The sequence below is a fragment of the Pseudoalteromonas sp. SG43-8 genome, assembly GCF_014164245.1.
Classification (GTDB): domain Bacteria; phylum Pseudomonadota; class Gammaproteobacteria; order Enterobacterales; family Alteromonadaceae; genus Pseudoalteromonas; species Pseudoalteromonas distincta.
Map to the genome: position 1 here is coordinate 1 of NZ_JACJEX010000004.1, position 115343 is coordinate 115343.

General features: G+C 38.5%; 101 protein-coding genes and 1 pseudogene (1 of these 102 running past the window's edge). 54 read left to right on the forward strand and 48 right to left on the reverse strand.

Annotated features, from left to right (window positions below):
* Window positions 1-74: 74 nt before the first annotated feature.
* The 7 genes from H5122_RS09500 to H5122_RS09530 form a co-directional block, all read right to left on the reverse strand.
* On the reverse strand, window positions 75-776 hold the full coding sequence (locus tag H5122_RS09500) for a TorF family putative porin (RefSeq protein WP_182681999.1): 702 nt from the start codon (window positions 774-776) through the stop codon (window positions 75-77).
* 9 nt (window positions 777-785) lie between these two features.
* Window positions 786-2003, reverse strand: coding sequence for a BCCT family transporter (locus H5122_RS09505; protein ID WP_182671198.1), 1218 nt, complete (start codon window positions 2001-2003; stop codon window positions 786-788).
* Window positions 2004-2161: 158 nt separating this feature from the next.
* Entirely contained in the window at window positions 2162-3829 is a 1668-nt protein-coding gene (betA, locus tag H5122_RS09510) for a choline dehydrogenase (RefSeq protein WP_182681998.1), read from the reverse strand.
* An 11-nt stretch (window positions 3830-3840) separates the two neighbouring features.
* Window positions 3841-5304 carry a betaine-aldehyde dehydrogenase gene (gene betB, locus H5122_RS09515; RefSeq protein WP_182671200.1) on the reverse strand — a complete coding sequence of 488 codons (1464 nt, stop codon included), beginning with the start codon at window positions 5302-5304 and terminating at the stop codon, window positions 3841-3843.
* A 1-nt stretch (window position 5305) separates the two neighbouring features.
* Complete coding sequence (gene betI / locus H5122_RS09520) at window positions 5306-5881, reverse strand: transcriptional regulator BetI (protein ID WP_182682003.1); 576 nt, start codon at window positions 5879-5881, stop codon at window positions 5306-5308.
* 409 nt (window positions 5882-6290) lie between these two features.
* Window positions 6291-6596, reverse strand: a complete 306-nt coding sequence (locus H5122_RS09525; RefSeq protein WP_002958617.1) for a hypothetical protein — start codon at window positions 6594-6596, stop codon at window positions 6291-6293.
* Window positions 6596-6853, reverse strand: coding sequence for a DUF3081 domain-containing protein (locus H5122_RS09530; protein ID WP_008169639.1), 258 nt, complete (start codon window positions 6851-6853; stop codon window positions 6596-6598). The genes H5122_RS09525 and H5122_RS09530 overlap by 1 nt, the downstream gene beginning before the upstream one ends.
* 146 nt (window positions 6854-6999) lie before the next feature.
* On the opposite strand from H5122_RS09530, the gene H5122_RS09535 reads away from it, so the two are divergent.
* The gene (locus tag H5122_RS09535; RefSeq protein WP_002958615.1) at window positions 7000-8280 is read left to right on the forward strand and encodes a flavohemoglobin expression-modulating QEGLA motif protein; all 1281 of its coding nucleotides are present in this window, start codon (window positions 7000-7002) and stop codon (window positions 8278-8280) included.
* Window positions 8281-8359: 79 nt separating this feature from the next.
* On the opposite strand, the gene H5122_RS09540 is transcribed toward H5122_RS09535, so the two are convergent.
* Genes H5122_RS09540 through H5122_RS09555 form a run of 4 tightly spaced genes read right to left on the reverse strand, consistent with a single transcriptional unit; the run spans window position 8360 to window position 12963 of the window.
* A complete protein-coding gene (locus tag H5122_RS09540; protein ID WP_165724039.1) occupies window positions 8360-9163 on the reverse strand; it encodes a DUF1338 domain-containing protein in 804 nt (267 codons plus the stop codon).
* A gap of 35 nt (window positions 9164-9198) precedes the next feature.
* On the reverse strand, window positions 9199-10665 hold the full coding sequence (astD, locus tag H5122_RS09545) for a succinylglutamate-semialdehyde dehydrogenase (RefSeq protein WP_182681997.1): 1467 nt from the start codon (window positions 10663-10665) through the stop codon (window positions 9199-9201).
* Between the two features lie 7 nt (window positions 10666-10672).
* Window positions 10673-11707 (reverse strand): arginine N-succinyltransferase, encoded by a 1035-nt coding sequence (gene astA, locus H5122_RS09550; RefSeq protein ID WP_024595454.1) that lies wholly within the window; start codon window positions 11705-11707, stop codon window positions 10673-10675.
* 50 nt (window positions 11708-11757) lie between these two features.
* On the reverse strand, window positions 11758-12963 hold the full coding sequence (locus H5122_RS09555; protein WP_165724041.1) for an aspartate aminotransferase family protein: 1206 nt from the start codon (window positions 12961-12963) through the stop codon (window positions 11758-11760).
* Window positions 12964-13157: 194 nt separating this feature from the next.
* Between H5122_RS09555 and H5122_RS09560 the strand changes: the two genes are divergently transcribed.
* Complete coding sequence (locus H5122_RS09560) at window positions 13158-13586, forward strand: Lrp/AsnC family transcriptional regulator (protein ID WP_002958609.1); 429 nt, start codon at window positions 13158-13160, stop codon at window positions 13584-13586.
* Window positions 13587-14419: 833 nt separating this feature from the next.
* Entirely contained in the window at window positions 14420-15271 is an 852-nt protein-coding gene (locus H5122_RS09565; protein WP_259395788.1) for a cellulose-binding family II protein, read from the forward strand.
* 57 nt (window positions 15272-15328) lie between these two features.
* On the opposite strand, the gene H5122_RS09570 is transcribed toward H5122_RS09565, so the two are convergent.
* Complete coding sequence (locus tag H5122_RS09570; protein WP_182671206.1) at window positions 15329-16261, reverse strand: hypothetical protein; 933 nt, start codon at window positions 16259-16261, stop codon at window positions 15329-15331.
* Window positions 16262-16647: 386 nt separating this feature from the next.
* On the opposite strand from H5122_RS09570, the gene H5122_RS09575 reads away from it, so the two are divergent.
* From H5122_RS09575 to rluF, 10 genes are all read left to right on the forward strand, one after another.
* Window positions 16648-16950, forward strand: a complete 303-nt coding sequence (locus tag H5122_RS09575) for an isoamylase early set domain-containing protein (protein ID WP_024595450.1) — start codon at window positions 16648-16650, stop codon at window positions 16948-16950.
* A gap of 9 nt (window positions 16951-16959) precedes the next feature.
* Window positions 16960-18954 carry a 4-alpha-glucanotransferase gene (malQ, locus tag H5122_RS09580; RefSeq protein WP_182681996.1) on the forward strand — a complete coding sequence of 665 codons (1995 nt, stop codon included), beginning with the start codon at window positions 16960-16962 and terminating at the stop codon, window positions 18952-18954.
* Window positions 18955-21162, forward strand: a complete 2208-nt coding sequence (gene glgB / locus H5122_RS09585) for a 1,4-alpha-glucan branching protein GlgB (protein ID WP_182681995.1) — start codon at window positions 18955-18957, stop codon at window positions 21160-21162.
* Window positions 21155-23218 carry a glycogen debranching protein GlgX gene (gene glgX, locus H5122_RS09590; RefSeq protein ID WP_182681994.1) on the forward strand — a complete coding sequence of 688 codons (2064 nt, stop codon included), beginning with the start codon at window positions 21155-21157 and terminating at the stop codon, window positions 23216-23218. The genes glgB and glgX overlap by 8 nt, the downstream gene beginning before the upstream one ends.
* Window positions 23211-25748 carry a glycogen/starch/alpha-glucan phosphorylase gene (locus tag H5122_RS09595; protein WP_182681993.1) on the forward strand — a complete coding sequence of 846 codons (2538 nt, stop codon included), beginning with the start codon at window positions 23211-23213 and terminating at the stop codon, window positions 25746-25748. The genes glgX and H5122_RS09595 overlap by 8 nt, the downstream gene beginning before the upstream one ends.
* A gap of 14 nt (window positions 25749-25762) precedes the next feature.
* Window positions 25763-27064 carry a glucose-1-phosphate adenylyltransferase gene (gene glgC, locus H5122_RS09600; RefSeq protein ID WP_002958601.1) on the forward strand — a complete coding sequence of 434 codons (1302 nt, stop codon included), beginning with the start codon at window positions 25763-25765 and terminating at the stop codon, window positions 27062-27064.
* 80 nt (window positions 27065-27144) lie between these two features.
* Window positions 27145-28680 carry a glycogen synthase gene (locus tag H5122_RS09605; RefSeq protein ID WP_182681992.1) on the forward strand — a complete coding sequence of 512 codons (1536 nt, stop codon included), beginning with the start codon at window positions 27145-27147 and terminating at the stop codon, window positions 28678-28680.
* Between the two features lie 89 nt (window positions 28681-28769).
* Window positions 28770-29984: an EAL and HDOD domain-containing protein gene (locus H5122_RS09610; RefSeq protein ID WP_182671211.1), complete on the forward strand. Its 1215-nt coding sequence runs from the start codon at window positions 28770-28772 to the stop codon at window positions 29982-29984.
* Window positions 29985-30014: 30 nt separating this feature from the next.
* A complete protein-coding gene (locus H5122_RS09615) occupies window positions 30015-31085 on the forward strand; it encodes a DUF418 domain-containing protein (RefSeq protein WP_182675453.1) in 1071 nt (356 codons plus the stop codon).
* 86 nt (window positions 31086-31171) lie between these two features.
* The gene (gene rluF, locus H5122_RS09620; RefSeq protein ID WP_182681991.1) at window positions 31172-32185 is read left to right on the forward strand and encodes a 23S rRNA pseudouridine(2604) synthase RluF; all 1014 of its coding nucleotides are present in this window, start codon (window positions 31172-31174) and stop codon (window positions 32183-32185) included.
* A gap of 669 nt (window positions 32186-32854) precedes the next feature.
* Here the strand turns inward: rluF and H5122_RS09625 are convergent.
* Window positions 32855-33109, reverse strand: a complete 255-nt coding sequence (locus H5122_RS09625) for a MetJ regulator of methionine regulon (RefSeq protein ID WP_182681990.1) — start codon at window positions 33107-33109, stop codon at window positions 32855-32857.
* A 241-nt stretch (window positions 33110-33350) separates the two neighbouring features.
* On the opposite strand from H5122_RS09625, the gene H5122_RS09630 reads away from it, so the two are divergent.
* Window positions 33351-33683 (forward strand): PBPRA1643 family SWIM/SEC-C metal-binding motif protein, encoded by a 333-nt coding sequence (locus H5122_RS09630; protein ID WP_182681989.1) that lies wholly within the window; start codon window positions 33351-33353, stop codon window positions 33681-33683.
* A gap of 108 nt (window positions 33684-33791) precedes the next feature.
* On the opposite strand, the gene H5122_RS09635 is transcribed toward H5122_RS09630, so the two are convergent.
* Both H5122_RS09635 and H5122_RS09640 read right to left on the reverse strand, forming a co-directional pair.
* Entirely contained in the window at window positions 33792-36860 is a 3069-nt protein-coding gene (locus H5122_RS09635; protein WP_182681988.1) for an efflux RND transporter permease subunit, read from the reverse strand.
* Between the two features lie 2 nt (window positions 36861-36862).
* Complete coding sequence (locus H5122_RS09640) at window positions 36863-37945, reverse strand: efflux RND transporter periplasmic adaptor subunit (protein WP_165724062.1); 1083 nt, start codon at window positions 37943-37945, stop codon at window positions 36863-36865.
* Window positions 37946-38067: 122 nt separating this feature from the next.
* On the opposite strand from H5122_RS09640, the gene H5122_RS09645 reads away from it, so the two are divergent.
* Complete coding sequence (locus tag H5122_RS09645; protein WP_002958590.1) at window positions 38068-38964, forward strand: LysR family transcriptional regulator; 897 nt, start codon at window positions 38068-38070, stop codon at window positions 38962-38964.
* Window positions 38954-39265 (forward strand): MGMT family protein, encoded by a 312-nt coding sequence (locus H5122_RS09650; RefSeq protein WP_096794573.1) that lies wholly within the window; start codon window positions 38954-38956, stop codon window positions 39263-39265. Before H5122_RS09645 ends, H5122_RS09650 begins: the two co-directional genes overlap by 11 nt.
* A gap of 247 nt (window positions 39266-39512) precedes the next feature.
* On the opposite strand, the gene H5122_RS09655 is transcribed toward H5122_RS09650, so the two are convergent.
* Together H5122_RS09655 and H5122_RS09660 are read right to left on the reverse strand one after the other, a co-directional pair.
* Window positions 39513-40520, reverse strand: a complete 1008-nt coding sequence (locus tag H5122_RS09655) for a hypothetical protein (RefSeq protein ID WP_182681987.1) — start codon at window positions 40518-40520, stop codon at window positions 39513-39515.
* Window positions 40521-40675: 155 nt separating this feature from the next.
* Window positions 40676-41305, reverse strand: coding sequence for a hemolysin III family protein (locus tag H5122_RS09660; protein WP_182681986.1), 630 nt, complete (start codon window positions 41303-41305; stop codon window positions 40676-40678).
* A gap of 219 nt (window positions 41306-41524) precedes the next feature.
* Here H5122_RS09660 and H5122_RS09665 point away from each other — a divergent pair, with 219 nt between their 5' ends.
* The 3 genes from H5122_RS09665 to H5122_RS09675 all read left to right on the forward strand — a co-directional run bounded on the left by H5122_RS09665 (window position 41525) and on the right by H5122_RS09675 (window position 46193).
* Window positions 41525-43876: a TonB-dependent receptor gene (locus H5122_RS09665; RefSeq protein WP_182681985.1), complete on the forward strand. Its 2352-nt coding sequence runs from the start codon at window positions 41525-41527 to the stop codon at window positions 43874-43876.
* 87 nt (window positions 43877-43963) lie between these two features.
* Window positions 43964-44314: a hypothetical protein gene (locus H5122_RS09670; RefSeq protein ID WP_182681984.1), complete on the forward strand. Its 351-nt coding sequence runs from the start codon at window positions 43964-43966 to the stop codon at window positions 44312-44314.
* A 400-nt stretch (window positions 44315-44714) separates the two neighbouring features.
* On the forward strand, window positions 44715-46193 hold the full coding sequence (locus H5122_RS09675) for a cellulase family glycosylhydrolase (protein WP_182681983.1): 1479 nt from the start codon (window positions 44715-44717) through the stop codon (window positions 46191-46193).
* A gap of 60 nt (window positions 46194-46253) precedes the next feature.
* Here the strand turns inward: H5122_RS09675 and H5122_RS09680 are convergent, their stop codons facing one another.
* Entirely contained in the window at window positions 46254-47945 is a 1692-nt protein-coding gene (locus tag H5122_RS09680) for an alkaline phosphatase (protein ID WP_182712994.1), read from the reverse strand.
* Between the two features lie 298 nt (window positions 47946-48243).
* Between H5122_RS09680 and H5122_RS09685 the strand changes: the two genes are divergently transcribed.
* From H5122_RS09685 to H5122_RS09755, 15 genes are all read left to right on the forward strand, one after another.
* Window positions 48244-48516, forward strand: a complete 273-nt coding sequence (locus H5122_RS09685) for a hypothetical protein (protein WP_182671221.1) — start codon at window positions 48244-48246, stop codon at window positions 48514-48516.
* A gap of 235 nt (window positions 48517-48751) precedes the next feature.
* Window positions 48752-49330 carry an LON peptidase substrate-binding domain-containing protein gene (locus H5122_RS09690; protein WP_024596915.1) on the forward strand — a complete coding sequence of 193 codons (579 nt, stop codon included), beginning with the start codon at window positions 48752-48754 and terminating at the stop codon, window positions 49328-49330.
* Between the two features lie 68 nt (window positions 49331-49398).
* Window positions 49399-50022, forward strand: a complete 624-nt coding sequence (locus H5122_RS09695; RefSeq protein WP_002962457.1) for a sigma-70 family RNA polymerase sigma factor — start codon at window positions 49399-49401, stop codon at window positions 50020-50022.
* Entirely contained in the window at window positions 50015-50695 is a 681-nt protein-coding gene (locus H5122_RS09700; RefSeq protein WP_002962459.1) for a ChrR family anti-sigma-E factor, read from the forward strand. Before H5122_RS09695 ends, H5122_RS09700 begins: the two co-directional genes overlap by 8 nt.
* 8 nt (window positions 50696-50703) lie before the next feature.
* Window positions 50704-51657, forward strand: coding sequence for a DUF523 and DUF1722 domain-containing protein (locus tag H5122_RS09705; protein ID WP_182681981.1), 954 nt, complete (start codon window positions 50704-50706; stop codon window positions 51655-51657).
* Complete coding sequence (phrB, locus tag H5122_RS09710; protein WP_182681980.1) at window positions 51657-53051, forward strand: deoxyribodipyrimidine photo-lyase; 1395 nt, start codon at window positions 51657-51659, stop codon at window positions 53049-53051. The genes H5122_RS09705 and phrB overlap by 1 nt, the downstream gene beginning before the upstream one ends.
* Before the next feature lies 1 nt (window position 53052).
* Window positions 53053-53481, forward strand: coding sequence for a nuclear transport factor 2 family protein (locus H5122_RS09715; RefSeq protein WP_002962464.1), 429 nt, complete (start codon window positions 53053-53055; stop codon window positions 53479-53481).
* 2 nt (window positions 53482-53483) lie between these two features.
* Window positions 53484-54194, forward strand: coding sequence for an SDR family NAD(P)-dependent oxidoreductase (locus H5122_RS09720; RefSeq protein WP_182681979.1), 711 nt, complete (start codon window positions 53484-53486; stop codon window positions 54192-54194).
* Window positions 54191-55447 carry an NAD(P)/FAD-dependent oxidoreductase gene (locus tag H5122_RS09725; RefSeq protein WP_182681978.1) on the forward strand — a complete coding sequence of 419 codons (1257 nt, stop codon included), beginning with the start codon at window positions 54191-54193 and terminating at the stop codon, window positions 55445-55447. The genes H5122_RS09720 and H5122_RS09725 overlap by 4 nt, the downstream gene beginning before the upstream one ends.
* Entirely contained in the window at window positions 55440-56177 is a 738-nt protein-coding gene (locus tag H5122_RS09730; RefSeq protein ID WP_182681977.1) for a DUF1365 domain-containing protein, read from the forward strand. Before H5122_RS09725 ends, H5122_RS09730 begins: the two co-directional genes overlap by 8 nt.
* Window positions 56178-56214: 37 nt before the next feature.
* Complete coding sequence (locus tag H5122_RS09735) at window positions 56215-57477, forward strand: cyclopropane-fatty-acyl-phospholipid synthase family protein (protein WP_182681976.1); 1263 nt, start codon at window positions 56215-56217, stop codon at window positions 57475-57477.
* A complete protein-coding gene (locus tag H5122_RS09740) occupies window positions 57455-57955 on the forward strand; it encodes a DUF2878 domain-containing protein (RefSeq protein ID WP_182681975.1) in 501 nt (166 codons plus the stop codon). Before H5122_RS09735 ends, H5122_RS09740 begins: the two co-directional genes overlap by 23 nt.
* A 53-nt stretch (window positions 57956-58008) precedes the next feature.
* Complete coding sequence (locus H5122_RS09745) at window positions 58009-58497, forward strand: chalcone isomerase family protein (protein ID WP_182681974.1); 489 nt, start codon at window positions 58009-58011, stop codon at window positions 58495-58497.
* Window position 58498: 1 nt separating this feature from the next.
* Window positions 58499-59038 (forward strand): DUF3833 domain-containing protein, encoded by a 540-nt coding sequence (locus tag H5122_RS09750; protein WP_182671231.1) that lies wholly within the window; start codon window positions 58499-58501, stop codon window positions 59036-59038.
* Window positions 59039-59248: 210 nt separating this feature from the next.
* Window positions 59249-59524, forward strand: a complete 276-nt coding sequence (locus tag H5122_RS09755) for an HU family DNA-binding protein (RefSeq protein WP_002962474.1) — start codon at window positions 59249-59251, stop codon at window positions 59522-59524.
* 92 nt (window positions 59525-59616) lie between these two features.
* On the opposite strand, the gene ilvN is transcribed toward H5122_RS09755, so the two are convergent.
* Together ilvN and H5122_RS09765 are read right to left on the reverse strand one after the other, a co-directional pair.
* Window positions 59617-60114, reverse strand: coding sequence for an acetolactate synthase small subunit (gene ilvN, locus H5122_RS09760; RefSeq protein ID WP_002960314.1), 498 nt, complete (start codon window positions 60112-60114; stop codon window positions 59617-59619).
* The gene (locus tag H5122_RS09765; protein WP_182681973.1) at window positions 60114-61838 is read right to left on the reverse strand and encodes an acetolactate synthase 3 large subunit; all 1725 of its coding nucleotides are present in this window, start codon (window positions 61836-61838) and stop codon (window positions 60114-60116) included. The genes ilvN and H5122_RS09765 overlap by 1 nt, the downstream gene beginning before the upstream one ends.
* A 489-nt stretch (window positions 61839-62327) precedes the next feature.
* Here H5122_RS09765 and H5122_RS09770 point away from each other — a divergent pair, with 489 nt between their 5' ends.
* Window positions 62328-65342 carry an immune inhibitor A domain-containing protein gene (locus tag H5122_RS09770; RefSeq protein WP_182681972.1) on the forward strand — a complete coding sequence of 1005 codons (3015 nt, stop codon included), beginning with the start codon at window positions 62328-62330 and terminating at the stop codon, window positions 65340-65342.
* Between the two features lie 70 nt (window positions 65343-65412).
* Here H5122_RS09770 and H5122_RS09775 read toward each other — a convergent pair whose 3' ends face one another.
* The 6 genes from H5122_RS09775 to H5122_RS09800 form a co-directional block, all read right to left on the reverse strand.
* Complete coding sequence (locus H5122_RS09775) at window positions 65413-66420, reverse strand: isocitrate dehydrogenase (protein WP_039487666.1); 1008 nt, start codon at window positions 66418-66420, stop codon at window positions 65413-65415.
* Between the two features lie 206 nt (window positions 66421-66626).
* A complete protein-coding gene (locus H5122_RS09780) occupies window positions 66627-68315 on the reverse strand; it encodes a hypothetical protein (RefSeq protein WP_182681971.1) in 1689 nt (562 codons plus the stop codon).
* Between the two features lie 11 nt (window positions 68316-68326).
* Window positions 68327-68710, reverse strand: coding sequence for a DUF3192 domain-containing protein (locus tag H5122_RS09785; protein WP_182672401.1), 384 nt, complete (start codon window positions 68708-68710; stop codon window positions 68327-68329).
* Window positions 68711-68779: 69 nt separating this feature from the next.
* The gene (gene xni / locus H5122_RS09790) at window positions 68780-69553 is read right to left on the reverse strand and encodes a flap endonuclease Xni (protein ID WP_024596930.1); all 774 of its coding nucleotides are present in this window, start codon (window positions 69551-69553) and stop codon (window positions 68780-68782) included.
* Window positions 69554-69563: 10 nt separating this feature from the next.
* On the reverse strand, window positions 69564-70907 hold the full coding sequence (gene ppnN / locus H5122_RS09795; RefSeq protein WP_182681970.1) for a nucleotide 5'-monophosphate nucleosidase PpnN: 1344 nt from the start codon (window positions 70905-70907) through the stop codon (window positions 69564-69566).
* Window positions 70908-70969: 62 nt separating this feature from the next.
* On the reverse strand, window positions 70970-72505 hold the full coding sequence (locus H5122_RS09800; RefSeq protein ID WP_182681969.1) for a GGDEF domain-containing protein: 1536 nt from the start codon (window positions 72503-72505) through the stop codon (window positions 70970-70972).
* Between the two features lie 204 nt (window positions 72506-72709).
* Here H5122_RS09800 and H5122_RS09805 point away from each other — a divergent pair, with 204 nt between their 5' ends.
* The 3 genes from H5122_RS09805 (at window position 72710) to H5122_RS09815 (ending at window position 79038) form a co-directional block, all read left to right on the forward strand.
* The gene (locus H5122_RS09805) at window positions 72710-74497 is read left to right on the forward strand and encodes a M61 family metallopeptidase (RefSeq protein WP_182681968.1); all 1788 of its coding nucleotides are present in this window, start codon (window positions 72710-72712) and stop codon (window positions 74495-74497) included.
* Window positions 74498-74677: 180 nt separating this feature from the next.
* Window positions 74678-76768: a bifunctional diguanylate cyclase/phosphodiesterase gene (locus H5122_RS09810; protein WP_182681967.1), complete on the forward strand. Its 2091-nt coding sequence runs from the start codon at window positions 74678-74680 to the stop codon at window positions 76766-76768.
* A gap of 98 nt (window positions 76769-76866) precedes the next feature.
* Window positions 76867-79038, forward strand: a complete 2172-nt coding sequence (locus H5122_RS09815) for a S46 family peptidase (protein WP_182681966.1) — start codon at window positions 76867-76869, stop codon at window positions 79036-79038.
* A 105-nt stretch (window positions 79039-79143) separates the two neighbouring features.
* Here the strand turns inward: H5122_RS09815 and map are convergent, their stop codons facing one another.
* A complete protein-coding gene (gene map / locus H5122_RS09820) occupies window positions 79144-79920 on the reverse strand; it encodes a type I methionyl aminopeptidase (protein WP_182672386.1) in 777 nt (258 codons plus the stop codon).
* Window positions 79913-80119: a ParD-like family protein gene (locus tag H5122_RS09825; RefSeq protein ID WP_024596935.1), complete on the reverse strand. Its 207-nt coding sequence runs from the start codon at window positions 80117-80119 to the stop codon at window positions 79913-79915. The genes map and H5122_RS09825 overlap by 8 nt, the downstream gene beginning before the upstream one ends.
* Before the next feature lie 209 nt (window positions 80120-80328).
* On the opposite strand from H5122_RS09825, the pseudogene H5122_RS09830 reads away from it, so the two are divergent.
* Window positions 80329-80568, forward strand: a pseudogene (locus H5122_RS09830) (S46 family peptidase); the annotation flags it as partial.
* 223 nt (window positions 80569-80791) lie between these two features.
* Here the strand turns inward: H5122_RS09830 and H5122_RS09835 are convergent.
* Together H5122_RS09835 and H5122_RS09840 are read right to left on the reverse strand one after the other, a co-directional pair.
* Window positions 80792-81373 carry a hypothetical protein gene (locus H5122_RS09835; RefSeq protein ID WP_182681965.1) on the reverse strand — a complete coding sequence of 194 codons (582 nt, stop codon included), beginning with the start codon at window positions 81371-81373 and terminating at the stop codon, window positions 80792-80794.
* The gene (locus H5122_RS09840; RefSeq protein ID WP_182681964.1) at window positions 81360-82319 is read right to left on the reverse strand and encodes a hypothetical protein; all 960 of its coding nucleotides are present in this window, start codon (window positions 82317-82319) and stop codon (window positions 81360-81362) included. The genes H5122_RS09835 and H5122_RS09840 overlap by 14 nt, the downstream gene beginning before the upstream one ends.
* 306 nt (window positions 82320-82625) lie before the next feature.
* Here H5122_RS09840 and H5122_RS09845 point away from each other — a divergent pair, with 306 nt between their 5' ends.
* The 4 genes from H5122_RS09845 (at window position 82626) to gntR (ending at window position 87379) form a co-directional block, all read left to right on the forward strand.
* On the forward strand, window positions 82626-83897 hold the full coding sequence (locus H5122_RS09845; protein WP_182681963.1) for an O-acetylhomoserine aminocarboxypropyltransferase/cysteine synthase family protein: 1272 nt from the start codon (window positions 82626-82628) through the stop codon (window positions 83895-83897).
* A 258-nt stretch (window positions 83898-84155) separates the two neighbouring features.
* The gene (locus H5122_RS09850) at window positions 84156-84536 is read left to right on the forward strand and encodes a BlaI/MecI/CopY family transcriptional regulator (protein WP_004586391.1); all 381 of its coding nucleotides are present in this window, start codon (window positions 84156-84158) and stop codon (window positions 84534-84536) included.
* 11 nt (window positions 84537-84547) lie between these two features.
* Window positions 84548-86164, forward strand: a complete 1617-nt coding sequence (locus tag H5122_RS09855; RefSeq protein ID WP_182681962.1) for a M56 family metallopeptidase — start codon at window positions 84548-84550, stop codon at window positions 86162-86164.
* 204 nt (window positions 86165-86368) lie between these two features.
* Window positions 86369-87379 carry a gluconate operon transcriptional repressor GntR gene (gntR, locus tag H5122_RS09860; protein ID WP_182681961.1) on the forward strand — a complete coding sequence of 337 codons (1011 nt, stop codon included), beginning with the start codon at window positions 86369-86371 and terminating at the stop codon, window positions 87377-87379.
* An 81-nt stretch (window positions 87380-87460) separates the two neighbouring features.
* Here gntR and gntU read toward each other — a convergent pair whose 3' ends face one another.
* Window positions 87461-88804 carry a gluconate transporter gene (gene gntU, locus H5122_RS09865; RefSeq protein ID WP_182681960.1) on the reverse strand — a complete coding sequence of 448 codons (1344 nt, stop codon included), beginning with the start codon at window positions 88802-88804 and terminating at the stop codon, window positions 87461-87463.
* Window positions 88805-88954: 150 nt separating this feature from the next.
* Between gntU and H5122_RS09870 the strand changes: the two genes are divergently transcribed.
* Complete coding sequence (locus H5122_RS09870) at window positions 88955-89500, forward strand: gluconokinase (RefSeq protein WP_182681959.1); 546 nt, start codon at window positions 88955-88957, stop codon at window positions 89498-89500.
* Window positions 89501-89540: 40 nt separating this feature from the next.
* On the opposite strand, the gene H5122_RS09875 is transcribed toward H5122_RS09870, so the two are convergent.
* The 10 genes from H5122_RS09875 to hisG form a co-directional block, all read right to left on the reverse strand.
* Window positions 89541-89729: a DUF1289 domain-containing protein gene (locus H5122_RS09875; protein WP_165723885.1), complete on the reverse strand. Its 189-nt coding sequence runs from the start codon at window positions 89727-89729 to the stop codon at window positions 89541-89543.
* 1 nt (window position 89730) lies between these two features.
* Window positions 89731-90270: a hypothetical protein gene (locus tag H5122_RS09880; protein ID WP_182675445.1), complete on the reverse strand. Its 540-nt coding sequence runs from the start codon at window positions 90268-90270 to the stop codon at window positions 89731-89733.
* A gap of 108 nt (window positions 90271-90378) precedes the next feature.
* The gene (hisIE, locus tag H5122_RS09885; RefSeq protein WP_182681958.1) at window positions 90379-90993 is read right to left on the reverse strand and encodes a bifunctional phosphoribosyl-AMP cyclohydrolase/phosphoribosyl-ATP diphosphatase HisIE; all 615 of its coding nucleotides are present in this window, start codon (window positions 90991-90993) and stop codon (window positions 90379-90381) included.
* Complete coding sequence (gene hisF, locus H5122_RS09890) at window positions 90984-91763, reverse strand: imidazole glycerol phosphate synthase subunit HisF (protein ID WP_182675447.1); 780 nt, start codon at window positions 91761-91763, stop codon at window positions 90984-90986. Before hisF ends, hisIE begins: the two co-directional genes overlap by 10 nt.
* On the reverse strand, window positions 91745-92479 hold the full coding sequence (locus tag H5122_RS09895) for a 1-(5-phosphoribosyl)-5-[(5-phosphoribosylamino)methylideneamino] imidazole-4-carboxamide isomerase (RefSeq protein ID WP_002960267.1): 735 nt from the start codon (window positions 92477-92479) through the stop codon (window positions 91745-91747). The genes hisF and H5122_RS09895 overlap by 19 nt, the downstream gene beginning before the upstream one ends.
* A gap of 33 nt (window positions 92480-92512) precedes the next feature.
* Window positions 92513-93103: an imidazole glycerol phosphate synthase subunit HisH gene (hisH, locus tag H5122_RS09900; protein WP_182681957.1), complete on the reverse strand. Its 591-nt coding sequence runs from the start codon at window positions 93101-93103 to the stop codon at window positions 92513-92515.
* Window positions 93100-94161, reverse strand: coding sequence for a bifunctional histidinol-phosphatase/imidazoleglycerol-phosphate dehydratase HisB (gene hisB, locus H5122_RS09905; RefSeq protein ID WP_008138596.1), 1062 nt, complete (start codon window positions 94159-94161; stop codon window positions 93100-93102). The genes hisH and hisB overlap by 4 nt, the downstream gene beginning before the upstream one ends.
* The gene (gene hisC, locus H5122_RS09910) at window positions 94158-95267 is read right to left on the reverse strand and encodes a histidinol-phosphate transaminase (protein ID WP_182681956.1); all 1110 of its coding nucleotides are present in this window, start codon (window positions 95265-95267) and stop codon (window positions 94158-94160) included. Before hisC ends, hisB begins: the two co-directional genes overlap by 4 nt.
* Window positions 95257-96558 carry a histidinol dehydrogenase gene (gene hisD, locus H5122_RS09915; protein ID WP_024597350.1) on the reverse strand — a complete coding sequence of 434 codons (1302 nt, stop codon included), beginning with the start codon at window positions 96556-96558 and terminating at the stop codon, window positions 95257-95259. The genes hisC and hisD overlap by 11 nt, the downstream gene beginning before the upstream one ends.
* Before the next feature lie 5 nt (window positions 96559-96563).
* Window positions 96564-97463, reverse strand: a complete 900-nt coding sequence (gene hisG / locus H5122_RS09920; protein WP_002960257.1) for an ATP phosphoribosyltransferase — start codon at window positions 97461-97463, stop codon at window positions 96564-96566.
* Window positions 97464-97882: 419 nt separating this feature from the next.
* Between hisG and H5122_RS09925 the strand changes: the two genes are divergently transcribed.
* A complete protein-coding gene (locus H5122_RS09925; protein WP_002960256.1) occupies window positions 97883-98119 on the forward strand; it encodes a hypothetical protein in 237 nt (78 codons plus the stop codon).
* Window positions 98120-98233: 114 nt separating this feature from the next.
* Here H5122_RS09925 and H5122_RS09930 read toward each other — a convergent pair whose 3' ends face one another.
* Window positions 98234-100087 carry a cytochrome c/FTR1 family iron permease gene (locus tag H5122_RS09930; RefSeq protein ID WP_182682002.1) on the reverse strand — a complete coding sequence of 618 codons (1854 nt, stop codon included), beginning with the start codon at window positions 100085-100087 and terminating at the stop codon, window positions 98234-98236.
* Between the two features lie 283 nt (window positions 100088-100370).
* The gene (locus H5122_RS09935) at window positions 100371-101654 is read right to left on the reverse strand and encodes a sodium:proton antiporter (RefSeq protein ID WP_182672379.1); all 1284 of its coding nucleotides are present in this window, start codon (window positions 101652-101654) and stop codon (window positions 100371-100373) included.
* A 331-nt stretch (window positions 101655-101985) separates the two neighbouring features.
* On the opposite strand from H5122_RS09935, the gene H5122_RS09940 reads away from it, so the two are divergent.
* The 3 genes from H5122_RS09940 to H5122_RS09950 all read left to right on the forward strand — a co-directional run bounded on the left by H5122_RS09940 (window position 101986) and on the right by H5122_RS09950 (window position 105011).
* Entirely contained in the window at window positions 101986-103902 is a 1917-nt protein-coding gene (locus H5122_RS09940) for an ATP-dependent DNA helicase (protein WP_182672378.1), read from the forward strand.
* A gap of 9 nt (window positions 103903-103911) precedes the next feature.
* The gene (tsaB, locus tag H5122_RS09945; protein ID WP_182681955.1) at window positions 103912-104613 is read left to right on the forward strand and encodes a tRNA (adenosine(37)-N6)-threonylcarbamoyltransferase complex dimerization subunit type 1 TsaB; all 702 of its coding nucleotides are present in this window, start codon (window positions 103912-103914) and stop codon (window positions 104611-104613) included.
* Between the two features lie 68 nt (window positions 104614-104681).
* Window positions 104682-105011 (forward strand): hypothetical protein, encoded by a 330-nt coding sequence (locus H5122_RS09950; RefSeq protein ID WP_138490076.1) that lies wholly within the window; start codon window positions 104682-104684, stop codon window positions 105009-105011.
* A 98-nt stretch (window positions 105012-105109) separates the two neighbouring features.
* Here H5122_RS09950 and H5122_RS09955 read toward each other — a convergent pair whose 3' ends face one another.
* Window positions 105110-106399, reverse strand: coding sequence for an alkaline phosphatase (locus H5122_RS09955; RefSeq protein WP_182672375.1), 1290 nt, complete (start codon window positions 106397-106399; stop codon window positions 105110-105112).
* Between the two features lie 411 nt (window positions 106400-106810).
* Between H5122_RS09955 and H5122_RS09960 the strand changes: the two genes are divergently transcribed.
* The 3 genes from H5122_RS09960 (at window position 106811) to rnd (ending at window position 110612) form a co-directional block, all read left to right on the forward strand.
* Window positions 106811-107668: an alpha/beta hydrolase gene (locus H5122_RS09960; protein WP_182681954.1), complete on the forward strand. Its 858-nt coding sequence runs from the start codon at window positions 106811-106813 to the stop codon at window positions 107666-107668.
* Window positions 107669-107777: 109 nt separating this feature from the next.
* A complete protein-coding gene (gene fadD / locus H5122_RS09965) occupies window positions 107778-109430 on the forward strand; it encodes a long-chain-fatty-acid--CoA ligase FadD (RefSeq protein WP_182681953.1) in 1653 nt (550 codons plus the stop codon).
* A 51-nt stretch (window positions 109431-109481) separates the two neighbouring features.
* Complete coding sequence (gene rnd / locus H5122_RS09970) at window positions 109482-110612, forward strand: ribonuclease D (RefSeq protein ID WP_182681952.1); 1131 nt, start codon at window positions 109482-109484, stop codon at window positions 110610-110612.
* 370 nt (window positions 110613-110982) lie between these two features.
* On the opposite strand, the gene minE is transcribed toward rnd, so the two are convergent.
* From minE to minC, 3 genes are read right to left on the reverse strand one after another with little or no spacing between them, the layout of a single operon-like run.
* Window positions 110983-111246, reverse strand: coding sequence for a cell division topological specificity factor MinE (minE, locus tag H5122_RS09975; protein WP_004334706.1), 264 nt, complete (start codon window positions 111244-111246; stop codon window positions 110983-110985).
* 1 nt (window position 111247) lies between these two features.
* Window positions 111248-112057: a septum site-determining protein MinD gene (gene minD / locus H5122_RS09980; protein WP_004334708.1), complete on the reverse strand. Its 810-nt coding sequence runs from the start codon at window positions 112055-112057 to the stop codon at window positions 111248-111250.
* A gap of 5 nt (window positions 112058-112062) precedes the next feature.
* Complete coding sequence (minC, locus tag H5122_RS09985; protein WP_024596847.1) at window positions 112063-112767, reverse strand: septum site-determining protein MinC; 705 nt, start codon at window positions 112765-112767, stop codon at window positions 112063-112065.
* Between the two features lie 155 nt (window positions 112768-112922).
* Between minC and H5122_RS09990 the strand changes: the two genes are divergently transcribed.
* Both H5122_RS09990 and H5122_RS09995 read left to right on the forward strand, forming a co-directional pair.
* Window positions 112923-113210 (forward strand): YcgL domain-containing protein, encoded by a 288-nt coding sequence (locus tag H5122_RS09990; protein WP_182681951.1) that lies wholly within the window; start codon window positions 112923-112925, stop codon window positions 113208-113210.
* Window positions 113203-114219: a lytic transglycosylase domain-containing protein gene (locus tag H5122_RS09995; RefSeq protein WP_182681950.1), complete on the forward strand. Its 1017-nt coding sequence runs from the start codon at window positions 113203-113205 to the stop codon at window positions 114217-114219. Before H5122_RS09990 ends, H5122_RS09995 begins: the two co-directional genes overlap by 8 nt.
* Window positions 114220-114259: 40 nt before the next feature.
* Here H5122_RS09995 and H5122_RS10000 read toward each other — a convergent pair whose 3' ends face one another.
* Window positions 114260-114805, reverse strand: coding sequence for a GbsR/MarR family transcriptional regulator (locus tag H5122_RS10000; protein WP_024596846.1), 546 nt, complete (start codon window positions 114803-114805; stop codon window positions 114260-114262).
* 204 nt (window positions 114806-115009) lie between these two features.
* Between H5122_RS10000 and adhP the strand changes: the two genes are divergently transcribed.
* A protein-coding gene (gene adhP, locus H5122_RS10005) for an alcohol dehydrogenase AdhP (RefSeq protein ID WP_182681949.1) crosses the window boundary here: on the forward strand, window positions 115010-115343 show its 5' end (the start). It continues 677 nt past the right edge of the window; the window shows 334 of its 1011 coding nt (coding positions 1-334); the start codon lies at window positions 115010-115012; its stop codon lies off the right edge, out of view.

The window sequence follows — 115343 nt, forward strand, 5'->3', positions numbered from 1 at the left end:
TAGTTAGTTATTTTACAAATAAAAATGCCACTCTAAATAGAGTGGCATTTTTTGTTTAATCAGTAATTAATGTATTAAAGATCAAATGTGCGTGAAACAGCAAGTACAATACGCTCATCAGCATAATCGTAATCTAAGCTAGTGTTTTCAGCAGCCACTTCAATACCAAAACCTTCGTAGCTTGTTTGATAAGCTAGGCGGTAGTGCTTGTACGATTTTTTCTGGTTTGTATCCCAAGCCCACTTTTCACCATCAAGTGAGTTTGAAATATCAAAACTTGCACGTAGTGCGTGATTTGGAGCTAGTTCATAAGTGTGAGCAACCATTGAAATTACATGACCCGCACCTGTTCCAAAGTAATCCCAGCTATACCAAACGTTAAGCTCAGTTTGACCGTATTCACTTGCATAACCAAACTTAGTGTAAGCTTCAGCGTAGTTACCGTCACTGTTATTACCTTGATAAGTGTAATAAGCGATACCGTAATCAACGCTAAATTGCTCATCAAGTTGTACATATTTACCTAAGTAAGCATCAAGCTCAAAATCAGTGTCGTCACCGAAATCTACGTTTGAAGCCCAAACACCAGCGTAAACACCACTATCAAAGGCATAATCTAAGCTGCCTTGAATTGCAGGGTCGCTATCGGTCTGTGTTACACCATTAAAAGTGTAGTCAGACGCTGCAGTGATTGTTGTTGACCAATCAGCTGCTGCTGTTGTTGATAAAAGTGCAAATGGTAGTGCTACTACAAGTTGTTTTAGTTTGTTATTCATTATTAATCCCTAGTGTACAGTGTCTATTTTTGTGTAATCAATTGCGTTTGCTTTTGGTGAGCTATCTATATTCGTTACTGTTTTAAATTTACTGTAACCAATAAAGGCTGCACAGATAAAGAACAAGCCGATAACTAATGCGCCTACCCACTGAATTTGTAAAAATTCTAATTTAAACAATAGTGTAAGTAATGATAGAGCAACAACATTTCCGATTATGTATTTCATTTTGCCAAAACGCTTTACGGTAAAGTTTAGGTTATCTGTATATAAACGCACTAACGAATCAAGTGAGTTAATTACAAATACAATACCTACAAATACCATAGCGAAGTTTTTAATACCTTGAGTTGGGATGCCCGCTTCATGGTAGTGATAAAGTACGCTAAACCAAATCGCAATAGGAATAGAAGGGAAAATCAACATTGCACCTAATACTTGGTATGTTTTAAGTCCACCAACAAAGCGTGATGTAAATTGACCAATCATTATGCTCCACGCAAACCACCAGAATAAGTAAAATTCATGGTAATCATTAAGCGGTAAAACAAATTCATTAATGTTTGCAAAGTAAGTACCAATAGAACCTAAGTTATCTGTAAATGCTGACATTTGACTATCACCTATCACAAATGCGCCAGTCCACATAAAGGCGATTAAAGCTAAGAATAACCACGTAGTAGAGATACTTAAAATACGTACATATTTAATGTCAGTACTTGAGTACACAGCAAAACAAATAGCCGCGAATACAATTAAATAAAACCCAGAAACTATACTTGTTCCATCGCCTAATTCGGGTAAATACCATGGTAGGTTTGTAAGCAGTAAATAAGCGGTAAATGCACATGTACCAATAATTACAACGTTATTGATAAATTTAACCCAAGGAATTTCGAAAAATTTCACTTTAGGTTCTATTACACAGAAATAAAAGCACGTAAGAAAGTAAAATCCCCAGATCAAAAATCCCCAGTAGCCAAACTCAATAGCCAGTGGATTTGCAAACGCGTATTCTGGGCTTGCTTTTATGTCTGCATAACCTGCAAACTCAGTTAAAGGAAACATAATAAGGCCAACATCAAGGCCAGAAGTAAATAGTATTGCTATAAATGTAAAGGTTCGAACTGGTGTTACACCTACTACGCGAACATTACCCCATTTAATTAAAATAGTGATAATAGCAAGTAAGGTAAAAATGATGCCTGCATTAAGCCATATAGTCATTGTTACCCTCCAGTAATGAATAAAAATAATTCATAAGCACTCCGTATTTTATTGTTTTATTCTCGCATTAACACAACGTAACCTATTTACATCGTGTGCCACTGCAAGGCACGCATTGGTTTAGCCCGACGAGACTAAACCTAAGCATGTGGCTAAAGTTAGATCTCCGTACTACGTTGTGTTTCTTGCCAGTTTGTTGTTATGGCAACATTCACATCCGATTTCTGTAATGGGGCTTTACCTAAAATTATGTCAGCTGCTTTTTCGGCAACCATAATAGTAGGCGCATTCAAGTTTCCGTTAGGAACTGTTGGGAATATAGATGAGTCAACAACACGTAGTCCTTCAATACCATGTACTTGCGTATTTGAATTAACAACGGCCATATCATCTTCACCCATTTTGCATGAGCAAGAAGGGTGGTAGGCACTTTCTACGGCTTGGCGTACAAAGGCATCTATTTCTTCATCTGTTTGAATATGTTTACCTGGTTGAATTTCTTCATCGCGGTATTCATCAAAGGCACTTTGTTCGATTATGTCGCGTGTTAAGCGAACGCACGCTCTAAAGCCTTCAATATCGTCTTGGTGTTCAAGGTAATTAAATAAAATGGTTGGTGGTTGCTCAGGGTTCGCAGAAGCAATAGTGACACTACCGCGACTTTTTGGTTTGTTATGACCCACATGTACCTGAAAACCATGACCTGAAAATGCACTTCTACCATCGTAACGCATAGCCGCTGGTAAAAAGTGATATTGAATATCTGGCCATTCAACACCTGGTTTTGAGCGAATAAACGCACACGATTCAAAATGATTCGTTGCACCTAAACCCGAACGCGTTAATAACCAGCACGCACCAATCAACCCTTTTGAAACAATGCCTAGTTTGCCGTTAAGCGTGATAGGTTGCTTACACTTGTATTGAAAGTAAAACTCAAGATGATCTTGTAAGTTTTGACCTACACCTGGTAGATGATGCTGTACTTCAACGCCTGCTTTTTCAAGCGCTTGAGTATCACCAATACCAGAGAGTTGTAAAATATGTGGAGAGCCGATTGGGCCTGCACTTAATATTACGTCTTTTGCAGCATGTGCTGTTTTAACGTCGCCATTTACTTTGTATTCAATGCCAGTGGCTTTTTTACCATCTAAAATCACGCGCTGTGCTAGCGCACCTGTAATAATTGTTAAATTACTACGCGATTTAACAGGGTCTAAATACTCACGCGAAGCAGAGCTGCGCACGCCGTCTTTTACGGTCATGTGCATTGGGCCAAAACCCTCTTGCTGCGATGCATTATAATCATCTGTAGACGCGTAACCGGCTTGTACACCTGCTTTGATAAAGGTGCGGTAAAGCGGATTTTTCATTTCGTTGCCGTTATTAACGCCAAGCGGGCCTTTGCCACCACGGTAAGTATTTTCACCAAGATAAAAGCTTTCTGCTTTTTGAAAATACGGTAAACACGATTGATAATCCCAGCCGTTTGCACCGTGTTGCTGCCATTCGTCAAAATCTTTTGCGTGGCCACGTACGTATACCATGCCATTAATAGATGACGAACCACCTAATACTTTGCCTCGAGGACAATGCATCTCACGGTTATCTAAATGAGGCTCAGGCTGCGTATGAAACTGCCATGCATATTTGTCACTATTCATAGGAATAGATAACGCGGTTGGCATTTTTATAAAAATACTTTTATCACTACCGCCAGTTTCAAGTAGTAACACGCGGTTACTTGAATCTTCAGATAAACGGTTTGCTAAAACACAACCCGCCGAACCCGCGCCAACAATAATATAGTCGTAATGATTACTCATAGTAAGGCGCCTTAAAATGGGCTTTCTATGTCGGCCATACCAACATAAATAGACTTAGTTTGCGTGTATTGATCAAGAGTTTGTATACCATTTTCACGGCCAATGCCCGATTGCTTATAACCGCCAACTGGCATTTCAGCAGGTGAGTTACCGTATGCATTAATCCAACAAATACCAGCTTGTAACTTATGAATAACGCGGTGCGCACGTTTAATATCGCTAGTAAATACGCCTGCGGCCAAGCCTAGGTGAGTTGCGTTAGCGCGTGCAATAACATCGTCTTCATCGTCAAAAACAAGCACGCTCATTACAGGGCCAAATATTTCTTCTTTAACGATTGTCATATCGTCGTTGCAATCAATGAACACAGTCGGTGCTACAAAATAGCCATTAGGTGCAGATTCAGGTGAAAGCGTTGTACCACCAGTTAATAGCGTTGCACCTTCTTCGATGCCTTTATTAACGTAGCTCATTACTAGTTCTTGGTGCTTTTTAGAGATAAGTGCGCCAAAGTTTGTATTTAAATCTTGTGGGTCGCCAGCAATAATGTTTTTCTCAGTGCGCGCTTTAAGCTCATCAATAAACTGCTGATATACATTTTTATGAACGTAAATACGTGTACAGTTAGTACAAATTTCGCCTTGCGTATAAAAGTTACCTAACATAGCAGCGCTAACCGCTTGCTCTATGTTGGCATCATCAAATACTAATAGTGGAGATTTACCACCAAGTTCCATCGTGACATCTTTTAACGTACCGGCAGCACTCGCTACTACTTTTTTACCTGTGCCTACTTCACCCGTAAACGATACTTTATCAATATCGCTATGCTGCGTTAGCCACTGGCCTACATCGCCTGCGCCTTGAACAACATTAAACACACCTGCAGGTACGCCAGCTTCAACAAATATTTCTGCAAGTTTAATTGCGCCAAGTGGTGTTTCTTCAGATGGTTTGAATATAAATGCATTACCAGCAGCAAGGGCAGGGCCCGACTTCCAACATGCAATTTGTAGTGGGTAGTTCCATGCACCTATACCCGCACAGATACCTAATGGCTCTTTACGTGTATAGTAAAAGTCATCACCAACCATTTGTTGTTGGCCTACTTGTGCTGGCGCAAGGCCTGCAAAGTATTCAATTACATCAGCGCCGGTTTCAATATCAACACAATTAGCTTCTTGCATTGGTTTGCCGGTGTCGAGTACTTCTACAAGTGCTAGCTCATCATTGCGCTCGCGTAAAATAGCCACTGCTTTTAATAAAATACGACTACGTTCAATAGGTGTCATTGCTGACCACTGTGCAAAACCTTGCTTTGCACTGGCAATGGCTGCGTTTTGAATAAATTCGTCGGCAATTTCTACTGCGTAAATAACCTCACCCGTTGCTGGGTTTGTTACATCAAATGTTTTGCCGCTCTGGTTTGCAAGAAAATGGCCGTTAATAAAATTTTGATAGACAGGTGTAGTCACGCTAGGCTCCATATTGCTTGATAAGTGAAAATACATAGCTTTTTGCTAACTTTTCACTGTGTTTAAACTGATTATTGTCTGATTTACTCAGTACTGCTCTTAACCATAGGCCATCGATCATTGCGGCGCTAAGTTCTGCAGCTTGATTTGCTTGCTCTATAGGCATTAATTGCTTAAAAGAAAATGCTAAATTACTTTGCAAGCGTTTACTGTTTACGTTTTGTAGTCTGTGTAATTCTTCGTCATGCATCGATTGCGCCCAAAAACTTAACCACGTTCGGGTTGTATCATTACGCTGTTGTACAAGCGCAAAGTTGGCTTCGATAATAAACATTAAACGCTCAGTGGCAGTGGTTTGATGACTTACTTTACTTATTAAGCCTTGCTTTAAGCTTGTTAGTAAGTATCTAACCGTGGCTTCAATTAACCCCTGCTTTCCACCAAAATAATGGCTAATGATACCTGATGATAAACCTGCATTTTTACTAATGCTGTTTATCGTTGTGCCTTGTAGTCCCTTAGTAGCAACTGACTCTATAGTTGCGTCAATTAGCTGCTGACGTCTGACAGGTTCCATTCCGACTTTAGGCATAATTTTTATTAATTGAACGTTCAATAAACATAAGCTTAAGGTAATAGCTCTAACAATTCAAGGCTGAAGTAAATACCTAGATGCCAAAATGTAGATTAATCATTAATAAAAGAGCAATTAATAGGACAAAGAAGATGCGGTTTTTATTTGTTTAATTTTATTTAAAACAGTGGCTTGCGAATTTAATTTTTAAATTTAATAATGGTAATGATTTGTTTACAGCAATAAATGAATAAAATGTCAAAAAACCATTAGAACAATAATAGTTAGAGTACTAATAGTATTATTTTGATACAAAAGAGTACTAAACCTGCAATTGCTTAGTGCTCTAATAAATTTATATGGAGAGTAAACTTTGTGGTTTTATCGCTTTAAAGCGCTTGGTATTGAAAGGTTAGGCATTATTAATAACGCCTTTAAAAAGTAGGGGGTAACGTCTTAGTCTATTGCCAATGTAGTCATCAGCTAAAATTTGCTGGCAAATGAAATCAATATCTTTGCTTGCTTCAAATACCCAATCAAAGCGCTCTATAGCCAGTAAAAAACCACGCTTTAAATGAGTTTGAGAACGGTACTGTTCTAGGTTGTCTTGAATAATAGAGACTTTACTTGGATTAGCTTTAAGCTCTTCTACTACTTGATTAATAAAAGTAGTATTGAGCTTACTGGTCGGGCGGTGTCTTAGTTTTCGTGGGTGCATTAGCTCTCGTTTGCAATGTTATATAATTTTTTCAAAAAGTCGTCTTTATGCTTTTCATGCTCGTAGTCAAGGTGGTAAGTATTATGAAAACCAAAGCGCAGTTCTACGCCGCTACCTTGTAGATATACGGTGTAACCGTCTACGTCTGAATATGCAGTAACTCCCTGATAATGTTTGCCTTCATCAGTCATTTCACCTTTTTGAATTATGCGTTCATATACGGCTAAAATCTGTTTATTGTCGAGTTCGTTTTTCATGTTTTATACCTTTTATTAAAAAGCTAATACGATATAGATATGAGGGTCGATCATCTTAAAAACAATAGCTAAAAAAATGTGATATTGCTTTGTAATTTGGCCTTTTTAAATTATGCTCAAAATTCATTTATTGTTGAGCTTACACCATGATAGACAAGGCGTTACTACTAAAAACTCGTGAGTTATCGGATCAATTAATTGCATTGCAAACGCCTATTAGGATACTCGATGCTATTAATTGGGATAAACAAACTAAAGAGGAGTTTTTTAGACAAAAATGTCAAAAAAATCCACTTATCGATCGTGCATACTATCAACAGCGCGATCTTGGTTTTGTACCTAGCGAGTTACGCCAAGCGTTTTCTACTTTGCACCGTAACATTATTAACCAATTGGGTCAGTTAAATCCCATAGCTCAATACATGGGAAAAATGTGCACAGAGTATAAAACAGTATTAAGTATGCTTGAGTATCGTGGCACACCCGAGTTTCATGACTTATCGGTGGAGTTATTTGGTCACCCTAAAGATTTATTTCATGCCGGTGAGCCCTCACTTTCTGAGCTAGCTAATATGCTAGATAAACCGCTGCAAAATTTACTTATAGCCGACATACTGCCTGACGACCCTAAAAATATTGATGCTGTTGATGCAGTGCGTATTCTGTCTGAGCAAGTAACCGCTAGTATGGCAGGCATAAACGTAGAGGTAATGCTTAGCGATGGTATTGTTAGTGATGCAGCCGCAGGTGCTAATAATATAAAGCTTAATCAAGATGTTAAGTTTTCGCAGCGTGAACTTGATATCTTAGAAGTTCACGAAGGGTGGATACACGTCGGTACCACTCAAAATGGTTTAGCTCAGCCTTATTTAACATGTTTGAGTAAAGGTACGCCAAGCTCTACTATTACCCAAGAAGGTTTAGCGGTACTAACCGAAATTATTACTTTAAAATCAACTCCAAGGCGTTTATCTAAATTAGTGAATCGTATTCAAGCCGTTACAAAGGTAATAGATGGCGCTGAGTTTGTAGACATTTACCGTGATTACGTAGCGCAAGGTTTATCAAAAGACGACAGCTACACACTCGCGCAGCGTGTATTTAGAGGCAGTACGCCAACAGGTTTGCCTTTTACAAAAGATATTGCCTACATTAAAGGCTTTGTACTGGTTTATAATTTAATACGCGTTGCAATACAGCTTGGTCGAATAGATAGACTCCCTTTATTATTGGTAGGTAAAATATCGATAGATGATTTTAGATTAATATCGCAGCTTCATGATTTAGGTGTAATAGAGAGCCCACAATTTGTGCCACCACACTTTAAAGACTTACGCGGTTTGGCAACTTGGTTGAGCTTCGGTCGTTTTATTGGCGACTTGTCGTTTGAAAAGTTAGAAAACGATTATAAACCGCTATTTTTATAATTCATCAATATAACTTATCGACACATCGACATAAAAAAAGCCCGTAACGGGCTTTTAAATTAAAGTACTTTAAATGTAATTATCGAGCGTTCGTGCTTTCAAATATTTTGTCAGCTGAGGCTGCAACAAAACCAGTATAAAGCTCGCCGTCTGCTTTTGGGTAACGAATAGCAAACTCATAAAAGCAGCTAGGAATGCTCATATCACCGTCACTAAAGGTAACTGAGTATTCATCAGCAAGTGTTGACGATTGCTCTAGTAACACCTCTGGTGAGCCTTTAACTTCACCGCCTGACGTATTAAGCGAAAAGCCGGCGTCTTTTAGGGCTTGGTTAACATCATGAATGTTATCAAACTTAGCAAGCGTATTAATATTTACGGTAAAGTGATTGGCACGGTAACCCCACGCCGACATCCACGCTGCATATTCGCTTTCAGCTAGCAGTTGTTTGTAAGTATCGGTGCTTACTTGCCAATGCGTGCCTGAATATAAAAAGTTGTCTGCTGTAACTGCACTTTCGTCAATTTGACTTACCATATCTGTCACGATGGCTTGTAACTCTGGCGAGCATTTTTCTACTAGTAGCTCAGAAATAAACACTTTTGGTTGATTCGGATCGCTATGCTCGTAGTGCTTTGCGTAGAGTTTTTTAGCTTCAAAGTGGTATTCACCACATTCTTTGTAACCAATTGCTAAAAAGTGAGCGGCGAGCTTTTCAAGACCCACTTTTTCTATATTAAATGTACGCAGCGCAATATGATCGTTAATGATGTCATCTTTTTGCGTTGACCCTAAAAGGTCGTGAATTTTATCTGCCGATGGAGTTACGTTTAAATAGTTTTCCCAAAGGTTCTCAAATAATGTATTTACATCAGTATGCATGTTAAGTCCTTAAATCTAAAATTTTGTTTTATTGCTTATTCAATTACTAAGCCCGGCGCTAGGGTTTGCGGTAAGCTCAATTTATCTGACTCCACAGATGCGACAGGGTATGCGCAATAATCGGCGGCGTAATAGGCACTTGCTCTGTGATTACCACTGGCGCCAATCCCTCCAAATGGAGCTGCACTAGAGGCTCCTGTAATGGGGCGGTTCCAGTTAACAATACCGGCACGAATGCGCTTTAAAAAGTGAGTGTAATCATCTTCACTGTCGCTAAGTAAACCTGCAGATAAACCAAAGCTTGTGTTGTTGGCTTCAATAATTGCGCTGTCAAAGTCGGTGTAACGATACACTTTAATTAGCGGCCCAAAATGCTCTTCATCTGGCATATCGGTTATGCTTGTTACATCAATAATGCCTGGACTTACAAAACCTGTGCCTGGTTTTAATTGCTTAAGTTCAACAAGGATTTGTGCACCTTTTGAGACTAATTCACTTTGCGCGGCAACCATACCCAGTGCTGCTTTTTCGCTTATCATTGCACCCATAAAAGGCTGCTCTGTAGCAAAACTGTCGTCTACAACTATGTTTTTAGTTGCGCTTATTAGCTTTTCTAAAATGGCATCGCCATTGAGCGACTTTTCAATAAATAAGCGGCGTGCACACGTACAACGTTGACCTGAGGTAATAAAGCCTGATTGAATAATATCGTGTACAGCGGCGCTTATATCGCTCACATCTTTTACAATAAGAGGATTATTGCCGCCCATTTCAAGTGCTAAAATTTTGCCAGGATGTCCTGCAAACTGTTTATGCAATAAGTGGCCTGTGTTTGAGCTACCGGTAAAAAACAAGCCATCTATATCTTTATGAGAAGCAAGCGCTTTACCTGTTTCAATTTCACCTTGGACAAGGTTAATAACACCCGCGGGCAAACCTGCTTTTAACCAAAGTGAGAGGGTAAATTCTGCAACGTGCGGAGTCAATTCTGATGGCTTAAATACAATGGTATTACCGGCTAAAATTGCAGGAACAATATGCCCGTTTGGTAAATGGCCCGGAAAGTTATACGGGCCAAAAATAGCCACAACGCCATGCGGTTTGTGTCTAATAAACGCTTTAGCACCGGGCATTGGGTTTTCGGTTGTACCAGTACGCTCATGATACGCTTTAACTGATATAGCTACTTTTCCCGTCATTGCGCCCACTTCGGTGCGGGTTTCCCATAATGGCTTACCCGTTTCGAGTGCAATAATAGTGGCAAATTCTTCGCTGTGTTCTTTTAATTGTGCTGCGAAGTTTTCTAAAATGGCGATACGCTCTTCAAGCGGTTTGTCTGCCCATTGTAATTGCGCGGCTCTAGCTGCTTTTATAGCTGAATTTACTTGATCAGTGTTTGCGCCATTACCTTGCCATACCACATCGCCATTACTTGGATTGATTGACTCAAATGCTGGACCAAGTCCCACATGCCACTGATTATTAATTAGGTGTGTATTCATAAATTATTTACAGGCGGAAAAATCGCGCTGCATCTCCTTGGCTTAAATTAAGCGCCTTAGCCACATCTTGGCTAATGACGAGGGTATGTTTTGCATGATTGTAGTGTGCGTCTTTGGTAAATGTCGCTCTAAAGCCACTTACGCCTTGGTTACATACAGCCAGCGTATCAGAGCTATTTTGTGATATGTGATCAAGCTCGCCAATCGTAACAGGACAAACTTGAGAGTCGCGAATGCTGCGAATATTACCAAGCTTTGCTTCAACTGTTGGGCCTGCATCAAATAAGTCAACGTAGCCTCTGTGCTCAAAACCTTCCTTTTCTAATAGTTTTAGCGCAGGTTTTGTTTTTTCATGCACATGCCCAATCACTGCTTGGGCTTTTTTACTAAGCAAGTTCACATAAATAGGGTATTTAGGCATTAACTCGCTAATAAACACCTTATCGCCTAAGCCAACTAAGTGATCCGCTTGTGGAAATTCGATACTAAAAAAGTGCTCTTGTAGCCATTGCCAAAAGGGAGAATGACCGTCTTCGTCGCTAACACCGCGCATTTCTGCGATAACAGTATCGGCAAAACGCTCGCTGTGCTGAGCCATAAACAAAAAGCGTGAACGAGATAAAAATCGACCCGTTAGGCCTTTACGGCTATTTTCGCGCAAAAATAATGTACATATTTCTGAGCAACCAGTGTAGTCGTTACACATGCTTAAAATATCAACGGTGTTATATACATTTAAAGTAGGCGAGTGGTGTACTGTTTTACCCAAATGATAATGATATAAAGGCACCGATAAACCTACCGCGGCTTCTATAGCGGTTGTGCCAATAACGTCACCTGTTTCACTGTCTTCTAAAACAAATAAATAGCTTTCATCAAGTGGCTGGTTAATGTTTTTGGCAAAGCTTTTTTCAGCACGTTCAATTTTTTCTTTAAGCTGTGTATCGTCCACAGGTAAAGAGGTAAACCCATGACCGGATTCAATCGCTATTTGTTTAAGCGCGTCAAAATCATTGGCAGTAATAGGACGTAATACTTGCATTTATTGCTTGCTCCAATAGCACGCCAGTAGGCGTGCTAATTTAAACTATATTAACCGTTTACTACGTCGCTAACGGCTTTTTCAAAGCGCGCTAAGCCTTCTTTAATATCTTCAAACGGAATAATTAAAGACGGTGTAAAACGAATTACATTCATACCTGCTACAAGATTCATCAAACCATTATTAGCACTGGCTACTAAAAAGTCGCGTGCGCGGCCTTCAAATTTGTCATTTAGTACTGCGCCAATTAATAAGCCTTTACCACGTACTTCGCTAAATACGTTATATTTTTCGTTAATTGCGTTTAATCCGTCACGGAATAATTGCTCGCGCTCTTTAACACCGTTTAGTACGTCTGGTGTATTTACTGTATCAAATGCCGCTTCGGCCACAGCACAAGCAAGTGCGTTTCCGCCATAAGTAGAACCGTGAGTACCAATTTTTAAATGCTCAGCAATAGGTGTACGAGTGATCATAGCGCCAATTGGAAAACCACCACCCAATGCTTTTGCCGTTGTTAAAATGTCAGGAACAACCCCTAAACCTTCATAGGCGTATAAATCGCCTGTGCGACCAACACCCGTTTGTACTTCATCAAAAATAAGTAACGCGTTATGTTTAGTACAAAGTTCGCGTACTTTTTTAGCAAATTCATCTGTTGGTGAAATAATACCGCCTTCACCTTGTAATGGTTCCATCATAACAGCACATGTTTTATCGCTGATCAGCGCTTCAAATGCCGCTATATCGTTAAAATCACAATGTACTATGTCCGCAGGTTTTGGACCAAAGCCATCTGAATAAGCCGCTTGCCCGCCCACAGTTACTGTAAAGAATGTACGACCATGGAAACCTTTATTAAATGCAATAATTTGCGTTTTTTCAGCGCCATATACGTCCAATGCATAACGACGCGCTAGCTTGAGGGCTGCTTCGTTTGCTTCTGCACCTGAGTTTGCAAAGTAAACTTTATCAGCAAATGTTGCTTCAACCATTTTTTGAGCTAAACGAAGTGCTGGCTCATTAGTCATAACATTTGATAAGTGCCAAATTTTTTCGCCTTGCTCTTTTAATGCTTTAACTAATGCAGGATGACAGTGACCCAAACAGTTAACGGCAATACCACCGGCAAAATCAATGAACTCATTGTTATTTTGATCCCAAACGCGTGAACCTTCACCACGAACTGGGATAATTGCTGATGGGTTATAGTTTGGTACCATTACGTCGTTAAATAAGTCTCTTGTTACTTGCATTTTTACACCTAAATTTAATGGGCTTAGATAAAAGATTAGTTGCTAACTCAAAGAAGAATATAGCCTTTATTCTTCAGCAAACACGTTATTATTTCTGTTAGGTGCCATTATCGAAGGTTGGCAGTGAAAATTGCAGTGCTATTTTGTGAAAAATGATTAAAATAAAAGTCAAAATAACGAAGAAAATTACCATTATGATAACTCCACAAGATGAAAAGCTACTTTCTGTACTAAAAACAAATGCAAGAGCGAGTATTTCTGATCTTGCGCGAATGCTTGACTTATCTCGTTCAACAGTACAAAGCCGAATGCTCAAATTAGAAGAAACCGGTGTGATTAAAGGTTACAGCGTTGATTACGGTGACGACTACCTTAGTAAAATGGTATCAGCTCATGTGTCTATAAAAGTAAGACAAAAATTGACGACTAAAACAAACATTGAGCTTAAGCAAATTGATGCTATTTCACAGCTATATGCCATAAGTGGTGAGTTTGATTTAATTGCGGTGGTACAGGCTCAAAATTTAGAACAGCTTAGTCACTTGTTGGACGATATAGGAAATCTTGATGGGGTGGAGCGCACAACATCTTCTGTTATTTTAGAAACTAAATTTAAGCGTTAGAGTCAGTGAGTTTTTTGTTTTAGTCGTTAAGTGAACACTCGGTATACTCTAGGTCAATAATAAAAAGGCTAGGGTCTGTTGAACCTTCAAGGTTAAATTAACAGCCCCCAAAAGGTTCTTCCTAGGCGCTATTTTCTCTTTGTTGCCTACATAGATGTAGGGTAGGTGCGTGAGCAGGGCGCGGAAGCATTGCTCGGTTTTTACTTATTCTTACATGGATATAAGCAATTAGAATAACGCAGGAGCAGTTATCGAGCACACTAGGTTATAAATCTTGCGCCGCAATTAAATAGCGCCTAGTGTGAGCAAATTTTTATCCGCAATGATAAACAGACCCTAGATATAAATGCATTAATTTAAATGTTTAAGCGTGCTTTTTATAAGTTAATAGCAATAAATCATAGGTTTAAATATTGAAGCCATTGATAAGGTACAAAATTTTGTAAGGAAAATTTATACTTTTTTAATAAGCATGACTATACTTATTTTAATTTGTACAATATTTAGCAATGGATTATGCCCGTACATCTTTTTACTCTTTTGTTAGGTTTAACTGAGCCTCTCCAGTTTGGGACAAACTTACCCACCACAGCACCTAATAATGCAGTCAACCAAGTCGAGTGTATTTTATTTGAAATGGGAGCTCCTTTCCAGCTACAAACCTTGCCATGGTTACGTGCTCGTAGAGAAGTAAAGTTAGAGCGCTTAGATGGATATTTCACAACCCATTTAATGCCTGAAATGAAAGCTTATGGACGTATATTATCCCCCATTTTTTAGAAAGCTGGTACTGGTTTGCTCACCCAGAGAGCATTAATAAACCAAAAAATAAAATGCTTTATGGTGCAGTAAGAGGAAGTTATCAAGCAAATTGGTTTAAAACTCAAAATATTATTGCTGAGGTAGAAGTAAATTCATTAGAAGAAATAGTAAATGTAATGCACCATAAACGGATTGATAGAATCCTACTTGATTTAGATGATTTTGAATTAGCAGCCTCTAAGCTAAGGATTAATAAAGACGAGTACCAAAAAGAATTTTTTAGATATGTACCTTTGGGATTATTTGCTTCGCATTCCCTTATCAAACGCCTTCCTGAATTTATGCAGCAGTTCGATGAAAATATAAATACTTGTGCGCAAGCTCCATTTCCACTATCAAAAAGTGAAGAAAAGCAAATACTTGATAGGCTCTACAGTAGCGCTAAAACCTTATTAAACTTACCTAGTTTCATAGAGCAAGTTCAAATAAGTAATGAGTCTCCTTTGAGTGAGCCTGAAATTATGAAACGAGACCAGTTATGGATAAAAGAAAGTAAACACGTTGGGCATGCTGATGGGTTAACTATGTTTGATTTACCGTTATCTAAGGTATTTAAAAAATGGCAATCGCAGTTTAAAGGTGTTGTTACTGAGCTTATATTGACTGATAGCCAAGGAAAAAATATAGCAATAAGTAAGTTAACCAGTGATTACAGGCAAGGAGATGAGAATAAGTTTACTAAAATATTTAAACAGTCAAAGGACTATAACTTTGATAGCGTAACATATGATGCATCAACACATCATTTTCAAGTACAGCTAAGTTTTCCTGTTTTAGATGATAATAATAGTCATATTGGAGTGTTGATTTTAGGTGTTGATGTAGAAAAAGCACTCCATTCGTCAAACGAAAAGAGTAACTAACTCGATACCTTTCATAAGTTAGCTAAGCTTTAGAACTTTAGCTTAGCTAACATTATATTATGGATGTATTTTTTCTGAGGTCGGCTTTTTTCTTATAATTTCTTTTTTGGCTTCATCAAGCTTTATAAAATAAGCATTACCGCCAATACCTTTAAATTCTTCATCTGTAAATACAATAGTATTGTCATCAAAAAAAGTGATAGCTTCTTTTTGAGTCACTATTCCTAAGTCAATTTTTGATACATCGCCAGAAAAAAACTTATCACCCTCAAAATTTTCGAATAGCCAAATACTGGTTGAATCAAGTAATATTAGTTTTTTACGATCAGGGCTTAAAGCGGCCGATGTTATCCAGCATAGCTTTTCTAAAGTGGTACATGTTTTAAATGAGTCTATTAACTCTGCTTTAAAATTAGCGGCATGATCGCCCACTTTATAAACCTTAGTAATACCGTCAAATGGCTCTGTGCGGTTTTTTGTAAATAAATATAAGTGACGTCCTAGAGCTACAAATGCCTCTAAATCAAAATTACGGTTATTGGGCTTTATAGGACTGCCATCCATTTCGGGGTAGGTAAACTTAATTATTTCTGCTTGAGTCGTATCTGTTTTTATATCTATCGGGTTTTCTATTTTATAAATAGTGAGCCATCTACGATCGTTTTTGTTATTACCAAAATCGCCTAAAAAGAAGTGCCCAAATTTGTTTTGGGTCATGTCTTCCCAATCAATGTTTTTAGCGTTTTCAACTAAAATTTCTTTAGCAATAGAACCGTCTTTATTGAGTCTGTATAGCTTTGGTTCGTTGCCTCCGTCGTTAATAGCCCATAAACGTTGCTGTTTATCAAATTCTATTCCTGATATTTCTTTTAATTTAGGGTCAACTGAAATTTCTTTTTTACTGTATAGGGTATAAATTGAGGTACCAATAAATGCAGCTACAACTAAAAAAATGATGGTGGTAGTTATTAAAATGGTTTTTTTCAACATGAAATTAATGATATTTCAGAGTATTAGAATGATGTGTATTATCCATGATGAAGTAATATAAAAAAAGTAATTTAGGATTTTAAATTTTCTTCGGATATTTGCAGCTATAAATATTTATATATTGAACTAATGAGGTTTTTAATAGTTTGTTGGTTTGAATATTGCTCTGTATGTTAAGTATCATTTAAAGCGTATTGTATATAAGGTTAATGCACCTTTTTGGTGTAATTGAAATGTTATTTGCACTGTAATAAAGCGTAAATAAAGTTTTGTTTAACTAATAACACGTTTAATGATTTTTAGATGGTTACCACATAGCCTTTTTGTTTAGTTGTATGGCCTGTGGCAAAGATTAAGTATCCTTTTTGGTTTAGTTGGAGCCTGCTATGTTGAATAAACGTTTTTTTAAAACAAAAGATGAAGCTGAAGTTACTTTTGAATTTTCTCATCCAGAGGCAGAAGAAGTTTGCTTATTAGGTGAATTTAATGATTGGAAACCAGTGCCAATGAAGCTTTATAAAAAACAAGGTGTGTTTAAATTTAAGCAACGCTTACCTATCGATCAACAATTTCACTTTCGTTATCTGATTAATGGAGACATTTGGGATAACGACCATCAAGCTGACGGTTATATCGGCAATACATTTGGCACAGAAAACAGCATAGTAAATACTCAACGCACTAATTAAGGCGATTCAATGGATGCTCTTTCGCAGTTGTTTTACCTGCATGGTATTGGCTTTGAATTCACTAAGTATACAGGTGAACAGGTATTTTTTAGCGAAGAAACGCGTAAACGTGCTTTGCAATGTTGTGGTGTTGATACAAATAATGAAGCAGGAATAGCTCAACTAACTTATGATTTAGATGCATCGCTTTGGCTTGATTTAGTACCTAGTGTGAGTTTAGTTGAGCAAACTGCATGTTTGTTAAAGCTTCGTATAGATGAACGTCAGCAATATTTAGCCGCTAATATCGATGTCCCTTCACTTGGAATGCATTTAGCATTTGATAACCTTTATAACTTGGCTGTCACTGGTGAATATTACTTGCATGGCGTTCGCTATATTGAGTTGGCATTACCCATAGATAATATGCCAATTGGCTATCATGACGCTAATGTTCAGGTAGGTGAGCAACACGCTATTACACAAATTTGGTGCGTGCCAGAGCAAGTCTATCAAGTGGGAGACACAAAGCGCACTGGATTATCTATTCAGCTTTACACATTAAAAAATAGAGCGAATTTTGGTATTGGCGACTTTGACGATTTATTAGCGCTTACAAAACTATGCAGCTCCCAAAACATGGATTATATATTACTTAATCCACTGCATTTGTTATTTGCTGATATGCCGGAGCGAGCCAGTCCTTATAGCCCTAATAGTCGCGCTTTATTAAATCCTCTCTATATTTCTATCGTACTAAGCGAAGACGCAATAAATAACGAAAACCTTGACGCCATTATGCAGCAAGATGATGTCGCTGCACTTATTAAAAGTAATGATCAGTTTATAGATTATGAAAATGTAAGCCGTATAAAGTATACGTTATTTGAAGCGCTTTATAATCAGTTTGAATTAACGGCAAGTGATGAGCGTCGCCAAGCGTTTACTGATTTTTGTAATGCTCACTCTACTACGTTAAAGACCCTCGAATCAGACAACCTAACATTTGCTTATTACCTGCAATGGCAAGCGCATATGCAACTGGCACTGTGTCAAAAAAGTTGCGCAGAAAGAGGCATGGCTATTGGCTTAATAAACGACTTAGCTGTTGGTTGTGCTGGCGATGGGGCTGAATTTAAAAACCAGCAATCGCTGTTTAGCCAAGGTGCAAGTGTAGGTGCTCCACCCGATCCATGGGCTGAAGCAGGTCAAAATTGGGGCCTCCCAGCCCTCAATCCCCAAAGCCTTAGTAATAATCACTACCAATTTTACCGCTCGCTCATTCGCGCAAACATGCAAAACGTAGGTGGGCTTCGAATTGACCACGTAATGGCTATTAGGCGCCTATGGTGGTGCTTTGAAAGCAATGGCGAACAAGACGGCTGTTATGTTTACTATCCGTTTGAGCATTTACTTGCCATTTTAAAAATTGAATCGCATATTAATCAGAGTATTGTTATTGGTGAAGATTTAGGCATCGTACCGCCAGAGGTTAGGGAAGCTTTGGCATCTAGCGGTATTTTTTCCAACAGCTTATTTTATTTTGAGAAACAACACAGTGGAGAGTTTTTATCGGTAGATGAGCTAGCAACACATTGTTTGTTAATGATAGCCAATCACGATGTTCCTCCATTTACAGGCTGGTGGCAACATGATGATTTAGATATTAAGCAACAATATAAGCTTATAACTTGCAATGAATACGAGCAACTAAAGCAACAGCGAATAGAAGAGCAACAAAGGTTACTACGTTTTATTAATCACCATGGCAATACAACTGAGCTTTTATTACATAGTGAAGCTGTGACTGTTTATAGCGCACTTGCATTGTGTTTAGCAGGCTCTCAATCGCGTTTATTTGCAATACAAATAGATGACTTAGATGAGCAAAAGTATCCGGTTAATATCCCCGGGACAGATAAAGAATATCCTAATTGGCGACGTGTATTAACGCATACCAGTGAAGAAATTTTTACCAAAAATGCCTCACTTTTAGCTGCTATCGATTCAATAAGGAAAGGTTAAATGAGCAGTACAACTAATGAAAATAGTTATGATGCACAAGTACACGCATTAAATATAGGGCGATTTAAAGACCCATTTAGCTTCTTAGGGGCACATAAAACGGATGCTGAGGTTGAAATTCGTTTTTATCTACCTTGTGCAATAAGCGTAAGTGTTACATTAAATAATAAAAGTATTAAGGCGAAACGCTACCAGCAAAGTGACTTATTTATAGCCAAAGTTGATGCTTTGCCCACTGCGCCATATGAATGCATTGCTCAGTACACAGATAGCAGCGTTACCTTTTATGATGAATACAGTTTCCAAAGCACACTTGATGCAGAGGCAATGTATTTATTTAACGAAGGCAGTCTTGAACATGCTTACTCGCATTTTGGTGCACATTTTAGTACTCAACAAAACGTAGACGGTGTACGTTTTTGTGTATGGGCGCCTAATGCGGCAAGTGTCTCTATTATTGGTGAGTTTAACTTTTGGCAAGCGAATCGCCACTTTATGCGCTTTCATCCTGCAAGTGGTGTATGGGAGTTATTTGTACCAGGCCTTAAAGCTGACATGTGCTACAAATTTGCAATTACCGCGCAAAGTGGAGAGGTGCTCGAAAAAGCCGACCCTTATGCATTTAAAATGCAACAAGCACCTGGCACTGCAAGTGTACTGCAGTATAAACCAGAACCTATAAAGCTTGGCGAGCAGGCACTTCAAAACAGACAAAAGCGTAACCATATTGATGCACCAATTAGTATTTACGAAGTGCATTTAGGCTCATGGCAACGCGCTGAAAACAACCGCTATTTAAGTTACACAGAGCTTGCCGACAAACTCGTTAGCTATGCCCTTGAAATGAATTTTACTCACCTGCAACTTATGCCAATAAGTGAATACCCGTTTGATGGTTCGTGGGGGTATCAGCCTGTTGGATTATTTGCACCTACCAGCCGCTTTGGCGACTACAACAGCTTTAAATACTTTGTAGAGCAGTGCCACAAAGCTAATTTAGGTATTTTGCTTGATTGGGTACCAGGGCATTTTCCAAGCGATCCGCATGGCTTACATCGATTTGATGGCACCCATTTATATGAGCATGCTGATAAGCGCCAAGGGTTTCATCCTGATTGGAATACCTACATTTATAACTACGACCGTCCTGAAGTTAAAAGCTTTTTAATATCAAATGCTATGTATTGGCTACATCAATTTGGTTTAGATGGCCTGCGTGTAGATGCCGTAGCTTCTATGTTGTATTTAGATTACAGCCGAAAAGAAGGCGAGTGGGTTGCTAATTGTTACGGCGGGCGTGAAAACTTAGGTGCAATTGAGTGCCTAAAGCAAGTCAATATGCGCAGCTATAAAAACAACCCAGGCATTATGATGGTGGCTGAGGAGTCGACAGCATGGCCGGGTGTCACCCAAAGTGTTGAGCACAACGGTTTAGGCTTTGGTTATAAGTGGAATATGGGTTGGATGAACGATAGTTTGCATTACATGCAGCACGACCCTTTATATCGTCAGCATCATCATCATGAAATGACTTTTTCGATGGTATACGCGTTTAGCGAAAACTATATATTGCCATTAAGCCACGATGAGGTAGTACATGGTAAAGGCTCGTTAATTGAAAAAATGCCAGGCGATGATTGGCAAAAATTTGCAAATTTACGCGCTTATTACGCATTTATGTGGGCACACCCGGGTAAAAAACTCTTATTTATGGGCGGTGAAATTGCACAGCGAAAAGAGTGGGGGCACGATCATTCTATCGATTGGCATTTACTTGAGCACCAAAGCCATAATGGTATAAAGCAAACGGTAAAAGCGCTCAATACCGTTTATAAAAACCAACCTGCGTTGTATGAGCTAGATTCGAGTGCGGCTGGTTTTACCTGGATAGATAACAATAATAATCAGCAGAGCATTTTAAGCTTTGTTCGCTATGCTAAAAACGCAAAAAACTTTGTGGTTGTTATTGCTAATTTTACCCCCGCATCCTATGAAAACTACGTTATTGGCGTACCGAGTAAAGGGCGTTACAAGGTCATTGTAAATACAGACGATACTCAGTTTTTTGGCTCTGGCGTTGAGGTAACTAAAGATTCATCGCAGGTAGTTCAAGCAATAAACGAATCAAATCATGGTTTTAAACACAGTATTTCAATTGCCATTGGTGGCTTAACTACTATTTATTTACAAAAGGTTGATGATGAGTAACCGATTTGATGTAGCACCCGGTAATGTAGAACCACTTGGCTCTAGTGTTATTGATAATGGGGTTAACTTCGCGCTGTATGCGCCTGGGGCAAGCCAAGCTTATGTATGCCTGTTTGATAAAAGTGGCCATTCAGAAATACTAAAAATGGCGATGAACATCAACGAAGGGGGTATTTGGAGTATTCATATTTCGCCATTAAACGCCGGTGCGCTTTATGGTTTTAGAGTTGAGGGAGAATATAACCCTAAAAATGGTCAACTGTTTAACGAAAATAAGCTGCTGATAGACCCATATGCAAAAGACTTGTTTGGCGAGTTTACTTGGAGTGAACGCCACTACGGGCAAATGCCAATCGGTACTAAAAGCACTGTAAATAATGCGATTGATATACCTAAATCAAAAGTAGCGGCTCCTACGTTGTATACGCATAAAAAGCCTAACCACCGTTGGTCAAACACGGTTATTTATGAGTGTCATGTAAAAGGTACAACGTGTCGTCATCCTAAAATTCCCAAATCTCTACAAGGGAAGTTTTTAGGGTTAAGCCACCCAAGCTTTATTGAACACTTACAAAGCTTTGGTGTTACAGCCGTTGAGCTTTTGCCTGTTCATTCTTTTATTAGTGAGCAATTTTTAACAGGGAAAGGTTTGCAAAACTACTGGGGTTACAACACGCTTAACTTTTTTACGCCCCATAAAGACTATTTGGTAAACGACGATATAAACGAGTTTAAGCAAATGGTGCAAGAGTTCCATGCTGCAGACATAGAAGTCATATTAGATGTTGTTTACAACCATACAGCTGAAGCAGGGGCGGATGGCCCTATACTATCGCTTAGAGGCTTTGATAACTTAGCCTATTACCGCACAGTAGATGGCCAGCCTGACGTATATATAAACGATACCGGCTGTGGTAATACCATAAATATTGACCACCCTAAAACACTGCAACTTGTACTTGATAGCCTTCGTTATTGGGTTGAAGTAATGGGAGTTGATGGTTTTAGGTTTGATTTAGCGACCATTTTAGGCCGCTCAAAAGCAGGCTTTAGCTCCGCACATACTTTTTTACAAGTAGTTGCCCAAGACCCTGTGCTTAACAAAGTTAAGTTAATAAGTGAGCCTTGGGATATAGGCCCAGGTGGTTATCAGCTTGGTGCATTTCCGCCGCCATGGCGAGAATGGAACGATCAATATCGCGATGTAATTAGACGTTTTTGGCAAAGTGAAACAGGCATTATTGCAAGCGTTGCAAAACGTTTGCATGGATCGTTTGATATTTTTGAGCACAGCCAACGTGGGCCGCTCAATAGTATTAATTTCATAACGAGTCATGATGGTTTTACCCTTGCTGATTTAGTGAGTTATGAGCATAAACATAACGAAGCTAATGGCGAGCAAAATCGAGATGGGCACAGTGCAAATCATTCGTTTAACTGTGGGGTAGAAGGTTTTACCAGCGACTCTAAAATAAACGCACTGCGCTTACAGCAACAAAAGAACTTTTTACTTACTTTAATTCTCTCAAAAGGTGTTCCAATGATTGCCGCTGGCAGCGAAATGGCGCACTCGCAAGGGGGGAATAACAATGCTTATTGCCAAAATAATCGCACTAGTTGGCTTGCCTGGAAAGATTCTCAACTTAATCATTCGTTAACACGATTTATTGATGATGCATTAAAAATTAGACGTGCGCACAGTGCGTTTAAACACAGTGTATTTTTAGATGATATAGACGAGCGTTTTACCGTTAAGTGGTTTACCGAACAAGGTAAAACCATGACTGATGCTCACTGGCATGAAGATACCAGGCAGTTTTTAATGTATAGCTTACTTGATAAGCAAAACAATCATGCATTGCTGATTGTATTTAATGCCAGTGAAAAAACAATTTTTTGTCAAATGCCCCCATCGCCAATTAATGCGCCGTGGCAAATGATTCTATCAAGTGTACATAATGCATCTGTGAGCAGTAATGAAGATGCGATGGTTGAAATTTCAGCACAAAGTAGTTGGGTTTTTAGTGCCAATTTAGAGGATGTTAGTCATGGTTAAACAAAGTGATCAAGTGTGTGTAGTAAAGAGCTGGCAAGAAGGGCCCGTTATTGATGAAAGTACGCTTAAAGATGACTTAACACGGCATTTTTATTATACCCTCGGCCGAGATAAGGTGGGTGAATCGCAGCATTATTTGTATCACGCATTAGCGCTTACTATTCGCGACAGACTTGTGGCCCGCTGCAGAGAAACGAATCAACAAATTAAGCAAGAGAAACGCCGCAAAACGGCTTACCTTTCTCTTGAGTTTTTGATGGGGCGTGCGCTAGGTAATGCTGTTTTAAATCTAGATTTAGATGAACAAGTAAGCTCAGCACTACAAGAGTACTGCACAACAATAGAAACAATTGAAGACGCCGAGCACGACGCTGGCCTAGGAAATGGTGGACTAGGGCGCCTTGCAGCCTGCTTTTTAGATAGCTGTGCTAGTTTAGCGTTGCCTGTTATTGGCTATGGCCTACGATACGAATACGGCATGTTTAATCAATCGATTAAAGATGGTAACCAAATTGAGCAACCAGATAACTGGCTACGTGAAGGACATCCATGGGAGCTAAGCGCACCAGAGCATGCAAAACGTGTGAAGTTTGGTGGCTATGTGCAAAGTTACACAGATAAATTTGGCAGAGAGCACCGTCAATGGATGGGCTCACAAGATGTATTAGCTGTACCGTACGATGTACCTGTCCCAGGTTATAAAAACAATATCGTAAATACACTACGTCTGTGGAAATCAGAGGCAACAGATGAATTTAATTTAACCGAATTTAATGCGGGCAGTTATTCAGAAGCCGTCGCACAAAAAAATCTAGCCGAACAGATCACCATGGTGCTGTATCCAAATGACAGCAGCGAAAATGGTAAGGAGCTTAGGTTACGCCAACAATATTTTTTATCATCGTCGAGTATTCAAGACGTAGTAGACCAATGGGTTTCTCAACATGGCGAGAGCTTTAGTGACTTTGCTGATTTTCATGTTTTTCAGTTAAACGACACGCATCCAAGTATTGCTGTTGCAGAGCTAATGCGTATTTTAATTGATGATTACGAATTAAATTGGAACGATGCGTGGCAAATCACAACTAAAACCATGGCCTATACAAATCATACGCTACTTCCTGAAGCGCTTGAAAAATGGTCTGTTTCGTTGTTTTCAAAATTATTACCACGCATTTTAGAAATAGTTTACGAGATAAACGCACGCTTTTTAGCACAAGTTGCACAGCAATGGCCGGGAGATGTTGAAAAGCAACGTGCATTGTCACTGATTGAAGAGGGTGATGAGCCGCAAATTCGTATGGCTTATTTAGCTATTGTAGGTAGTTACTCTGTAAATGGCGTAGCAGCACTTCATACTGAACTGTTAAAAGCGGGATTATTTAAAGAATTTTATGCATTGTGGCCAGATAAGTTTAATAACAAAACAAATGGTGTAACGCCTCGTCGATGGCTTGCGCATTGTAATCCAGTATTAAGTGAATTAATTGGTGAAAAAATTGGCCATGATTGGGTTAAAAACTTTTCAAAAATTAGTGACCTACGTCGTTTTTATGACGACAAGGCATTTCATGAGCAGTGGCAAAATGCTAAACGTGAAAACAAACAACGTTTAGTTGATTTAGTTAAGGCTCGCTGCGATATCGATTTTGATGTATCAATGATGTTTGACGTACAAGTAAAACGTATCCACGAATACAAACGTCAGTTATTAAACATACTTCATGTGATTCATTTATATGACCGTATTCGCCGTGGGGATACCCAAGGACTTGTTCCTCGTTGTGTTCTATTAGGTGGTAAAGCAGCGCCAGGTTATTACATGGCTAAAAAAATTATTAAGCTTATTAATAACGTGGCAGAGGTTATAAATAAAGACCCTCAAGCTGCGCCATATTTACGCGTCGCATTTTTACCTAATTATAACGTAACCGCAATGGAAGTTATTTGTCCTGCAACCGATCTCTCAGAGCAAGTATCTACCGCAGGCAAAGAAGCGTCTGGTACTGGCAACATGAAATTTATGATGAATGGTGCATTGACAATAGGCACGCTGGATGGCGCAAACATTGAAATTAGAGATGCTGTTGGTGCTGATAACTTCTTTTTGTTTGGCGCACAAGCGCACGAAATCGACGATATTAAATCACGTTATAATCCAGAGCATTTAATATCGCAAAATAGCGATTTAAAGAATGTGATGCAATTACTCGAGAGCGGGCATTTTAATTTATTTGAACCATGCTTATTTGACGACATAACAAATGCAATTAAGAGCCCGCACGATTCATGGCTTGTTGCTCACGATTTTGAAAGTTATGTAGCAGCTCAAAAAGAAGTTGATAAAGCTTACGCAGATCAGACCTACTGGACACAAATGAGTATTTTAAATACAGCAGCCAGTGGTATGTTTTCAAGTGACAGAACCATAAGCCAATACAGTGAAGATATTTGGCATTTAGAACCCCTCAATATTAGTGAAACAGACTTAACGATAACTAAAAGCCATGCCACTAACAGCCTAGACTAAATGGAGAGAGTATTATGCCTAATTATGCAAATCGCTACATAAGTAGCCTAACCAGAGAAACTTACGCGTTAATACTGGCAGGCGGTCGCGGTTCTCGCCTGCATGAGTTAACCGATTGGCGAGCAAAGCCAGCAGTTTACTTTGGTGGTAAGCATCGAATTATCGATTTTCCACTATCAAACTGCATTAACTCGGGTGTGAGACGTGTTGGTATTGCTACACAATATAAATCACATTCATTAATACGCCATGTAAACCGCGCATGGGGGCACTTTAAAAAAGAGCTAGGAGAGTCGGTTGAAATACTACCTGCATCTCAGCGCCAAGGTGATGATTGGTATTGTGGAACCGCAGATGCTGTTTTTCAAAACATAGATATTATTCGTCATGAGCTTCCAAAATATGTGATGATTTTGTCTGGAGATCATGTGTACCGTATGGACTATGGTGCTTTATTGGCTGAACATGTGCAAAAAGGCGCAGATATGACTGTGTGTTGTATTGAAGTCCCAGTAGAGGAAGCCGCAGACACGTTTGGTGTAATGACCGTTGATGAAGAAAATAGAGTGTGTCGTTTTGATGAAAAACCAGCAATGCCGAGCTCCGTACCCGGCAAGCCAGGTACATGTTTAGCATCAATGGGGAACTACATTTTCAATACAGAATTTTTATTTGAGCAACTTAAAAAAGATTCTGAAAATGAAGGCTCTGGACGCGATTTTGGTCACGATATTATTCCAGCGATTATAGAAGAGCATAATGTATTTGCTTTCCCATTTAGAGATCCAAACCAAGAAGGGCAACCTTATTGGCGCGATGTAGGTACGCTTGACTCGTTCTGGGAAGCTAATATGGAACTGGTAATGCCAGAGCCACAACTTGATTTATACGATCCAACGTGGCCAATATGGACTTATCAAGAGCAACTACCACCTGCTAAATTTATTTTCGATGACGAAGATAGACGTGGTATGGCTTTAGACTCAACAGTCTCGGGTGGGTGTATTATTTCGGGCTCTGCGGTTAGAAAATCCCTGTTGTTTTCTAACGTTCACGTTCGCTCATTTTGTACCATTGAGCAGTCGGTTATTTTACCCGGTGCGGTTATAAACCGAGGTTGTAAAATTAAACGCGCAATAATAGATAGAAGCTGTGAAATACCTGCGGGTCTTGAAATCGGTTTTGACAAAAAAACAGATGAAGAAAACGGCTTTAGGGTATCTAAAAAAGGTATCGTTCTTGTTACACGTGATATGCTCACTGAGCTTGCAAAAAAGTTAGAACGCCAAGCGCGAGAAAATAAAAAGCTAGCGTAACAACAAGTTAGATAAGCACGACAACATAGCTTGCTCATTTGTGAGCAAGCTCACACAGGTTTAAAGGAAATAATAAATTAATGCATGTATTAATGGTTGCAGCAGAAAATGACGCGTTACCAGGCGCAAAAGTAGGCGGTGTGGCAGATGTAGTACGCGATGCACCTAAGGCTCTTGCAAAGCAAGGTATAACGGTTGATGTTGTTATTCCTGATTACGGGTTTGAGCCGCTTGAGCGTATTTATATAGGTGAAGTAACCGTTGCATTTAATGCTCAACCCCATGTATTAACCATTTTTAAAGTACAACAAGCCGAAAATAATGTAAGCCAAATTGTTATTAGCCACCCATTATTTAGTGAATCAGGCAGTGTATATTGTAATGATGCACCGGGGAGGCCTTTTGCAACTGATGCGACTAAATTTGCTCTATTTAACGCAGCCGTCTGCGAAGCGTTATTACAAGGTGTATTAAAGCGCCCTACAGCGCTGCATTTACATGATTGGCACAGTGCCTGCGTTGCAGTTTTACTTAAGTTTGAGCCACGTTATAGCTCACTTAATACCTTACCTATTGTCTTCACAGTGCATAATATTGCACTGCAAGGGATAAGGCCTTTCAAACATGATGATTCAAGCTTAGAGGCGTGGTTTCCATCACTTAGTTATAATGGCCAGCAATTATGCGACCCGCGTTACCCTCATTGTTTTAATCCTATGCGCAGTGCAATAAATCTATGCGATAAAATACATGTTGTATCGCCAACTTACAGCCAAGAGGTTCTTGAACCTAGCAATTACGAACATGGTTTTTTTGGTGGCGAAGGGCTTGAGCAAGATTTGCAAAATGCAGCAAGCCAAGGCAAGCTTGTTGGTATTTTAAATGGCTGCGAATATCCAAGCAATGCACTTGAAGGAGCAACTCTCGCTGATTTTTATAGCCAAGCAGAGAACACTTTATTTACTTGGATGGCAAATAGCGAGCAGTTACAAAGTGGCTACTATATTGCCCACCAACGACTACAGCAATTTAAAGCAACGGTTAATAACGGTCCATTAGTTACAAGCGTTGGCCGTCTTACTGAGCAAAAAGTGTTGTTATTGTGCCAGCAGGTTAATGGGGTTTTAACTATTGATAAAGTGTGCCAATTAATTAATGAACATAATGGCAGACTTATTATTCTCGGCTCGGGTGACAAAGAGCTCGAAAGCATATTTACCAAAGCAATGGCGCGTAATTCCAATCTTTTATTTTTAAAGGGGTATGGGCAAGGTGTTGGCGATTTAATGTATCAATTAGGTGACTTATTTTTAATGCCAAGCTCGTTTGAACCGTGTGGTATTAGCCAAATGCTAGCAATGCGAGCGGGGCAACCGTGTTTAGTACACAGTGTTGGTGGATTAAAAGATACTGTTAAACACCACGAAAATGGTTTTAGCTTTAATGGAGACACGTTGGCAACGCAAACGCGTAATTTAATTAGTTGTTTAGACGAAACTCTCTTAATTAAAAAGCAAAATCTTAAAAGATGGCATAAAATTAAGCACAGCGCAGAGCAAATGCGTTTTTCGTGGCCACAAGTGGCAACTGATTATATAACAACCTTATACCGGTAAATCGTTTCTGTACTTTAAAGTTTAGTGACAAATCTACCTGCTTAGGGTTTAATTACTTAGTATTATATAAAAGCTAAGAAGTAGGTAATGTGTCTGTATTTGTTGCAAGGCAAGCAATATTCAATCGAAGTAAAAAAGTAGTAGCCTATGAGCTACTTTTTCGTGATAGTCCAAAAAATTATTTTCCAGATATTGCAGAAGGCCAAGCAACAGCAAGGCTTATTATGGAAAATCAATTAAATTTAGGTACACGCCATATTACATCAGGCAAAAAAGCGCTTATTAATATAGGACCAGAATCACTAAAACTCGATTTATGTGCTTTCTTACCATGTCAAGACGTTGTGATTGAGCTGCTCGAAACCATAGAGCCTACCGACGATAACTATGAGCTATGCCGAGGTTTATTTCATAGTAACTACAAACTCGCGCTCGATGATTTTGTATATAAACCACAATGGGATCGTTTTTTAAAGCTTGTGAAGCTCATTAAATTTGATATTGCAATTACACCTCTTAGCGAAATACAGCCCATAGTTACTAAGTTACAAGCGCATAAACAAATAAAAATACTAGCCGAAAAAATAGAAACACAAGAAGACTATAAGCTCGCCTTTGATATGGGGTTTGATTATTTTCAAGGCTATTTTTTTGCAAAGCCTACCATGATCAAGCAAAACGACATTGATTATAATTATGGTTTAGTCGTTGCTATTTACGCAGAAATAATGAAGCAAAGCCCTGACATTAAAACCATCGCAAGCCTGTTTGAGCTAGATGCTGCACTCGCATATAAGTTACTAAGATTAATAAACAGCGGTGTGTTTCCTATACAAAGCCAAATATCGTCATTAAAGCAAGCGCTTGTGTATTTAGGACACGAACGCCTGAAAAAGTTTGTGAGCCTTATTGTTACTGCTCATACAGCGGGTAAAAAGCCAGCAGAGCTAATGCAAGTATGTGTTGTACGTGCTCGCTTTTGTGAGCTTGTGGCAAAAAATGTTGATAAAAGTCAGTCAGGCGAAGCATTTTTAACAGGGTTATTTTCACTGCTAGATGCAATCCTTGATCAACCAATGAGCTTGCTTGTTGAAAAGCTACCTTTCCCTGATGAAATAAAAACGGCATTATTAGGCGACAAAAACACACTTTATTATATTTTAAACGTTGTTAAAGCATATGAAACAGGAAGCTGGTGGGCACTTGAACAAGCTGTACTTTTGCTAAATATAGACAGTGCTATACTACCTCCACTTTACCAGCAGTCAGTCGATTGGGCTGACAGTTATAAGAATAATATTTAACGGATAATAGCTTTAATGCGCAATTATAATATGGACTTTATTCGCGGCGTTGCCGTGCTTGGCCTAGTTTACATGAATGCTTACGCCTTCGGCATTTTTGAATACGGGTATACCTCCTTAACTACTCCTCCTGTTAGCGACTCAATTATTCACGCCCTTAGCAGCGTGTTTGTAGACGGGCGTTTTAGAACGCTGTTTAGTTTGCTTTTTGGTGCAGGGCTTTACATTCAGTGGCAACGTTACAAGTCTGAAGTGCAGATAAAAAGCAGGCTCTATTGGTTAATCCTCTTTGGTTTAGCGCATGGTTTTTTACTTTGGGCCGGTGATATTTTATTTGTTTACGGTGTATCTGGCTGGTTTGTTATTAAATATTTAGAAAGTGATAGCAACGTACTTTTAAAAAGAGGGCTTGCATTTACCTTGTTGTCGGCTGTGGTTACCTTACTTGTTATATCTAGCGTACCCGATGAAATAATTTACCGCGATACAGCACAGTTTATTGAATTATATAACCCACACTATATTGATTACTTTATTAGTAACCTTGCTATGAACACGTTAATGCTTGTTATGGTGCCAATAATGACAATGTGGATGTGTGTGGGCCTTATGCTCATTGGCATTTATTTATATAAACAAGACGTTTTTAGTAAAGGCTTAACGACTCAGCAATTAATAGTTTGCGGTGCAATGACCCTTGTTTTTTGTGGAATCAGGCTTTATGCATCACAGCTTAATGGCAGCTTAGGATATGGGGTGCAAGAATTTGTAAATATGTTTGCGGCGCTAGGTATGGCTACGCTGTATATTCAATTAATTGTTAAATTTTGCAATAACAGCGCACATGTTGGCACGCTTATTCAACAAGCGGGGCGCTTAGCATTTACTTTATATATTAGCCAAACACTCATACAATTATTGTTATATAAAGTGCTATTTACGCACTGGGTGCTCAATTTTGATCGTATTGACTACTGGTTAGTTGCAACGGCATTAGTTGCACTGCAGCTCATATTTACCTTTATATACAGCCGTTATTTTAACCAAGGCCCGCTTGAATTTGTATGGCGTAAATTAACGAAAGCAAAAATTAATGCTTAAACACCTATAAATTTTAAATTAGGGGCGAAAAAATAGTGTGGGTGGTTTACACTACTCGCCTTAAAAATTACTACGCTATAAGTGCCATGACCGAATTAAAACGTTTAAATAAATTTATTAGTGAAACAGGATTTTGTTCACGCCGCGAAGCCGATAAATATATTGAGCAAGGTCGTGTCAGCGTTAATGGCTACTCGCCTGAAATGGGCGTAAAAGTTGCTGCTACCGATGTTGTATTGGTTGATGGCAAGCCACTTAAAGCCACACCAAAGCGCGTTTATATCGCTTACAATAAACCCATTGGTATTACGTGTACTACCGAAAGTAAAATTCAAAGTAATATTATTCGCGCGGTAAATTATCCTACGCGTATATTTCCAATAGGGCGTTTAGATAGACCGTCTGAAGGGCTTATATTTTTAACTAACGAAGGCGACATCGTTAATAAAATTTTGCGTGCGGGTAATAACCACGAAAAAGAATATGTTGTTACGGTTGATAAACCGCTTAATCGTCAGTTTGTTACAAAAATGGCCAATGGTGTGCCTATTTTGGATACTGTTACTAAAAAGTGTAAAGTTACCCAAACTGCCCCTAAAGAATTTAAAATAGTACTTACACAAGGTTTAAACCGCCAAATACGTCGTATGTGTGAATATTTAGGTTACGAAGTGGTGACGTTAAAGCGCACTCGTATAATGAACGTAACACTAAAAGGTTTAAAGGTAGGGCAGTGGCGTCATTTATCTGATACTGAAATGGCGCAAATAAACGACTCGATTTCTGACTCAGGTAAAACTCAAGAACATTCGCTTGATGCTAATAAACAATCAGAAAATAATACGCCGTCGATTCCTAAAAAGCGTGATTTTCAGGGTGAAAATCCTCGCCGTTTTAATAAAGGCGAACAAAGTGGCGAGCGAAATTCAAGTCGCAACTCTGAACGCAGTAATGCTAATGGCGAGCGCAAAAATGAGCGCAGTAAAGCACCTTATCAAAAGCGTTCTACCACGTATGTTGGTAAGCCAAAAAGTATTAAAGAGAACAAGTCGTCACAGTCAAAACCTAGCTCGGGGCGTACCCTTAGCTTAAAAAAATAATCTGCAGCTAAGTGGTATTCTACTACCACTGTATTTCTTGTACTATATTACCAAATGGGCTTGTAATGCCCACTAAATTTATATTGTTATTTTGCAAAGTCACCAATTTATTCTTATCTAAATACCATCTAAAAGTGTATTTTCTGTAGTTCTGTAAACTAAGCACAGTTAGTGTTGCACAACTATACTCATAATCAGTTGGGCAACTACCTACCTCAAGTAATTGATGCTCTTGCTGCCATATATTATTGCTGTGTTTATTGGCCCATAGTTTCACAGAAATACAAACTGACGTCCATAATCATAAGTAAATTAAAATAGGCAAAAACAGTGGTATAAATGCGCTTCGGAACTTCCCATGCTCAGCAATATAATTTTTAACTGTATGTTTAAATTCAAAATTATTATTATATTTTTTATATAGGTGCCTTAATAAAACAATCGACAACACTATCGCCGTTATTGGAAATAACGTAAATGTTAAGGTGTTATATATACCGTTGGGAATAAATGCGGGATCGGCTTGTTCATCCCATGCAAGTAGAACCAGTGGAGGAGCCGTTGCTAAAAGTAATAGGGCGCTGTTGAAGAGTTGCTTAAAGGTCAAAGGGTATTCACTTATAAAATGTTGCTTGTATAAAGCCCAAATTAGCGCTTAATGTTTCGCTATTAAATGCTAAAGCCAATATAAAATAAGAGTATACCTAAATAAACTGCAATCGCCGATAACGAGTTTTTAGAGCGCAGGCGCTTAACAAGGTCGCGTGCGCCATCGAACATACCGGAAATAACCAGTAGTATGCCCCCTGTAAAACGGTAGTTGTTTAAGTTCACGTTACCATTATCGTCAGTTATAAAGCGTAAATAACCAAAAAGTATAAAAACGCTGCCCGCTATTAGTATCGCGGTTTTAAAATTTTCCAAGGCTTTTCCATAATATTGAGTTTGATACTAAAACGGCACTAAGTTGAGTCATGATAATTTTACTATATTTCGAATTTAAATTTTGCCTAAATCCATTAATTGGCCTCATTATGTCGCTATATTAGGCGTATATGCGCTAAAGCCTGATTTATATTGTGCATTATCAAGTACACTTAGTTATATGAAGGTTAAGCTGTTAAGATGCGCCGTCTTAATAATGCAGAAAGGTTATAGAAGTAACATGTCAAAATTTTTCTTTATGGGTAAGCCCGATATAATGGGTAAAAATAACAGTAATGGATTTGCACCAAAACGTACTGCCAAGCCAGGCACAGAGTCACACCCGCTCACGTTAATTGTAAACTCAGTTGCACGACAATCAGAAATAGAAGCAATACTAGAAGAGCATTCGCTGTTTGCTTCAATTGAAGTTAAAGCTGAAGTACCAGAAGATATTCGCGAATTAGACTTTGCACTTAGCAAGTCAACACCACAAGTATTTGATAAATTACCAGAGCGTAACGCACCTTGTGTATGTGGTAGCGGCAAAAAATATAAGAAGTGTTGCGGTTAGTTTCTTAACAACTAAATATGTAGCCTTTCTTTTTTCATCGGTATTAAATAAAAATGCCACTGACCATGAGCCAGTGGCATTTTTAATGTTAATCGATTATATGTTTAACTACTTACGCGGTTCGTAATCAATTCTAAATATAACCGTGTAAAGTACTGGCACTACAATTAGAGTCAAAATTGTAGCAAAGCCTAAACCAAACATAATTGTTACCGCCATTGACTGGAAGAACACGTCAAATAACAGCGGGATCATACCTAAAATAGTAGTTATAGCCGCCATAGCAACTGGGCGTACACGGCTCACACCAGAGTCAAATACGGCCTCATAGGGAGATTTACCTTCCCTTAATTCGAGATTTATTTGATCAACTAATACAATACCGTTTTTAATAAGCATACCGCTTAAGCTTAATAAACCAAGTAGTCCCATAAAACTAAACGGCGCATTCATAGCTAGCAAGCCCGCGCTTACACCGATAATAGCTAACGGAACCGTTGCCCAAATAACAAGTGGTTGCTTAAGCGAGTTAAAAAGTAATACGGTTACTGCAAACATCGCTAAGTAACCCAGCGGTAATGAGCCAAATATTGCTTTTTGAGCCTTGCTTGAAGATTCAAACTCGCCACCCCATTCCAGTTCGTAACCGCGCGGTAATTCCATGTTTTCTATTGGTCCGCGAATACGTGCAAATAGTTTAGCAGGGGTTTCATCTCCTAATACATCGTGATCGGCCATAATCGTAATTGTACGTTTGCGATCGCGGCGCATTATTAGGCTATCTTCCCACTGTACAATAAACTCGTCTACCACTTGGGTTACTGGTACAAATACACCCAATACAGGGCTGTATATTTGAAGGTCGTGTACGCTTTCCACGTTTAAGCGCTCGTTAGCAGGAGATCGTGCAATAATAGGCAGCAATTGTGTACCATCGCGATATACGCCCACTTGTTTACCCGATAAGCTTGTTAGTAATACATTGTCTAAGTCAGATTTACTAATACCTAAGCGGCGTGCCTTTTGCTCGTTAAACTGTGGGCGAATCATTTTAGTACGTGCACGCCAGTCATCACGAATATTGTATGCGCCATCATCATTACCAATAAGCTCTTCAGCTTTAGCAGCCAATTGTCTTAAAATAACAGGATCAGGGCCTGAAAAACGCGCTTCTATTTTTGCATCAGTAGAGGGGCCAATTTCCATTGGCTTAATTTTAAGCTGCGCAGAGAGCGCATGATTATTTGAGTAATCACGTACAGTTTGCATTACAGTTGCTACGGCTTCTCTGTCGGCCACACGAATAATTAATTGCCCGTACGCGGGATATGACTTTTCTGGTGCGTAGGTAAGCATAAAGCGTGGCGCGCCTTGGCCTGTTGTACTTGTTACTTCTTCAACAAGGTCTTCTTTTTGCAAAAATTCTTCAAGCTTTTTAACGCCCTCTAGGGTTGAGCGAATATCAGATCCTTGCTCTTGCCAGTAATCAACATAAAACATAGGTGTATTAGAAGCAGGAAAAAACGACTGTTTAACAGAGCCAAAACCAACAACCGCAGTACACAGTAAAACAACCATTAATATAAGCGTGGTTTTTCTAAAGTGCAGCGCTAAATCTAAAACCGCTTTATAACCATTAAAAATAAAGCCTTTGTATGGGTCTTCATCTTCTTGGCCTTCTTCGTTTTTAAATTCGTTTTCTTTGAACATTAAATTGGCAAAAAATGGCGTTAGCGTAATGGCTGTTATCCAGCTTAATAAAAGCGAAATAAACAACACCCAAAACAAGCTACCGGCAAATTCACCACTGGCATCAGAGCTTAAACCAATTGGCGCAAATGCAGTGACTGCAATAACTGTTGCACCTAGTAAGGGCCATTTTGTTTGCTCAACAATATTAACCGCCGCTTTGAGTTTTGTTTGCCCACGTTTAAGGTTGATTAGTATCCCTTCGGTTACAACTATTGCGTTATCAACCAGCATACCAAGCGCAATAATAAGTGCTCCAAGTGATATACGCTGTAAATCGATAGCAAACAACTTCATAAATATAAACGTACCCAATACAGTAAGCAGTAAAATACCACCAATTAAAACACCGCTTTTTAAACCCATAAATAACAGCAGTACTACAATAACAATCGCAATAGCTTCAAGTAAGCTGATAATAAAACCATCAACCGATTTTTGAACCTCTTGTGGTTGGTTGTATACCGAATTTATGTCAATACCATGAGGGCGTTGATACTCAAGTGAAGCTAAGTGATCGTCAATGTGTTTACCCACATCTACCACGTTAACTCCCGACATAAACGACACGCCAATAAGCAAAGCTTGCTGAGAGTTATAACGAATAACATTGTTAGGTACTTCTGCGTACTCTCTGTAAACCTTTGCTACGTCGCCTAAATAAATAAGCTCACTTGCACCAGGTTTTGAAATTAATAGCGTTTCGAGCTCTTTTACATCTTTAAACTCGCCAGTAGGGTGCAATCGAATTGACTCATCGCCCACGCGAATTTTACCCGCGTTAGATACCGTATTTTGCGATTGCAGTAACTGAAATATATGACTGGGTGCAATACCTAGTTGAGCCAATTTACGCGTTGATACTTCAACCATTACTTGCGGTTGTTGCTCACCTGCAACTGTTACTTTACTTACACCTTTAACCAAGACTAGCTCGCGCTTTAAAAAGTCGACGTAGTCTTTAAGTTCGTCATATGAGTAGCCATCACCGGTTACCGAATACATAACACCGTAAACATCGGCAAAGTCATCTAAAATAGTACTTGGGTAAACGCCGCTGGGAAGCGAAGGGGAGAGGTCGTTAATTTTACGACGCATTTCATCCCAAATTTGGCGAAGTTGCTCTTTTCGGTAGGTACTTTTCATCTCTACCGAAATTTGTGATTTACCGTTAGATGAAATAGACGTAACGTAATCAACATAAGGTAATTGCTGAATTGCGTTTTCCAGAGGAAAAGTTACTTCTTCTTCTACTTGTTGCGGCGATGCGCCAGGGTACAAGGTAATAACCATGGCTTTTTTAAGCGTAAACTCAGGGTCTTCTAATTGCCCTAAATCAAAATACGACACGGTACCGCCAATTAATAGCAGCAGCGTAAACATCCAACTGATTACTTTTTTCTCAATGGAGAGTTGTGCAAAGCTCATAATTATAAGCCTCGCTCTTTATTCCATGCTCTTACTTTCATGCCTTCTTTTAGTGAGTGCACACCGGCAGAAACAACAATTTGGCCTTCTTTAATACCACTTAACACCTCAATACCATCGCGGTGTAGCTGGCCAATTTTTACTGCTTGTTTATGTACTTGGCTAGTTTCTGAATCAAAAAGCCACACGTAGGCATTATCTTTAATAGATTCTTGAGGTTCAGAAAACACTGATTCAATTGGCAGTATTGTGTAAGACACTTGCGAGCGAGTTACTTTACTTAAATCAATAAATACACTGCCCGTCATACCCGCTAGTAAATTAAAGTCCTCAGGTACAGGTAGCGAAAACACAACTTTATAGGTAAGTGTTGCTGGGTCAGCTTGGGTATCCCACTCTTTAATATCAAGTGTGTATTCTTTATCGTCAAAGCCATCGAATTTTACAGTAGGGTGGTAATCAGTGCCTTTTTGAAAACGAGCGACTATTTTTTCAGGAACCTGGATTTCTACATCCATTAAATCGCGTGTTTCTAAACGCAATATATTTTGTTTGGCTTGAATGTTTTCAAAGTTTTTAACAAATACTTTTGCCACAGTGCCTGAAAATGGCGCGCGTAGCTCGCTGTACTCAAGGTTTGTTTGTGCAATTTTAAATGCAGATTCAGCAATTTGCATATTAGCAGTGGCTTGATCTAATTCTGATTGGCTAGTAATTTTTTTCTCAAACAATTGCTCAATACGGCCAAGTTGTGATTTTGCCAATTCAAAGCGCGCTTTGCGCTCATCAAACTGCAACTGAAAATCTTCAGGGTCAAGTTTTGCTAATAAATCACCTTTTTCAACGTGTTCACCAGCAAGCACAGGAAACTTAATAAGTTCGCCGTTTACCCTAAAAGCAAGGTAAGAGCCTTGGTTTGCAACAACTTCAGCAGGAAAGCTGCGAATGTTAGTTTGAGAATCATGACCTATGTTGAATAATTTAACAGGGCGAATGGGCTCTTCTTTAACTTGTTGTTCTGGCTCAGAACAGGCTATTAAGCTTAATAAAGTCGTAGTTAAAAAACATAGACGAAAGAGTTTCATGTCTTCTCCGTTGCAATGATGGCAAAATAATTAAGTGCAGCATACGCTGCAAACATATAAAATAAAAATCATTAAATTTTAGAAACTCAATAAGTTTTACTTATAATGTTGCAGAGTGCTATATGAAGCTGAATCAATTAATAATTTTAGATGCCATAGTGCAAAGCGCAAGCTTAAGCGGGGCAGCACTAAAGCTACATAAAACGCAGCCCGCGCTTACACTCGCTATTAAAAATCTAGAAGAAAAAATAGGTTTTGAGTTACTAGACAGAAGTAAGTACCGATTACAGCTTACTGAAAAAGGGCGTATTTTTCACCGCGAGGCGCAGCAACTTCTGCATGCCAACGACGAGCTAGCGCAGCTTGCTAAAGAATTGGCACTCGGTAATGAACCCCAATTTAGAATTTGTTACGAACAACTTTGCCATACGCAGAGTTACAACGAGATCATAAGTAATACTTTTAGATTGTTTACCAGCACCGAATTTAGCTTAACAAGCGGGAAGCGCTTTATTTCGTTAGAGCAAGTAAATAGTGGGCAAGCCGAATTAGGCATTGGCCCTTGGTTTGATTTATTTCATGCGACAGGCGATTTAGAAAGCGTACCTATAGGCAGGCTCGATATTGGCATTGTCAGCGCTAAAGGCGTACTCCCTCAAAAGCTAACCTATAGCGAACTACAAACGTATCCGTGTTTAGCTATGTTTGAAAGTGACTTGAGTATCGACAGCGACAGACTATCGTACTCAAAAGGCTCCGCCATGATGAAAATTGATGATGTATCGACCTTAAAATCGTTTTTACTTTCAGGTGCAGGTTGGGCAATGATGAGCCTAGAACACTGCGCTCCTGAAATAAAAGCAGGCTTACTTCAAGAAATACACATAACTGACCGAGAGCATAAATTTAGCGCACAAATTAGAGCCTTTAGACAACATGCAGTGCACCACGGCCCTGTAGCGCGTACTATTTGGGAGCAATTTAAAGTACTTAGTGAGGCGTATTTAAATGAACGCTGATATTGATAAAGAAACACTTATTTATACTGTTATCGCAGGCATACCAATAGGTAAAGTGGCAAGCTACGGGCAAGTTGCAGCTCTTGCGGGCTACCCGCAAAACTCACGGTTGGTTGGGCGCTTATTAAAAATGATGCCAAACGACTCGGTTATACCTTGGCACAGGGTAGTGAATAGCCAAGGTAAAATATCATTCCCTGAAGGTAGCGAAAAATACCAAGAACAACGCGAAAAGCTATTATCAGAAGGCGTATTGTTTAAAAATGACAAAGTAAATATGCGTGAGTGTCGGTGGGAGTGATATGACTATTATTGGCAGGTAAGTGCCATAGCTGACTTTCAAGGCGTGAATTGATACTCTGTTGGGTGGCGCCTTCGGCTTAACCAACCTACCTTTTGACGTAGGTCGGATAAGTGGCGAAGCCACGCCATCTGACACAGTAAAATACCTTGCCAATTATTATCAATATTTTATGTTGTCGACTGGCTGGAGAGTGTCAATTGCGGCCATTGGTAACGCCCTAATCAGCCGACGCATCAGTGAACGGCTATATTTGCTTATTAGCTTTGTAGTGCAATATTCTAGTATTTACGCCTAAGAATTCATAAGCCGCAGCAGCCTTCATTACCAAATCTTCGTCTCTACACAAAAACAAATGACAAAATGAAGCAACACCTGCATGGGTCATATCACTAAAAGATGCCCGAAATCTTCTATCTTTTTTCATTTTAGAATCACGATAGTATCCGAGAAAATTCAACTGATGATAGACTGCGTTGACCTTCTCTTGAATCGTCCGCTCTCTATCCGAATCGGCTTCAAAGCTATGTGGCTTTACCCCGAAGAATGTTCTTATATCTATTTCTGAGAATCCTTCAGTGTCTGATAACATCTGCCATATTTTTTCCACCACGTTTGGCGGCTTTACATTTTTTAATATAACTGGTCTGATTCCCGTTTTGGCCTGGAACTCTGAAATTGGGGATCCATCTCTTTCATCAAGTTCCTTTGCTACTCTCGAAGTTTGACTGCTCATTAATGCAGGCAAATCCTGAATAAGCTTTTTGATGCCTTCTATATCTATGGTGTCATCCGACGAAACTTCGTCAATTCCTTCAAATGCTTCCTTTATGTACTTTTGTAAATTAGCAGCGCCTTGCTGGAAGATTTCCTCGAAAGATCTATCCGGTTGCCCCCCATAAAATTTCATGAGCATCTCAGACATGCCAAAATCGCCATCAGAGTTTTCCAATTGGTTGGCTAAAAAGCGCTTATAAATATCATTGGGGAGAACTGAATGAATATTTGCCTGACCAGTTTGTTTGAAGTTTTGATCAAGAATTGGCTCTATATACTTTGCCTCGATCTCTTCTAGTAGTTCAAGAAAATTACTTTCATAACCTAATGACCGCTGAACTTCCTTTAGAGTCTCGTCTGAATAGACTGGAGTGAGGCCATTGTTTTTAAGTAACTCTATAACCCGATGAGGGTCGCCTTTAGTCATCAAGTCTAATACGTTGTGATCTAGATATACCAAAATACGGTTGTCTTCCATAACTTCCTCTTAAAGCTAACAGCTTATTGAACACCATTCTGGAGTTTATAACACATCAAAACAGCGATTAATTATATGCTATTCATCATTAGGTTAAACTTTTACCAGCGTCCGCTCATCGCGCAAACCAGACCATATTAATTGGCTATACCAGCTCAATAAACATAATTACTAATTGAAATATAATGGCAAACACACCCAGCAATAACAAATAAGTGCCAAATTGCGTGGCTAAATTGGGTGCTTTTAGCACTGTAAAAAAAAGTGCCTAAACTATAAAAAATACCGCCGGCAAGTAGCCAGTAAAGTGCTTTTACATCAACACTTGAATAAAGCGGATATACAATAGCCAGTGCAAACCAACCCATGAGTAAGTAGGTGGCGAGCGATATTTTTTTATTGCCGTTTTTTACAAATACTTTGTACGCAACGCCTGCTAGTGCCACCGCCCAAATAAATGTAAGTGTTGCCCATGACCAAGCACCGGTTAATGAGATTAATAAAAAGGGGGTGTAGGTGCCGGCAATTAATAAGTATATGGCGCAGTGATCGCACTTTTTATAAAAGGCTCTTAAGCGCGGTTGAATACTGGCGTGGTACAAAGTGGACGACAAAAACAGTACAAATAGACTGCTGCCATAAATTGCAGTACTTACATATGCTTTAGTGCTGGTGGCTTGGCTAAATAAATCCCACATAACAAACGCGGCAAATACAATACCAAGTGCATGACTAATTACGTTTAGTTGTTCTTCTTTTTTAGAATAGGGCGCTTCTAACGACATGACAGATCCTACCACTATTTGAATGAATTTTAGTGTACAAGTGTACGCTGAGTTTTTCAATATTATAATTTTTATATAAATATAATAATTTATTATTTTTCATAAAGTTGAAACATCAATTTAACCAATGCGTAATTAATAAGACGTAAAAAAGTCGTAATAGTTCGTTAGATTACCGGTAATTCCTAAAAACAATTAACCGGACGAACAGTGAAAAACATGAAAAATAAATTAACAATACGGCCTTTTTTTAAACTTACTAAATTGTCTGTGGCGATGATTTGCGTTACATCAACAAATAGTTTTGCAGATCAAACCATAAATAAAGAACTTGATGAAATAGTGGTTGTTGCTCAAAAGCGTGCGCAATCAATACAAGATGTGCCTGTAACAATAAGTGCCTACGATGGCGACTTTTTAGAGAGCTTAGGTATTGGCGAACTAGACACTTTATCTGAAATAACACCAGGGCTTGTTATTCAAGAGCAAAGCCCTAACAACCCAGGCTTTGTGATTCGTGGTATTACGTCTGATAGTGGGTCGTCTCAATCATCACCTCGTGTGTCTATTTATTATAACGGAGCAGATGTATCACGCTCTCGTGGTTCATACTTTGAGCTTTTTGATGTAGAAGCGATTGAAGTTGTTAAAGGACCACAAGCAACACTGTTTGGAACAGCAGCTTCTGTGGGGGCTATTAGTGTAGCAACACGCAAACCAGAAAAAGATTTTTCGGCTCAATTAAAAGCATCCGTTGGTAATTACTCGGCCAAAGGTGTTAGTGGTTTTGTAACGGGTGGTAATGATTTAATGCAAGGCCGTGTTGCTTTTACTTATCGTGAACGTGATGGGTTTATAAAAAATATTGCAGGAGATAGTAACTCCCAAAATCCGCCTGGGTTTAAGCAAGATGATATGCATGCTATTGAGCGTTTTTCTTATCGTCCGTCTTTACGTATTACACCTAGTGACGATGTAACGATTGATTTGCTGTATACGTATGAAAAAAATGATGACTCGGGTACATCTTTTAAAAATGGGCTTTATGCACCAACCGGTGGTGATACAAGCCCATATAGCTTTGTTGAAATGCCAGGTAGTCCGTATGCGGAGTCTGTGTTTGGAAAAAAAGACTTAGGTGTAGAGCGCACAGTTAACGATTTAAATTTGACTGTAAATTGGGATGTAAGTAACGATTTAACAATCACCTCAATTACTGCAGGGCGTAATTTTGACTCTTTAGAAGTGTTTGATGCTGATGGTACGCAGGCATGGTTTTTAGAATTTGCAGAAGCTGCTGAGGGCGATCAATTTAGCCAAGAATTACGCGCTGTTTATACACAGAATAAGTTTACTAGTATTTTTGGTGTGAGTTACTTTGAAGAAGATGGTAGCCAGCGTGTTCCATTTAGTACAGAGGAGTCTATATTTTTAAATTGCTTGGGCGTATTGGGTTCAGGTGTTCCTTGTATTAATAATGATGGTAGCGTTAATATTTTAACACCAGCATTAACAGGTGGTGCAATAAGCGAGTTGCCATATTCACTAGAGTTTACAAACTATGGTGAAAACAAAGCGTATTCAGCGTTTGCTGATGTAACTTATGCTGCAACTGAGGCACTGGAGTTAACAGTGGGTCTTCGTTATATAAAAGAAGAAAAGCGCAGTGGTTATAGCTCTGCTGCACCCAATAGTGTTTTAACACAAGCGCCATTGTTTACGGTTGATACAAATGGTGAAACATTTTATGGCGATGCTGATTATGATGATTGGCTGCCACGTTTTAATGCGCTTTATATAATAAACCCTACTACAAATATGTATGCGACTATTTCAAAAGGACGTCGTTCGGAAGTACTTGAAGTAAGTTCGGCTAACGATGAACAAGGGAATGTCGAAGCCTCTTTATCAGAAGTTCCAGCGGAAATTGTTTGGAACTACGAAACCGGTATTAAAGGTAAAGCACTTGACGGGCGTTTAGATTACTCTGTCGCTGTATTTTATCAAGATTACTCTAACTTTCAGGTTACGTTACAGGATGATGAAGGCGTTGCGTTTTCTGCTGATGCGGGCTCTGCCACTAATGTTGGCGCAGAGGCTGAAGTAAGGGCGTTAATTAATAATGAGTTTGAGGTATTTGCCAATGCGGCTTACCTTGATGCTGAAATAGATGATGATAGTAATAACGGTAACCTCGCAGGCAATAAATTTAGATTACAACCAGAGTGGACGTTTAGTACGGGGCTGTTTTATTCAACAGAATTGTCGAACTCATTTAATTTAACGAGCTCTTTAATATATAGCTACCGCTCTGAAGTGTATTTTGAGCCAGCAAATGCGCCAATATCAGGCTTAGATATTAGCCAACCTGGGCTTGGATTAGTCAGTGCGCGCTTAGGTATCGCAAATGGTGACGACTGGGCTGTTAGTGTATTTGCTAGTAACTTATTAGATAAAGAGTATTTAGTTGATGCAGGTAATACTGGAGGGGGATTTGGCAACCCAACATTTGTTGCGGGAGCACCTCGCTTTGTTGGTATTGAGTTAACTCTCGGGTTTGGTGGACAATAATACATTTAACTACTTGATATTTTAATTGAGCCACTGCAAAGTGGCTTTTTTATGTGATCACGTTAAGTGAATTTATATTAGGTAAAAATGAAACAAGATCTAAAAGCTGCTTTACTTACCGCCATTGTTTATCCTGGAGCGGGGCATTTTTCTTTAAAAAAACACCTTATAGGCGCTATTTTTGCGGGTGTATTCTCTGTTCTTTTAATTTTAACCTTTCAAGATATATTTGCGATTGCACAGTGTACTGCAAATGAAATTGTAAACGGAAAAATACCCATGTCTGTTACGGCCATTTTAAAAGCCGCGCAACAACCATCTGACGCCTGCGCTAAACTCGCTGAATATAAGTATTTACCTTTAATGATTATAATTTGGGTGCTGAGCATGATGGATGCATACCGTTTGGGCAGAAAAGCGCTGCCTACTAAAAAATAAGCCACTTAATTAGAACTCGGTTTGGTTGGCTTATTAATTTTCTTTCCGCATATTTATCCCTGATATTTAGCTATTATTGATGGCGGTAATAATTATTATTACCGCCTTTTCATTTTTATACATATTTTTTGTAACCGAGATTTTTTGCCCGCATCATGTAAACATCGTGTAAATTCTTGTATATACCCAGTAAAATCCTCAAACCTCGTTAAATCGCTCACTTGTTGATATTTAGTTAATTAAAATCCTTATCTTTGTACCTTTTTATTCATTTAATGTTAATAAATAAGTGGTACTTTCTGCTCGCCAGATTAACTTTATTTGACCATTAAGTATTGGTTTGGTGTCATTTTATTACGTCAAGCAATGACGACTGATAATTTCAATTTAAGGAAATACGATGAATAACAGTTCAAATAATCACAAAAGAAAGGATTTTAAAGTGGCGAGCTTATCGTTAGCTTTATTATTAGGATGCTCAACAATGGCTAATGCCGCTGTTGAGAAGTTAACGGTGAGTGGGAATCAAATTCTTGCGGGTGGGGAAAGCACAAGCTTTGCAGGACCTAGCCTATTTTGGAGTAATACGGGGTGGGGGGCTGAAAAGTTTTATACAGCAGAAACAGTAGCAAAGGCAAAAACTGAATTTAATGCAACATTAATTCGTGCAGCTATTGGTCATGGTACGAGTACTGGTGGTAGTTTGAACTTTGATTGGGAGGGCAATATGAGCCGTCTTGATACTGTTGTAAACGCAGCTATTAGCGAGGATATGTACGTTATTATTGATTTTCATAGCCATGAAGCACATACCGATCAAGCAACTGCAGTTCGCTTTTTTGAAGACGTAGCTACCAAATATGGGCAGTACGACAATGTTATTTATGAAATTTATAACGAGCCGTTACAAATCTCGTGGGTTAACGATATTAAGCCTTATGCAGAAACAGTTATTGATAAAATTAGAGCAATCGATCCTGATAACTTAATTGTGGTTGGAACGCCTACGTGGTCGCAAGATGTTGATGTGGCATCACAAAACCCAATTGATCGTGCCAATATTGCTTACACTCTGCATTTTTATGCTGGCACGCATGGTCAATCGTATCGAAATAAAGCACAAACAGCACTCGATAACGGCATTGCACTATTCGCCACAGAGTGGGGAACAGTTAATGCTGATGGCAATGGTGGTGTTAATATTAATGAAACCGATGCATGGATGGCATTTTTTAAAACAAACAATATTAGCCACGCTAACTGGGCTTTAAACGATAAAAACGAAGGTGCATCGTTATTTACTCCAGGCGGTAGTTGGAATTCACTAACCGCGTCAGGCACTAAAGTTAAAGAGATCATTAAAGGTTGGGGTGGTAGTACGGTTGCTTTAGACTCTGATGGCGATGGTATAAGTGACAGCCTTGATCAGTGCGATAACACTCCCGCAGGTACAACGGTTGATAGTATTGGTTGTGAGGTAACTGACAGCGATGGTGATGGTATTAGCGATAGTGTTGATCAATGCCCTAATACACCTGCAGGTGAAACTGTTAATAATGTAGGTTGTGTTGTTGAAGTAGTTGAACCACAAAGCGATGTAGATAACGATGGTGTGAATGATGATATTGATCAGTGCCCAGATACACCCACTGGTACGAGTGTTGATACAAATGGATGCAGTGTTGTAAGTTCAACCGATTGTAATGGTATTAATACATACCCTAATTGGGTGAACAAAGATTACTCAGGTGGTCCGTTTACTCACAATAACACCGACGATAAAATGCAATATCAAGGCAATGCATACAGCGCAAATTGGTATACAAATAGCCTTCCAGGAAGTGATGCTTCGTGGACGCTTCTTTATAGTTGTAATTAAGCACGTTAAATAAAATATGCGAAGAAGGTAAATAATACATTTACCTTCTTTTTAAAAGTATTAGCCTTTATAAACACTTTGATGCTGGTTAACTATGTTATAACTTGGGGAGTTTATGTTATCTATATAACGCCAATCGGTTGTGATTTGCTCTTTAGTAATCGTCAGTAACATATATCCACGGTGTGATAAGTCACAATAGTTTAAGTCGTTTATTAACAATGAAAGCGAGTCTGCCATTTGTTTTGCTTGTGCCGTATTAAGCGCTAAATAATGCTCCATACCCGGGGATGTAACACCTGGTGTTGCAAACTCTACTCCTACGCTTTCGCCTTTTGCATTTTTTAATGTACCATGCCACGCATTGTGCGTATCACCTGCAACCACGACTAACTTTTTATTTAATGCAGTAACGCTTTTGTATAATGCTTCGCGCTCGCTTGGGTAACCATCCCACGCATCTAAATTGTAAGGCATTAAAGTATTTACGCGTGCAAGTTGCGCGGGTGTTACCGCTTTATTAGCTAACACGGCTTTTTTAATGGTAACAAGCTCTTTTAACACCTGAGGTATTTTAGTGCGATCGGATTGCGAGAATATTTCAGTAGGTAGCCACATTTTAGTCATCAATACTTGCTGGCCCAATACTTGCCATTTTGCATTTGATTTAGTTATTGCACTGGTGAGCCAGTTTAGTTGTGTGTTACCTAGTAACTGCCTATTTGGATTATTTAAATCACTGGCAAAGCGCGCAACATCCATTTGTTTGGTCTCTAGGTTTTTATAGTCGCTGTAAGCGAGTTGTTTATCGCGTGCTATTACGCGCGTATCTAGCATGTGCAAGCTTATTAAATTACCAAAATCGAAGGTGCGGTATATTTGCGGGCTTTGTTCACCCATAGGCGGTCTAATTGGCAGCCATTCGTAATAGGCTTGAATAGCTGCTGCACGGCGCTTAAAAAAGTCACCTTCATCAGGGGTATGATTTTCAGCACCACTTTTATAGGTATCGTTGGTAACTTCGTGGTCATCCCATATTGCGATAAATGGCGCTGCAGCGTGAAGTGCTTGTAAGCCTTGGTCTGTTCTGTAAATAGCATAGCGCTTACGATAGTCGCCAAGGGTAATAATTTCACCGCTGTTATCGGCTGCTAATTGGCGGCCAATGTTTTCAGCATTTTCGGTAGCGTATCCGCCCATTGGGTATTCGTAAATGTAATCACCCAAATGCAGTACTACATCTAAATCTTTTTGTTTAGCGGCATCGGTGTAGGCATTAAAGTACCCAGCAGGGTAGTTTGAGCACGACACAACAGCCATTTTTATTTGTTCAACATTGTTTATTGGTAGTGTTTTAGCCCGGCCAATTGGGCTTTGTGTATTTAAACCCACAAATCGATAAAAGTACTCTGTGTTTGGAGCAAGTTCTTGCACATCTATTTTTATTGTAAAGTCTCTGCTTTTATCTGTTTGTTCGCGCCCGCTGCGGATGATGTTTTTAAATTGAGAGTCACTTGCCAGTTCCCAAGCAACAGTAACTTCAAAATTTGATTGAGAAGTAGTTGCACGTGTCCAAATTATTAAAGCATTACTGAGCGGATCGCCACTGGCTACACCGTGTTTAAATTCAATAGCCGATAGTGGTTTGTTTGTTAATGTTTGAGCACAACCTGTAATGGCACTCGATACTGCGACGGTAAATATGCTTGCTGCTGAGGTTTTTAAGAAATTTCGACGTGATGAAAGGGTCATACTGCACTTTTTGAATTATTTATAGTGGTGTGCACTTTAGCGGGTAGATATGACGTTTTTATAAACGCTAAATGTATTTAGTGTGACGGTATTAATACATTTAAACCCTTTTATTTATTAACTAAAAAGTAGTCAAAAAATTAAATTAAATGGTTAAATTAACAAGGTATGAATTTTTTAAATTAAAGTGTTGTATGTAAAACTGTTTAATTACAGTTTCTTACGATTTATTTTTATGTTGGCACAACCCTTGAGTATGTAACTACGTCTAAACAATACACAAACAAGGAATACCATTATGAAACATTCAATTAAAATAGCTATGGCAAGTTTATTAGTATTAGGTTCTGCGCAAGTACATGCAACAGAAGTGGACCTAGATGTAACTGATATATTAACTCAAAGTGTAGCAAGCTACGTAATGCAAACCACAATCGAGCTTGAAAAATCACTAAAGGAAACGCTTTATTTTGATGCTAAAACTGTTTTAGAGGGTTTATTAGATGAGCCCGCTTTAACAGATAGCTCAGCGCTTAAAAATACTGACACTAGTATAAAAAACGTAAAATAAATCATTTAAAGGATTAAAACGATGAGCAGTGAACTTGGATTATTTGCATTAATGTTAGCACCCGTAGTCAGTATGATTAGCGCTTATTACTCGGTTCAAGTGTTTAAAGCTATGGGAGGTTGGTTTAATCTTTAGCCAATTATATAGCTGGTAATTAATTCGATTCATACAAAGCTGATCGACTTAGCAAAAGCGCACGTAAATAAAGGCAGAGTGTTTGAAAGAAGTAGACTTTATGAAACGTGCGATTTTTCCATTACCCATTTTTATGTTACCTGAAGGCTATACGCGATTACGCATATTTGAGCCTCGCTATTTAAATATGGTTAAAACCGCATTAAAAAACAATACAGGGTTTGTGCTTTGTACATTTGAGCACGACACGCCATTTAATATAAGCGCGCAAGGTTGCCTTGTTGATATTATTGATTTTGACCAAGACGACAACGATGTATTATTAATCGATGTGTTTGCTTCTCAAAGCGTTCAAATAAATGATGTTTATCAAGACGAGGACGAACTGCGACATGGTTTGGTGTCTTCTTGTAATACGCCATATTGGTATAAGGATTCTAACAACTCAGTTGGCGAACATGATTTATTGCATGATGCGCTTTTAAACGTGTTTAAAAGTAATCCGGAACTTAATTTACTGTACAAAAAAACTCACTTTGACAAACTGCCTTGGATTGCAGCTCGTTGGCTTGAGCTCCTACCTATTTCTATTGAGAAAAAACAGCAACTTGCGTTTGAAACGAACTTTGATAACTTACTGAATTTCCTCCATACTGTGATTAATAACGAATTTGCCTAAATTTTATGATCCTAAATTAATTATTGCCCGTATTACTTAATACAAAAGCAATAACGGGATAAACTATTATGGTAAGTCAACAACAGTCACCACGTTGTGAACCTAATACAGGTAAGTACACTGCCATGCCAGAAACGCCGAGTAAAGAACTCATGCAAGCGCTTATAGATGTTGCACAGTCACGCGATAAAAAAGCATTTTCCTATTTATTTGAATACTTTGCGCCAAAAATTAAACGCTTTGGAATTAAGCAATTTGGTGTTGAAGCTCAAGCAATGGAGCTTGTGCAAGAGACGCTAACATCTGTTTGGCGTAAAGCACATTTGTATCACAGTGATAAAGGTGCGGCTACTACGTGGGTTTATACCGTTATGCGTAATGCTTCATTCGATATGCTTCGTAAAATGAAAAGTAATAAAGAAGAAAACATAAGCGAAGATATTTGGCCGTTATTAAACGAATCACAAGATACACATCACGAATACAGTGATCATTTAGAAGATAAACAAATTAAACGTTATTTAGACAAATTACCTATTGCTCAACGCGAAGTGGTAAGAGGCGTTTATTTTCAAGACATGTCGCAAGAGCAACTTGCACATCAACTTAATATTCCAGTAGGCACGGTAAAATCACGATTACGTTTGGCCTTGCAAAAATTACGTAATGAAATGGGAGATCAGCATGATTAAACATCACCCGAGTGAAACTTTACTGACACAGTATTGCGATGCATCACTTGCTACATCATTGAGTTTAGCCGTTTCTATACATGTAGATATGTGCCCTGTGTGCCAAGCTAAAGTAGCTAAAATTGAGGCAAGCAACGCAAACGCATTATTTAGCGAAGAGCCAGCGCAATATGAGAAACCTCAAGCTGAGCAACCTGAGTTACTTGAAGAATTTGAATTGAATGTGCTTGATATGATCACGTCTGATGATTCTATCGACGAAGTTTATGAAGTAGAGCCTGTTTCTATTAAAGTCAATGAGCATAATTATCAGCTTCCACGTGCACTAACGCGTATTTCTCACAGTAAATTTACCCAAGTGGGTAAGCTTGCGAGATCGCGTATTGCACTTGATGATGGCCCGTTACGCTCTAGTTTGTTACATATTGATGCTGGTGGTGAAATACCAGAACACACGCACACTGGCTTTGAAGTTACTTTACTCCTAGATGGCGAGTTTAGTGATGAAGAAGGAAAATATGTACCAGGTGACTTTATATGGCAAGATGGTAGCCACCAACATACTCCTTTAACAAAAGATGGTTGTTTGTGCTTTACAGTTGTCAGTAGTGCGCTACATTTTAATAAGGGCTTCAGCAAGTTACTAAATCCAATAGGTAATTTGATTTACTAAGAGAATTTATGCACACAGATATAATAAAAATAGGTATTAGCGCCTGCTTAGCAGGCGAAAAAGTTAGATTTGACACAGGTCATAAAAAGTCAAACTTCTGTATGGATGAGTTAGGTAAACACGTTGAATATACACGGTTTTGTCCGGAGGTAGCGGTAGGTTTACCAATACCTCGTCCAACTATTCGCCAAGTTAAAATTGGCGATACTATTAAAGTATGTCGCCCAGATGGCACTGGAGATGTAGGTCAACAACTTACCGAGTATGGTAAAAAAGTTGCAACAGAACAAGCTAAAGAGTTGAGCGGGTTTGTATTTTGCGCAAAAAGTCCAAGCTGCGGCATGGAGCGCATTAAAATATACAACGAAGCAGGCACGGGTAATACTTCTGAAGGCATTGGTTTTTTTGCTGAGCAAATAATGAAGCACAACCCATTATTGCCATGTGAAGAAAACGGTCGCTTAAATGACATGCATTTACGTGAAAACTTTGTAATGAGAATTTACGTATTTAAAAATTGGCAAAAGTTAGTACAAGAACCACTAACGGTTCACAAGCTTACTCAATTTCATTCTCAGTATAAGTACTTGTTGATGGCTCATAATTACCAAGCTTATCGTGATTTAGGTAATCTGCTTGGAACGTTCGTAGGTGACGACATAAATGCAGTTGCTGATGAATATATTTTAGGTTTGATGACGGGTCTGAAAAAGCCTGCTTCTCGAAGAAATAATTGCAACACCCTAATGCATTTACAAGGCTACTTTAAAAATGATTTATCAAAGGTTGAAAAACAAGAACTTCGTGATGCCATAGACGAATACCGAGAAGGATTGGTGCCATTGTATGTACCACTTACCTTGTTAAAACATCATTTGAAAGTTTATCCGAATGAGTACCTTGAAAAACAAGTGTTTTTTAACCCATACCCTCACGATTTAAAATTACGATTTGGTATTTAATGGATACATTATTTTGGTTTAGGCGCGATTTGCGCATTTTTTCTAATGAAGCGTTAATTCAAGCGCTAAATAATGGCGCTAAACACGCCATTTTTTTTGTGTCTGAAAAGCAGTGGCAACAACACCAAGCTGCGTCTATTCAGATTGACTTACTCAAGCGCCGAGTTACTTATCTTCAATCACAACTTGCTGATTACGGTATTACTTTACATATTATTGAAGCGCCGAGCTTTTGTGATTGTACGCGCGAGCTTATTAACTTTTGTAAAGCAAACGATGTAAAACACGTAATTGCTAATACAGAATATGAGCTTAATGAAGTAAACCGCGATAAAGCAATTTTGCATGAATGCGATGAGCTTTCTATTACTTTTACTTTGTACGAAGGTGATTTAATTGCACCTGTTGGAACGGTCAAAAATCAAAGTAATGAAATGTATAAAGTGTTTACTCCTTTTAAACGTGCATGGTTAAAGCAGTATCAAGATACACACTTTAGTTTGCCACAATGGCCTTTAACTTCTGACCCTATTGAGTTTGACGAGAGTGATTTACTAAAAAGTGATGGGTGCTCAGATAAGTGGCCGGTTGACGACGAAACACTCTCTACCGTAGTTGATAATTTTATATGCGACAAACTTACAAGTTACGACGACCAGCGTGATATTCCCAGTGTAAAAGGCACATCGGGTTTAAGCCCGTATTTAGCCCTAGGTATTGTAAGCACAAAGCAATTGCTTATTAATATTCAGCAGCGTTATCCTGATATTTTAACTACATCAAAAAGTAAAACGTTTACGTGGATTAACGAGCTTGTTTGGCGCGAATTTTACAGGCATTTAATTGCTGAATTTCCGAAGCTTTCGCGCGGCGATAACTTTAACGAAAAGTATAATGCTGTAGTGTGGCGTAAAAGCGAAAGCGATTTTAAAGCATGGTGCGAAGGGCGTACAGGTTACCCATTAGTGGATGCAGCAATGCTACAACTTAAGCAAACTGGTTGGATGCATAATCGTTTACGAATGGTTGTTGCAAGCTTTTTAACTAAACATTTATTAATAGACTGGCGTGAAGGTGAACGCTTTTTTATGCAGTACTTAATTGATGGCGATTTAGCATCAAATAATGGTGGTTGGCAGTGGGCTGCAAGTACGGGCTGTGATGCTCAGCCTTATTTTAGAGTTTTTAATCCTATCAGACAAAGCGAACGCTTTGATCCAACGGGCAAGTTTATCCGTAAGTATTTGCCAGAGCTTGAAAACGTGCCAGATAAACACATTCATTTTCCACACACTTATTTAGCCGCAACAGGCAAAGATAAGGAATGTTACTGGCCAGCAATAGTTGATCATAAAGCGGCACGAGAACGTGCACTTGCTGCATTTAAGGTGTGATATGGATAACCAGTTACCAGTAGATAAATTTGTTGAAATATACCAACAGCTTGATAGCACTAATCTTGATTTATTGAGTGATATTTACTGTGACAACATACAGTTTATAGACCCGATGCATGAAATTAACGGCATTGTAGAATTGCGCAGATACTTTGCTAACTTATACAGCAATGTTAAGCATTGCCAGTTTGATATTAGTGATTCGTTTAATAGCGGTAACAATGCTTTTATTTATTGGACTATGCATTATGCACATCCAAAGCTCTCATCAGGTAAAACTATCTCGGTAGACGGTCATAGCAAGCTTATTTTTAAAGATGGCAAAATTATTAAGCACAGAGACTACTTTAATGTGGGCGAGTTGTTATACAAACACATTCCTTTACTTGGTAGCGTTATAAAGCTAATTGATAAAAGAGCAGGTTAATTATGATCACACTTATAACGGGTGCTACATCAGGTATTGGCGAGCAGCTAGCAATTAAATATGCACAGCTAGGAGACACTGTTATAGCTTGCGGTCGTAATAGTGATAAGCTCGCCGAGTTTGCTAAATACGACAATATCCAAGCATGTAAATTTGATGCAACTAACCTGCAAGATATAAAAGAGTCTACTATTGGCTTTCCTCATTTTGACCGTGTTATTTTAAACGCGGGTAATTGTGAATATATAGATGATGCGCGCAACTTTGATAGCGCGTTGTTTGAGCGTGTAATAAACGTAAATTTACTTTCTATGGGGTATTGCCTTGAGGCGTTACTTCCTAAAATAAATCCAGGCGGGCAACTTGTTTTGGTCAGCTCAAGTGTTACTTATCTTGCGCTACCTCGTTCAGAAGCTTATGGCGCATCAAAAGCGGGTGTAAGTTACTTAGCAAAAAGCTTAGCGGTTGATTTAAATGATGTTGATGTGACTTTAGTTCACCCTGGCTTTGTAAAAACGCCACTTACTAATAAAAATGATTTCCCGATGCCTATGGCCGTTACTGCTGAAAAAGCAGCTGACTACATGATTAAGGGTATTCAAAAACGCCGCAAAGACGTCCATTTCCCTTATCGTTTTACACTTATATTAAAAGCTTTACGCATTTTACCACTGCCGATTTGGCTTAAAATCGCAAAAGGATTAGCCCGTTGAAAAAAATAGCAATAATAGGAACTGGTATATCTGGTTTAACATGTGGGCATTTGCTTCACAAACATTACGATGTCACCGTATTTGAAAAAAATGATTACATAGGTGGCCACACAGCAACGGTTGATGTTGATGTGTGTGGCATCAAATACGCAATAGACACTGGCTTTATTGTATTTAATGACCGAACTTACCCATATTTTGAAAAGCTACTTTCGCGCATTGGTATTGATAAACAAACAACCCAGATGAGCTTTAGTGTGCACAATGAAGCCACTGGTTTTGAATACAATGGACATACGTTTACAAGCTTATTTGCACAGCGTCGTAATATTCTTAGACCTAAGTTTTGGCGATTATTGTACGACATTGTTAGGTTTAACAAACTGTGCAAAGCAATGCATGAAAAAAGTGATTACCAGTCTGATCAATCATTAGGGCAATTGCTTAACGATAACCAGTTTAATGACTTTTTTAAATACCATTATATTCTTCCTATGGGCGCGGCTATTTGGTCTACCAGTATTAAAGAAATGGAAAACGTAGGCGTTGAGTTTTTTGTTAAGTTCTTCTTTAATCATGGGCTTTTAGATGTAACCAATAGACCACAGTGGTACGTAGTACCGGGTGGATCTCGTCAGTACATTAAGCCACTGATCAGAGGTTTTGCCGATAAAATTAACCTCAATACAAATATTAAATCAGTTACACGTCAAAATGATGAAGTAACAATAGAGTTTGCCAATGGTGAGCAAAGCAAATTTGATAAAGTAATATTTGCTTGTCATTCAGATCAGGCGCTTGCACTACTGGGTGATGCTACTGAGCAAGAAAAGTCAGTATTGGGTGCAATAGCTTACACTGAGAATTCAGTTGTGCTGCACACCGATACAAACCTTTTACCAGATAGAAAAGCGGCATGGGCAAGCTGGAACTACCTACTTAATAACAACACGGATAAAGCCGCTGTTGTAACTTACCAAATGAATATTTTGCAAGGTATACAATCAGATACACAGTTTTGTGTAACGCTTAACCATCTTGAAGGGATAAGCCAAAGTAAAATTTTGCGCGAGTTTACGTATCATCACCCTGTATTTAACCAAGAGTCTATTGCGGCTCAAAAACTTAAACACAGTATTGATGGACACAAAAATAGTTACTTTTGTGGCGCTTATTGGTACAATGGTTTTCATGAAGATGGCGTACACAGTGGTGTAGATGTAGCCAAGCAACTTGGGGTCGAATTTGACTAGTGCAGTGTATTTAGGCGATGTTAAACATCGCCGTTTTGCTGTTAAAGAACATCGCTTTAGTTACCCTTTGTATATGATGTGGGTAGATTTAAATAATCCTCAACAACTAAATGGTGTGCATAAACACATAGGTACGTCAGGCTTAAAGGCGTTAAAGTTTAATGAAGCTGATTATCTTAAAGGCACCTCACAGCTTGCTAAACGTCCTCTTATTGAGCGTGCACACGAACAACTTGCCAATTTAGGTATTACTGAAACCTTTTCTCATATTTACATGCTTGGGCAACTTCGTTGTTTTGGTGTGTATTTTAGTCCTGTTAATTTTTACTTTTTTGGTCATAACGACACCCGTTTTAAATACATGATTGCTGAAGTAAGTAATACACCATGGAACGAACGTCATTATTATTTAATACCTTTAGAAAAAAAAGTGAACTTTAAAAAGGTTTTTTCCGTATCACCTTTCATGAATCTAGACATGAACTATCATTGGCATGTTAAGCAATCGCTTGATAAAACATTGATACACATTGAAAATAAGCGAAATGAAGAGCTATTATTTGATGCTACACTTCGCTTAAAGCGTAAAGAGCTTACTAAAGAAGAAGTTAATAAGTTATTTAAACGTTTTCCGGCCATGACATGGTCTATTTTCAAAGGTATTTATTATCAAGCGTTAAAGTTGTTTATTAAACGAGTTCCTTTTTTAGGCCACTCAGGCAAGCCATAAAGCGCATAGATAGTCAGGACAATTAATAGGTATTTCAATGGATAAAGTGTCGAGCTTAAATTGCGAACAAAGCACAAATTGGTTAACTAACATATATAAAAAATTAGTGACTAAAGCCTTTTCGTCAATTGAAACAGGCCAAATAATTTTAATTGATGCAAATGAGCGTACAGTTTTTGGTGACTCATCTTCAGTTCTAAAAGCAACAATTATAGTAAACGATAAAGCTATGTATAAAGCATTTGCATTATCTGGTAGCGTTGGCGCTGGTGAAGCGTATATTTTGGGGCATTGGTCTTGTGACAATTTAACCTCTTTCATTGAGATATTTGCTATAAATGAAAAGCAACTTGATGAGTTTGAAAAGAAATTCGCATTTTTTAGTAATATCGCACATCGGTTTAATCATATAAAAAACAAAAATTCTGAATCGGGTTCTAAGAAAAACATCGTTGCTCATTATGATTTAGGTAATGATCTGTACGAATCATTTTTGAGTAAAGAAATGCTCTACTCAAGTGCCGTATATCCTACAAAAGAAGCGACACTTGAAGAGGCTCAACAATACAAGCTGAAACGCATTTGTGAGCAAGTTGAGCTTCAAAAAAATGATTCAGTAATTGAAATTGGTACAGGGTGGGGTGCTTTTGCTATATATGCAGCCACACATTACGATTGCCATGTAACAACTACAACCATATCTGATGAGCAACATGATTATGTCGCCAACAAAATTGTTGAACTTGGTCTTGAAAGTAAAATAACATTACTCAAGCTCGATTACAGACTACTAAAAGGTAAATACGACAAGCTTGTTTCTATCGAAATGATAGAAGCGGTGGGCCATGAGTACTTACCTAGCTTTTTTACCCAATGTGGTGAACTGTTAAAAGATGACGGTGCCATGCTCATACAAGCAATTACTATTGGCGATCAACGTTATAAGCATTACTTAAAAAACTCTGACTTTATCCAGCAGTATATTTTTCCAGGTGGGTGTTTGCCATCACTCAACGAAATGAGTGAACAGATTAAAAATAATACCGACATGGTAATTCATACTGTTAATGATATTGGCGCACACTATGCGCGAACATTGGCTGATTGGCGAAGCCGTTTTATAAAAAGCTGGCCTGATTTGGACCGCTCAAAATTTGATGAACGTTTTTATCGTTTATGGTTATTTTATTTTGCTTATTGCGAAGGCGCGTTTAGAGCCAGAGCTACAAGTACGGTGCATTTAATGGCACGTAAACCACGTTTTGTTAGCGATAACGATGATATTGCGCTCGGTTACTAATTTTGTTTTATTTCAAGCAGTGTGGTTTTTATCATTGCTGCTTGAAGCTGATTCGCTACTTTTTAGTGGATTGATTATTGTTTTAATGTTTTGGTTGTCAAAACAAAAAAAACAAGACACCTTACTACTGATTAAAGCACTACCTTTAGCACTATTATTAGAATTTATAGCAGTAAAGTTAGGCTTGTTAGAATTTAAAGTTTATCCCTTCCCTCTATGGCTCGTCTTTTTATGGGCTGCGTTATTACTTTCTTTAAATACTTCTATGGTTTTTTTGAGTAAATTAAAGCTTTGGCAGGCCTTTTTAGTATGCATGGCTTTTGCGCCAGCAAGTTATTGGGCTGGAGCACGCTTTGAAGTAATAAGTTTAGGTTTACCTTTATGGCAGTTTTGGCTCGTTTACGGTGCGCTTTGGTCTACTGTGTTTACTGCTATTGTTTTTATAAACCGAAAAATTAAGTTATTCATCAACCGCTGATCGCCCACAATTCCCATTTCGTAATACTACCCATTGACCCGAGGGAGCTTATTTTGAAATTTTTACTAAACGCAGTAGCTTTTTATTTGCTTACAACTTCAATTGTTTTAGCTGATACACAATTTAATAAAGTAGGCGAAGCACGAATGGAGTATTTATTTTGGGATGTATATGACGCGGTTTTATTTACCCCTTCAGGTAATTACAGCGCAGGAACGCATCCTATTAAATTTAAACTTACCTATTTACGTGACTTTGAAGCTAAAGAAATTGTAAAAGCAACAAATGAGCAGTGGCAGCATATTGGGAAAAAAGAGCTGGCAGATAAATACGACAGTAAATTATTGTCTATTTGGCCTGATATTAAACAAGGTGACTCGCTAACGTTAGTCACAAATGAGCAAGGTATGAGTACTTTTTATCATAATGATGAAAAAATTGGCGAAATAAATGAATCTCAATTTTCGAGTGATTTTTTAGCCATTTGGCTGGATGAAAAAACCTCTGAGCCGAAACTACGAAAGCAACTATTAGGGAATTAATATGAATGTATTTAACGCGTTTAAAACAGCTCTTGTGTGCTTATCTGCTTTGTTGCTTATAAGCTGTTCGGCACCAAATGTTGAGCATTATAAAAATACATCACCAAACTTTGACTTTAAAACATTTTTTAGTGGAAATTTAAAAGCCTACGGTGTTGTACAAGACTTTAAGGGGGAATTGACCCGAAAGCTTGTCGTAGATATGAATGCGACTTGGGACGGTAACCAGGGCGTTATTGAAGAAGACTTTGTTTATGACGATGGCGAAACTCAAAAGCGTATTTGGAAAATAACGTTAAATGAAGACAATAGTTTAACGGGGACGGCAGATGATGTTATAGGTACAGCAAAAGGTAAAAGTGATGGCAGCGTATTTCATTGGAATTACGATGTAGAGCTTCCATACGATGGCAGTACTTTAGAAGTAAATTTTGATGATTGGATGTACCTGGTTACACAATCGCGCTTGATAAACCGCACATCTATTGTTAAGTTTGGTGTGGAGGTCGGGGAAGTGACCTTAGTGATCGAAAAAATATAGCTTATTTACCCAGTTGCTTAACTTGCGCCAAAATTGTACTCAAATTAAGTCTTTGTTAACCCAACACGCTGTATTTTACAGAGAATTATTTAAATTTTACTCATTTTTTAAGAATTTAAGCAAAAAATGCAATTTGCTGTTGCTAACTCTTTAAAAATGCATAAAGATAGGTTTTGCGAAGGCAAAATAATAACGAATAGGAATCTAACAATGAATAAAGCTCAATTAGTTGAAAAAATTGCTACTGATGCAGAAATCTCTAAAGCCGCTGCTACTCGTGCTCTTGACGCGTTTACAGGTGCTGTAACTTCTTCTTTAAAAGAAGGTGATTCAGTAGCATTAGTTGGTTTTGGTACTTTCTCAGTAAAAGAACGTGCAGCTCGCACTGGCCGTAACCCACAAACGGGTGCTGAGATCCAAATCGCAGCGGCAACTATCCCAAGCTTTAAAGCAGGTAAAGGTCTTAAAGACCAAGTAAACCCTTAATAGGTTTAACGAATTAAATTAAAAAAAGAGCTATTTAGCTCTTTTTTTTTATGCTGATTAAAGGCACCAATCGATGCCTTTTTATTATAAGTTTACGCTTTTAAGGCTTTATCGCCTCGACCAATGCCAACAGCGCCAGAACGTACAACTTCAATAATATCGGTTTCATGGCGAAGTGTGTCTAAAAACGATTCTATTTTGTCTGTACTGCTCACTAGTTGTAGACTATAGCTTTGTCGGCCCATATCTAAAATAGCACCTTGGAACACATCAACTACTCGCGTAACTGCTGCACGAGTCGTCTCGTCTTGAGCAAATACCTTAACAAGCAATAACTCACGTTCAATGTGACTCATTTCTGTTAAATCGATAATTTTAAGCACGTCGACTAATTTGTTAACCTGCTTTGTAATTTGCTCTACAACTCTGTCATCACCCATAGTGGTAATGGTAATACGCGACAATGATTGATCGTCAGTTGTGCCAACAGTTAGGCTGTCGATGTTATATGCACGTTGTGAAAAAAGCCCAACAATACGTGATAGGGCACCTGGTTCGTTTTCTAATAAAATAGATAAAATACGACGCATTATGCTTTTACTCCTTTACGTAACCACATCTCATCAATGCCGCCTAACTTAATTTGCATTGGGTATACATGTTCTTTTTCATCAACGTTTATATCTAAAAAGACTAATCGGTCGTTAATTGACATTGCTTTATCGATAGCAGGTTGTAACTCATCTAGTGTGTTTACTTGTATGCCTACATGGCCGTAGCTTTCAACTAACTTAACAAAATCAGGTAGTGAATCCATGTAAGATGATGAATGACGTCCACCGTAAACCATGTCTTGCCATTGGCGTACCATACCTAAAGAGCGGTTATTAAGTGATACAACCTTTACCGCTAGGTTGTACTGTAAACAGGTTGATAGTTCTTGAATATTCATTTGAATAGAGCCATCACCCGTAATACACACAGACTCTTTATCAGGAAAGGCTAGCTTTACGCCCATTGCAGCAGGTAAACCAAAGCCCATGGTGCCTAGGCCGCCTGAGTTGATCCATTGTCGAGGATGCTTAAATGGATAATATTGCGCTGCAAACATTTGATGCTGACCAACGTCAGAACTTACGTAAGCATCGCCATTAGTAGCTTTATAAACCGCTTCAATTACAGCTTGTGGTTTAATTTTGTCGCCAGCAGTGTTGTAGCTTAAGCACTTTTGTTCGCGCCAGCTGATAATTTGTCGCCACCAATCTTCTTGCGCGCTGCGGTCTATTTTAATTGGGCTTTTATCAATACCCGCTTGTAGTTGTTCAAGTACGGTTGCTAAACAACCTACAACTGGTATGTGTGCTTTAATTGTTTTAGAAATTGAAGTTGGGTCAACATCAACATGAACAATTGTGGCACTAGGGCAAAACTTTTGAACATTATTAGTTACCCTGTCATCAAATCGGGCACCAAGCGCTAAAATCACATCGGCGTTAGCCATTGCTTTGTTTGCCTCAAGCGTGCCGTGCATGCCTAACATACCTACAAAGTTTGGATGCACACCTGAAATACCACCCAATCCCATTAGTGTATTTGTAATGGGGGCATTTAATGATTCAACTAAATGCGTTAATTGCTCTGATGTATTTGAAATAACAATACCACCACCAGAGTAGATAACCAGTTTTTTGGCCTCTAAAATCGCTGTTACGGCTTTGCGAATTTGTTTTGAGTGCCCTTTAGTATTAGGGCTGTACGTTCTCAGCTCGGTGGTTTTAGGAAATTCGTATTCAAACTTAATAGCAGGGTTAAGCATATCTTTTGGAAGCTCAACAACGACAGGACCTGGGCGACCAGTGCTAGCAATATAAAAAGCTTTAGCTAAGATTGTAGGGATGTCTTTAGCACTTCTACAGTTAAAACTGTGTTTAACTACAGGGCGAGAACAACCCACAATATCGGTTTCTTGGAATGCGTCGTCGCCAATCAAATTTGTAGGCACTTGGCCTGATAACACAACCATAGGAATTGAATCCATGTAGGCCGTTGCAATACCTGTAATACAGTTTGTAGCGCCAGGGCCTGAGGTTGCAAGTACAACACCAACGTCTCCAGTGGCGCGAGCATAGCCGTCAGCCATATGTGTTGCAGCTTGTTCGTGACGTACTAATATATGTTCAATGTCATCTTGTTGAAAAAGTGCATCATATAAGTCTAAAACCGAACCACCGGGATAGCCAAATATGTATTTTACCTTTAACTCTTTTAATGCCTGAACTACTAGTTCAGAACCATTATATTCTTGTTTGCTCATCCTCATTCCTCTGTGCGCTTTTTTATGCATAAAAAAACCCCCGCGTAGTGCGAGGGTTTTTAAAAAGCAGTATCACCTTTTAATACATCCCCGCTGGGCTTATAACTAAGACCAGTACGAGTACGACTAAAAGATTAATGTGTGTGTTCATAGTTTTTACTCTACTTAGCAAAACACTGCTTTTAAATTAAAGATTTTGTATAGGTTTATTTTTAAGGGTTTTAAGCCTTTATGTCAACCTTGAAAGCTGTTTTTTGCATTTTAAATTCGTTTTGTGGCTTTTTTTAATTTAAACCTGCAGAAAACCTATGTTTAATTGAGTTTACTGGCAGAAATTATGCATTTTAGATTGTAAGTTCGATTTTAGATATAAAAGAGCGTGAGAGATCATTAGCTTTAATTGCATATGTTAACTATATGTTTTTATCGCATGTTTAAATTTCTATTATTAGGTATGATTGCTACATAATTATGTTTGAGGAAAACACAGTGAAAAAAGTGACGTTAATTGCGCTTTTAACTACGCTATTAAGCCCTATGGTGGCGGCTAATAACTTAAGTCCGCATGATGTTGGTATAACTAACGAAGAGCGTATTTTATATTGGCTTAAAAAAAGAGACCAAATATCTTCAAGTGAGTTAGATAGTTCATTTAAGTTATATATGAGTAACAAAGACGTTGCCAATCACTCAATTAAAAATGGCTTTAGGCTATTTAAATCCTCTTCCAACGTTTTTTCAAATACAAATAAACAACAGGTCGCTTTTTCAACGTCGCTAGTGCCAGATCAAAGCGTTAATGATGTGAAAGTGTTAGCTATTTTAATTGATTTTCCTGATCTTAAACATGACGACAATCAACTTGTAGAGCAAGACACCGATATGTTTTACGCTGATTATTCAACTGAGCACTATCAGCAAATGCTTTTTAATACTCAAGGTTATACAGGCCCTGATGGACAAAGCTTAAAAACGGCTGCTGATTATTATAAAGCGGCTTCGGGAAATAGCTTAAACTTTAGCGGGCAGGTATATGGTTGGGTAACCGCTAATAGCAATTCAAAAATATATGGTGAGCGCCAAGGCAGTACACGGGATATAAATGCGCCCGCTTTAATTAAAGAGGCTGTGGAGAAAGCAGTTGCAAAGTTTAATATTAATTTAGCGGATTATGACTTAACTGATTTAGATGATATTGATGGCGACGGTATCCTTAATGAACCTAATGGTATTATTGACCATGTAATGGTATTTCATTCAAGTATTGGCGAAGAAGCGGGTGGCGGTTACCTAAGCACCGATGCTATTTGGTCGCACCGCTACTATGTATTTGATGAAAATAGCGGGCCGAGCGAGATTGCAGGCAGCAACATTAAGCTCTTTGGTTATACCATTAACCCTATTGATGCCGGGATTGGTGTGGTTGTGCATGAATTTGGGCATGATTTAGGATTATTAGATGAATACGACTTACAATCTAACACGGTAGGTGAGCCTGTCGCGTCTTGGTCAGTTATGTCGACAGGAAGTTGGGCTGGTTCGCCAAGAGGCTCAGAGCCAGTTATGTTTAGCCCTTATGCGCTTGAATATTTACAAAAGCGGTACCAGGGTAACTGGGTTAACCAGCTTACGCTTGATATGGATGAGATAGAGGCTAACTCACAGCAAACATTAATTAATACTGCGAGTACTTCACAACAGCAAAATCAAATAAAAATATCACTACCACCAAGGCTCGAAAAATTTAGGGCTCCAGTAGAAGGTGATTTTCAATACTATTCAAATACGGGCGACAATATTAGCAACAGCTTAGCTAATACAATAGCGCTACCAAGCACAACTGAGACACTTACTTTAAGCTTTATTGCTTATTACAGTATTGAGCGCGATTACGATTTAGTTCAAGTAAAAGTAGATGGCGAGCCAATCGCGAGTAATTATACGCAAGCGCTTAATCCATACTACGGTGATATTGGTCCGTATATCTCAGGTGATTCATTTCTTAATAGTGATGCTAAGCAACCTAACGGCTATTTGACCCATAAGTTTGATTTATCAGCTTATGCTGGGCAAACAATTGATTTAAAAATTGAATACATAACAGATGCGAACACACATTATTATGGTTTTGTTGTTGATGATATGCGCATTGAGCAAAGTGATACTTTAATTTGGCAAAATAATGCACAAGATCAAGTTAACACTGTGTTTAATGGCTTTGAAAAAGTTGGTAGTTACACATATGCATCGCCATCACATTACTATTTACAACTGCGTTCATACACAGGCGTTGACAGTAGTTTGCAAGCAGAGCAGTACTCACCGGGGTTATTATTGTGGTACAGCAATGAATCTCAAGCAGATAATAATACTACCGAGCATCCAGGCAGTGGTTTTGCATTAGTGGTAGATGCCGATCAGCGATCAATAAATAAAGGTAGTACGCAAACTCCGGCAGCTTCAGCAATTCAAATACGTGATGCTGCTTTTAGCCTATATCAACAAAGGGCAGGGTTAGGTGATGATGATTTATCAGCTATCACCGGGTTTACTGATAAAACCGATTATAGCTTTGCAGCGCAAAAACCATCGGGTGTTGTGCTTCCACAGGTTGGTTTTGGGTTTAGTATTATAGGCCAGTCAGCAGACAGTGAAGATATAGAGGTAGAGCTTACTTACGATGTTACTAAGGGAATTAATTTTACTAAAAACGGTTTAACCGTTAATTTTAGTGTAGAAGGTTTTGCACTTACTCCAGCGGACAAATTTACGTGGAGTTTTGACGACGGGAGCTCCAGCACAGAGTTAACGCCTACTCATGAATACCAAGACTATGGCACTTATAACGTTGAGTTTATGGCAGATAATGGTACTTCACAGCAAGTAGCTGTAGCACAAGTTACATTAGTTGAACCATTAACTGTAAGTGAAATTGAATATGAAATAAACCAAGGAACTTTAACAGCTGAGGCATCGCTTACAGGTGGAGTCGCACCGTATACTTATAATTGGCAGCTAGGAGATGGAAGTACTTTAGCGACTCAATCACTTACGTATAATTATTTGTACTCTGGTGATTACCAAGTAACGCTTACAGTGACCGATAACGAAGGCACGGAGCAAACTAAAGCGATTGATGTAACTGCTAATGTTCCGCTTAGCATAAACGCAAACGCTACAGTTAGTGATTTAAGCGCACAATTTAATGCCCAAGTAACCGGCGGCTTTAATAGTTACACTTACAGTTGGGATTTTGGTGATGGCAGTGCGTTATCAAATTTACAAAACCCAAGGCATACTTATCAAGCTGACGGGACTTATAACGTAACGTTGAATGTTACTGATACTCAAACCAATGATACTTTTACTCAAGAGTTATCTGCTACTGTACAAAAACAACAAAGTAGTTCGGGTTCAAGTGGCGGATCACTGGCGGGTTTATTAGGATTACTACTGTTAAGTTTATTTAGGTTTAATACTAACTTGCATAAATACATTAGGTAGTAAACGCAGTTAGCAAACATAAAAAAGCCCGCTAAATTAGCGGGCTATTTAAATCAATAACAAATATTAATTATAAACGGTCAATTACTGATTGAGTGAAATCAGTTGTACCGTGGCTGCCACCTAAATCGCGAGTTGTACGGTCGCCTGATTTAATTACATCAGCAACAGCACTACGAATACGCTCTGCAGTATCGCCCATATTTAAATGCTCAAGCATTTGAATAGATGCTAAAATTACAGATGTTGGGTTAGCTAGGTTTTTGCCAGCAATATCTGGTGCACTACCATGTACAGCTTCAAAAATTGCTGCATCTTCACCAATGTTAGCACCAGGTGCCATACCTAAACCGCCAACTAAACCAGCACAAAGGTCAGATAAAATATCACCAAATAAGTTAGTCGTAACAATTACGTCAAACTCTTCAGGTGTCATTACCAGCTTCATACATGTTGCATCAACAATCATTTCATTTGATTCAATTTGTGGGTAACGCTCAGCTACTTCACGTGCTACTTTTAAAAACAAACCAGATGTTGATTTTAAAATGTTAGCTTTATGAACTGCAGTTACTTTTTTACGACCTTCGCGTACCGCTAGCTCGTATGCAAAAGTTACGATTTTTTCTGCGCCTTCACGCGTAATTATCGATTTTGCTTCTGCTTCATTACCGTCTTCACTTACTACTTGGCCAGCACCTGAGTACATACCTTGCGTATTTTCACGAATAGTAATGATATCAATATCGTCGTAACGTGCTTTAGTACCAACAAATGATTTAACTGGACGTACGTTAGCGTATAAACCAAATTGCTTACGAAGTGTTACGTTAATAGATGTAAAACCTTCACCTACAGGCGTAGTTAATGGGCCTTTAAGAGTGATTTTGTTTTTAGCAATTGTATCAACTGTTTCTTGCGGTAATAACTCACCTGTTTTTTCAAGTGCAGCTAGGCCAGCATCAACAAATTCATAATCAAAGTCGCAACCTGCGGCTTTTAATATTTCAAGTGCTGAGTCGATAATGCTCGGACCGATGCCGTCGCCTTTGATCACTGTGATGGTTTGTTTGGCCATTGACTTTTCCTTTAAAGAGTTTGATTTGCACATAAATTATTACTCTGAGAGAGTAACCGCTTGTTAGAACATTTATGTGAACGTGCTTGAAAATTTAAGGGCGCATTTATACCAATTTATCACCCATTTTGCTAGTTTATACAAAAAATACTGGGTATACACGAAAGTTATAATGGGTATAAAGACATAAAATAGCTTCTAATAAACTAAATACTATTAAACAACTCAAGAGATTCTAATTGTTGATAAAAATCAGCTTGGTTATGCCACTTGAGTATTTTTAGCTGTTCATTTAACGTTTGCTGCTGCCACGGAGTTAGCGAAAGTTCTGGTTTAAACACATTTTGAGCAACAATCTTAAGTGTGATCCAAAGTTTATGGGCCTCAGTTAAGTGCTTCTTAGGTGTTTGCTCTGCTTCTAAGAGTGCTGCAGTCCATGGGTTGTCACTCAATAAATGAGTAAGCTGTTGTGTTAGTTGTTCGGTGTTAATTGAACTTACCCCAAAAAATGAGCAAATAGGGGCACTCAATGTTTTATTTGGTGTGTCGTCAACCAGCGTTTTACGAGAAAGCTGTTTACTGCATTGCGTTAATAAAAAATGGGCGTAAGCGTATAAAGGTAAAGTAATGTGCTCAAACTGGTCATGGTCATTTTTACTAACCAATAAAGCCATTATTTTTACTAATCCATTTAATCTGTTAGTCACGTAGGCTTGCAATGGATGTGGGGTAACATTAACTAATTGTTCAAAAACAACCCGTTGAATTATTGCAGGTGCATTATAATAACCGACCATCGATAAACTATGTTTTAAGTCTTTTGCGGGCTGGTGTTCTTTATTATATGGTTTTACAGCCTCGCATAAATTAGCAATTACGAGAGGGTGATGCGCCATCAGCAGGCTTAATCCTTTATAGCTGTATTCGTGCTGTAACTTAATATTACTTATTAGCTCAAGTAAAGATTGTGCCTTATCAACCTCATGCTCACTTTGTGGTTTTACATGTTCACTGTTAAATACTTTGAAGCTAATGGTTTTATCAGTGCAATGCCATTGTCTTGGATTATCGTTAAGCGTTGCTTTTACTCTGTACCAGGTTAATTTATTAGGATTTTCTGTACTAATTAAAACATGCCGTTGTTGTGCATCAGTTGCTAAATAAATCATGGTTTGCTCAGCGTATAAAACGCGGCTTCCCGGTAATAATGGCCCTAAATGCGCTATTAGTGATTTAATTAATTGCAGTGCGAACAAGTTAGGTGTACGAATGTACAAATCGGTAAGTGCTTTATATAAGCTAATATGTTTATTAGCCGTATTGCTCGTAATGTTCATGCTAATAATATTTGCTAGAGCAATCAGCGTTATGCCCCCATCGTAAAGCATTATTTTAGGAGCACTTACCAATGCTTGTTTATACTTATTTAATTTAGCTAGTAACTGCGTAACAGGTTTGGCTGAATCGCCACTAGCTAACATTACTTTTGCTGCTAACTGATGACGCATTTTCCAAATTTTTTTATCAGAATCTTGAAAAGGTGTTTGCTCGCAAAGCTTGTTTAATTGCGCTCCAACACATAAATGTTCAATGAGAGTAGCGGCTATGTATAGCTCACTTAAGGCACTATTATAATTTTGAGACTTACACAGTGCGGCAGTTATGACGCTCTGACTAACAACTAAATTTGTTGCATAAGAATAACTTGGATTATAAAGCGTTAATCGGGATTGTAATGCGAGTGGCTGTTTGCTGTAGAGCACTCTATATTGCTCAGCTAGCTTACTTGCCATTGGATATAGAGCTGTCCATTTTTGTTTATTGTTATAATAACTTAAAAACAGCTGCGTATTATTAAGCAGCTGCTCTAAGGTAGTTGAAACAGCTTCATCCATTAAACCTTCACCTAATTTTGTTCTTGGTATTTATTGTATGCACTCGGGCCCCATAAAAACAGCTGCCCATTTTTAAATAATAGGCCAGTACATTCATCCATAGTGGTAATACCGTCAGATGTTTTATGTTGTGTACGATAAAAAACTATCTGAAATACTTGTTCACCATCTCGTTTGGCATAAGTAAGATCGGGGCTGCCTAAGTAATCAAGAACACTATTTAGTGTTGTTGGCTTCTCAAGTGATAGTTTTTCGATGTAACGTTTATTGAAAGCCTCTCGGTCTTGCCAAATCATAGCTTGAGGATCGTCTTTATAAAAGGTAATCACCAATGCAGCTATCAGTGCATATAGCCCTAAACCTAAAATTAAATATCGGATAAATTTTTTCAATATGGCTTACTCTGACTCCGGTAACTAATATCAGTATACGTTTTGTAATGTTTTGAGGCTATTAACTTGCGACTAATTAAGTCTTAACTGCTTTAAACTAAAACCTAAATTTATATCGGTGCGTAAACTAACCAAGTGCTTTGAAATTACGTACATATCCATATTAGCAGCTAACTTTGCTTTAATACTCGGGCTTAGAGACTCATCTTCGGCTGCTTGTTCAATTGAGTTATAGTTATTAACTATTTGCTGCGCAGATTTAGTACCTATTCCTTTAACTCCCGGAATATCATTAGTTTTATCGCCCGCTAATGCCCAAAAATCAACGAGTTTATTTTGCTCAACACCAAAACGCTCTTTTATACTTGTCTCATCTAGATAGAGCTTTTTAAAGTAATCGTAAACTGTAATGTAAGGGCCAATATAAGGTAAAAAGCCTTTATCAGTAGAAACAACAGTGCTCGTTATTTGATTATTTGATGCCTTAAAGGCAAGCGTTGCAATAATATCATCAGCTTCATCGTTAATAGGCTCAAATACTACAATACCTGTTTCTTCAATTGCGGCTTTAAAATGCAATAGAGCATCTTTTAATACTTGGGGCATTGGCGCGCGTGAATGTTTGTAGTCTTTATAAAAATGATAACGCCAGCTTTTGTCACCATCGAACACAGCAATGGCATGGGTTGCATTACTCGTATCTAAAAGCTTTTTACAGGCGTGGGCTACACGTGCACAGCACGTTTGTATCATTTGCTCGTCGCTATGATGTTTTTGATTTGCGTCAACGGCGTAAATGCGCCTAATTAAATTAAGCGCATCAATAAGAAGTAAATGGGGTTTCAAACTATAAAACTCATGCTTTTATTTTGTAACATGGAACATATTTACTACCAGGGAGCTTCATGCGACCTTGAAGAACAAATGCCTGTAATAATTTATCCATATTTGTCATAAGGGCAGGTTCGCCACTTAAAATGTATGGACCGTTTAGTTTAATGGCTCTAACGCCTTCGTCTTTTACATTACCAGCAACAATACCAGAGAAAGCTCTACGCAAATTAGCCGCGAGTAGCTGTTTAGGCTGATCAAGGTGTAAATCTAGACTTGCCATATTTTCATGTGTTGGTGCAAAAGGTTGTTGAAAGTCGTTATCTATTTTTAATGTCCAGTTAAAGTAGTAGGCATCACCTTCACTTTTACGGTAATCACGAACATTAGCCATCGATGACTTTAGTTTTTGACCGACTAATTCAGGATTATCAATAATTACTTCAAACTTATCCAAGGCTTCCTTACCAAGTGTCATTTCAACGAACTCGCATAGCTCTTTAAAGTACGCCTCGCTTTGTTTGGGGCCAGTTAAAATAACAGGTAAACATTGCTTAGTATTACCTGGGTGCAACAATATGCCTAATAAATATAACAACTCTTCAGCAGTACCTGCGCCACCAGGAAAAATGATAATTGCGTGAGCTGTTCTAATAAAAGCTTCAAGGCGTTTTTCAATATCAGGTAAAATAACGAGTTCGTTTACAATAGGATTTGGTGGCTCGGCAGCAATAATGCTTGGCTCTGTTAAACCTAAGTAGCGATTATCGGTGTTACGTTGCTTTGCGTGGCCAATAGTTGCGCCTTTCATTGGGCCTTTCATGGCACCAGGACCACAACCGGTACAAATATTTAATCCACGTAAACCAAGTTCGTAACCTACTTGTTTTGTGTACTTATATTCAACCTCGTTTATTGAATGTCCGCCCCAGCAAACAACCATGTTAGGCTCGCTTTTAACACGCAGTGCACCTGCATTTCTGAGCATATCGAACACCATATGGGTTATGGCTTTTTGCTCTTTTAAATCTTTTTCGTATTTTTGACAAATAAACAAAATATCACGAATAACAGAAAATATATGTTCGTGAATACCTGTAATTATTTCGCCATCAACAAATGCGGTTTCGGGTGGGTTTTCAAGCTCAATTTTAATACCTCGTTCGCGGCTTACTAAACGAATATCAAAATCTTTGTATTTGTCGTATATATCGTTACTGTCGTCGGTATGGCTACCTACATTGAGGACTGCAAGTACGCAGTTTCTAAATAATTTATAACGCTCACTAGCAGACGATTGCTCTAATAAATCAACTTCTAATTGCGACAGTAAATCTAAAACCCCAGTTGGGTTTAACTGTATTAACATAGACGTGCTCCTACTACTAAATCGTAAAACTACTTGTCATAAAAGTTATAATAGCTATGACATTATTTACTGGTACAAAGTCTATCTCGCCCTGAATTTTTGGCTTCGTAAAGTGCATCATCAGCTCTATCAAATGCCTTTAATAGGGTATCGCCTTTTTTAAATTGAGTTGCACCTACCGAAATAGTGATCTCAATTTGTTTTTCTCTAAATTTAAAAGGTATATTTTTAATTACCTTTCTTACTTTATCCAGGGGTAATGTTGCGTTTTCTAGCGACACACCTGGCATTAATAGTACAAATTCTTCACCGCCATAACGCGCTATAAAATCAGACTTTCTTACCGATTTTTGCAACGCTTTTGATATAACTTGTAAGGTAATATCACCTGCGGTGTGGCCAAATCTATCATTGATAGATTTAAAGTGGTCAACATCAATAACTGCAAGCGTAACATCTGATGGCTGCACATTAAACAAATGCATTTCGTGATTGTAACGTTCGTCAAATGCAGCCCGGTTAGGCAGTTTTGTAAGCCCATCTAGTAAGCTTTTAAAGCGCTGTTCATTTAAGCGTTTTTTATACGTTGTTAACTTATCTTCTAAAGTAACAATTCGAGTATTTATTTCATTAAAACTAGCGCTAAGCATTTCTCTGTCTTTTCGTTCTAACTTTTCTTTTGCTATAAAATCTTCGCTTATTGATTTTAATTCGTTATCTACGAGTTCTTTTAAAGATGAGATTGATGTAGCTTTTTGCGTTTGCTCATTAAGATTTTTTATTTTTAGTTCAATGCTTTTATTAAGTGAGTCAAACTCAACTTCCATAGACTCAGAGTGCTTGCTAGTTGAGATAATAGAGTTATGAAGATCTTCGAGGGTTTGATTTAATGAAACTAAAAAGCTTTGCGCGGATTTACGCTCTTTACTTATATTTTTTACCACTACATCAATAATACTAATTGCAACATCGAGTAATGAATCGATTGAGTCACTTTCTGTAATATTATTTTTTATATTATTAATTTGTAGCGTAGCTTCTTCTTCAAGTATAAGTTCATTAGCGAGCTCAAGCAGTTTTTTTGCACGCGCCTGTTTTACAGGGCGCTGCTGATCAACTTGAGGGTCTTGTTTGGTAAGCAACGCTTCATGATAAAAGCTAATAAGTTGATCAAGTAGCGGAATGTAACCATGAGTTGAATGAACGTTATTAATCTCGTGATCGAGTAAATTTCTTAGAGTCCTACGGGTATCGTCAGGTAAACCTTTGGTTTTTTGTAATTGTTTACCGGCACTTTGCACACTGTTGAATAAATTACGTTGCTGGGCTTGTTGAATCGATTCTTGGTTTTTAAGTAGGACTAAAGTTTCATTAATAAGGGGAGCAAGGTTTTCAAAACTCATGCCTTTATTAAGCGCACTTCTAAATTTGGCGAGGCGATTATCTAACTCGATATCTAGTCCTTTACAGCTCAACGATAGTTTAGCTGTAAAGTCACATAGAACATCTACTTGATGTTTACGAGCGCTCTCAACAGCCATACGCGCATCAATTGCTTGTTTTAGCTTTTTATCTGTTGCGTTAGATCTTTGTGACACCTAAGCATACCGCCATCAAATTAATTTCATTATCTTCAGTTTACAACAAATTTTTATTATGTGTAGTTATCTAGTAAAAAACTTAGAAATTTTAATAAGCTACTACTTATAAACTCGTATATAGGGTCATTTATCGTATTTAATTCACTTTTAAATAGGGGCTTGTTAGTCTTGTAAGCAATTAAGTTTCCACTAAGAGTCTCTATGAAAAAGTTATTAGCCCTTTCAATTTTAGCTGCATGTTCAGCGCCTGTATTTGCCGATGTAAATTATTCTTTAGAAATTTCGCAGCCACAGCATCATTTAGGTGATGTAAGTGTTGAATTTCCAAAAACAGCGCAAGCACACCTTGATATAAAACTTCCTGCGTGGCGCACGGGTCGCTACGAAATGTTAAACCTTGCAAATGGCATTCGCTACTTCAAAGCCAAAGATGAAGATGGCAAAGAACTAAAATGGGAAAAAATAGATCACAGTACATGGCGTGTACATCTTAATGAACCTACAGAAGTTAATGTTGACTACCAAGTGTATGCAAATGAGCTTGGTAAACGTGCTCGCCACATTGACGACAGCCACGCATTTATAGATGCATCAGGCTTTTTTATGTTCAGTGACTCGTTTCGACAAGAGCCTGTAACCGTTAATTTAGACGTACCTAAAAAGTGGCGTTCTGTATCGGGTATGGACAATTTAAAAGGCAAAAACTCATTTAAAGCTGCCGATTACGACGTACTTGTTGATTCACCAATCGAAACGGGTATTAACCAACTACACACATTTGAAGTAGAAGGGCGTGAATACGACTTAGTTGTTTGGGGCGATGGTAACTACGATGTAGATCTAATGCTTACAGATCTTAAAAAATTAGTTGCCACGGGTAATGTAATTTGGGATGACTACCCGTATGAACGTTATGTATTTATGGTGCATGCAACATCAGGTGCTGGTGGTGCAACAGAGCATCTAAACTCAACAATTATTCAACGTCCACGTGACCGATTTGGTAGTCGCGAAGATTACTTAGGTTTTATTAGCACAGCCGCACACGAATTTATTCATACATGGAATGTAAAAGCATATCGCCCTCAAGGTTTAGTGCCATACGATTACACTAATATGAATTACTCTAAACTGCTTTGGATTGCAGAGGGTTCAACAAGTTATTTTGAAGATCATTTATTAGTGCGCTCAGGCATTCAAACAACAGATGAATTTTTTAAAGTGATGAGTAAAACAATTAATCGTCATTTGCAAACACCGGGCCGTGAAGTACAAAGCGCAAGCGAAACAAGCTTTGATAAATGGATTAATCAAGGTGGCGATCACGCACGTAACTACAGCACCAATATTTACTCAGAAGGTTCGTTACTTTCACTTGCCTTAGATATCGACTTGCTAGAAAAAAGCCAAGGTAAAATAAGCTACCGCGACGTACACAAAGCACTTTATAACAATCATAAAATGCCCGCTGGATTTACAGATACAGATGTACTTAATATCTTAAAAGATTTAACAGGACGTGATTATTCAAGCTGGTGGCAAGAAAATGTAGAGTCGCCTGCAAGTATTAACTTTGACGATTTACTTACTAAAGTAGGTTTAAAGTTTGAGCGTCCTGAAAAAGCAAAAGCACTTGCAAGTATTGATGCTACCGCCAAAAATACAGGTGAATTACTGACGTTAAGTTATGTACGCCGTGGTGGCAGTGCGTGGAAAGCGGGTTTAACTACCGATGATAAAATTGTCGCTATAAACAAACATCACGTAGGTAAAGATTTAAAAACTAGCCTAGAAACGTTTAAGGCAGGCGATAAAGTAACCGTTGACTATCTTCGTCGCGATGCACTTGAAAGCTTAACATTAGTATTATCAGAAGATTTCGATAAGCCTAAAAAAGTAGTTGCTAATAAAGAGGCAACGCCACAGCAAAAAGCACTATTCAAAGCATGGATTGGCGTGGAACATCCAAATGATGTGACAAAAAAATAAATTCAGTTTTTATAGCGTTTGAATATAGTTAACGATTATTAAAAAAGAGCTTCGGCTCTTTTTTTGTTTTGCATAATGACGTATAAAATGTACATGGAGATTTAATATTAAAATTAAATTTAATTATTATTTAGTATTTTCCTATTATTAAATAAAATTATTTATGGATATAGCCTTAAAATGAAATTAGATAACCCGACTTCAAACTTAACCCATCAATTTGTAATTAACGACTATTTGCATCAGTTATTTGATGCGGTAAATGTTATTTCTGTTCAAGGTTATGACAATGAGCGTCGTGTTATTTATTGGAATGAAGGCAGTGAGCGACTTTATGGATATACCAAAGAAGAAGCCATAGGACAAAAAATAGAAGACCTTATAATTCCAGAGCCAATGTGTGAGTTAGTTATTAATGCGCATAGTGACTGGGTAGAAAAAGACATAGAAATTCCAGCATCTGAAATTATTTTACAAGACAAGAATGGAAATGATGTATCCGTTTTTTCTAGCCATGTTATGTTTACAAATCAATATAATACAAAGCAAATGTACTGTATTGATATTGATTTATCTGAGGTTAAAAAGGCACAAGCAGAGGCGTCATTTAATGAGCATATGCTAAAAACTATTTTTGGGGCAATTCCTGACTTATTTTTCTTGATGGAAAGTGATGGAACTATTATTGAGTATCATGCCAGTAATGAGACCGACCTTTATACCAAGCCAAAGCTGTTTATTGGTAAAAAAATGGGGGATGTACTCCCTCGCGATGTAGCCAAAAAATTTGAAACTTATATCAGCCTCGTATTAGAAAAAGAGCAGATGATGAGCTTTACTTACGAGTTGACCTTGCCCCATGGGCTCGTTTATTTTGAAGCAAGAATAAATAAAATAACAGAACATAACCAGTTAATGGTTATTATTCGAGATATTACAGAACAGCATAAATCAGATGAACTAATTAGACATCAAGCGTATTACGATAGTTTAACTTCGCTTCCAAATCGTTTTTTAGCACTAGATCGTTTGTCGCAATTACTTATTGAAGCAAAAAGAAATAACGAAAAAGCTGCGGTACTGTTTTTAGATTTAGATGATTTTAAAAAAATAAATGATTCTTTAGGCCATGAAACAGGAGACAAACTTTTAATTGAATCAGCGCAAAGGCTACAAGATGCACTACGAAAAGAAGACACGGTAGGGCGCCTAGGTGGAGATGAGTTTATTGTATTATTACGAGGTATAACTGATCATCATGCTGCGCTAAAAATCACTGAAAAACTGCTCAACAATTTTAGGGCCCCTTTTAAAATTGAAGGCCGAGAACACATACTAACAGCAAGTATTGGTGTAGCCATATACCCAGAAAATGGTACAACCGTTGCTGATTTATTAAGAAACGCTGACACTGCAATGTATCAAGCAAAATCATATGGTCGTAATATTTATTCATTTTTTACTAAAAAGATGAATGTAATTATTCAGCGCCGACTCGTAATAGAAGAGCAGATGCGTGGCGCCCTTGAGCGTGACGAATTTGAGTTATACTACCAGCCCCAATTTGACGCCAAAAATAAACACATCATTGGTGCAGAAGCGTTATTACGTTGGCATAACCCTGTGCTAGGTAATGTAACACCCGATGAGTTTATACCTATTGCCGAAAATACAGGGTTAATTGTACCCATTGGCAAGTTTGTAATTAGCCAAGCATTAGATTTTTTAAACACATGGCAAAGTACTTGTAAACGAAAACAGCAATACACTATTGCCGTTAACTTATCACCTCGTCAATTTAGAGACGTGGGATTACTCAGCTTTATTCAAAACTCACTAAGTGAAGCAAACGTAAATCCCGAACATTTAGAGCTTGAAATAACTGAGGGAGTGCTGATGAGTTGCCACACTAATGTTGTTGATATATTGACTGAAATAACAGCACTAGGCATTAACTTATCAATGGATGACTTTGGTACAGGTTATTCATCGTTAAGTTATTTGAGAGAATACCCTTTTAATGTACTCAAAATAGATAGAAGTTTTATTGACGGTATTGTACTAAACAATGAAGACCGTAATCTCGTAAAGGCAATTATTGCCATGTCGCACAGCTTAGGACTGACAGTGGTAGCCGAAGGTGTAGAAACAAAAGAGCAGCTTACTTTATTGAACAAATTAGGCTGTGATTTTATGCAAGGTTTTTACTTTAGTAAACCAATACCAGCAAAACAGTTTCATGATTTTTCGATGAATTTTGATAAAAAGTAAGATTAAACACTTGATTGTAACAAATCATTGCACGGCTATTGACCTCATTAGCTACTGACGAGTAACCTGTTATAGAAACAAATAAAAAGGATTCTATAATGCGTTTAAAACCTCTTGTAGCTACATTAGCAGCCACATTTTCCTTATCACTTGCGAGTAGCGCCATAGCCGACGAAGGCATGTGGCAACCACACCAACTTCCAGAGTTAGAATCAATTTTAAAAGCCAAAGGGCTTGAAATTGATGTTGAATCTATTTCTAAATTAACCGAATTCCCAATGAATGCGGTAATTAGCCTAGGTGGCTGTACAGCATCGTTTGTATCGCCTAAGGGTTTAGTTGTGTCAAACCATCACTGTGTTTATGGCTCGGTGCAATACAATTCAACACCTGAAAACAACATATTAGAAAATGGCTTTTTAGCTAAAAGCCCTGCTGAGGACTTACCAGCAGCGCCGGGTTCACGCGTATACGTCACAGAAACAGTTACTAATGTGACTGACAAAGTTAGTAAAGGTATTAAAGAACTAAGCGGTAAAGCACGCTACGACGCAATAGTAAAAAACGAAAAAGCGCTAGTAGCCCAGTGTGAAGCCGACGAAAGCTACCGTTGTAATGTGTACTCGTTTCATGGTGGTTTAGAGTTTTACCTAATTAAGTCACTTGAAATTAAAGACGTACGTTTATCTTACGCACCAGCTATGGGCGTAGGTAAATACGGTGGCGATATAGATAACTGGATGTGGCCGCGCCACACAGGCGACTTTGGTTTTTACCGAGCTTATGTAGGCAAAGATGGAAAACCAGCTGAGTACAGCGAAGACAACGTACCTTACGTACCTGACTCTTACCTAAAAGTAAGTGCCAAAGGCGTGCAAGAAGGCGACTTCGTAATGGTTACAGGCTACCCAGGGCGAACTAACCGCTACCGTATAGCAACAGAGGTAGATAACGTATTTAACGACAGCTACCCTAAAGCACGCGTTCATAACTCAAAATACGTGTCGCTTATTGAAGAAAACTCAGAAGACGGCAGTAAAGCGCGTATTGCTTACGAAAGTACTATTGCAGGTTACAACAACTATATTAAAAACTATGGTTCGATGATCGAAAGCTTTAAAAAAGGCACTATGCTTGAGCGCAAAAAACAGTTTGAGCAAGACCTAACACAATGGATCAATAGTGACAATGAGCGTAAAGAGCAATACGGAAGCGTATTAGGTGAGCTATCTGAGCTAATTGCGCAATCACAAGAGCACAGTGAACGCGACCGAATGTTAGGTTATGTACATCGCTCACAAATGATCAGCACAGCACGACGTTTATACCGCCTAGCTTACGAAAAACAGAAGCCAAATAGCGAACGTGAATCTGGTTATCAAGAACGTGACTTACCTCGCATTAAAGCAGGGCTTGAGCGCATGACGCGCCGTTATGATAGCAAAGTAGATAAAGCTATTTTACTGCACTTTTTAGAGCTGTATGCAGCACTTCCTAAAGAAGAGCGTTTTAGCGAGGTTGATGACGTATTTAAAGTACAAAATGGGTTTGATAAAGCAACCCAAAGCGCGTTACTTGATAGCATGTATGAACAGTCAAGACTTGATAATGCCACTGTTCGCAATTCATTATTTGAGCAATCGTTTAGCCAGCTAAATCAGAGCCAAGACCCATTTGTGCAGTACGCTAAAGCAATATTTAAAGTAATGAAAGCAGAGGAAGATAAATCAAAAGCACTTGCAGGTAAATTACAAGCAGCTCGCCCAGAGCTAATGAGCGCAATCATTGCGTTTAACAAAGCTCAAAACAAACCTGTATACGCCGATGCCAACAGCACACTACGAGTAACCTATGGCACCGTAGGCGGCTACTCACCTCAAGACGGCTTGGTAGCAACACCTTTTACCTCGCTTGAAGGGTTACTAGCTAAAAACACCGATGTTGACCCATTTAATGCACCTAAAAAGTTACAAGAGCAAATTAAAGCCAAGCTTTACGGTGATTACACGGGCGGCATGAATACAGTACCTGTTAACTTTTTATCAAATGTAGACACTACCGGTGGTAACTCAGGTTCGCCAACACTTAACGGTAAAGCAGAGCTTGTAGGCTTACTGTTCGACGGTGTTTACGAAAGTATCATTGGTGACTGGGATTACAACCCTGAGCTTAATCGCTCAATTCATGTTGATTCACGCTACATGCTGTGGGTAATGGATAAAGTAGATAATGCACAAAATTTATTAGACGAAATGACAATCGTAAAATAGGTAATTAGTGAGATAAGAGAAGGGCGCTTACCGTAATGGAAGCGCCTTTTTTATTAATCATAATGGGTTACGGTTTGTATACGTCAGTAGCATAACTTAGTTTTGCTAAGCACGCTTCTCTTCATCGCGAAGTGTTAAAACTTCGAAGCCCGTTTCTGTTACTAGAACGGTATGTTCCCACTGAGCAGAAAGTTTCTTGTCTTTTGTTACGACTGTCCATCCATCTTTTTTAGTTTTTACCTTCTTGGAACCTTGGTTGATCATAGGCTCTATAGTAAAGGTCATACCTGCTTCAAGCACTAACCCTGTATGAGGTTTACCATAATGCAAAACTTGCGGCTCTTCATGCATTTCTTTACCAATACCATGACCGCAATATTCACGTACTACACTATAACCAGAAGATTCAGCGTGCTTTTGAATAGCATAGCCAATATCACCAAGCGTTACTTTTGGCTTTACCACCTTAATACCTTCCCACATAGCATCATAAGTCGTTTTAACCAATCGTTTGGCTTCTGAGCTTGTCGCTGCAAAAGTATACATTTTACTTGAATCACTGATATAACCATTTTTCTCTAAGGTAATATCAATATTTAAAATATCTTTGTTTTTTAATTTATAAATATTATTGGGTACACCATGGCACACTACGTCATTAACAGATGAGTTCAATGAATACCGATAGCCATATTGGCCTTTACTGGCAGGACGAGCATGTAACACATTGGTAATATAGCTTTCTACTTTAGTGTCTATATCTAACGTAGTTATGCCCTCGCAAATAAAATCATCAAGCATTTTAAATACCTGAGCTAAAAGCTTTCCTGATTCTCTCATGAGCTCAATTTCTGCATCAGTCTTTATTGTTGCTTTACTCATGCAAAAGATCCTGAATAGTAAGCTTTTCTTTTATAAGTTGTTTTTTAATTATTTCATGGTAAGTAAGTGTTGGATTTAACTCAGCAAGCATGCCTATTTTAATCCAAAACTCTGCTTGTGAATTGATAGATCTGGACATGATATTACTCGATTTTCTAATTTCTTCATGCAGCCCGTCTGATATTTTTACTATTCCCATTATATATACCGTATATGATTTATATGCAAATCGTATACATTGAGGGTTCTTATGTCAACATAGACGTTTTACAGTATGTTTTTGCTCACTACCCTTTGTGTTTATATTTAATTATACGGCTAGCACTTTTAAACTGTATTTTTCGGTTAATGAATTTAATGATTATAGTATGGCTGTAGGCAGGAGTTTACTTCGCTCAAATAATGACTGTTAACTTTTTATCAAATGTAGGCACTATCGGTGATAACTCAGGTTCGCCAACACTTAATGGTAAAGCAGAGCTTGTAGGCTTACTGTTTGACGGTGTTTACGAAAGTATTATTGGTGACTGGGATTACAACCCTGAGCTTAATCGCTTAATCCACGTTGATTCACGCTACATGCTGTGGGTAATGGATAAAGTAGATAATGCACAAAACTTATTAGACGAAATGACAATCGTAAAATAAGTAATCGGTGAGATAAGAGAAGGGCGCTTACCGTAAAGGAAGCGCCTTTTTTGTTGGAATTAACCTATTCCTTAATTTTCATTCTTGCGTAAGCGCGAGTTTAGTTCGCGCAGTAAAGCAAAAAACCAAAATAATTTAGATGGGTGTCATACTAATTTCGCGAATAAAGTCAAATAAGCAAAGATCTATATTGAAATCGTCTTTTCTATTAATTTAAGCAAATTTAATTATCTGATGTTTCATTTGCTTTATTATCTCTAATCACTACTTTTTTTCTATGAATTTTATCAATCATAAAATGCATTCCCAGAACTGTGGTATACATAATGTTTGAGACAGCAAAAATATATAAACCAACAAGTAATATTTTAAGAAAGGGGGATGACAAGGATACTAAATGAAATAAGCTTTGGCTTGCTAATTGGGCAAATCCGCCGATAAAATATAAACATATACTACAAAAAGCTAAGTAACCAAAAAGATAAGTTAAAAATTGCCTTCTAGTAAGTTCTACACCATTTAGAGTTGGAGGAGTACCATCCATAATATCATCCATACCCTCCTTATTAAACGTGGCTATAGCAGCCATCGATGCTATATAAAATCCCGCTAATATTTGTAGTAACCCATTAACTAGCGAAACTAATCCTTCTTTACCAAGTAATTTGATGGGCTCTGAAAGACAATAAATTATAAAGAAAAAAAGCAGCGTAGTTCCGAGAGGTAAAATAAAATCAAACCAGCTTTTTTCGTAATGCTTAATACGAATATATGAAATAGGCTTAAATAGTTTATCTAAAATCATCTTCGGAACTTCCCATACTAGCTAGGTGAGTAAGCATTTTATTATTTAAGTCATCATGAATAGTGTCTTCACATTGGCTTATGCGTTCTGTGAGTTCTACTTTGACTACCTTACTATACCCTTTAGATAATGCATCTTCTTCTCGTGCATCTATATCAATAGATTTATTACGGCCGTTTTTATCAGTATAGCTTACACGTAGTTTGCTGTATTCTTCACCAAGCACTTTCTTTCGAACTTGCTCTATGACACCAACGGCTTTATCACCCATTAGAGAGCCAACACCTAACCTCATAGTCCGTTCTTTGATCAAAACAGGGATCTCACTATCTTCATCTAAACGTTCATTGACTGAGCTTTGAACAGCCGTAAAACCACGTAGTTTACCAGTTTTCATCAACTCTTTAAGATTATGTGTAGCGCAAGAGTCTAGACTAATTATTTGTCTGGGATGGATCTTACCTTTAGAGTTAGGTGAGTCGCATTCGTAATCAGTCGCTTCTTTAAAAAAATGAGTTAGTGCTGAAGCAATATTTCTTCGGTTGAGCCCCGGAACTTCTTCCAGCAAAGCTAAACAACTGTTTTTAAATTTTTTACTAGCAGGCTTTTTCATAACTGTTAAATGCGCAGAAACAGCAATACCCTCATCTTTTAATTTTTTTTCTGTTCTGACTCTTCCAGTTGTATCATTGCTAAATGAGGGGTCAGATGCATCCTTATCATTGTATATAAACAATATAGAAATAGAATCATTATTGTCGATTGCTTTCACCGCTCTTACTGATACTCGTCCATTAAACATCTTATAGACTGCATTACCAGAATTAATATATTTAACTAGATAATGATTGCTATCTTCAAAACCTATAAAAGGAGCTTCTTTTGGTGTCATGCTAACTACAAGCTCACATTCGACAATAAAACGCTCGTATTCTCTTAAAATCATATAAACTTCCCTTTAATGTAGAACTCCATTAGAGCATTTAATTTTTCAAACATAAATAGTTTATTTTAGGGAACTATAAGCCTATGCGGGTTACTTTTGGTATTAAATATAGGTCGAATGCCATCTAAAGTAATTAGACCAAGGGAGAAAATTTTGACTTCGCACACATACATCTTAGCCGTCCGCTTTATCACTTATCTGCCTTTAACTTAAATCAAATCACCTCAACATCCTTTAGTATATTTCATGTGCATTTTATAACCAAGAAGTGCTAGGTTAGTGGTAAATTAATTGAAGGAAATAATTATGAAATTAGAGTCATTAGCACTGCACCACGGTTACGAATCTGAGCCTGCGACCAAATCGGCAGCCGTGCCTATTTATCACACTTCTTCTTATACATTTGACAATACGCAGCATGGCGCTGATTTATTCGATTTAAAAGTACCTGGAAATATTTACACCCGCATAATGAACCCAACAAATGCCGTACTTGAACAACGTCTTGCTGCAATGGAAGGGGGTATTGGTGGGCTGGCTGTTGCCTCTGGGATGGCTGCTATTACGTATGCTATTCAATGCTTGTGCGAAGTAGGCACTAATATTGTAAGCACCAGCCAAGTATATGGTGGCACGTATAACTTATTTGCTCATACACTACCTAGGCAAGGTATTGAAGCGCGCATGATTAAAGCCGATGACTTTACCGCGTTCGAGAATGCAATTGACGACAACACCCGTGCTGTTTTTTGTGAATCTATTGGTAATCCTGCAGGTAATATTGTTGATATTGAACGTTTAGCACGTATTGCACATAGCAAAGGTGTGCCGCTTATTGTTGATAATACCGTGGCTACGCCGTATTTATGCCGCCCATTTGAGCTAGGCGCCGATATAGTGGTTCACTCACTTACAAAGTATATAAACGGGCACGGTACTGCCATTGGCGGCATGATTGTCGACTCAGGAAAATTTGATTGGAAAGCGAATGCCACGCGTTTTGCAATGATGAACGAGCCCGATCCGTCGTATCACAATGTAGTTTATATCGAAGCTTTTGCTGAAGCTGCATTTATTGGTCGCTGCAGAGTAGTGCCACTTAGAAATACCGGCGCAGCGCTTGCCCCTAAAAACGCATCTGACATTTTAATTGGCCTTGAAACCTTAGGCTTAAGAATGGATCGCCACTGCGAGAATGCACAGCAGCTAGCTGAGTATTTAGAAAACCATCCAAAAGTGCTTTGGGTTAACTACGCAGGGCTTAAATCAAGCCCGTATAACAAAATGAGTCAAAAAATTACCAGTGGTAAAGCATCGGGTATTTTAAGTTTTGGTATTGCTGGTGGCCTAGAAGCGGGTACTCGTTTTATTGATGCGCTAAACATGATTTTACGCTTAGTTAATATTGGCGATGCCAAGTCGCTTGCGTGCCATCCTGCGTCAACTACACACCGCCAATTAAATGATGAAGAGCTTGCTAAGGCGGGTGTAAGTCGCGATTTAATCCGTTTGTCAGTCGGTATTGAAAACATTGCTGACATAATTGCCGATGTAAGCCAAGCGCTCGATAAAGCATAGCTACCTCACTACCTTTCATAAAAAACTTTAAAGCATAAAAAGCGTTAGTTGAAAATAAACTATCGTTTTTTATGTTTTTCTAAAACCAATTAACAAGTATACACCCTTATTTTATATACCTTTTTTATAAAACCTCCCTAAGACTTTTATATTTCTATCGTTTGTTTTTCATTCATATGTCAATTTTGTATTGACACTAAGATTAGTTACTACTACATTTGTAATAGTACCACTACAAGCGTAGTAATAGGAGCGACAATGAAACTTAGTGATTTTGAAATGGATATTATGCAGCTGCTCTGGCAGGAAGAACCCTGTACCGCGAGTCAACTACATAAAGTGCTTTTAGCTGATAAGCAAAAAGATAAAAAAGTAGCCTATACAACAGTTAAAACTATCGTAGATAGGTTAGAACACAAAGGGGCGATTGAGCGCTGTGGACATGAAGGTCGAGCTATTGTTTTTAGAACAATCGTGACTCAAGACACATTATCGGGGCAAGCTATGCCTAGTTTTATGCAACGATTTTTTAAAGGTAATTCTCGTAGTTTAATTGCCCACTTTATCAAAGAAGAAAAGCTAAATGATGAAGATATAGAATATTTACAAACGCTTTTAAAAAATAAGAAGTTAGATTAAAGGAGAGGGTAATGACGGATTATTTACTAACTTGCACACTTATTAGCTTATGTATTTTGCTTACAGTAAAAGGACTAAAAAATGCCCCAGCACGATTAAACTTTTACATTTTAATGACTGCCTTGGCATGTTGGTTTGTCCCTTGGCAATATTTTTCCCAGTTATCGTTATTTGAAGGGGAAAATCGTTACACATTCAACGTGGCGCAATTGATTCCCGATGTTAAAGCATTAATACCAAATGCTGAACAAGTAGCAACTAAGGACGAATTACAAAGCGATATGGGTATATGGGACTTTTTACCATCACTTAATAATGTTTTTATGGTTTTAGTTTTAGCTGGTTTTGGATTGTTTTCATTACGCATGAGCCTTTATGTAAAGCTTATAAAAAACTTATACATTAACTCAAAGCCAAGTCCTGAACTTAAACACATTAACAATCAGTATCCAATTAGACTAACAACCCATACAGAGCCTGCTTTTGCTACCGGGTTAATAAAGCCTGTTATTTGGCTAGAGTCGACGATGGTAAATCGTGAAGAATTAGATTCAGTCATTCAACACGAGGTAACTCATTTACAACAAGGCGATATTTATTGGACGTGGCTTATTTGTTTTATAGAAAGCGTTTTTTGGTGGAATCCTATTTGCTTAAAGTTAACTGGTTTAGCAAAAGAGCAACTAGAACTTAGCTGTGATGAGTTGTGTATGCAAAAGCTAAAAGGTAAATACCAATTGGATTTAGCCAGTTTATTGCTACAAAAGCAAAGTGCTAAAAGCTCGCCTAACTTTTTTACCCCCCCACTTTTGAATATTGCTCATTCAAAGAGCTTTAATATTCAGAGGATCAAAATGTTAAACAAGGAAAAAACAATGAAAAGTAAATATTTGGTTATGGTTGCGGCGGCAATGTCTTTTAGTGCTTTAGCTGCAGCGCAAATTGTAGACGGTAGTTCAGATAACAAGCAGCCAAGTAATAATACGTCTCAGGCTCCTGTTAAAAGTGAAGAATATAAACAACAACTTGCACAGCTTCTTAAAAGTGCTGCTGGGGCAAAAAGTGATACCCCTGAACTGTTAAACCAAGCTGCGCAAGGCATACAACAATGGCACTTGAATAGAGACAAACTTACGGGGTTTGAAGAAGCTGAAATCAAACTACAAAGCTTTAGGCTGCTAAATCACGTTTACTCTAAACTTGAGCAATATGAAGATATACTGAGTGCTTACGAAAAATGGTATGAGCCTGGTAGTAACCCGCCTTACTTTTTAAAAAATTCACTAGCAACGGCCTATATACAGCTAGGGCGTTATGAGCTTGCTGTTGCAGAGCTTGAAGATTTATCAAAACAGCTTGAAGGTAAGCTACATGTTGGCTCTGCTGATAACTTAGCACTGGCATACATTTACCTTGATGATTACGATAAAGCGTTAAAAACCCTAGAGAAGGTTGATGCAAAAGACGATGTATACGGAAATATCCTTAAATATTATGTTTATGATAAACAAAATAACCGTAAAAAGATGGATGAAATCAAAAGTAAAATCCCAGAAGCATTTGCAGTTACCCCCGCGTTATTACCACAAAGCGGCATACCTGGTTCGCAATTGTTGAGATTGCTATAAGTTTTTAATTACGATGAGGCTCGGAGTATCTGAGCCTCTGTTTAATGTTATTGGTACAAATACAGGTTTATTCATTAAAATAGGTCTAGGTTATTTAAATCTCTGGGTAATCGCTTAGCGATAACTTAAATAAAAATGGCTAAAAGTAGTGATTTTTCACAATAGTTGGTATGTTACAAGTAACATTTTATTTAATTGTGTGTGATGAAAAAAAACAAACGTTCTTCTCTTCAAGATATTGCCGATGCGGTTGGTGTAACCAAAATGACGGTGAGTCGTTATTTACGTAATCCGGAAAAAGTATCAGAGTCTACTCGCACTAAAATTAGTGCAGCTATTGATACGCTAGGTTACATTGCAAATAAAGCCCCTGATTTACTCTCTAATGCTAAAAGCTACTCTATTGGTGTACTAGTCCCATCGTTAACGAATCACGTGTTTGCTCAAGTTATAAAAGGAATTGAAGATGTAACAGGGCCTGCAGGGTATCAAACAATGTTAGCCCATTATGGTTATAACCCTGAAATTGAAGAAAAACGGGTTGAGTATCTATTGTCGTATCACGTTGATGGTTTAATTTTATCAGAAACCACACACACAGACAGAACGCTAAAAATGATTGAAACGTCAGGCGTACCTGTGATTGAAATAATGGATACGCATCACTCTCCTATGCAGCAAGCGATTGGTTTTGATAACGTTAAAGCCGCTTTTGATATGACTACGGCACTTTTAAATAAAGGCTATCGCAATATTGTTTATATAGGTGCAAGGCTCGATGTACGAACACGCCTAAAATTTCAAGGTTATTCAGATGCTATGTTAGCTAAAGGCTTTACGCCTAAAAGTGTGATGACTGATCAAGCTTCATCTTATAGTTTAGGCGCCGAACTTTTACAAAAAGCGCGTACTGACTACCCAAATACTGACTGTTTGTTTTGTACTAATGATGATTTAGCAATTGGGGCTATTTTTGAATGCCAGCGAAACAACATTTTAGTGCCTAGCCAAATGGGGGTTGTGGGTTTTCATGGTCATGATATTGGCCAAGCAATGGTGCCTCAATTAGCAAGTGTGATCACCCCTCGTTATCAGATAGGTAATGTTGCGGGAAGAGAGTTGTTGAGCCGGATTAATTCAGATTTAGATGCTAGGATTAATTATAAGCAAGTAATTGATACTGGTTATATAGTTCATCTAGGTGAAAGTGTTTAAATACTTAAATTACCTGAGCCTAAATAACAAAAGGCTCAGGTAATTTTTATATGTGTGATGATAACTCTACATACTGTAATTTTACAAAAACAGAGAAATAATCATAGCGACAAGTGCGCCAACAGTACCAATAATGGTTTCCATCACTGTCCATGTTTTAAGAGTTTGCATTTCGCTCAAACCGAGATAGCGACTCGCTAACCAAAATCCTGAGTCGTTTACATGAGAAAGCACAATAGAGCCCCCACCAATAGCGATGGTAACAGCGGCTAGCTGCGCTCCATCAAGGCCTAAAGGCTGAAGCATTGGAATAATTAAGCCACACGCTGTAAGCATAGCTACTGTCGCAGAGCCTTGAATAACCCGCACAGCGGCTGATAATACAAAAGCGAGTATTACAATCGGTAATCCTGAGCCAGCTAAGTAATTACCTAGTGCAGTACCTACTCCTGAATCAACTAATACTTGTTTAAATACCCCACCGGCACCAGTGACAAGAATAATAATTCCTGCAGGTTGTAAGGCACTACCACAAATTTCCATGATTCTAGCATTCGGGACACCGCGCCTTGCGCCGAGCAAATAAAATGCCATTAGGCAGGCAACTAAAATTGCTGTAAATGGATGACCTATAAAGGCTAACCAATTATATAAATCAGAGTCTTTTTCAACAAAGCGGCTACCAATAGTATTTAAACTAATCATAATTAACGGCAGAGCAATTAAACCTAATGCTAATCCAAAACTAGGCGTCCCTTTACCAACTCTTTGGTTATCGTCGATTTGTTCGTGCAGTGGGAGTTCTACATGAATAGATTTAGAAATAATAGAGCCCCAAATTGGACCTCCTATAATCATTGCCGGTATGGCAGCAATAAGGCCAAATAAAATCATATAACCATAGTCAGCGCCTAATTGAGAGGCAACCAAAATCGGCCCTGGCGCAGGAATAAGAAACGCCTGACAAGATGCTATTCCCGCAAGTAGCCCAATACCAATTTTAACAACGCTGCCACCGCCTTTTCGTACCACAGCAAAAACAATACCGATTAAAAGTACAACGGCCACATCAAAAAAGAGGGGGAGGGCACAAATAAAGCCCGTAAAGGTAAGCGCCCAATTAGCGTTTTTTTCTCCAAAACGGTGTAAAAGTGTGTGGGCAATGCGATCCAGCGCGCCGGTTTCTTCCATTACTTTGCCAAACATGGCGCCTAAAGCGACCACCACCGCTACAAAGCCTAGTGTTCCGGCCATTCCTTTTTGAATTGTAGCGGCAATTATTTCTGGGCTCATTCCTGAGAGTAATCCTGCAATCATAGAAACAAGGATCAAAGAGACGACAGCATGTAGTCGTACTTTCATTACTAAAAAAAGCAATAAAAATATGGAGCCTACCGCTGTTAGTATTAATGATAAATCTGACATTTTTCCCTACTTATATTCAGTGTGAATTATGATGTTTAGTGTGTGTTTAACTTCACTTTCGTATTTGTTACGGGTAACATGTTACCCGTAACTCAATATAATATATACATTGAAAATAATTAATTATTAAATTAAGGCGAGGGTAAATACATGAGTAACACAAATGTAGGTCGTATTTTTATTGTAATGGGGGTTTCAAGCACAGGAAAGTCAAGTGTGGGTGATGCATTAGCAAAACGCATTGGCGCTAAATTTATCGACGGAGACGACTTACATCCCAAGGCTAATATATTAAAGATATCATCTGGGCAGCCTTTAAATGATGCTGATCGTGTGCCTTGGCTAGAAAGAATACGTGATGCTGCATTTAGCATTGAAAAGAAAAATGAAGTCGCGGTAATAGTCTGCTCAGCATTAAAAAAGAAATACCGAGAACAAATATGTGATGGAAATATAGGCATTACCTTTTTACATCTTTTTGGTGATTTTGAGCTGGTTAAAAGCCGTATGCAAGACAGAAAAGGGCATTTTATGCCTGTTGATTTACTCAAAAGCCAATTTGAAGCGCTAGAAGTTCCAAAAGAAGATGAGCCCAATGTTATAAATATAGATATTAATAACTCATTTGAGCAAGTAGTCGAAAGCTGTATTAGCGCAACTAAAATGAATAGCAACAAGCAAAAAGTTTTTAGTTAATCAATTAACTGTTACTTTTAACATTTAGGGGCTTTATTTGTTATGAGTTAGCGTCTGCTCGTGGTGTTTCTAAAATCGCTTTTTTTTCATCTTCAGATAATATTATCCAATCAAAAATTTCTTCGTTAGTACGCCCACAACCGGTGCAGTAACCGCTGCGCCTTTCGCATATTCCTAGGCAATCAGTTTTAAATTTAGATTGTTTTTTGTTTTGATTTAATTGGCGCATATTAAAGTCCTAACGGTGGTGCAATTTCAAAGCGAGTAGAAAACCCGTTACCTTCTTGATTAGTAGCAAGTGTAATGACTGGGGTTTTAGTATCAAGTACAAAGGTGCTGTAAATTGAACTTGCTGTTTCTTTTTGGCTTTCCAACCAACCTGTTTTGGTTAAGCATTGGCGTAATTGCTTAGCCAGTTTTTGATGAGACTTTATTGTTTGCGTTTGTGTTTTAACAGGTGTTTGGCATTGGTAGCTTGCTTGCTCTGACTTATTTAAAGTAACCGTACAGTTTGCTCCAATCATATGAGTACTAGTACGCCATTGATTAGTAAACTGGTTATTTACTTTATCTGTTTTGATTGAATTAAAACCAGACTCATAACTGTTTATAAGGTTATTTATGGTGCTGCATTCATCGAGTGTTACTGTGGTTTTTACAGACTGATTCGTTGTAGTAGTAGTGGTTGTTGTAGTTGTAGTCTGATTAGTTTTGCTGGTACAGCCTGCTAAAATAAATGCGACAATAGAAGGAATAATAAAGTTTTTCATAGTTCACAGTAACCGATTAATTTAGCCACGCACTATATCACACGTGATTTACTGTAAAAATAAAAAGGCCCATATAAATATGAGCCTCTTTGTTAGTTACAACTAATGCTATTTATGGCGACCTTGCAAGCATTTAACTACATCTTCAAGGGCTAAGCCTTGGCGTTGTAGCAATACTGTCAGGTGATAAATTAAATCAGCAGACTCGTTTGTTAGCTCATCGTTATCGTGTTTCATAGCGGCAAGGGCAACTTCTACGCCTTCTTCACCTACTTTTTGACAACTACGGCTTAAGTCTTTTGCAAATAATGACGCTGTGTAGCTTTTTTCAGGGTCGTCATTTTTACGCGCAACAATCACATCTTCTAACTGTGCTAAAAAGCTCAGGCTTGGTTTTGCATCATCGCCAAAGCAGCTTTGTGTGCCTAAGTGGCACGTTGGGCCTTCTGGGTTAGCAAGGACTAAAATTGAATCGTAGTCACAATCGGTATGCACAGATACTACGTTTAAGTAGTTTTCTGATGACTCGCCTTTAGTCCATAAACGCGATTTTGAACGCGAGTAAAACGTTACCTTATTAGTATCAAGCGTAACAGCGAGTGCTTCGCTGTTCATAAAGCCTTGCATTAAAATAACACCCGAGCGGGCATCTTGAATAATAGCAGGGATCATGTCACTTTTAGCGAAATCAACTTGGGTTTGGTTTTGTTGTGTTACTTGCATAATCTTGCTGCCACTTGGTTATCTATTAAAAATTGTTTTAGTTCGCCAATGTTAATCACATTTTTATGAAAAACGCTGGCAGCTAATGCACCATCTACTTTGCTTTGTTTAAATACATCAACAAAATCTTGCATACTACCCGCACCGCCAGAGGCGATTAAAGGAATGTCACACAGCTCGCGAATTTTACTTAGTTGCTCGTTGTCGTAACCGTTACGAACGCCATCTTGGTTCATACAGTTTAATACAATTTCGCCTGCGCCTAGGTCTTGTACGCGTTTAACCCATTCTTGTGTTTTATAGCGCGTACGGCTTGATGCATTAGGATCGCCGGTTAATTGATACACTAAATACTCGCCGGTAATTTCATCAAAAAAGCTGTCAATGCCGACTACAACACATTGCTTACCAAACTCATCGTGCAATTCTTTAATAAGTTCAGGGCGCGCAATAGCAGGGCTGTTAATGCTTATTTTATCAGCACCGCGCTCAAGTACACGCGCTGCATCAGCCACTGATTTAATACCGCCCGCTACACAAAATGGAATATCGATATTACGTGCAATGCTCTCTACCCAATTCACATCGAGTAGGCGTTTTTCAACGCTTGCACTGATCTCGTAAAAAACCAGTTCATCGGCGCCAGCTTCGCTATAGGCTTTAGCCATTGTTAAAATATCGCCAACTATTTCATGGCCTTTAAACTTAACGCCTTTAACTACTTGGCCGTCTTTAACGTCTAAACACGGGATTATGCGTTTTGATAACATGCCAATGCCTCCTCAACGCTAAATGCGCCATCAAGCAGTGATTTACCTAAAATAACGCCGCCCACACCCAGCTCTTTAAGCTTTTTAATGTCATCTAGTGAGCTAACGCCACCTGAGGCTTGCACTTTAATTGTGCTGTTATGGCGAGTTAAATCTTCGTAAAGCTCAAACGATGGACCTGTCATAGTGCCGTCTTTACTGATGTCCGTACATAAAAAATCAATAACACCTAAGCTTACATAAAAATCTACCAGCTCAAGTAAACCAAATTCAGATTCACTTAACCAACCGTGCGTTGCTGGTGCCCAGCCCGTGGCTGTTTTATTTACATCAAGAGCAATTACAAAATGCTCTGCGCCAAATTGCTCAATCCAGGCTTTTACTTGTTCGCGTTTTTCTACTGCCATTGAACCAATAACAACTTGGTTTGCACCGGCTTTTAGCCAATCACTTACATCTTGCTCTGAGCGAATACCGCCGCCCACTTGGTACGGTACGTTAAGTGCTTTGGTCGCAGCTTGAATATGTTTCCACTGTTTTTTACTTGGATCGCGTGCACCTTCTAAATCAACAAGGTGTAGTTTACCTGCGCCACTGTCGGCGTATTCTTTTAAACGCGCGCCAAGTTCGAAAGGGTAAAACTGTGCTGTGTCGTATTTACCTTGGTACAAGCGCACAATTTGATTTTGTAATACGTCTAATGCTGGAATAATCACAAATAATCTCTTTTTTGTTAGTTAATGGGCAGCTTACAACTGCCAATCAACAAAATTTTGTAATAAACGTGCGCCAACTTTTGCGCTGCGCTCTGGGTGAAATTGCATGCCTGCGTAATTGTCTTTAGCAACAATGGCTGAAAAGGTTTGACCATATTCGCCGCTCACTAGGGTGGCGTCGTTTACGGTGTGCGCAAAGCTGTGAACAAAATACACTTGCTCATCAAGCGTTAGCCCTTTAGCTAATGCATGCTCTTTGTTAACGCTTAAGTTATTCCAACCCATATGCGGCGACGTTAAATTGCCTACATCAAGCGCTTTTACTTGTCCTGGTATTTTACCTAGGCACTGTACGTTACCTTCTTCGGTACTTTCGCACAGTAACTGCATACCTAAACAAATACCCATAAGCGGGCGCTGGTATTCATTTATAGCTTGTTGCCAGCCGTTATCTACAAGGCGTTTCATAGCAACCGACGCGTGACCTACACCTGGCAATATAGCGCGCTCAAAACCCGCTAATTGCTCTGGTGAAGTAATTACTGTTGGCGTTTGACCTAAGCGTTCAAACGCAAAGCGCACTGAATTTATATTGGCACAACCGGTATTAATTATGGCAATCATAAACATCCCTTAGAGCTGGCTGTTTGTTGGGTCGTGTCTTGTGCTACTGCCATACGAAGTGCGCGTGAAAACGCTTTAAATAAGCCTTCTACTTGATGATGACAGTTACCGTCGCTTACCGATAAAATAAGGCTAATAGCGGCATTATCACTTAAGCTTTTGAAAAAGTGCTCAACCATTTGCACGTCTAAGTCGCCTGCTTTTTCGCGGCTAAAGTTAGCGTTTAATACAAATGATGCACGGCCCGATAAATCAATTTGTGCTTCAGCTTTACACTCGTCCATAGGAAGCGCAAAACCATAGCGTGCAATTTGCGATTTAGTGCCAAGGGCTTGTTTAAGTGCGACACCAAGAGCAATACCAATGTCTTCAACAAGGTGGTGCTCGTCTATGTGTAAATCGCCTTTGGCTTTAATGTTTAAACCAATGTTTGCGTGGGTGCGAATTTGATCAAGCATGTGATCAAAAAAGCCAAGTCCGGTGTCTATGCTGCCATTTTTAGTTTGATCTAAGTTTATGGCTACATCAATTTGGGTTTCTTTAGTGTTGCGTGTAACACGACCTTCGCGGTTTGCGGTAGTCAATTTTGTCACTATCGCACTCCAATCGCCGTCGTATAAAATACCTTCACAACATAAGTTTTGAGCAAGGCCAATATCGGTCTGGCGATCGCCAATAACAAAAGAGCGCGCTAAGTCTACTTTGCCTGAGCGCATAAGCTCGGTAAGTAAGCCCGTTTTAGGTTTACGGCAATCACAGTTTTGCTCATCAAAGTGTGGGCAAATTAATACTTCGTCAAAGCTAATGCCTTGGCTTTGCATTATGTCCATCATTTTGTCTTGTGCTATATCAAAATCAGCAGTAGGAAAGCTATCTGTGCCTAAACCATCTTGGTTAGACACCATTACTAAACGGTAACCTGCGGCTTGTAATTGTAATAACGCAGGAATAACACCAGGTAAAAATGCTAGCTTTTCAAGGCTATCTACCTGTTTGTCGGTAATTGGCTCTTCAATAATAGTGCCGTCGCGGTCTATAAATAAATAGGGGTTACTCATGATACTTTGTTTCCTGCTAAAGATGCTGCGGTAGCCGGCGTTTGTAAGCCATCTAACCAAATTTTTACTTGTTCAAGTTCTTGTTCACTGCCAATTGAAATTCGTAGCCAGTCGTCTTCACCGTATAGTGTAAAAGCGCGCATAACTAAACCTTGCTCAAGTGCAATTTTAAAGTAGTTTTTATCGGCTAATTTTAAAGTAACAAAGTTACCTTCACCAGTGAGAATTTTTAATGCAGCAGGGGAGGCGTTTAGCCAATCTACCAACTTAGCTTTTAAGCTATTTAAAATAGTAACTTGGCGGCGCATTGATGTAATTGCATCGGGTGCAATTGCTTGCGCTGCAATACTTGCTACAACACCAGATACCGGATACGGCGCAATGACTTTACGAATTGGCGCTAGTACGCTCACTTGTGCAAGCGTAAAGCCCGTTCTGAGCCCCGCTAGCGCAAAGGCTTTAGAAAGCGTGCGCAGAACCACTACATTACTAAACTCATTAATAAGTTTTGTGGCACTTTGCTCTGGGCAAAACTCTATATAGGCTTCGTCAACAATAACCAGTGCTTTACCCATAAGTGCTGTTGCAATCGCTTTTACTTTATCAAGTGGTGTTAGGCTGCCCGTTGGATTATTTGGGTTACAAATAAATACCAGTTTTGAGCTGCCAACAGCTGCAACTATTTCGTCAGCACTGCCATTTAATAATAATTCTTGGGTAAGCGCGTTAATACTAACATTGTGTGTATCGGCGGTAACTTTGTACATACCGTAGGTTGGTAAAAATAGCGCAATACTATCTTTAGCTGGCTCACAGTATGTGCGCACTAAAAGCTCAATGCCTTCATCTGCGCCGCGCGTCATTAATACATTTTCGCTTTCAAGATCTGTATAAGCGGCGTAACGGTCAATAACCAGTTGCGGTTGTGGATCAGGGTAGCGATTTAAATCCTCAATACTCAGTTCAAGATTTTTAGCATACGGGCTTTCGTTAGCATTTAGCCACGTAGTACCGGTTAGCTTTTCACTTTTTGCAGAGCTGTATGCAGCAAGGGCTGCAATATTCTTAGGTAATAAGCTAGACGCTTGTGCGCTCTCATTGCTCATTTTTAATTGCCTCTAAACGAATTGAAACCGCATTAGCGTGGGCATCAAGGCCTTCTGCATCTGCAAGTGGTAAAATTGCTTTTGAAAGCTGCGTTAAACCACTTTTAGTAATTGTTTGCACTGTGTATGTACGGAAAAAATCAAGCAAGTTTAAACTCGAGTAAGTTGCACTGTAACCATATGTTGGTAACACGTGGTTAGTACCCGATGCGTAATCGCCTGCAGATTCTGGTGTGTAGTCACCTACAAATACTGAGCCTGCATTTTTAACTTTATCTAGATAAGGTGTTGCGTCGCCTAGTTGTAAAATTAAGTGCTCTGGGCCGTATTGCGCCGATACGTCAAATGCTTGCTCAACTGAATCAACCAAAATAAGTGAAGAATTAGCGAGCGCTTGCTCGGCTGTTTCTTTACGGCTCAAATTAGCTAACTGGCGTGTAAGTGCCTGCTGAGTTTGTTCTATAATACTTTCGCTGTTACATAATAAAATAACTTGCGAGTCTGCGCCGTGCTCTGCTTGTGAGAGTAAATCGGCGGCTATAAATTCTGGGTTTGCACGTTCATCTGCAATAACTAATACTTCAGAAGGACCTGCTGGCATGTCAATTGCCATACCTGGGATAGTTTGCGCAACGAGCTGTTTAGCCATTGTTACGAAGCTATTACCTGGGCCAAAAATTTTGTTTACTTTAGGAACCGATTCGGTGCCATAAGCCATTGCTGCAATTGCGCCTGCGCCACCACTTTCTATCAAAGTAGTAATGCCACATAACTTAGCTGCATATAAAATAGCAGGGTTAATTGCTTTATCACCTTGTACCGGCGTAGCAAGTACAACGGTTTTAGCGCCGCTTAACTGTGCTAATACACCTTGCATAATAACCGACGATGGCAGTGGAGCACTGCCACCGGGTACATAAATACCGACTGCTTCGATGGCTTGATATTTCAGTTCACATACAACGCCTGGTTGGGTTGATAATTTAATATCTTTTGGCAACTGCGCTTCGTGAAAACGTTTAACATTTGCATAAGCGGTGTCAATTGCGTATTTAAGCTCAGCACTTAATGCTTGCTCAGATGCGTTAATTTCATCTAGCGGTACGCGCAAACGTGGGTTAGCTCTATTATCAAACTCTTTGGCCATGCTAAGTAAGGCCTCATCGCCTTGCTCTTTTACATTAGCTAAAATAGTTTTGCATATTGCTTCAACCTTTGCGCTTACAGAAACTGCAGGGCGCATTAGCGCCGCTGCTTGTACTTGTGAAGATTCCTCATTCCAACGAAGCATGGTACTTACTCCATCATTTTTTCAATTGGCATAACTAAAATAGAGTTAGCGCCTAGGGCTTTTAACTGCTCCATTGTTTCCCAAAATAATGTTTCGCTGCTTACCATGTGCAGTGCTACGTATTCTTCATTACCCGCAAGGGCAAGTAGAGTCGGTTGACCAGAACCAGGTAAAATTTCACAAATTTCATCAAGTTTGTTTTTTGGTGCGTGTAGCATGATGTATTTGCTTTCTTTAGCTTGTCTAACACCACGTAGGCGCGGCATAAGCTTATTGATTAGTGCTAGTTTGTCAGCGTCTTGCAGATCTTTATTTTGAATTAAACATGCGTTTGATTCTAAAATTGTATCACCTTGAATTAAGCCGTTTGCTTCAAGTGTTGCGCCAGTAGATACTAAATCACAAATTGCATCAGATAAACCTGCACGTGGTGCTACTTCAACAGAGCCAGTAAGCATTACTGTACTTGCGTTGATGCCTTCGCGCTTTAACCACTGAGTTAAAATTTCTGGGTAGGTAGTTGCAATACGTTTGCCTTCAAACCAGCTCTTATCGCGAGCGCCTAGCTCTTGTGGCCATGCAAGTGCAAGACGACAGTAACCAAAATCTAGTTTTGATAGTTTGTTTACTTCGCTTGGAACACCTTGGCGTTCACGTTCTGCTTGAACTTCTACTAGTACGTTTTCGCCAACAATACCTAAATCACATACACCGTCCATTACTAAACCAGGAATATCGTCATCGCGCACACGTAGTACGTCAATTGGCATATTAGTTGAGTGTGCAATTAAGCGTTGTTCACGAAGGTTAAGTTTAACACCTAACTGTTTTAATAGATCTTGACAATCTTTAGATAGGCGGCCGCCTTTTTGGATGGCGATACGTAGACGATTTGTGTTACTCATTATTCATTTTCCTTTAATTTAAAAACTAAAAACCCCGAGGGGAACCTCAGGGCGAAAATGAATCAATGTTTTTTGAATCGCCAGAGGTTCCTTTTAGGAATAACCTCTCAGCGAAAGACCTGACAGGTTATTCCGGTGAATGGTGGTGATGATGTACTGTTGTCAGGTTTAAGCGCATTTTTTATCCTATGTAACTGCTCGTTGTTATAGTAACGTTCAGTTGTTATCTGTTTAAATAAATTTCGCATTCATAAAAACATAAACAGCGATATTATGGCAAGTTTTTTTTAGCTTAATTAAAGCATACCTTATAACTGTCGATAATATTAAGAAGGAAAGTGCAATTTTTGCATATATTTGTTTGTTTATTAGCCAAACCAAGCGTTTAGATAATTTAACAGTAAACTAAGGAAGTGTGTATGGATATCATGATTCCTTATTTAGGAAGAATAACCAGGCTAGAAGTTGAGTCAAAAAGTGCTTTTCATATTGCGGGTGTGCAAAGTGGATCGGCCGCTGAAAAAGTGGAGCTAGAGAATAAAAAAAGGCGTGAGTTACAAAAAAAGAAAAAGCTCAATATGCTTGACGACCAAAATAGTAAAAAAAAGTCTAACGTAGATGATGACGAAAACCCCCATTTAGATACATGGGCTTGATAATACCAATTTTACTAAATACATAAGCAATTAACTAAAAAGGCCCTTGCGGGCCTTTTTACTATGTATTTTGCTTATGCCAATTAGCTTAAACTCTTAAGCAGATAGGCATTACTATTGGTTTTTGCTTTTAAATATATAAAAGCTAAATATAGCGAACACGCATACCTGAGCTACAATACCTTGCCATGTTGACTTAATACCAAGCCATGCTATTTCAAAGCTCATTGGTAGCGGGGCAATACCTATTATATCGGCCTCTTGTAATGCAATAACGGCTTTGCCCATAAGCACAAACGAGAGTGCGAATAATAGGTAAGTGGTAATTGCAAAAAACTTAGCAACCGGTAATTTAATTGAGTACTTAATTAATACCCACGTAATAATAGCCAGTATTGCTACAGCTATCGCAAAACCCGATGCAATAGATGAATATTGAGCAGGCGAGCTTTGCGTTAATAAAGACTGATAAAACAATACGGTTTCGAATACTTCTCGGTACACGGCAATAAAAGAAAGCCCCGCTAATCCCCAAAGTGTTCCCGACTCAAGACGCTTATCTATATTGTCTTTTATATATTTTTGCCATTGTTGCGCACTTGTTTTACTGTGCATCCATACGCCAACATACAGTAAGATTACAGCGGCAAACAATGCACCAGCACCTTCCATAACTTCGCGACTTGCACCACTTATTTCTATTAATGTTTGCGCAGCAGCCCATGTTAAGCCACCGGCAATAAGTGCTGTTACCCAGCCAACATGTACGTATTTAAGCGCATCTTGACGTTTCGTTTTAATAAGCACAGTCATAAGGGCAATAATAACTAAGAGTGCCTCTAAGCCTTCTCGCAGTAATATTATTAAACTAGCAGAAAGTAGAGCGCCATCAGTTAGCTTGGTTTCGTTTAGCATGCTATCTGCTTTAGCGAGTTGTGTTAGTGCGGCATTTACTTTTTCGGCAACGACGGCTGTATCTTTTTCGTTTTTGAATGTTTGGCGCAGGTTCATCAGTTGTACTTCGATGTTTTTACGCAGTGTTTCGTCGTAGGCATTTAAGTTGTTTTCAACAAGCTCAAAGCCATCTAAGTATGCGCTAATTGCTAAATCACTTGCTTGTGAGTAATTGCCTTCAGCATGCGCAGCTTGCGCTGCAAGTAACTGCGTTCGAGTAACTGTTATCGGATTTTTGTTAGCGCTAAATAATAGCTCTGGATTACCACGAAGCCATTTAACGTAATGTGCTTGTGCTTCACTTTGACCTGCCGATAATTGTGCAGGGTTTAGGTTTACAATCTGCGAAGCGGTAATGTTTTGTTCTACATTTTGTGGTTTTTGAACATCTTTAAATGCCAAGCTACCTACATAGAAAGCTAAAGACCATCGTTGTTGTTCATTAAATTGGGTAAAAGCAACCATAGGTGTGTCGTCAATGCCGTTACTTACAGCGTCAAATAACCCCATTAATGAGCGGTTTGTTGCGCGTTCTTCATCGGTAAAGTTGGTAGGTTCTGGTGATAAATTTTTTACAAGCGGACCGTCGCCTTGACCACTAGGGCCGTGACACATTGAGCAGTTAGTAGCAAAAAGCGCTTTAGTTTGCTCAACCGGAAGCAGCGATGTAGGTAACGATAGTTGTGGCATAAAGGTAAGCAGCGACTCACGAAGCGCTGAGCTTGCTGCACGTACATCGGCAACACTCGCTTTATTGGCAATCGCTGTATGCAGTGCTTTAGCTTGTGCCTTTACTGTATCAAACTCATTGGTTTGGCTTGATAGCTGTCCAGCTTGCTCAATAATAACGTGCGAAAATTCAGTCATTTCTTGATATTCGTCGGGGTCTAGTATTTCACCATTTCCAACAGCTGCCACGTAATCTACACCTACATACTCTGCAAGCTGTGCAATTTGTTTTATTTTTGTTTGCTCATTAGGTGAGGCCGACACATTAAAGCTTGCCATAGCCATTATAAAAAGCACAAAAAAACAATGAAATTGTCGTTTGCCCAGAGATACCAAATTTAAAAACACGTGAGAATTATTTTTGGACATTGAAAAGCCCTACAGAGGAAAAGCCAAAATTATAATTGTTTTCATTTGCATTTCAAGCGGATTAATTTAAACAAAGAAGATAAATAAAAAGGATAACAATTTATAGAACTTTAAAGTGTTTTTGTAACACGTGAGTAACAGTAACCAAGTGATTTATATAATAACTTGGTTACTGAGTTGATTGCTCACAAAGCATTTATTACTTTGCTTGCTCAGCTGACTTAATGCTGCTTTGAATAAGCGGCGAAATAGTTAAGCCTTGTACAATAATAGAAAATATAACCACAACGTAGGTAACAATAACGATTAGGTTATGTAGGTCAGAGCCGCCTATAAAAACTTGCTCGCGTGGGATTGCTGCCGCCATTGCCAGTGCAAGACCACCGCGTAGCCCACCCCAGGTTAAAATTTTAACACTATGTTTATCGTAACTTCTAAAGCGTTTAAAGATAACAAAGGGTGCGCCTACACTAATAAAGCGTGCTAGTAATACTGCAGGTACCATTAGTAAGCCTAAGCCAATTTCACCAAGCGTGATTGGCATCGTCACTATTAGCATACCTATTATTAAAAACAGTAGGGCATTTAAAAAGCTATCGGTTGCATGCCAAAAATCTTTTACGTAACGAGTGTCTTCAGGCCCCGTGCGCTCAGTTGCTTTAGTACGAGTAATGTTACCCATTAATATGCCGCTCGTAACCATGGCAAGTGCGCCTGATATTTCCCAAATATTTGCAGCAGCAAAACCCGCGGTAGGAATAGTTAAGGTTATCAATAGGCGAATGTTTACATCGCGGCTGTTAATAATTAAAAAGTGGCCAACCAAAGCAATAACCAAACCAAACGCAATGCCGCCTAGGGCGTCTACAAAAAAGAGTTCTGCTATATCGCCAAATTGTGCATCGGTGCCATAAAAAGCAACCGAAAAAATGGTCGTAAATATTACTAAACCAATACCGTCGTTAAATAGCGACTCACCTTCTACTTGAACTGAGATTCCTTCTGGCGCTCGCATTTGTTTAATAATAGCAAGTACAGCAATAGGGTCGGTTGGGCTAATAAGCGCGCCAAATAATAAACAGTATATAAACGGTACATCAAAGCCAAATAAGGCAAATAGATAAAAACTTAAATAACCGACTATAAAAGTGGAAGCAATAGTAGAAAATAGCACTAGTGCGGTTATTTCCCAGCGCTGTTTACGAAGCGCCATAAGGTTAATTTCCAATGCGCCAGCATAAAGTAAAAATCCGAGCATACCTTTGAGTAATAACTCGTTAAAGTTAATACTGGAAACAATTTGGGTCATGGCTAACGCATTTTGATCGCCTAATAATTTAACGGCAATAATCAATAATAAAGAAATAACAACTGAGCCTGTAGTAATGGCAATTGTAGTTTGCATTTTGAGGATATATTGGTTTGCAAAAGCAATAAAAATTGCAATGGCAGAGAGAAAACAAATGAGATACCAAGCATTCATTGGCTAACCTTACTATTTTTTTAACGACACACGAAAAAGAGGATTATAAACCCGCGTATGGTACTCCTGTAATATTTCAGAGTCACAGTTTTTATGCCTAAATATAGCTTTTAATACGGATTGTTTTTAGTAAGAGTTAATAGAAAATTAGGCTTTGTAAATATTGTCATTATTAAATTAAATGTACGTTATAAATACACAGTGTATTGTAAAATCGAATGATTAATCTCACTATTAAAGTGCGTATTAATTCGTAAAGTAAAAGTGGGTTTTGTAATTACTTGCCCTTAATGCTTTGCTTACGTAAAATCCCGCTATTATTTATTTTAAAGTGATTGGTATTATCAAACAGCTGTTTAGTGCAACCGGGCCTTTAGCGTTATCTTTAGATGGGTATACGCCTCGCCAACCACAAATTGATATGGCAGTAGCTGTTGCGGATGCATTAAAAAACAGTTCGCAATTAGTTGTTGAAGCAGGCACGGGTACGGGTAAAACATTTGCATATTTAGCCCCTGCACTTAAGTCAAAAGGGCGCACGATAATATCAACAGGTTCTAAAGCTCTACAAGAGCAGCTTTATCACCGAGATTTACCGCAACTAGTTAAAGCTTTAAGTGCTTCAAAAAAAACCGCCTTATTAAAAGGGCGCGCCAATTACCTATGCACCTACCGACTTAATCAACATGTTGCACATGTACCTACTGACGACTCTGACGTAATGCATCAACTAGCTATGGTAGCTAAGTTTGCAAGCGAAACACAATCGGGCGATTTGGCTGATTGTATAGGTATAGAAGATGATGCCAAAGTACTGCCTTATGTAAATTCAACAGCCGATAATTGTTTAGGTAAAGACTGTCCAGATTTTCAAAGCTGTTATATACGCAAAGCACGTCTAACTGCGGCCGATGCCGATGTGGTTGTAATTAATCACCATTTGTTTTTTGCTGATATGGCTGTAAAAGAAAGTGGCTTTGCTGAACTTATGCCAAAAGCAGATGCTTACATATTTGATGAAGCCCATCAGTTAAGCGAAATTGCCAGCGATTACTTTGGTGAAAGTGTTAGCACTAAAAAGTTGGTAGATTTAATTAATGATTTACGTGCTATTTATAGAGCTGAAATTCCCGATATGCTGCAACTTGGTAAAAGCTTAAACAAGCTTGAGACAAGCGTTGCTGATTTACGTTTACAATTTGGTGTTGATGGCAGCCGTGGCGATTGGCGAGAAAAACTAAGCGATAAACAAATTTGCGCGGCGCTCCATCGTGTGATCAGTGATTTAGATTTTGTTTACCAAGTACTTAAACTTTGCCTAGATAGAAGCGACAAAATTGAGCATCCATTTGAACGTGCACTTGCGTTTAAAGGGCAGTTAGAGCGGGTTTTTGATACAGCCCAAACCGGCTTTAGTTATTGGTATGAAACAACGCGCCGTTATTTAACAATTAATATAACGCCATTGAATGTATCAGCGAAGTTTGCTCAAATGATGCAAGACACGGGCGCAGGATTTGTATTCACTTCTGCAACACTTTCGGTTGATAACAAACTAGAGCATTTTAATGCAAGCCTAGGTTTAAAACCAAAACAAAGCATGATGGTAGATAGCCCATTTGATTACCCTAATCAGGCGCTGCTGTGTTTACCTCGCTACTTACCCGAATCGCATGCTGATAATATGCCACATGCAATTGTAAAGCTAACGCTTGAGCTTATAAAATCAGCACAAGGGCGTTGTTTTGTGTTATTTACTAGCTATCGAATGATGCACTTAGTGGCCGAAGGGCTAACTACACAAATAGACTACCCAGTTTATATGCAAGGGCAAATGTCTAAGCGTATAATTTTAGAGAAATTTACTCGCCATGGTAATGCGGTATTACTCGGCACGGCTTCTTTTTGGGAAGGTGTTGATGTACGCGGCAGTACATTAAGCTGTGTTATTATAGACAAATTGCCATTTGCAGCCCCTGACGATCCATTGCTACAAGCTAAAATGCAAGATTGCCAAATGCAGGGAAAAGACCCTTTTTCACACATACAATTACCGCAGGCTGTTATTGCGCTAAAGCAAGGTGTAGGGCGTTTAATTCGAGATAGTAAAGACAAAGGCGTACTTGTAATATGCGATAATCGCTTAGTTACACGCCAATATGGCCAAGTATTTTTGAAAAGCTTACCACCGATGCGCCGCACGCGAAGCTTAGAAGATGCCAATACATTTTTAAAACAAATTAATTAGAGTACTAAAATGATCAAAAGTAATATCCTTGCCCTTGATGCTTCAACTGAAGCACTTTCAATTGTTTTACATTACCAGGGCCAAACGTTTCATCATTTTGAAGAGTGTCCGCAGCAGCACAGCCAAAAAATACTTCCACTTGTGGATGAACTGTTAACTAAAGCAAACTGTAAATTAAAAGATTTAGACGTAATTGGTTTTGGCCAAGGGCCAGGTAGTTTCACCGGTGTACGTATTAGTGTTGCTATAGCGCAAGGTTTAGCGTATTCAACTAATTTGCCGCTTGTTGGTGTGTCTACACTGGCAACTATGGCTCAACAAACGTTTGAACAAAATGGCAGCCTGAGTGTTTATCCAAGTATAGATGCGCGTATGGGTGAGATATACTTTGCACATTACCAAGCGCAAAATAATCTAATGCTTTTAGTTAACCAAGAATGCGTTATAAAACCTGATTTACTAAACAATAAGTATATAACAACCACTGAGCCATCTGTAGCAGTGGGCACAGGTTTTAAAACCTATCCTGATGCGCTTAATGACTTTGAAAACGTGACAATTAATACTGATATTACATTGCCTGATGCACGTTATATGTTAGCGCATGTTGAAGCTGCGTTTTTAGCGGGTGACGTTGTAAAAGCGAGTGACGCTCAACCTAAATATGTGCGCGATACGGTAACGTGGAAAAAGCTACCAGGACGTGAGTAATCATATTATTTGCAAATTGGTTGTTTTTAAATCATAATTTTATGTAATATTAAGGTTGGAGACGCGTAATGACGCTGCCTATTGGTTCAGGTTTTTTTACCGGAGATATTCCGGGTAGGGTTAGCTCTACTAAAGTTGTTACTAATAAACCACAGAGTTTATTAGACCAACCGGCTGCTCAAAAAACGAATACCGATTATGTAAAAAGCAGTGTCGAGGGCGTTGAACTGGCTAATCAGCTGTTTAAAAGCAGTGCTAAAAGCAATGAATACAGCCAAACAATTTACGACCAACCGACAGCTCAAGTAAGCAAAGCGATTTCTACTTATACTGAATTTGCTAATTTAGAACGCAGAGCAGAAGTACAAAATTTAATAGGCGTTGATATATACGCTTGAAGTGCATTACCGCGCTTTACTTGAATATAGCTATAAGATTTAATAAAAAGCCCGAACATGTGTTCGGGCTTTTTGTCATTCAAAATTAAATGCAATTTTTATTTTTTAATAAAGCCGATTAGTTTATCAGCAATATCGGTATTGTTTTGCGATCCAATAAATTGTTCACTGCCTTTACCATAAGCAAATACCTGCACGTCTACAGCGGTGTGTCCGCCGGTTGTCCAGCCAGTAAAGCTTGCATCGCTAATAATGCTTTTAACAGCTAAATTAAGCGCTTTTTCACCCATTTTTTTAGCTTGCTCAAGTTTTATTTGGTTTTCAGTTGTAAATTCAATATTGGTGTTAGCAGTCCATACTGGTTTTAAATCATCAGAATCTAGTAAAAGTTGAGTTAGTTTACCAGCAGTTGCTTTAACACCTTTTACTACATCAGTTTCCCATTTGTACTGACCATGTGCGCCAAGGGTTAAACCTCCTGTAGAGTGATCTGCAGTAATGACTAAAATAGTATCTTTGTTTTTATCAACATAGGCTTTTGCTTTTTCGATTGATTTAGCAAAATCATCCATCTCAGCCATTGCACAGGCAATATCGTTAGAGTGACCACACCAATCAATTTGGCTGCCCTCAATCATCACAAAAAAGCCTTCTTTGTTTTGATTATCTAATAAACCAAGTGCTTTAGACGTTAACTGAGTAAGACGAGTTGGGTTTTCATCTAATGCAAAAGGTAAGCCTTTAGGTGCGTATAAACCAATTGCAGGTATTTGTGTAATTTGCCCTAGGTTTTTAATGTCGTCGCCATATTGATAACCAGCGGCTTTAAATTCATCAACTAAATTACGGTCATCACGAATAAAGTATTTAGTACCGCCACCAAGCATTAAATCAACCGGTAATTTACCCGCAATTTTATTGTCGATGTAATCATTGGCAATATCATTATAATTATTACGTGATTCATTATGCGCCGCAAAACTTGCTGGAGTTGCGTGGTTAATTTGTGAAGTTGCTACAAGCGCTGTTGTCATACCGCGCTCTTTTGCTATTTCAAGCATGGTTTTAACTGATTTTTTGTCTGTATCTACTGCAATTGCGCCATTGTAACTTTTATGACCGCTACTAAGTGCAGTAGCACCTGCTGCGCTGTCTGTCACATAAGTATGGTCATCAGGGTAGGTACGAGCCATGCCCTTTAAAATAGTGTCAAAAACCGTGCCTTCTACTTCTTTTGTTGCAGGGTCGTCTTTAAAATAGCGATAAGCCGTGGTGTAAGCCGGACCCATGCCGTCACCAATCATATAAATTACATTTTTAGGTGCTGATTCTGCGTAAGCACCAGAAGCGGTGCATAAAAGCGCTAATAAGCTGATCTGTTTTTTCATGGTTGTGTACCTTATGAGTGTACCTTATTTAATAGCCGCTGATATTGTATACAGATAGTATGATAAATAAATGAATATCTAAGATATTTATAATTTAGGGTTATATGAATAGAATTGTAGTTAACGCTGTTAGTTCTATTTATTTAAATTATACTGGTTATAGCTTAACTACATATAATGCTATCACCTTTTAATTGTTCAAAAGGTATACAAAGCAAACATATTTAAAAAGGTCAGCTTATTTTTTTTGTAATTAAACTTATGATATTGTTTAAATTTTATTTTATATTTTTTGCTTTCTTTAGATCACCAAGATAATTAAATAGCGAATTTTGCACCATCTTCTCGGTTAGTGGTCTGACAACTTGTATGCTATAAATAATGATGCTCTAAATTAATAAAGGACTTGCCGTGCAGCCATTTAATATTGAAACCAATAACTTGAATATTCATGGCTTAAAAGTAGGTTCTGGGGATGAAATAGTAATAGCGTTGCATGGTTGGTTAGATAACTGCCACAGTTTTATACCAATGTTAAGTAAAGCTAAGCCAAAGCACACTTGGTACTGTATTGATTTTGTCGGGCATGGTTTATCATCTTGGCGAAGTGATGATGCACATTATTATTTTGTTGATTATATTGATGATGTGTACCAACTTATTAATGCGCTTGGTGTTAAAAAAGTTCATTTAGTTGGGCATTCGATGGGAGCCATGGTTGCAGGGATTTTTGCTAGTTGCTTTGGTGATTATGTAAAATCTGTTACCTTTATTGAGGGGATTGGGTGTGTTACAACTCCTAGCGAAGGCGTATGTGAACAGCTAAAAAGTGCAGTATTAAATAGAGCGCGTTTAAAAAATAAGAAGCAGAGAGTTTATAAATCGAAAGAGCTTATTTATGAAGCACGTGCTCAAACAACCGATTTGAATAGTGAGCTGATTGCTCTTTTAATGCAGCGAAATATAAAATCGGTTTTAGATGGTTATACATTAACAACTGATCCAAAGCTTAAAAATCACTCAGGTTTTAGGTTTGATGAGGCGCAATGTATTGGTGCAATAAAAGATTTAATTGCACCGTGTCAATTAATTTTAGGTAACGAAGGTTATTCGTTTGTAAAACAAAATCTGGCAAAGTATATTAGTTATTACAATAGCTTAAAGGTTATTAATGTAGATGGTGGGCACCACTGTCATATGCAAAGTAGTGAACTATGTTTTAAGCATATTCAAGACTTTATGCTGCAAAATGGTGCATGTTATTTGTAAGTTTACGTAAAATGTGGGATTATTCCTCCATTAGAGTATTTGCTCAATTGTTAAAGCGCCTTACTTAGATTAAGGTTAATAAAAATATAATTATAAACAGGGGCTAAGAGTGGAAAAAATCTGGCTTAAGCGCTACCCAGAGGGTATGCCTGAAACAATCGATCCTGAGCATTACAACTCGTTACTCGAAGTGTTCGAAAAAAGTTTTACTGAATACACCGATTTACCTGCATTTACTAATATGGGTAAAACGCTGTCTTATAGCGAAATAGATACAGCAACAAAAAAGGTTGCCTCCTACATTCAAAATGATTTAGGTCTTAAAAAAGGCGACAAAGTTGCCGTAATGATGCCTAACTTACTACAAACACCAGTCACCATTTTAGGTATTTTACGTGCAGGTTGTGTGGTTGTAAATGTTAACCCACTTTACACTGTGCGTGAGTTAGAGCATCAGTTAAAGGATTCTGACACTACCGCTATTTTCATTTTAGCAAACTTTGCTGACACACTTGAAAAGTCACTTGCACACACTGATGTTAAACACATTGTAGTAACGCAAGTAGGCGACATGGTTGGTGGGCTTAAAAAGCACATAGTTAACTTTGTTGTGAAGCACATTAAAAAAATGGTGCCAAAGTTCAACTTACCAAACACAATTAACTTTTCAGACGTTTTAGCTGCAGACGAAACTAAATATACACGTCCTGAAATGAGCTTGTCCGATCTTGCTTTTTTACAGTACACCGGTGGCACTACAGGTGTATCAAAAGGGGCAATGCTGAGCCATGGCAATATGGTTGGTAACCTTGAGCAAGTTTCAGGCTGTTTAGACAAAGTGTTAAATCGTGGTACAGAAGTTGTTGTTACCGCTTTACCGCTTTATCATATATTTGCTTTAACAGCTAACTGCCTGACGTTTATGAAGTACGGTGGTTTAAATATATTAATCACAAATCCACGAGATATGCCTGGGTTTGTTAAAGAGCTAGGTCAGCATAAATTTACAGCTATTACTGGTGTTAATACGTTATTTAACGGTTTATTAAACACACCAGGTTTTGCTGAACTCGATTTCAGTCATTTAAAAATGTCACTTGGTGGCGGTATGGCCGTGCAACGTCCTGTTGCTGAAAAGTGGCAAAAAGTGACTGGCTCAAAATTAATGGAAGGCTATGGCCTTACAGAATGTTCTCCATTAGTAACTATTAGTCCTTATGATTTAGAAGCATATAACGGCTCTATTGGTTTGCCTGCGCCTAATACTGAAATTAAGCTAATACTTGATAACGGTGAAGAGGCTGCTAAAGGTGAACCGGGTGAAATGTGTGTGAAAGGCCCGCAGGTTATGGTGGGCTATTACAAGCGACCAGATGCCACAGCTGAATGTTTAAATGATGGCTGGTTTGCAACAGGTGATATTGCAACTTATGACGATGAAGGTTTCTTCTTTATTGTAGATCGCAAAAAAGACATGATCATTGTATCTGGCTTTAATGTTTTCCCTAATGAGATAGAAGAGGTAGTGGCTATGCACGAAGGTGTGCTTGAAGTTGCTGCTATTGGTATTCCTCACGATGTAAGTGGTGAACAAGTTAAAGTTTTTGTTGTTAAAAAAGACCCTTCTTTAACTGAAAAAGATATAATAAGTCACTGTCGTGATAATTTAACTAATTACAAGGTCCCAAAACTGGTAGAGTTTAGGGATGAGTTACCTAAAACTAACGTAGGTAAAATACTCCGAAGAGCCTTGAAAGATTAGCAACCTATAAAAAAGCCGACATATGTCGGCTTTTTTATTGTAGGAGATTAAGTGCAATACCAATTGATCGAAACCCAAAATCAACTGAACACTTTTGTTGAACAAATAAAAAATAAGCCTATTTTAGCTATTGATACTGAGTTTATGCGTCGTCGCACTTTGTATCCAGAAGTTGCACTTATCCAAGTTTTTGATGGTGAGCATTTAGCGCTTATCGATCCGTTAGCTGAGCTCTCATTATTCGATTTTTGGGAAATACTAAAAGATCCTAGTGTTTTAAAAGTACTGCATTCTCCTTCAGAAGATATTGAGGTTTTTCAAAAATACGCAGGCTTTGTTCCATCCCCACTTTTTGATACACAATTTGCGTTGCAGTTACTTGGGGAAGGTAACTGTATGGGCTTTGCCCTTATGGTAAAAGAGTTGCAAGGTATTGAAATAGATAAAAGTGAGTCACGCACTAACTGGCTGCAACGTCCGTTAACTAAAAAACAGTTAGATTATGCTGCTGCAGATACTTTTTACTTATTGCCGTGTTTCGAGCTGATTATAGAGCGTATTAATGCCGCTGGGTTCTTTGACATTGTAATAAACGAGAGTGAGCTGATAGCTAAAAAACGTGCGTTTCAAACACCAGACGAGCTTTTATATAAAGATATTAAAAATGCATGGCAACTCAAACCGCACGAACTTGCGGTTTTAAAAGAACTTGCTGTATGGCGCAGAAACAAAGCCATTAAGAAAAATTTAGCGCTAAATTTTGTGTTAAAAGAACATAACATGACTGAAATTGCCAAACGTGGTCCTTCAAGTTTAAATGCTCTACGTCAAATTCCAGGAGTTGAAGCTATTGAAGTTAATCGCTCTGGTGTAGATATAATCAAGTGTATTGAAGTTGCCAAAGCAGTGCCAGATGCTGAGCATCCTGAAGTACTTAAGCGCTTAATTGATTTTCCTACTTATAAAAAAGTAGCCAAAGATATTAAACAAAAGATCACTAAAGTCGCTAAAGAGCACAATATACCAGAAGACGTTATGGCCTCTAAAAAGCAAATTAATCAATTGATTAGTTGGAATTGGAAGTTAACTAATGAGCAAAAACAAAGCCATATTAAGCCTGATTTATTAAGCTCTTGGCGCTATAACTATGTTAAAGACGCTTTAAAAGAATGGGATACTTAAGACTAGATATTTTTTTTACTGTGTAATACTCATACCAATCCGCAATAATACTTAATCATTTTGCGGCGCTAAACGTGTCGTTACCTGTGTTAAAAAAATCTCATTTACGACTGCATGGATGCAGAAGGTAGAGCAATGCAGGAGCAATTGCCGAGAACAACTAAATAGCGATTTTTTGCCTAGCTATCAACACGTTTTTCCATCCTCAAAATAGATCACTTAATTAAGCGAATTGGTATTATCTATAGTTTTTGTGTTACATAGTGAAAAAGTTTTAGTTGCATGCAAGGGATTAAAACGTAGATATTTAGAAAGTTATTACAAAGTAAAAGAAAATAAAGAGGGCGCTTATAAAGCGCCCTTTCTTCAATTACTTCTTTTCTTCATCAGGTAGTGTAACGTTTAGCTCAAGTACGGCTAAATCGTCTTCGTTTTGATCAAACTGAACCTGAACTGCATCGGTACTTACGTTCACGTATTTACGGATCACATCTAAAATATCTTGTTTTAATTGTGGTAAGTAATCCGGCGTTCCTCGTTGAGAACGCTCGTGCGCGACAATGATCTGCAATCGCTCTTTTGCTAGTGACGCACTGTTTTTCTTTTCTGAGCGGAAGTAGTCAAGTAAAGACACGTTAACCTCCAAAAATCCGTTTAAATAAGCCTTTTTTCTCAACGTCTAAGAAGCGAAAATCGACGGTTTCACCTAGTAAGCGGTTAATTGCATCAGAATAAGCTTGGCCTGCATCAGATTCTGTATCCAATATAACAGGTTGGCCTGAGTTTGAAGCACTTAATACCGCTTGCGATTCAGGAATAACCCCTAATAATGGGATTGACAGAATATCTTGCACATCTTCTACCGATAGCATTTCACCTTTTTCAACACGACCAGGGTTATAGCGTGTTAATAGTAAGTGTTCTTTAATATTTTCTAGGCCTTCTTCAGCACGTTTTGATTTGCTGTGTAAAATACCTAAAATACGATCTGAATCTCGAACTGACGACACTTCTGGGTTTGTTGTAACAATTGCTTCATCAGCAAAGTACATCGCCATCATAGCGCCAGCTTCAATACCTGCTGGTGAATCACATACTATGTAATCAAAGTCTTCTTTTAGTTCATTTAGTACGCGTTCAACACCTTCACGTGTTAAAGCATCTTTATCACGAGTTTGTGAAGCAGGTAGTAAAAATAATTTATCTACACGTTTATCTTTAATAAGCGCTTGGTTAAGGTTTGCCTCACCATTAATTACATTTACAAAGTCATAAACAACGCGGCGTTCACAACCCATAATTAAATCTAAGTTACGTAAACCAATATCAAAGTCGATAATAACTGTTTTATAGCCTTTTAACGCTAAGCCTGTGCCAATTGCAGCACTTGATGTTGTTTTACCAACACCGCCTTTACCTGAGGTAACGACAATTACTTTTGCCATGAGATTTATCCTTTAACCAAAGCTGAAATTTCTAATGATTCGTCTTTTTGTTGTATTTGCACTGCATTTCCCCAATGTTCACCTTGTAGCGAATCACTGATCCAGTAATTACCATCTATTGAAACCAGCTCGGCTTCAAGTTTTTGGCAAAAAATGTGTGCTTCTTTAAAACCTTTTGCGCCTGCAATAGCGCGACCGCGTAGCGTGCCATAAATATGCACATTCCCATCGGCAATGACTTCCGCACCATGACTAACTGCGCCAAGTACTATCAAATCTCTATCTTTTGCATAAACTTGTTGTCCAGAGCGAACTGTACCGCTGATAATTTGCGCTGGTAAATGCACCGTTTTTTCTACAATCGATGTATTGGGCTCTTGTTTAACAGGTTCGCTCTTAACGTCTTGTGAATAATTTAAAACAGATAAGCCAGCGGCCTTTGCTTGAGTATGTTGCTCATCTGAGCCATTACACACACCAACCGCATTAAAACTCATTCGCTCGATTAATGATTTTAAGTGAACAAAATCAAGTGAACTGTTTTTAATTTCTATTAAATTAACGACAATAGGCGCACCCTCAAAAAACTTAGGGGCCTGGGCTATTTTTACATACAGTTGTTCTGCTAAAAGGTTTATATCAGTACTATAAAGATGCAAAACTGATAACGTAAAAAGATTCCCTTTTAACTCAAAAATTTGGTCCGACATACACGCTCAATTGATTTGTCTGATTAGAAATTAATTTTAGATAAACGTAGGCTGAATAGGGCCTTTATTGAAATTTCTAATCTAATTTTTCTAACTTATTATTACTCTCATGTTATAGTGTGCGGCATTGTTAAGCAAGAATTTATAGGGCCATAATGCTCACTGCAGTATATAAAAGTAAGAAAAAAGCGGATACGTTCTTATTTGTTGAAAAAAGAGATGATTTTAGTAAAGTTCCGGAACCTTTGATGACCATGTTTGGTCAACCTGTTTATTTGATGATCATCAATTTAGCAAAACGTGAGCATTTAGGTGGGGCAGATTTAGAAACTGTAAAAGCAGCGTTATCAAATCCTGATAAAGGCTACTACTTACAAATTCCACCACCTGAGATAAATTTGCTAAGCCAATTACGAAAAGACAATGGAGTTGATAGTGATTAAAAAACTTATCGTTATATTATGTGGTGTATGTTTAAGCTCACCTGTTATGGCAAAAACTCAGGCTGAATTTCAAGATTATTTAGCGAATTTAAAGCAAGAAGCTATCGCAAAAGGTTACGAAGCCAAACTTATTGACGATGCGTTTGCAACAGCAACGTATAAAGAAAAAGTGGTTTCGGCTGACAAAAACCAGCCAGAAGTAAAAGAAACCCTTGAAACGTATTTACCAAAACGTGTACCACAATGGAAAATTGACCGCGCACGTAAGCTTTACGCAGAAAACAAAGAGGTACTTGAAAAAGTAGCGAAAGAGTTTGGCGTACAAGCACGCTTTATAGTCGCGCTTTGGGGGCTTGAAAGTAACTTTGGTACAATTCAAGGCGGTCATAACGTTATTTCATCATTAGTGACACTTGCTTTTGATGGACGCCGTGAAGCACTTTATAAGCGCCAACTTTGGGCTGCACTGGATATTTTAAAGTCGGGCCACATAACGCTTGATAAATTTAAAGGCTCTTGGGCAGGCGCAATGGGGCAAACGCAATTTATGCCTACCTCTTTTAATGCTTACGCGGTTGATTACAACAACGATGGTCGTAAAGATATTTGGACTACAAAAGAAGATGCTTTTGCCTCAATTGCTAATTATCTAAAGCAAGAAGGCTGGAACGACTCTCTTACGTGGGGTCGCCAAGTTCAGTTACCTGAAAACTTTGATAGTAAATACGTTTTAGTGCGTGGTACCAAAACTCGCAAGCAGTGGTTAGAATATTGGAACGACTCAGAGCGCTCATTAGCTGATTGGCAAGCACTGGGTGTTCGTAAAGCTGATGGTTCTGATTTACCTAATGTAGACGTACTTGCTGCGCTGGTTATGCCTGATGATATAAATGGCCGTATGTACTTAGCGTACGATAACTACAAAGTGTTTATGCATTGGAATCGCTCGTATTACTTTGCTACTAGTGTAGGTTACTTGTCGGATAGAATTGGTTATCCAAAAATCTAATTTTTAAAATATACCTATAAATAAAGCCGCAATTGCGGCTTTATTCTTTTTTGAATATCTTTTCTTTTAGGTCAATAACTTTACCAATTCCAGAACCTAGCTTCATTAGCTTATTAAGTTGCTCTGGCGTTAAACGCTGTAGTTCTGATGACCATTTAGTGACTGTTTCAAGTAGGTTGTGAATCTCACCCATTTGTTTTTGTGCGTAAAGTTCATCGTCGTTACTGGCTTCGTCTAATAAGTTATCGCGTAGTAGCGTTAAGGTGGGCTCAATTTCGCGCTTTTTACGTTCTTCAAATACGCGATTTGCCATATCCCATATATCGCCAGCAGGGGCGTAGTACTCTTTACGATCGCCAGGAATATGCTGTACTTTAATTAGCTGCCACGATTGCAGCTCTTTAATGCCCATACTTACATTACCGCGAGAAATACTAAGCGCATCTGCAATCTCATTAGCTGTCATTGGGTTTTTAGTAATAATCAGCAAGCCACACATTTGTCCGATCGTACGATTGAATCCCCAGCGGCTGCCCATCTCACCACAATGCATTACAAAGGCAAAATTCTTTTCGGATAAACTCATAGCTTAGTAACTTTCAGTAATTTCAGAAAGTAAATGCTAGCACGCTCATTATGGATAGCAAGTTCTTAGCAGGCTTATAAGTTAATTTAAATGACTAAAATATGATTTAGATTAATATTTATACATCTATATTGGGATATGTTGTACACAACAATACGTAAATAAAATCTTATTTTTAATTTTTTCACATACGATGGAATGACTATGAAAGCTGCAATTAATACTCAATACAAAGGTAAATTAGAAATAACAGACTTACCAATTCCTGAGGTGGGAATAAATGATGTTTTAGTAAAAATAGCGGCCTGTGGCGTTTGCCATACCGATTTACATGCCTGTCATGGGGATTGGCCAGTAAAACCAAAAATGCCATTAGTACCAGGGCACGAAGGTGTCGGTGTTATCGAAAAAGTCGGAAGCAACATTAAGCACTTAGAAGTTGGCGATAGAGTCGGTATTCCTTGGCTCTATAGTGCATGTGGGCACTGTGAGTTTTGCCTAGATGGTAAAGAAACACTGTGTTTATCGCAGCACAATA

Coding starts and splice junctions, on each gene's coding strand:
- H5122_RS09500 (WP_182681999.1), bottom strand. CDS start 776: ATGAATAACAAACTAAAACAACTTGTAGTAGCACTACCATTTGCACTT.
- H5122_RS09505 (WP_182671198.1), bottom strand. CDS start 2,003: ATGACTATATGGCTTAATGCAGGCATCATTTTTACCTTACTTGCTATT.
- betA (WP_182681998.1), bottom strand. CDS start 3,829: ATGAGTAATCATTACGACTATATTATTGTTGGCGCGGGTTCGGCGGGT.
- betI (WP_182682003.1), bottom strand. CDS start 5,881: ATGGAACCTGTCAGACGTCAGCAGCTAATTGACGCAACTATAGAGTCA.
- H5122_RS09525 (WP_002958617.1), bottom strand. CDS start 6,596: ATGCACCCACGAAAACTAAGACACCGCCCGACCAGTAAGCTCAATACT.
- H5122_RS09530 (WP_008169639.1), bottom strand. CDS start 6,853: ATGAAAAACGAACTCGACAATAAACAGATTTTAGCCGTATATGAACGC.
- H5122_RS09535 (WP_002958615.1), top strand. CDS start 7,000: ATGATAGACAAGGCGTTACTACTAAAAACTCGTGAGTTATCGGATCAA.
- H5122_RS09540 (WP_165724039.1), bottom strand. CDS start 9,163: ATGCATACTGATGTAAATACATTATTTGAGAACCTTTGGGAAAACTAT.
- astD (WP_182681997.1), bottom strand. CDS start 10,665: ATGAATACACACCTAATTAATAATCAGTGGCATGTGGGACTTGGTCCA.
- astA (WP_024595454.1), bottom strand. CDS start 11,707: ATGCAAGTATTACGTCCTATTACTGCCAATGATTTTGACGCGCTTAAA.
- H5122_RS09555 (WP_165724041.1), bottom strand. CDS start 12,963: ATGCAAGTAACAAGAGACTTATTTAACGACGTAATGGTACCAAACTAT.
- H5122_RS09560 (WP_002958609.1), top strand. CDS start 13,158: ATGATAACTCCACAAGATGAAAAGCTACTTTCTGTACTAAAAACAAAT.
- H5122_RS09565 (WP_259395788.1), top strand. CDS start 14,420: ATGCTTTATGGTGCAGTAAGAGGAAGTTATCAAGCAAATTGGTTTAAA.
- H5122_RS09570 (WP_182671206.1), bottom strand. CDS start 16,261: ATGTTGAAAAAAACCATTTTAATAACTACCACCATCATTTTTTTAGTT.
- H5122_RS09575 (WP_024595450.1), top strand. CDS start 16,648: ATGTTGAATAAACGTTTTTTTAAAACAAAAGATGAAGCTGAAGTTACT.
- malQ (WP_182681996.1), top strand. CDS start 16,960: ATGGATGCTCTTTCGCAGTTGTTTTACCTGCATGGTATTGGCTTTGAA.
- glgB (WP_182681995.1), top strand. CDS start 18,955: ATGAGCAGTACAACTAATGAAAATAGTTATGATGCACAAGTACACGCA.
- glgX (WP_182681994.1), top strand. CDS start 21,155: ATGAGTAACCGATTTGATGTAGCACCCGGTAATGTAGAACCACTTGGC.
- H5122_RS09595 (WP_182681993.1), top strand. CDS start 23,211: ATGGTTAAACAAAGTGATCAAGTGTGTGTAGTAAAGAGCTGGCAAGAA.
- glgC (WP_002958601.1), top strand. CDS start 25,763: ATGCCTAATTATGCAAATCGCTACATAAGTAGCCTAACCAGAGAAACT.
- H5122_RS09605 (WP_182681992.1), top strand. CDS start 27,145: ATGCATGTATTAATGGTTGCAGCAGAAAATGACGCGTTACCAGGCGCA.
- H5122_RS09615 (WP_182675453.1), top strand. CDS start 30,015: ATGGACTTTATTCGCGGCGTTGCCGTGCTTGGCCTAGTTTACATGAAT.
- rluF (WP_182681991.1), top strand. CDS start 31,172: ATGACCGAATTAAAACGTTTAAATAAATTTATTAGTGAAACAGGATTT.
- H5122_RS09630 (WP_182681989.1), top strand. CDS start 33,351: ATGTCAAAATTTTTCTTTATGGGTAAGCCCGATATAATGGGTAAAAAT.
- H5122_RS09635 (WP_182681988.1), bottom strand. CDS start 36,860: ATGAGCTTTGCACAACTCTCCATTGAGAAAAAAGTAATCAGTTGGATG.
- H5122_RS09640 (WP_165724062.1), bottom strand. CDS start 37,945: ATGAAACTCTTTCGTCTATGTTTTTTAACTACGACTTTATTAAGCTTA.
- H5122_RS09645 (WP_002958590.1), top strand. CDS start 38,068: ATGAAGCTGAATCAATTAATAATTTTAGATGCCATAGTGCAAAGCGCA.
- H5122_RS09650 (WP_096794573.1), top strand. CDS start 38,954: ATGAACGCTGATATTGATAAAGAAACACTTATTTATACTGTTATCGCA.
- H5122_RS09655 (WP_182681987.1), bottom strand. CDS start 40,520: ATGGAAGACAACCGTATTTTGGTATATCTAGATCACAACGTATTAGAC.
- H5122_RS09660 (WP_182681986.1), bottom strand. CDS start 41,305: ATGTCGTTAGAAGCGCCCTATTCTAAAAAAGAAGAACAACTAAACGTA.
- H5122_RS09665 (WP_182681985.1), top strand. CDS start 41,525: ATGAAAAATAAATTAACAATACGGCCTTTTTTTAAACTTACTAAATTG.
- H5122_RS09670 (WP_182681984.1), top strand. CDS start 43,964: ATGAAACAAGATCTAAAAGCTGCTTTACTTACCGCCATTGTTTATCCT.
- H5122_RS09675 (WP_182681983.1), top strand. CDS start 44,715: ATGAATAACAGTTCAAATAATCACAAAAGAAAGGATTTTAAAGTGGCG.
- H5122_RS09680 (WP_182712994.1), bottom strand. CDS start 47,945: ATGACCCTTTCATCACGTCGAAATTTCTTAAAAACCTCAGCAGCAAGC.
- H5122_RS09685 (WP_182671221.1), top strand. CDS start 48,244: ATGAAACATTCAATTAAAATAGCTATGGCAAGTTTATTAGTATTAGGT.
- H5122_RS09690 (WP_024596915.1), top strand. CDS start 48,752: ATGAAACGTGCGATTTTTCCATTACCCATTTTTATGTTACCTGAAGGC.
- H5122_RS09695 (WP_002962457.1), top strand. CDS start 49,399: ATGGTAAGTCAACAACAGTCACCACGTTGTGAACCTAATACAGGTAAG.
- H5122_RS09700 (WP_002962459.1), top strand. CDS start 50,015: ATGATTAAACATCACCCGAGTGAAACTTTACTGACACAGTATTGCGAT.
- H5122_RS09705 (WP_182681981.1), top strand. CDS start 50,704: ATGCACACAGATATAATAAAAATAGGTATTAGCGCCTGCTTAGCAGGC.
- phrB (WP_182681980.1), top strand. CDS start 51,657: ATGGATACATTATTTTGGTTTAGGCGCGATTTGCGCATTTTTTCTAAT.
- H5122_RS09715 (WP_002962464.1), top strand. CDS start 53,053: ATGGATAACCAGTTACCAGTAGATAAATTTGTTGAAATATACCAACAG.
- H5122_RS09720 (WP_182681979.1), top strand. CDS start 53,484: ATGATCACACTTATAACGGGTGCTACATCAGGTATTGGCGAGCAGCTA.
- H5122_RS09735 (WP_182681976.1), top strand. CDS start 56,215: ATGGATAAAGTGTCGAGCTTAAATTGCGAACAAAGCACAAATTGGTTA.
- H5122_RS09740 (WP_182681975.1), top strand. CDS start 57,455: ATGATATTGCGCTCGGTTACTAATTTTGTTTTATTTCAAGCAGTGTGG.
- H5122_RS09750 (WP_182671231.1), top strand. CDS start 58,499: ATGAATGTATTTAACGCGTTTAAAACAGCTCTTGTGTGCTTATCTGCT.
- H5122_RS09755 (WP_002962474.1), top strand. CDS start 59,249: ATGAATAAAGCTCAATTAGTTGAAAAAATTGCTACTGATGCAGAAATC.
- ilvN (WP_002960314.1), bottom strand. CDS start 60,114: ATGCGTCGTATTTTATCTATTTTATTAGAAAACGAACCAGGTGCCCTA.
- H5122_RS09765 (WP_182681973.1), bottom strand. CDS start 61,838: ATGAGCAAACAAGAATATAATGGTTCTGAACTAGTAGTTCAGGCATTA.
- H5122_RS09775 (WP_039487666.1), bottom strand. CDS start 66,420: ATGGCCAAACAAACCATCACAGTGATCAAAGGCGACGGCATCGGTCCG.
- H5122_RS09780 (WP_182681971.1), bottom strand. CDS start 68,315: ATGGATGAAGCTGTTTCAACTACCTTAGAGCAGCTGCTTAATAATACG.
- ppnN (WP_182681970.1), bottom strand. CDS start 70,907: ATGTTAATACAGTTAAACCCAACTGGGGTTTTAGATTTACTGTCGCAA.
- H5122_RS09805 (WP_182681968.1), top strand. CDS start 72,710: ATGAAAAAGTTATTAGCCCTTTCAATTTTAGCTGCATGTTCAGCGCCT.
- H5122_RS09810 (WP_182681967.1), top strand. CDS start 74,678: ATGAAATTAGATAACCCGACTTCAAACTTAACCCATCAATTTGTAATT.
- H5122_RS09815 (WP_182681966.1), top strand. CDS start 76,867: ATGCGTTTAAAACCTCTTGTAGCTACATTAGCAGCCACATTTTCCTTA.
- map (WP_182672386.1), bottom strand. CDS start 79,920: ATGAGTAAAGCAACAATAAAGACTGATGCAGAAATTGAGCTCATGAGA.
- H5122_RS09825 (WP_024596935.1), bottom strand. CDS start 80,119: ATGGGAATAGTAAAAATATCAGACGGGCTGCATGAAGAAATTAGAAAA.
- H5122_RS09835 (WP_182681965.1), bottom strand. CDS start 81,373: ATGATTTTAGATAAACTATTTAAGCCTATTTCATATATTCGTATTAAG.
- H5122_RS09840 (WP_182681964.1), bottom strand. CDS start 82,319: ATGATTTTAAGAGAATACGAGCGTTTTATTGTCGAATGTGAGCTTGTA.
- H5122_RS09845 (WP_182681963.1), top strand. CDS start 82,626: ATGAAATTAGAGTCATTAGCACTGCACCACGGTTACGAATCTGAGCCT.
- H5122_RS09850 (WP_004586391.1), top strand. CDS start 84,156: ATGAAACTTAGTGATTTTGAAATGGATATTATGCAGCTGCTCTGGCAG.
- H5122_RS09855 (WP_182681962.1), top strand. CDS start 84,548: ATGACGGATTATTTACTAACTTGCACACTTATTAGCTTATGTATTTTG.
- gntR (WP_182681961.1), top strand. CDS start 86,369: ATGAAAAAAAACAAACGTTCTTCTCTTCAAGATATTGCCGATGCGGTT.
- gntU (WP_182681960.1), bottom strand. CDS start 88,804: ATGTCAGATTTATCATTAATACTAACAGCGGTAGGCTCCATATTTTTA.
- H5122_RS09870 (WP_182681959.1), top strand. CDS start 88,955: ATGAGTAACACAAATGTAGGTCGTATTTTTATTGTAATGGGGGTTTCA.
- H5122_RS09875 (WP_165723885.1), bottom strand. CDS start 89,729: ATGCGCCAATTAAATCAAAACAAAAAACAATCTAAATTTAAAACTGAT.
- H5122_RS09880 (WP_182675445.1), bottom strand. CDS start 90,270: ATGAAAAACTTTATTATTCCTTCTATTGTCGCATTTATTTTAGCAGGC.
- hisIE (WP_182681958.1), bottom strand. CDS start 90,993: ATGCAAGTAACACAACAAAACCAAACCCAAGTTGATTTCGCTAAAAGT.
- hisF (WP_182675447.1), bottom strand. CDS start 91,763: ATGTTATCAAAACGCATAATCCCGTGTTTAGACGTTAAAGACGGCCAA.
- hisH (WP_182681957.1), bottom strand. CDS start 93,103: ATGATTGCCATAATTAATACCGGTTGTGCCAATATAAATTCAGTGCGC.
- hisB (WP_008138596.1), bottom strand. CDS start 94,161: ATGAGTAACCCCTATTTATTTATAGACCGCGACGGCACTATTATTGAA.
- hisC (WP_182681956.1), bottom strand. CDS start 95,267: ATGAGCAATGAGAGCGCACAAGCGTCTAGCTTATTACCTAAGAATATT.
- hisD (WP_024597350.1), bottom strand. CDS start 96,558: ATGCTTCGTTGGAATGAGGAATCTTCACAAGTACAAGCAGCGGCGCTA.
- hisG (WP_002960257.1), bottom strand. CDS start 97,463: ATGAGTAACACAAATCGTCTACGTATCGCCATCCAAAAAGGCGGCCGC.
- H5122_RS09925 (WP_002960256.1), top strand. CDS start 97,883: ATGGATATCATGATTCCTTATTTAGGAAGAATAACCAGGCTAGAAGTT.
- H5122_RS09930 (WP_182682002.1), bottom strand. CDS start 100,087: ATGGCTATGGCAAGCTTTAATGTGTCGGCCTCACCTAATGAGCAAACA.
- H5122_RS09935 (WP_182672379.1), bottom strand. CDS start 101,654: ATGAATGCTTGGTATCTCATTTGTTTTCTCTCTGCCATTGCAATTTTT.
- tsaB (WP_182681955.1), top strand. CDS start 103,912: ATGATCAAAAGTAATATCCTTGCCCTTGATGCTTCAACTGAAGCACTT.
- H5122_RS09950 (WP_138490076.1), top strand. CDS start 104,682: ATGACGCTGCCTATTGGTTCAGGTTTTTTTACCGGAGATATTCCGGGT.
- H5122_RS09955 (WP_182672375.1), bottom strand. CDS start 106,399: ATGAAAAAACAGATCAGCTTATTAGCGCTTTTATGCACCGCTTCTGGT.
- minD (WP_004334708.1), bottom strand. CDS start 112,057: ATGGCAAAAGTAATTGTCGTTACCTCAGGTAAAGGCGGTGTTGGTAAA.
- minC (WP_024596847.1), bottom strand. CDS start 112,767: ATGTCGGACCAAATTTTTGAGTTAAAAGGGAATCTTTTTACGTTATCA.
- H5122_RS09990 (WP_182681951.1), top strand. CDS start 112,923: ATGCTCACTGCAGTATATAAAAGTAAGAAAAAAGCGGATACGTTCTTA.
- H5122_RS10000 (WP_024596846.1), bottom strand. CDS start 114,805: ATGAGTTTATCCGAAAAGAATTTTGCCTTTGTAATGCATTGTGGTGAG.